The organism is Candidatus Zixiibacteriota bacterium (assembly GCA_040752595.1).
Lineage (GTDB): Bacteria > Zixibacteria > MSB-5A5 > WJJR01 > WJJR01 > JACQFV01.
Genome location: JBFMGX010000006.1, coordinates 1 through 111,784, shown reverse-complemented (window position 1 = coordinate 111,784; position 111,784 = coordinate 1). Strand labels below are relative to the sequence as shown.

Sequence of the window (111,784 nt, the reverse complement as noted above, 5' to 3'; positions counted from 1 at the left end):
TCGATAGCCAATGGCGTGACGACCTCGCTACAACACGAGTTCCATACCCAAGGGGCACACGGTCTGTCACGCCCACAAAACCACCATTCACAAAATACACCGGAAACGACATACAAGGGGCACGGCGCGCCGTGCCCGCCCAGCAGAGTTGGGTATTTCGGACGATGGCTGTAGCGCTGTTGTGCGGATTGGGCAGCCGTGTGGCATCGGCGCAGGGTCCCGCCCCGCCTCGTTGGCTCATCTGTCCCTCAGGCGCAGTCGCCATTCCCACGGGTAGGTTCGCCGAGACCATCAAAGGCGAGAACCCCAAGGATGGTCACAAGACCGGATTCACGGGCGCTCTCGAGCTTGGTCGCTTCCTCTCCCAGCGCCTCGCCGTCGGCATCGCCGCGGGATACACACGATTCCCCCTGGATTTTTCCATCCCCTTGGAACAGGAGGGGAGCACCAAAGTACTGATGGGGCAGCTCTGGGGAAGGTACTTCCTGGCGGGAGGATACGCGCACTGGCAGCCGTACCTGTCGGCGGGGATTGGAATCGGCCGCCCGAAGGTGAGCATCGATTTCCCCATACCGGTTCGGATGGAAGACACCCTCCTTGTGGACCGGTTGGAATCGACCGTCGATCTCAGTCTGTCTCTGACAGGCGGAGTCGGTGTCCGGGTGCCGATCGGCGACCGGTTGGCATTCCTCTTCGAGCCGCGGTACGTCAGCATCTCGACCAAAGGGACAAACCGGACTGACAAACTCCGCACAACCGATGGCCGCATGCGGGAAGATCGCTACGCCGAGGACGGGTCCCGATTGAAGGACAAATCTCGAACCAATTGGTGGGACATTCGCGTCGGCGTGATGCTCTCTCTTTTCTGATCTCCGCCGAATCGCACTTGGCAACTCAAACGGGTGTATAGCCCTACACCCCGGACGTTCTTTATTGCGTTCGAACGCACCCGGCGCGAGCGCGGTTGAAGATGTTACACCACAACGACTTGCCTGCCATTGGATGGTCGGGGACGGTTGGTCTTTTTCTAAGCGGTTGACAATTCTACTCTTGACAGGTCGCGCGGTCGCTACTTTACTCCGGCCGATCCCTGGGGGGGATCAATGGACTGGTCTGTCAGGACTGTAGTACAAACCATTTCAAGGAGGGTCTCATCATGAAGAAGTGGGGAGTGTTGGCAGCAGTGGCGGCCTTGGCGGTCGTGGCTGCAAGCGGGACCGCGCACGGCGCGATGGGTGTTGGCGTTGTCTGGGACGGCAATGGCGGTATCACGCCCAACATGGTGCTACCGATCCAGATGGAGTCGGGGCTGTTGATCGAACCCATGTTGGGGTTTGACAAAATCGACGAGAACTACCTTACGATCACCGAAACCGACGGCGGCGGGTTCTTGGCTGCCCAGGCGAAGACGAGCCTTGTGGGGTCAGGTACCGAGATTCGCGCTGGCGTTCGCGTGGAGAAGGCCGCGAAGATGGAGGGGGCTTCCCCACTTATCGGTGGGTATGGGATGCTGATTCTGGGTTCTCCGGACGACTATGTCGAGGGGGGGACTACCGTAAAGCTCGACACATACACTGACTTCAGTTTCGGCGTCTTCGTCGGAGGTTCGGCTCCGCTAGCGAATGGCGTTGATATTGTCGGTGTCTGGGGACCCACTGTTGACATGTTCGGAAAGCGCAAGGCGAGCACAGAGGGACTGGAGGCCGAGACGGAATCGGCTACCAATTTCGGCTCACGCGCCTCGCTTTCGTTGCGCTTTTGGCTCTGGGGAATCAGGTAAAGTTACATCATCACGCCTCGACCCCCCCCGTCGATCCGACGGGGCGGGTTGTTAGTTCAGGTCGAATCACAAGGAGGGTTCATGAAGAAGTGGGGAATGGTTGCGGCCGCGGCAGTCTTGGGACTCGTCGTGGCGATGTCGGGGACGGCCAACGCGCAGTTCGTGAAGGGGCAGTTCCTTGTCGGACCGGGGGCCGGTGCTGCCATCCCGATGGGGGATTTCGGTGATGCCGCCGACATCGGGTTTGGATTCGGTGGGGTTGGCGACTACATGTTGACGCCCAACCTCGCGGTCGGCGCCGACTTCATGTACAACATGCTGGGCGCGAAGGTCGAGGAAGACCTGGAAGACGTGAGCGTCGACGACTTCAAGCTCTTGCAGATCACAGGCCATGCCAAGTACTTCTTTGGGCAGGACGGCGCCAAGATGACGCCGTATTTGTTCGGCGGCGCCGGCTTCTACAACATGAAGGGTGGTGTTTCGGTCGATATCGGCGACATCGATCTCGATGTCAGCGCCTCGAGCACCGAATTCGGCGTCAACGGCGGCGCCGGCATGCTCTTCAAGGCCGGTGAGAAAATGAAGGTGGGGGTCCAAGGGGCCTTCCACAACGTCATGACCGAGGGCGACGCTACCCAGTACATCAGCGCGGGGGCCTTCCTGCTGTTCACATTCGGCGCCCAGCAATAGCGGAGCTACCGCATCGCTCCAATGGCCCGGCCGGGAATCGACCCCGGCCGGGCCGTGGCGTTTGTGGACGCAGGGTCGGGGACGATTGAAGCTGAATCACACGCTCGGCATGTTCTCTCCTTGTGCCGCAAATCCCATTCAGCGTTGAAACGATTTCCGGCCAAATCCGTCAAAGAAGAACCACCGGGGCGGCAGGCGAATATGGCAGCGCCTCGTGGGTAATAACTCTGCAGAGGAGATGGCGGGGGATATCCTTGATGCGTCTGTTGATCCAGGGTATCCGTGATTCCAACGGGAGGAGAGATGAAGCGAACGTGCGTTGTTGGGATTGGACTCTTGCTGGCGATGTCCTTGCCGCTGCCTGTGGCGGCAGTGGAGCGGGGTGAGTTGCTGATCGGCGTCTCGGGTGGATGGAGCACTCCGGTCGGCGACTATCCGACGACGGACTTCGGCGACAAGGTGAAGGGCGGCGTGGGATTCGGGGCGGCCGTCGACAAGCTGGTGACCGACCGGATCAGTGTCGGCGGGGAATTCGGAGCCAGCTTCAACCCGTTTGACCAGGATTTCATCGCCGACAGTCTGAAGACGGGGAGCCGTTACACGCCGGATTACAAGTGGCGGACGATGTATGCCGGCGCCCGTGGCCGCTACTACCTGAATTTGCTGGGCAACGTCAACTTCTTCGCCCAACTGGGGATCGGGGCCTACATCAACAAATTCACGTCGAACCTCAATTGGGATCGCCAGAACGGCGTCGTTACCCCCATCGAGAAGAGTGATACGCGTACGGACATTGGCATGAGTTTCGGTCCCGGCGCCCTCATCCGTGTTTCCCAGCATGGACGCCTTTCCGTGCAGGCGATCTTCAACAACGTGTTCACCTCCGGCCAGTCGCTTCGATTCGCCGGACTGGGTGCCGGGCTGACATTCCAGATCCCGACGCAGTAGCCCTGGGGGCTACCCGGCAGGAGTGGGGACGGCAAGGGGGTAAGGCCCCTTGTCTAACCGGGGTCTGGCTGCGCCGCTGTACTGGGGGAACACAATACCACGGATCCAGTGGCCCCAGCCCCGTGCCACCACGCTCTGTTTCCGGTGTCCGTCCTGAGAGATAACCCAGAACTGGCAAACAAGGGGCTTCAGCCCCTTGCAGTATTGCGAGTGGGGGCTTAAATTGATAGTCTGTAGCGTCCGAAGCAAGCGGGGAGAGCCATGTCCGGTCATTCCAAATGGTCCACGATCAAACGCAAGAAGGAAAAAACCGACGCCGCCCGCGGGCGCACCTTCACTCGTCTGATCAAAGAAATCACCGTGGCAGCCAGGCACGGCGGCGGCGACCCCGAGGCCAATCCGCGCCTCCGTACGGCACTCCTGGCCGCCAAGGCCGGCAACATGCCGGCGGACAACATCAAGAAGGCGATCCAGCGCGGCACGGGGGAGCTTCCCGGCGTCAACTATGAAGAGGTCCAGTACGAGGCCTATGGGCCGCGTGGTGTCGCCCTCCTGATGCAGGCGCTGACCGATAATCGGAACCGCACCGTCTCGGAGATCCGTTTTGTCCTCAGCAAGAACGGCGGAAACATGGGCGAGGCCGGGTGCGTGAACTGGATGTTCCACAAACAGGGCTTGATTGAAATCGAATCGAACCGGGCGCCGGAGGATCTCGTCTTGGAGGCCGCCCTCGATGCGGGCGCCGCCGACATGACCGCCGATGGCGGAGTATATTCCATCGTCACCCCGCTGGAGACATTCGAGGCCGTCAAGTCGGCCCTGGAGAAGAAGCAGATCCCGATTGCCTCGGCGGAAGTCACCATGGTGCCGCAATCGAACGTGAAACTCGACGGCAAAGACGCTGAACAAATGCTGCGCCTGATGGAGGCCCTGGAGGACCACGAGGACATCCAACACGTCTACGCCAATTTCGATATCGACGATGCCGTCATCGAACGGTTCAGCGCGTCGTGATCTTCATGGTTCACGGGATGACATCGACCCCGCCGCGGCGGGTTTTTTTTGTGATTTCACGTCGCCGCGTTCATGCATATCCTACCGACATGGTCAGGAGGTCGACCGGCAGGAAGGGCTCGCACACACGGACGACCTCCGGCGGGACGTGAAATGACCATTCTGGGTATCGATCCGGGGCTCGGATCAACCGGCTGGGCGGTTCTGGTCGGTGATCCCGAGCACCCGGTGCTGAGTGGATACGGCGCCATCCATACCGATCCGCGGCTGGACTTGGCACAGCGCCTGCTCGTCATCTGCGAGGGAATACGTGAACTCTTGGCGCGGCACCGTCCCGAGGAAGTGGCGGTTGAAGACGTGTTCTTGGCCAGAGACACACGCGCGGCGCTGGCTTTGGGACAGGCGCGTGGCGCCGCCATGCTGGGAGCGGCCTTGGGTGGAGTGCCGGTGCGATCGTACTCGGCGCGTGAGATCAAGCAGTCTGTGACCGGGAATGGCCGGGCATCGAAGGAACAGGTGGCATTCATGGTCGAGCGTCTCTTGGGGCTGTCCGAACCCCCAAGGCCGGCCGATTGCGCCGACGCCGCGGCGATCGCGCTTTGCCACTTGCACCGTCGCGAAGCGGCAGATTTGCGGGCGGTTGGAGCGCGCCAATGATCACGCACTTGGACGGCGAGTTGGTGGAGCGGCATCCCACGAGGGCCGTGGTCTCCTGCGGCGGCATTGGGTATGAAATGGCGATTCCCCTGTCCACGTTCGACCGCCTCCCGGAGACAGGCGCTCGCTGCCGCATCCTGACGCGTCTGATTGTACGCGAGGATGCGCACCTCCTGTTCGGGTTCGCGACATCGCAGGAACGGGCGATTTTCGATCTGCTCCTCGGCGTCACCCGCGTGGGACCCAAGCTGGCGCTGTCGGTTTTGTCCGGTCTGTCGGTGGCCGAGATACAACGCGCCATCTCCTGTGCCGATGTGGGGATGTTGGCCCGGATATCGGGGCTGGGACGTAAGACAGCCGAGCGCATTGTGGTGGAATTGAAAGACAAGGTCGAACGCCCCGGGGCCGAGCTCCCCAGCGGCGCGGGAACCTCCGGCGGGGGGCTTGCCAACGAAGCGATTGCCGCCCTGGTCGTGCTTGGGTACAGTCGTGCTGAGGCGCAGGAGGCGGTCACGCGCGCGTCGCGGTCTCTGCCCGGTGAGCCCTCGACTGAGAAGTTGATCCGTCATGCCCTCTCGGCGGCGGGATAATGTGCATTCGATTTCCGGTTGTTCCCTGTATGGCTCAATCTCTCTGCGACGCACCGAAGGATAGACAGGAATGTCTGTCCTCCTTAGACTTACGCCCTGTGATCAGGAGGACAGGCATTCCTGCCTGTCCCACGTCCTGTGAAGCGGCGTGGTCGAACAACGTCTACATCGTACGGGCCAGGCCATGACCGCCGCGCGACCACAACGTGGTGACAGTGGCGACCGTGCACGCTCGCCTGTCCCCGCGCGCCTGACCGCACCATCGGCACAGGCGGATGATCTCGCGGCCGAAGGGTCCGTTCGGCCAAGGCGATTTGCCGACTTCCTGGGTCAGACAGCACTCATCGACAACTTGAAGGTCTTCATCGCCGCCACACGAAAGCGCGGCGAGGCCCTCGACCATGTGTTGTTGTATGGCCCGCCGGGTCTCGGCAAAACGACGCTGGCCCATGTGATCGCCAACGAACTCGAGGCCCCGATCAAGTCGACCTCCGGCCCTGTGCTGGAACGCGCCGCCGATCTGGCGGGTCTTTTGACCAATTGTGAAGAGCGTTCGGTCCTGTTTGTCGACGAAATCCACCGGCTCAATGCCGTGGTCGAGGAATACCTCTATCCGGCGATGGAGGATTTCACGCTCGACATCATGATCGACAAAGGACCGGCGGCACGCGCCGTGAAGCTGCCGCTCAAACGTTTCACTCTGGTGGGCGCCACGACGCGCGCGGGACTTCTGACATCGCCGTTGCGGTCGCGGTTCGGTGTTGTGGGACGGCTCGATTACTACTCTCCCGACGATTTGGCCGCGATCGTGCGCCGTTCGGCCGCAATCCTCGGCGTGCCGATCACCCCCGAAGGTGCGGTGGAAATCGCCGGCCGCTCCCGCGGGACGCCGCGCATCGCCAACCGGCTCTTGCGCCGCATCCGTGATTTCGCCGACGTGCGCGGCGCCAAGACCATCGACCGAACCATCGCCGACGAGTCGCTGGCGGCGTTGAATGTCGATGCCGTCGGTCTCGATGAGATGGACCTGAAGATTCTCGAGACGATCATCCACAAGTTCCATGGCGGACCGGTCGGATTGAACACGCTGGCCGTCGCCGTGGCGGAGGAAGCGGAGACACTGGAGGAGATCTACGAGCCGTTCCTGATCCAGGAGGGGTTTCTGGATCGCACGCCACGCGGACGTGCCGCCACGCCGCGCGCATTCAAGCACTTGGGCGTGACCGATCGCGCCGTTGGCACGGATCGGTTGCTGTGATGCCGCAGGACCGGCGGTGCGACTCCCCGGGAGGCCACCGGGCTGCCGATGGTGTTGGCGGGCAAATCGTGGGTGATCCATCACCATGGGGAGTGACGGGCAGGGTTCTGATTGTCATGGGAGCCGTGTCTCTGGTCATCGGTCTGGTCCTGGTGGGACTCGGCCGCATCGGTATGCTCGGACGCCTCCCCGGTGATCTGACCATTCGCGGGAGGAACTGGTCTCTGTGGATTCCCTTGGCTTCGTGTCTCCTGTTGAGCGTCATCCTCACTCTACTCCTCAACCTGCTGCACCGCCGCTGACGTGAAGACGCAACGACTGGACTACCATCTGCCACGGGAGCAGATTGCCTATCATCCCACCTCGGTGCGGCGGCATTGTCGTTTGCTCCGCCTGGATCGCGGCAGCGGCGAGATCTCGCATCATCGCTTCGATGAGCTGCCGCATCTGCTGAATGCGGGTGACCTGTTGGTCGTCAACGACACGGCAGTGATTCCGGCGCGGCTTCTGGGTCGACGCGATCCGGGCGGTGGTGCGGCGGAAGTGCTTCTTTTGGAAGAAGTGGGTGTGCGGCGCTGGCGAGCGATGGTCCGTCCTGGCGCGAGACTGCGCGAAGGGGCGACGATCATTTTTCCGAACAACGGTCACGCCGACTTTTCCGCCCGCGTCGAAACCGTATCGGCCGATGGAACGCGCATCGTTGAGTTTCGCGGCACCGGGCGATTCGGCGACTGGCTCAGGCGCGTCGGTCGCGTGCCGTTGCCTCCGTATATCGCGCGCGATGTCGAATCGTCTGATCGGAGGGACTATCAAACTGTCTTTGCCCGTCATGCCGGCGCGGTGGCGGCACCAACCGCGGGACTGCATTTTGACCGGATCCTGATGGACCGGCTGCGTCGGCGGCGCATCGGAATGGCGCCGCTGACACTCCATGTCGGCGCCGGGACTTTTCGTCCGATCACCACCGACCGGGTTGAGGACCATCATCTGGAAGATGAACGGTACGCCATCGGCGTCGCTACACAGCGACGCATCGCCCTCAGACGGCAATCGGGGCGGGGGCGCATCATCGCTGTGGGCACGACCGTAGCCCGGGCATTGGAGGCGGTCGCGGCGCAGGGTGTTTGGTCTGGAATGGCCTCCAGTCCTTCGGACGGTGTGTTCGCGGCAGTCGCCGGGCGAACCGACTTGTTTATTCTGCCCGGTTTTCGATGTCAGGTCGTCGACGCTTTGATCACCAACTTCCATTTGCCGCGCTCGTCCTTGCTGGCGCTCGTTGCGGCATTCGCCGGACAGACCGGCAATGATGGTGTGGGGATGATAATGAACGCGTACGACGTTGCCGTGCGCGACGGGTATCGATTCTATAGCTACGGCGACGCGATGTTGATCAAGTGATCACGATGGAGGGGCTAACCTCTCCCTCCGGCTTGCCCTGAGCGAAGTCGAGGGGGAGAGGTCGATCCGCCGCAGGCGGATCGAGTGAGGGAGTTCTTGAGTCGATTCGCCTCACGGTCAGCGGTAACGTCTTGCATCATGCCATCTGAACACTCCATCGCCGTGATCCTCGCCGCCGCCGGAGCCGGGACTCGGTGCGGCAAGGGGGATCCGAAGCAATGGCGTCCCTTGGCAGGAGGGACTCTTGTGGAGCGCTCGTGGCGGTCGTTTCATCCAAAATCCCTGCTGGCAGCGGGGCAGGGACATCGGGCAAGCTGGCTGGGAGTGGTCGTGGATGCGGCTCACCGCGACCGGGCCGGAGTGTTCTGCGGAGACCCTGGACTTCCCACGGAGGTCATACGGGGCGGCAGTACGCGGACAGAGTCAGTCCGTCTTGCCCTGTCCCGCCTTCCTGCCGATATCGATCTTGTCGCCGTCCACGACGCCGTGCGACCGTTCTGGCCACGTGACCGTTGGGATGCACTGGTCTCTGCAACAGAGCATGCCGACGGTGCGATTCTCGCCATACCGGTGTCCGACACACTGAAGACGCAGAGTGACGAATCTCTTCGGACTGTCGATCGGAGTGCGCTCTGGGTCGCTCAAACGCCGCAGATGTTTCGGACAGAGTCGTTGCGCGCCGCGCACGATCGGGCGCGGGCCGACGCGGTCACGGGAACCGACGACGCGGAGTTGGTGGAACGGATCGGGGGCAGGGTGGCGATCGTGCAATCGACAACCGCGAATATGAAGATCACAACCCCGGACGACTGGACATTGGCCGAACGACTCGTGGCCGGCGAGGATCGCAGAGCCGACATGCGTGTCGGGTTCGGCGTCGATGCCCATCGACTCGGCGGTGAACGGCCATTGGTTCTGGGCGGTGTCCGCTTGGCTGAGCGCGGTGGTTTGATCGGACACTCGGACGGCGATGTCCTGTTGCATGCCATCTGTGATGCTCTCCTGGGAGCGGCGGCCTTGGGGGATATTGGACAGCACTTCCCCCCAGGGGACGAGCGATTCGCCGGGGTGGACTCCCGCATTCTGCTCCGCCGGACGGCGCAGCTCCTTTTGGAAGCAGGATTCCGGCCGGTGCACATCGACACTGTGGTGCTCGCCGAGGTCCCCCGGATTGCGCCATTCGCGGAGGCAATGCGTGGAAACATCGCCGTCGACCTTGACATCCCCCGTACTTCGGTCTCGGTCAAGGCGACGACGATGGAGCAGATGGGGTTTGTCGGTCGACAGGAGGGGATTGTGGCGCATGCGGTCGCCACCGTCTGTGCACTCGACCATCCGTGGGTCGGCGGGGCGCGTCCATGAGTGCCGATGGCACTGTGCCGTGGTTGACATTCCTGACCGCTCAGTCATTGTGGTGGGCCTTCGGTGTCTTCTTCATCGCCGCTTTCACCGAGATGTGGTTCCCACCATTTCCCGGCGACGCGGTCTTCTTCCTCGGTTTGGTGATGTTGGAGACCGGCGGCCGGCCGGTGTACGGGGCACTGGTGGCCTCATCTTTGGGTGGGTTTGTCGGATTCGCTCTCTTATACTGGTTGGGGGTCGCGAAGGGCCGACTGGCCTTTCGGAAGCGGAGTACAGGCCTCTTCTCGCACTCGGCACTCACACGCGTCGAGGCGTGGTTTCAACGCTGGGGTGGTCTGGTCATCGTGTTCGGACGGTTCTTGGTGGGTGTGCGATCCGTGGTGCCGTTGGCGGCCGGCGTTGGCGGTTACCCGCGCCGGCGCGCACTGGCGCTGGGTGGGGTGTCGATCCTGATCTGGAATGGGTTGCTGGCGACCCTGGCCTTGGTGCTGCATGAGAACTGGGAATCTGTAGCAGGCCAGTGGCGCACAGTCAGCATCGGTTTCTGGATTCTGGTTGGCCTGACCGTCCTGTTCGCGGCGGTCCGCTATTTCCGGCGGCGGTCCTCGCGGAGATCCGAAAGCTGAGTGACTTGATCCTACATAGAGAAGGGCGGCTTCATGGAGAGAACGTCCACGGTGGTCGGCGCGAATTATCGAGAGAGTGTACCCGGTGAGGTGGAGTTGAGAGTCCTGGTCCTGGCCGGGGGAAAGTCGTCGGAGCGCGACGTATCGCTGGCCTCCGGGGATGCGATCAGTCAGGCGCTGAGTGGGTCGGGACACACCGTGTTTCGGCTCGACCCGGGTGTGACGATGCGCGCGGTGGAGTGGCAGCCGCAGCCGACGGGCCAGAAAATCGGCACAGCCCCACCGGATCAATCGACCTTGGCCTCCGTGGGCGGCGGGACCGGGACCATTCTCTCGCCGGCGGATCTCCCGCTGGCCGATTTGCGCTCGGTGGACGTCGTCCTCATCGCTCTCCACGGCGGCGATGGTGAGGACGGTCATCTCCAGGCGCTGCTCGATCTGGCGAACATTCCTTATACCGGCTCAGGAATGCTGGCGTCGGCGTTGGCCATGGACAAGAATGCCGCCAAACGCATCTTCGTCGCCGAAGGAATCCCCACGCCGGAGTGGCGCGTGCTGGATGCGCCGACCGATTGGGAATTCGCTGATCTCAGCGATGCCCTCGGCCTGCCCCTGGTGGTCAAACCGAACGCTCAGGGGTCGACCGTCGGGCTGACGCTGGTGAAGGACGCATCGCAGTGGGCGCCGGCTCTCAAGCAGGCCTTTCACTGGGGTCCGCGCGTGATTGCCGAGCAGTACATTCCGGGGCGGGAATTGACCGTCGGCGTCTTGGGCGACAAGCCGCTCCCCGTGGTTGAGATCAGACCGAAGCACGGCATCTACGACTACGAATGCAAATATACGCCCGGCCAGACCGAGTACATCTGCCCGGCCCCGTTGAGCGCGCCGCAGACCCGGATTGTGCAGGAACAGGGGATGGAGGCTTTTCGCGCGCTCGGCTGTCGCGGCTATGCACGGGCCGATTTCCGGATGGATCCCGATGGAAACGTGTACTGCCTGGAAATGAACACGCTGCCGGGGATGACCTCATTATCATTGGTGCCACAAGCGGCAAAGTCCGCGGGCATCGAATTCCCCGAATTGCTGCGACGCATCTGTGACCTGGCCCTCGAAGGCAAGTAAGGGTACTCGGCCGGTCCGTTTACCTGAGGACAAGGGGCTTAAGCCCCTTGTTTGCACGATAGGCCTCTGACAGATGGTCCTCTCATGCGGGAGTTATCGTGAGTGCTTTGACGATGCCGACTACGCGGCGCGATGAAGGTCGTCGGCAGCGAGTTCTGGCACCGCCCCAGGGCGGCCGGTTCGCCGCCGTGATCTTCGACATGGGGAGCACGCTGTTGGAGTTTGAAAATGTCCCTTGGGCGGCGTTGTATCCATCGAGTGTGGAGTCGGCGTATCGCATGCTGCAGCGTTTGGGGAAGCCGCTCCCCCCGACGGAGCGATTCACGGTACGATTCAATGAACTCTTGGAGCGCCGTCGACGGGGAATACGCGAGGAACAGAGGGAGTACCGGATCGGCGACTTGCTGCGCGACTTGGTGCGGCCTTTTGACATCCATCTACTGCCGGATGAGATGGAGCGATTGCACGCCGCCTACTACGCGCCGATTCGGCGGCAGGTTACGGTCTATCCGGATGCGGAGGCGACGCTCGCCGAGCTCAAATCACGGGGATACCGACTCGGTCTCCTATCCAATACCTGCTTCCGTGCCCGGGACCACCGCGAAGAGCTTCAGCATTTCGGCATCTGGCCGCATCTGGATGCGGCGGTGTTCACGTCCACCGGAGTCTTTCGCAAGCCGCATCCGGAGCCGTTCCGGCTGGTCGCGCATCGCCTGCGCGTCTCCGCCAGGCGTTGCCTGTATGTCGGTGACCGGCAGCACGAGGACGCCATCGGAGCGACGCATGCGGGAATGACGGCGGTCTTGGTGCGACGCCCCCGGCGCGCCTACGAGCCCGGGGCCACACGCTGTGTGGAGATTGCGGAATTGCGTGAGCTTCCCGCGCGTCTGGCTGGTTGAGGACATGCCCCGCACAGCCGATCTTGGAAATGCGGTTTGAATCCGATGCGCGTACCTCTTACACTATGGTTAGGCCGCCGGTGATCACGTAGGATAGGGCGGGACATGGAGGAGTCGTGGACAAGACCGAATTGCTGTTGAAGGAACTGACCGAGGCGCATGGGGCGCCGGGCAATGAACATGCCGTGCACGCGATCATGGCCGCGCATCTACCGTCGTATGCCCGGCAATCGACCGACAAGCTGGGCTCCCTGATCGCCGAAGTGTCGGGTCGGAGTGACCGTCCCCGCGTGCTGATCGGTGCGCATATGGACGAGGTCGCCTGGGTCGTGCGCGAGGTCACCAAGGATGGGTTCCTGAGGGTATTTCCCCTCGGCGGCTGGTGGGGGCATGTGATGCTGTCGCAGCGTGTCGTCGTCCACACCGCCAAAGGACCTGTCATCGGTGTCGTCGGTTCCACGGCGCCGCACCTCCTTCCGGAGGACAGTCGCAAGAAGGTGATTGAACCGAAGGACATGTACATCGATGTCGGCGTCATGAAGGGTTTCGATGTCCAGAAGAAGCTCGGGATTCGCAACGGCAACTACGTGACGCCGCTCTCCGAGTTCCAGGTCATGAGCAACCCCAAGCTGTACCTGGCGAAGGCGTTCGATAACCGCGTCGCCTGCGCCCTGGTCTGCGAGTCCCTTCAGGCCGTCAGGCCAAAAACAATGGCCGCGACGCTGATCGGCGTGGGCAGCGTGCAGGAAGAGGTCGGCTTGCGTGGCGCCGGGACTTCGGCGTGGGCGATCGATCCCGATGTGGCCCTTGTTCTCGATGTCGGCATCGCGCGCGACACGCCCGGCATCGATGCGCCGGGGGAGACACTGGGCGGCGGCGTCGCCATCGATGTCTTTGACGCCGGGATGATCCCGAACAACGCGCTTTTGCAATTGGTGATCGACACCGCGGAGCGGCTGAAGATCAAGTACCACCTGTCGTCGATGGATCGCGGCGCGACCGACGCCGGCCGCATACACATGACACGGATCGGAGTCCCGACCGTCTCGCTCGGCCCGGCCGCACGGTACATTCATTCGCACAATTCGATCATCGCCCGGCCGGACTATGACGCTACACTCAAGCTCGTACTGGCGGTGATCAAGAAACTCGATGGGCCCACGGTGGCATCGCTCACGGGCGCCAAACCCCAGAGGGCGATGGGACGGAGGCAGGCGAGGCGCTGATGGCACTGCGGTTCTTTGATACGCGCGCCCGGGCTCTGACCGAGTTTCATCCCCTGCGCGATGGGGAGGTCCGCATGTACACCTGCGGACCGACGGTCTATGACACGGCCCACATCGGCAACTTCCGCACATTTGTATTCGAAGACCTCTTGCGGCGGGTACTGCGCTGGCGCGGTTACACAGTGACGCAGGTGATGAACCTGACCGACATCGACGACAAGATCATCCGGGCCTGCCGACGCGACAAGGTTACGCCCCAGGCGTACACCGCGCCATACACCGCCGGCTTCTTCGCCGATTTGGATGCCCTGCGCATCGAACGCGCGGAAGTGTACCCGACGGCGACTTCGCATATTGCCGAGATGGTCGCGATCATTGAAGCGCTTCTGGAGCGAGGCCATGCCTATCGTGCCGATGACGGCTCGATCTACTACCGAATTTCCACCTTCCCGCGCTATGGCGAGTTGTCGCACATGAATCTCGCGGAATTGAAGGCGGGCGCCCGCGTCGCTTCCGATGAATACGAGAAAGACCAGGTCTCCGACTTCGCCCTGTGGAAGGCCTGGGACGCGGACGATGGCGACGTTTTCTGGGAGACATCGTTGGGGAAGGGGCGTCCCGGCTGGCACATCGAGTGCTCGGCGATGTCGATGAAGTACCTGGGTCCGTCGTTCGACATCCATACCGGCGGCGTCGACAACATCTTCCCGCACCACGAGAACGAGATCGCCCAATCGGAGGGGAGCACCGGTCTGCCCTTCGTGCGGTACTGGCTGCACAGCGAGCACCTGATGGTCGAAGGGCGGCGGATGGCCAAGTCGCTCGGGAACTTCTACACGCTGCGTGATCTGATGGCGATGGGGCACTCGCCGGTCGCGGTGCGATATCTCCTTCTCTCCACGCACTACCGGGCGCAGTTGAACTTCACGATGGCCGGCCTTGAAGGAGCGAAGGGCGCGATCGAGCGGCTGCGGGACTTGCAGCTCCGTCTGCGGGAAATCACCGCTCCCGGTGCCGTGCACGATGACATCCTCGGATTGGTGGACGAGTCACGGGCCGAATTCGGCGCCGCGATTGACGAAGATCTTAATATCGCCGGCGCTCTCGGCGCGCTGTTCAATCTTGTCCGCGACACAAACAAGCGCCTCGAGGTCGATGGCGTCAATCAGGGCGACGCCGCTCTGGCGCTGGCTTTCTTGGAAGATGCCGACCGGATTCTCGATGTCCTTCGTCCGGACGCCCCGAAGGTCGACGAATCCCGCATTATGCAGTTGATCGAGGAACGCCGCGAGGCGCGTGCCCGCAAGGACTGGAAACGCGCCGATGAAATCCGCGCCCTCTTCGATCAGATGGGCATCGTGATCGAAGACACCCCCGCCGGTACCCGTTGGAAACAGAAGGTGTAGGGGCGCGGTCTCCGCGCCCTTGTCTCAGGGCGGGGAAACCCCGCCCTTACAGTCTGAGTGGCCCTGACGTTCGTCAGGGCTCGGAGAGTCTTGGTCTATGAACAAAGTCAGGGCCATGAGTCTCTTGGAACGGGCCCTCCCTGTGGAAAGAGCCAACGCCGTCGCCATCTCTGTAGTCGATAGTCAAGCACTTTGGTGATCTGAACGTTCTTTGGTACATCTATGATCGTGTAGAACGCACGGACTACTAGGAACTGAGGGGTCGGCAGAGGCAGCGATAGTTCTGCGCTAATCGTCGAGCCTTGATCCAGCGCCTCTGCGGATCGCCACAAAGCGGACGACGTCGGCTGCAGGGATCGCGGAGGAGGAACACTGAATCGGCTCTTGCCAGCGCGTTGCCGGCTGAAGGTGGGTGCGACAAGGCAAAGTACATTACGAAGCACACGACGCCTGGTGGACATTGTGAAGTGTGAATGCTCGAGACTTGTATCCATACCTGATGCTCTTCCAACCTCACGTCTTCCCGTGGCAGCAAAGCGTAGTTCTGTGTGTAGGAGCAGCCGGCCATTGTCATCCCAAGGAAGGCAAGGGCGGTCAGTCGCGAGCTGCGACTTCGCGCGGTCCCCAGAAGGCACCTCCGCGACTGATCTGCGCCATGGCATGAGGGCATCGAAGTCCCGCTTTGGTTAAATGATCCACGACATGGTTACTCATAGATCGTCGGCCGTTTGGCGCCGCGCTTGGTGAACTCGGCGAAATAGACCGAGTAGTCTGCATCCGAAAACAACACGAAGCGGACCAGATCGAGAACATCCGGATTCGCGCGGACGAACTTCTCGACCGTGTTGATCGCAATCGGTGCCGCGTCACGAATCGGATACCCATAGGCACCGGTCGAGATGGAGGGGAAGGCAACGGAACGGGCGCCGCATTCTCGCGCGCGTTCAAGACTCTCCTGATAGGCGGAAGCGAGTTCGTCTGCGTCGCTACGCAGACCGGCGTAGATCGGCCCGACCGCGTGAATGACCCACTTCGTCTTGAGCTTGCCACCGCCTGTCACGACGGCCTTCCCAGTCGGGCAACGCCCGATCTTGCGGCATTCCTCCGCAATCGTCGGTCCACCGGCGTGATGTATTGCGCCATCGACGCCGCCACCGCCACGCAACTCACTGTTGGCGGCATTGACAATGGCATCGGTGTCTTGGATGGTGATGTCGCCCCGGACGGCTTCCAGCCGGGTTTTGCCGATCAAAAGATTCAAGGGCGGCATAATCATCTCATCCCTTCGTCATCATCTTGTGCCACTGACCTCGGTCAGTGGAAGTTCTTGCTGCCATCGTTGTCTCACTGACCAAGGTCAGTGGCACACACATGACCGTCAGCCTGTCGACAGCACCAGAAGACGCGGCTCGATCATCTCCTCAATCGCCCAACGGGCGCCTTCACGCCCGATCCCGGAATCCTTCACGCCGCCGTACGGCATCGCATCGACGCGGAATGTCGGCGCGTCATTGTGGATGATCCCGCCGACTTCCAGCGTGTCGAATGCCCGCCAGAGTTTGCGCACATCATTGGTGAAGACGCCCGCCTGCAACCCGTAGCGGGAGTTGTTGACACGATGCAGTGCATCTCGAAAATCTCGATACGACGACAGCGTGACCACCGGGCCAAAGACCTCCTGGCAGGAGACTTCCGCATCTTCAGGAGCATCGACGATGACCGTCGGTGAGACGACATTCTCTTGTCTGTGATTCCCGCAGAGCAGGCGACCGCCGCGTGTCTGCGCGCGTGCGATCCAATTCATGACCCGCTCGGCATTGGCGGCATCGATCAATGGACCACAGAGCGTCTTCTCATCGGAGGGATCGCCGGTGGGGAATGCCGTCGCGGCAGCTATGAGCGCTTCGGTGAATCTGTCCGTGATCGTCTCCTGAACGTAGATGCGCTGGACCGAGATGCACGATTGCCCCGCGTAGGCAAAGGCGCCATGGGCCAAGCGGGCGGCGGCGTTCTCCCAATCGGAATCCGGCTCAACGATGGCGGCGGCATTCCCGCCCAATTCGAGCGTGACTTTCTTGTGCCCGGCCCGTGCCTTGATCCCCCAACCGACTTCGGCCGAGCCGGTGAATGTCACCATGGCAATGCGTTCGTCGGTCACCAGGACCCCGGCATCGGCACCGGAAAGTAGGAGGACTTGCAGAGCCCCGGCCGGGAGGCCGGCTTGTGTGATGATCTCTGCCAACAGAATCGCTGCGGATGGCGTCTGTGAGGCCGGTTTCAGGATCACGGGGCACCCCGCGGCGATCGCCGTGGCCAGCTTGTGTGCGACCAGATTGAGTGGGAAGTTGAATGGCGTGATGGCGGCAATCACACCGACCGGGAAGCGTCGCAGGATGCCACAGCGGCCGGTCCCTGGCGGGAAGCCGTCAAGCGGTATGGCTTCCGCCGGCGGACGACGCGCCCAATGTGCGGCGTCGGTGATCGTCTGTACGCATCGGTCGGCCTCGAGTCGCGCCAATGTGATCGGCTTGCCGGCTTCCTCCAGAAGCAGACGTGCAAATTCCTCGCGTTTCGCACGGACACCAAGGGCGACCTGATCCAAGATTCGGGCGCGCTCGTGCGAGGGCATCGCCTGCATGACCGGCTTGGCTTTGACCGCCGCGGCGACGGCGCGCTCGACTTGATCGGGCCGCGCCGGATGTGCTTCGGCCACGATGCGGTCATCATGGGGCGAGTGAATGACGCGGGGAGCGTTCCCGCTCGCCCCAGTGGTGCCATCAAGGATTGATTCGAGTATCCGCATCGGCCGCCTGGACTGTCCGATCCAAGAGAGAGTTAGTGCAAATGACACTGCGGGGCAAGTACGATCGCCGGTTGGCAGGCGCTTCACTTCAGTCCCTCGGAGAACCGCCGATAATCCCAACAAGCGCCGGTGTGTCAACGGCTTGACGGGCCTCAGAGGAGTCCGGGCCCACAGGCGTTGGACACGCAGCCGGTCCATCGAGCCGTACTTGTCCCGGGTTCCGAAACTCCGGAACAAGGGGCACCTGCGCGCGGAGCGTCATGGATATTGCCACCATCGGAGGATTGATCCTCGGCCTCTCCGCCGTGGTCGTCGGCTTTGTGCTGGAAGGGGGGCATCTGGGAGCGATCTTCCAGCTCCCGGCGATGCTGTTGGTCATCGGCGGCACAGTTGGCGCTTCGATGATTACCACGTCCTTCGCCACCTTCCGCAGCATACCGAAATATCTCGCCATCGCCCTGCGGGCACGGGCGCGTGACCCGGAACACGCCATTGATCAGATCGTGTCCATCGCTCAGCACGCCCGGCGTGATGGCGTTCTGGGCTTGGAAACGGACCTGGCGCGAATCGACGATCCCTTCTTCAAGAAGGGCGTCCAGCTTGTCATCGATGGGACCGAGGTCACGGTACTCACCGACATCATGGAGAGTGAGATCGCCAATATCGAGGAGCGGCACCACAACGGCGTCGTCCTGTTCAACAAGATGGGCGGATTCGCGCCTACGTTGGGCATCTTGGGAACCGTTCTCGGTCTGATTCACACGCTGGCCAACACCGACGATGCCACCAAGATGGCGGCCTCGATCGCCACCGCGTTCATCGCCACGCTCTGGGGAGTCGGAACCGCCAACCTCTTCTTCCTGCCGATCGCCGACAAGTTGCGCTTCCGCCATACCGAGGAGATGTTGATGCTCAATCTCTACCTGGCGGGGACCATTGCCATCCAGTCGGGCGACAATCCACGGGTGATCCGCACCAAGCTGATGGGTTTCCTCCGTCCCGAACTACGGCCGCCCGAGTAACGGCGAGTATATGATGCGCAAGCCGAAGACCCCTCCGGTTCACGACAACCACGAACGGTGGTTGTTGACCTATGCCGATCTGATCACCCTGCTGCTGGCGTTCTTTGTGGTGATGTACTCAATGTCGCGCATCGATGCCAAGAAGTTTGGGGCGATGTCGAATGCCCTGACCGGGGTGTTGCGCGGGCAAAGCGCCGCATTGGACCAGGTCCAACCCGATGATCTCCTCGGCGGTGGTCCGCTCAAGACCGGGGCGCTGCGCCTCGTGCAGAAACAGCTCCAGCAGATGGTCCACAAGGAACGGATGGAGGCGTCGATCTCCTCGGACCTCTCCGAACGTGGACTTGTAATCCATGTCCGCGAGGGTGCTCTCTTCGATGAGGGGAAGGCGGAGCTGACTCCCGGTGCGATCACGATTCTGCGCACGATCGGCGGCGAGATCAGCAAGGTCCGCAACGACGTCCGCGTCGAGGGTCACACCGATCCCCGCCCGATCAATACACCGCGGTTCCCCTCGAACTGGGAACTTTCGACCGCGCGCGCCACGTCAGTGCTGCGCTTTTTGGTCGACTCGACCGGCTTTGCGCCGACCCGCATCTCCGCGGTCGGGTATGGGCACTACCGCCCGGTCGCACCCAATGACACCCCTGACTCGATGGCCAAAAACCGCCGCGTCGACATCGTGATTCTTTCCGAACAGATGAGTCTCTACGAGCCGCGCGGCGTCACACCTGAGGCTCCCAGACTGACCGCGGCCTCGACCGGCAATTGATCGGTCCTGTCGTTCGTGTTTCACGAATCTCCGTAGGTCAGGAGCCCTGCTCACCGCAAGCAGAGCACCTGACCGACGAATCTCATTGACCAAGACGATTCTCTCGCGGCTGCACGGAAAAAACTTCCGTCGGCGTCGGACAGCGTGCCTCATGAACTCCCGGCCGTCATAGCCACAATCGGTGGTCCCGCAACCGGTTGGACTCGCCGGGCTGGGATTGGCACAACACTTGCCAACAGGGGAGTGGGGGAGTGGATCATGCCCAACCCGATTCAGACGGCGCTCTTTGATCAGATTGGCATTCCCCGCTTGGAACGCGCGCTCGATCTGACGGCGGCGCGGCAGCGTCTGCTTACCGAGAACGTGGCCAACGCCGAAACGCCGGGGTACCGGCGCAAGGACATCAATTTTGCCGCCGAGTTGAAGGCTGCGCAGCAGAATCAGTCGCCGGTGGGAATGAGAATGACACGTCCGGGACACATCACCAGCCACGCGGCGACGCGCACCTACAAGGTCGTGACCGATGCACCGGCGCCAGGCGACAACTACGCGCTCTCACTCGATCAGGAAATGGCCAAGGTCGCCGAGAACCAGTTGGAATATTCCATTGCCACGCGTCTGGTCAGCCGGAAGTTCGACGGCATCCAGTTGGCGATTCGTGGCCGCCGGTAACGGGTAACGTAGAATGTACCGTTTTGTGTGCAAAGATCCCTCACCCCGACCCTCTCCCGGAGGGAGAGGGAGACAGATAACCTCTCCCTCCGGGAGAGGTCGATCCGTCCGCAGGACGGATCGGGTGAGGGGCTCTTTCTTTCGTCTATTCTGATTAGAGACACCCATGGCACTGGGCCCTCTGAAAGTGCTCGCAATTGCCGCCGATGGCCTGTCGGTCCAACGGCAACGAATGGACGTGGCCGCCGAGAACATCGCCAACGCCGAGACCACACGCACACCCACCGGCGGGCCATATCGTCGGCAGAGTGTGACGATCGAGGCGGCGCAGGCGCGCGCGGCATTCAACAGCGAGCTCGAAGCGGCGCGACTGTCGCTCAAGCGCACGCGCAACGGTCACCGCATTCCCGCTCCGGCCGGTGCACCGGGGGGACCCCCGGCTGTACCCGCGGTGCGGGCACAGACCGTGGCCGGGTCCGCGGATGAGGTCAAGATGATCTATGATCCCTCGCATCCGGATGCCAATGCCGATGGGTATGTGGCGATGCCCGATGTCGAGATTGTGACGGAAATGGTCGAGTTGATGGACGCATCGCGCGCCTACGAAGCCAACATCACGGCCGCCGAGGCGGTGAAGTCGATGGTCGATCGCGCTCTCAACATCTGACCGATGATATGAGGAAGATTGCGTCGCTCCTTCTCCGGGACACCGCGGCATCAGCCGGGAAGAACCGCACGGATGTCGGGGTGCCGAGTGAATCCGCCGGGACAGGGATCGTCCCGGCGGATTTCATCGCGACAAAAAGGACGACACAGCGTAAGGAGATTTCCTGACAATGAACACGTCACCCGTGATTCGTCCTTGGATGCCGCCCGTGGCATCGGCGAACCCGGCCCCGGCTGTTGTTCCGGAAGATGAGAGCATGCCGGCGGCTGAGTTCCCGGTCGGCCTCACAATGCGAATCCCGACGGCCAGGCCGATGCCGGCTCCGGCACCGCGTGCGGTTACCGCTGATGGGCCGCCCCACTTGGGTCGCTACGTGGATGTGATCGCATGAATCCGCTCGATCCGATCGGACCGATCATGCTCCCGGGGGCATCCGGGGAAGCGCCTGCTGTCTCGACGCCGAAACCGACGAGCGATGCCCAAAGACCGGGCAACGTCTTCGGCGATCTTCTGGATCAGGTGAGCGAGTTGCAGTCGCAGGCATCGGCGCTGGAAAACCGACTCCTCTCGGGAGAAGACGTCGAGCTCCACCGGGTGATGATCGCCGCCGAGGAGGCGGGAACCGCCTTCGAACTCCTCGTGGAGATGCGCAATCGTTTGGTCGAGGCCTATCAGGAACTGATGCGGATGCCGGTTTGAGAACCAGCGCGGGAACTCATCGGAACGAGCCATCCCGCCATTGAGGGTGAGACTGCATGGGACGCTGGTGGGATGCCTTCCGCGCGATGGACGCGAACCGTCGGTTCCTGGCGGTTTGCATCATCGTCGCACTGATCGCCGGCGCCGTGACGGTCGGCATGTGGGTCCGTCACGTGACGTACGGCGTTCTCTATACCCGCCTTCCCGCCGAGGAGGCCGGCGAAGTCATCGACCAGCTCGACCAGATGAAGGTGCCGTACCGTCTCTCGGACGGCGGCTCCGCCGTTCTGGTCCCGGCCAATAAAGTCCACGACGTTCGGCTGCGCCTCGCCGCCGAAGGACTCCCGCGAGGTGCCGTCGGTTTCGAACTGTTCGACAAGAGCAACCTCGGGATGACCGATTTCCTTCAGAAGGTCAATTACCGGCGTGCCCTCGAAGGTGAGCTGGCCAAGTCGATTGCGACCCTGAAGGAAGTGGCGGCGGTTCGTGTTCACATCGTGATGCCGGAGAGCCGCCTGTTCACACAGGACCAAAAGTCACCCACCGCCTCTGTCGTGCTCAAAGTGTCGCCGGTCGGATCGTTGGATCGGGGCCGCGTCGCCGGGATCACGCACCTCGTGGCCTCGGCGGTGGAGGGGCTCAACCCGCAGCATGTCACGGTGATCGATCAAAATGGGACGCTTCTGTCGTCCGGCCAGGAAGATGGAAGTCCAGTGGCGGCCAGTAGCCGTCAACTGGAACTGCAGCAGTCTGTGGAGGGATACCTGCAGCAGAAGGCACAGTCGCTGTTGGACGGCGTGCTGGGACCGCGCAAGGCGATGGTCCGCGTCAATGCCACGCTGAACTTCGAGCAGGCCGAGAAGACAGTCGAACAGTACGATCCCGACAACCTCGCGATTGTCTCACAGGAGCAAACGAGCGAAAAGACAACAGGTGACGCGGGGGCGGGCGAGACGGACAGTGAGCCCCTCTCGACCCGCGAATCGTCGCTGATCAACTACGAAGTCAACCGGACAGTGCAAAAGATCGTCTCCGCCGTAGGCGCCATCTCACGCTTGAGCGTCTCGGTCATTGTCGATGGCGTGCGCAAGGACTCGGTCCCCGGATCCGCGCAAGGGGCGACGGTGGAACCGCGGCCCCAGGAGGACCTGGACCGCATTTCGGCGCTCGTGAAAGCCGCCATCGGGTTCCAGAGCGACCGCAACGACGCGATCGAGGTCGTCAGCATCCCGTTCGATACCTCCCACCTCGACGAAGAGCGGCGTGCGCTTGATCAAGTCGGCAAGAAGCAGTTCTACTACGACATCGCCTACAAGGTGGGATATGGCCTTCTGATTCTTGCCGGCGCCTTCTTCGGTTGGCGGATCGTCAAGAAGATGCTGCGCGCATTGAAGAACCTCGTACCGCCGGTGACCTACCAGCCGCGCCATGCGGCACCGTTGCCGACGATCGAAGATGAGGCAATCACGGCGATTTCTACAGGGCCTCGGAAAGCCAAGCTCTCCGACCAGATGGGAGTGGTGGCCAAGGAACGCCCGCAGGAGATCGCCAAGGTGATCAAGACGTTGATGGTGGAGTAGCAGCGTGCCGGCCGCTGAAACCGAGACCGTTGCTCTGACCCCGGCACAGAAGGCCGCCGTGGCCCTCGTCGTCTTCGGACGCGAGGTCGCCGCCGAGGTTTTCAAGTATCTCACGGAGAGCGAGATTGAGCGTCTGACGGTCGAGATCGCCAACATGCCGGATGTCTCCCCCGAGCTGGAGGCGAGCGTCATCAAGGAGTGCCATACGATCTTCATGGCGCGGCAGTATGTCGCGCAGGGTGGGATCGATTTTGCCCGTAGTCTTCTCGAAGAGGCATTGGGACGGAGCAAGGCCGGCGAGATTCTGATGCGTCTGGAGGGCTCCTTGCAGAAGACCGGCTTCGACATGCTCAAGCATGTCGAGCCACGCACGCTGATCAATCTGATGCAGAGTGAGCACCCGCAGACGATTTCGCTGATCCTGACGCAGTTGTCGTCCCAGCAGGCGGCGGCTGTTCTGGCGGAATTGGCCCCCGAATTGCAGACCGAAGTCGTGCTGCGACTGGCCACGATGGAGAAGATCTCTCCCGATGTCCTCCGTCAACTGGAGGAAGTGCTCGCGATGCAGTTTGAGGCCACCACGACACGGGACCTGTCGGTCTCGGGCGGCCCCAAGACGGTCGCCGAGATCCTCAACATCATCGACACCTCGACGGAGCGCCGCATCATGAAGGTGCTCGAGGGAGAGGATGCCCAGTTGGCCAACGAGATCAAGAACCTGATGTTCGTCTTTGAAGATATGGTGCTGCTCGACGACCGGTCGATGCAGCGGGTCTTGAAGGAAGTGGAAACGAAGGAACTGGCCGCGGCGATGAAGGCGGCGTCCGAGGACATCAAGTTGAAGATCTTCTCCAACGTCTCCGAACGCGTGGCGGCGATGATCCGGGAGGAAATCGAATTTTTGGGCCCGATGCGACTGTCGGACGTGGAGAAGGCGCAGGAACGGATTGTGGCAGTGGTTCGCCGTCTCGAAGAGGAAGGGCAGGTCGTCGTTGCCGGCCGCGGAGGCAAAGACGATGTCATTCTCTGAGCGCATTCGACGCCCGACGCTCGTGTCGGAGCGGCGCGTCCGGGTCGGCGATGGCTCGTCCGGCGGACGGATCGAAATCGACCTTCGCCCGCAGTCGGTCCAGGAAGCGGAGGAACGTCACCGACGGCACTTGGCGGCCTTGGAGAGACAGCACCAGGCGGCGCGGGAACAGGCATACCGCGACGGCTACAACGACGGCGCGGCCGTGGCGCGCGACGCGGCATCGGCGGAATTGGACCGCACCGCACGATTTGCAAACGAGCTGGTGGCCACCCTGGCAGGCACACGGGCAGAGTGGTTTGCCGCCTACGAAAAACAGATCGTTGAACTCGTCTGCCGTGCGCTCGAGGAAATCCTCGCTGATCGCCCGCCGCTGGCTGGTACGATCACGCGGGCTCTGGGTGACGCCTTTGCCTGCCTCGGTGATGTCGACCGGGTCGCGGTTCGTTGCCACCCGAAAGACCTCGCGCTGATCCGCGGGGAAGAGTCGTCGGCTTCGGTCAATTTGCCCGGTTCGATCCAAGTCCGGTGGCTGCCGGATGAAGAGATCGGGCCCGGCGGGTGTGTGCTGGAAACCACGCTCGGGGTGATTGACGCACGCGTCGAACAGCAATTGGCGATTCTGCGCGGAGCGCTCTGGGATGCAGTACAACCCGCCGACAGCACGGAACGAACCACGGCTCGAAAACCCGATCCGGAGCGGGGCATCACCGCGCGGGCAGAGACGACTGAGTAGAGCCCCTGCGAGGCGCGACACAACAGCACCCTGACGATGTCGGATCCCAGGGCGTGCTCCTCATCAAGCGATGCGCACCCTCGATTTCCAGATGCCGCTTGCGCCGGTCGATTGGGATCGGTATCTGAGCGCGATTGCGCGTGCCGAGACGATTCGGCCAACGGGCCGTGTTGTCGGGATGGTGGGGCTGACCGTCGAAGCGGATGGTCCGGCGGCCCGGGTCGGAGAGTTTTGCCGCCTGGAAGACCTGAAAGGACGTCGATCTGTCCCGGCGGAGGTAGTCGGTTTCCGTCAGGGTAAGATTCTCCTCCTGCCTTTGGGGGAGCATCAGGGCATCGGACCAGGCTGGATTGTCACGGCCAGCGGCGAGCCGCTGACGGTGCAGGTCGGGGATGGTCTCTTGGGGCGCGTGGTCGATGCGCTGGGCCATCCGGTCGATGGGATGGAACCGATCTCAAATGCGCACAGACAGCCCCTTGTTGCCTCGCCACCCGATCCGCTGAGCCGCCCTCGTGTGACGGAACGCATCTCGACCGGCATCCGGGCGATCGACACCCTGCTGACGATGGGGAAGGGGCAGCGCATGGGCCTCTTCGCCGGATCGGGAGTCGGGAAGAGCACGCTGCTGGGAATGATCGCGCGTACCTCCTCGGCGGACGTCAACGTCATCGCCCTGGTCGGCGAACGGGGCAAGGAGGTGCGCGATTTCCTCGATCGTGATCTCGGAGCCGAGGGGCGCAAGCGCGCCGTAACGGTCGTCTGCACCTCGGACCGGCCGGCGCTTTTGCGACTCAAGGCGGCGGTCACCGGGACGGCCATCGCCGAGCACTTTCGCGATCGCGGCGCCGATGTCATGCTGTTGGTCGACTCAATCACACGTTGGGCCCTGGCACAGCGTGAGGTGGGTCTGGCCGCCGGCGAACCTCCGACCACACGCGGATTCCCGCCATCGGTCTTCGCGCTGTTGCCGCGGCTGATGGAGCGATGCGGCCGCTCGGCGCGCGGTTCCATCACCGGGATCTACACGGTCCTCGTCGAGGGCGATGACATCACCGAGCCGATCTCCGATGCCTGCCGTGCGGTCCTGGATGGTCATGTCGTCTTGTCCCGGCGACTGGCCTCGGAGAATCACTATCCTGCCATCGATGTTCTCGGCTCGATCTCGCGCGTCGCCGCCGATGTGTTGACGCCATCCGAGCGCACTCTGGCCGGTGAGGTTCGCGACCTGATAGCCACCTTTCACGATGCCGAGGATCTGATCGCGGTCGGTGCTTACAAGAAGGGTTCCTCCGCCAAGATCGACCGCGCCATCGACACTATGGAAGGGTTGCGCTCGTTCCTGCGACAAGACGTCGCCGAGTCGGCCGATCCGTCGGGTGCATGGGAGCATCTGGCCTCGCTGGTCAACGCCACGTCCCCGCCAACGCTCTTTGACCCGACCGCGGGCGAATAGCGCCGCGAGCCGATCCGTCGGGCGTGTGTGCACCATGAAGCCGTTCCACTTTCGTCTCCAGCGCCTGTTGCGCCTCAAGGTGGCAGAAAAGGGGCAGTGCGCCCTCGCCTTGGGTCGTTCCCGTCACGAACTGGGAATGCGCGAGGATGAACTGCGCGCCGCAGAGGATCGGCACGGTTCGATGACCGAGTCCTATCTCCGCTTGGCCGACAAACCATCGTGTCCGTCGGATTGGATCTTAGGCCGCAACGCGCTCGATGCCGCCCACCGACGGGTTCAGGAGCGGCAGACGGCTGTGCAGCAGGCGGCGACCAGGGTGGAGGAGGCTCGTCTGCGTCTGGTCGAGCAGTCGCGAGAGGTGGAGGCATATCAACGGCTGCGTCGAAAGGCGTGGGAGGAACACAATCGCGAGGTTCAAAGAACCGTGCAGAAGGACATCGACGCAACGGCGGGGGAGAAGTTCACACGGAGCGCAGCTCCGCGCGGGTGAGCGAAGTGATGGCAGGAAGGACTTGCCGGAGAGCTGGGAACTACTGACCGCGCCACATGAGGTCGCGCGCCGAGGCGGCTGCACTCTTCCCATCGACGATTCTGCCCAGATGCAATGGCGCCAAGTGATTGTGGGTAACGGCGGTGCGGCCGTCGGCGCACGGCACGCGGGTTGCACAGATCAGCACGGATAATCGCGTCCGCGCGATGGATGGTTGCTCATATGGCAGACGATCCGAAAGACCCAAAGCAGAAGACCGCGACGCCGGGAGACGACAAGACGGCGGCCGCCGCCGAGACATCCAAAGACGACAAAAAGGCAGCATCGACGGATGCCCCCGCCAAGAAGGCCAAGAGACTCAGTCCCGTCGTGCTTGCCATCTCTGGCGTGGTCAGTCTTGTCGTTTTCCTGGCGGTGTTCAGCTACTTCATGGGCGTCTTCGACGCCAAGCCGCCGGCGACAGAACAACCCGGCGCGTCCGCGACCCCGGGGCATGACACGCTGGCGGGGGGACCGACCCAGCCGTCGACCTATTTCTCGCCGTTCGGGCGCGCTGCGGCGAGTCTCGAAGCTGTCGGACGGGACACGACAGCGATCGACACGGACGCGGCGTTGGCCGAACTGGACCAGGCCCGACGCCAGTTGCAGATCGAATCCGCTCGTGTTCAGGCTGAGAAGCAGGAGCTTCATCGGCTGAAGGCGGAAGTAGAGCAGTTGCTCGCCAAGCAGAATGGCATTGCCAATGAGAAGGTCCTCTACATGGCGAAGCTCCTGGACGGCATGAAGCCGGACGAACTGACGCCACTGATGGCGAAGCTGGACAACGGCACGATCCTGTCCGTGCTGCCCAACATGAAACCACAGAATGCATCCAAGGTCCTGGCACTATTGCCTCCCGAACGTGCCGCCGAGATCGCCACGCAGCTCTTGACACCCAAGCCGTAGCCGAGTCGCTGATGACACTTGCTGCCCCTCCCATCCTGCCGACAGGCAAACCCGATTTGTCGTCCCTGCCACCCACAGGGGGGCTGGGATCTGTTCCCGATGGGACATCCGGCGCACCGGAGGTCGCGTTCCAATTGCTTCTTTTGGCGCAGGCCCCTCTTTTCGCGCCAATCCTCAGCGAGGATCCCGATGGCATCATCGCCGAGGCCGCATCGACCGGTGACGGGTCGACGTCGAGCACGACTCCCGTGATTGGCGATCTCGGCACACCGGCACAATTGGACACAAAGACCACGGACCCACTGGTGGCAGAGACCGGTCTGGTTTCCTACGCCCCACTGTTCGTGGCGGAGATCACGGATCCTGCCACTGATGCCGTACCTGTGGCCACTGACGGGGTGCTCACCGCGCCGTCAACAAACCTGTCGCTGTCAAGTTCAGCACTGTCGGTTCTGGAGGACACGGTAGTCCCTACGGCACCACACCCCGCCGAAGTCATACCGTCTCTGTACGCTTCCGAAGATCCGCTGGCCTCGAAGCAAACCGTTGCACTTGCCGGGTCCTCAGACCTGCCTGCACTCTCCGAGGCGACGGTATTCAGTCTCGTCTCATTTCGGCCGTCAACTGGCGTCACGCTCTCTGTCGATACGGCGCAGCCGGCATCACAAGACTCTCGGCCGACAATTCCCGCGGATCCGACAACGAACGTGGAGTTCTCTCTCCCGATTGTCTCCGTGGACTCCGCGGTCGACGGCAAGCCATCGCTGCCGGGATCTCCGGAGACCGCGGCGACGACCAGCGATAATGTGTTGTCGATCGCGTCACGTCAGGCCCTGTCGGAGGTCTTTGCACGCACCGCCAACGACACCACCGTCGAGATGACAGTGACGGCCGGTTCCGAATCACAGGCGGGTCGCAGTGTGCTCACTGCTTTAGTGCCAGCGGATGGACCAGAGCCGATCATTGAGTTGCCGCCGATCGGACAAGTGGCTGCGTCTGGTCCTCAGGTTGCGCAGACCCAGGAGGCCGCCGAAATGCCCATCGCGCGTGTCGCTGTGATGGAAATGGCGGGTGAATCCGCGCCGGCACCGATTGTCACGGCGGTTGTCCCGGAAGAATGGACTGAGAGGAACACGCCGAGTGGACCACGTATTGCAGAGACAGAATCACCGTCGGGTACGCCGCCCGACTCGACACAGAGAGTCAATGGCAATGACAATAGTCAGCATAATACCCGAGTCGGGCCGTTGGCCTTCAGAAAAGTTGCCACTGGCGCTGTGACGGAAAGTGGTGACGTGGCCCAGCCGGGACCGGTGGTCGACCAAAGGCCGCACCCTGCGCATCAACCAGCGGCACCAACCGGGCGGGAGCAAGAGCATGTCATCCCGTCCGAGACAGTGCAGCAGACGGGTGCGTCAACTGTCGCGACCGGCACCGTTGTTGATGTGGCTGCCCCCTCACGGACGCAAGCATCGCCGCTGAGTGCGGGCCAAATTCCGGTAACGGAAGGCGATGCGTCGTCGGCTACGACACCGACCAGGTTCATCGTCGACACGACCAGTCGGCAAGCATTGGCCGGCCACATCACAGTACGACTGGAGCCGCCCGAACTGGGAGTCATCCGTATCGATCTGACGTCCGGTCTGGAGGGGGTTGTAGGGCGGTTGCGCATCCACAGCGAGGCGACGCGTGCGGCGGTGGAACGGGACATCACACAACTGCACCAGACACTGGCCGACGCCGGTGTCCGTGTCGACCGCCTGGAGGTGGCATCTGTCTCCCGCACGGTCGACGCCGTCTGGGCCAGATCGGATGATGTACTCTCTCGCTTGGCCTCGGATCGAACACCGCTCGGTCGGTCCTTGACCCAAGAGCACCCGGGCGAGAATCCCTGGCGCCAGGATCGTCAACGCCGACATCGCGGCGCCCCTTATGATGAACAGTCATCGTGGGCGCGTTGGATGCCGCAGTACGCGGCCGGCCTTAACGTCGTGGCCTGACCTGACAAGGAGTCCGCAATGCCGATTCTCTCGAGTCCCAGCGCCGTGGTCGGATCTTCGACGTCGACAACCACGCCGGCCCAGGGAACGAACCGCATGGCGATGGGCAAGGACGAGTTCCTCCGCCTGTTCGTCACGCGACTGCAAAATCAGGATCCGTTGTCGCCGATGCAGGACGAGGACTTCGTCGCCCAGATGGCCCAGTTCAGCTCCTTGGAGCAGCTCTACAATATGAATGAAAATCTGGAGAGGGCGCTGACGGCCAATGCGCAGGTCTCCCAGTCGATCAGCAACACCATGTCGACGTCGCTGATCGGCCGAACGGTGCGCGTTGCCACCGATCATGTGTTGCTGCCGGCCAGTGGAGATACCGACATTCGTTTCGATTTGGACAAAGCCGCGGCCGACATCACAGTAGAGATCCATGACGACTCCGGACAACTGGTCCGGGCGTTGCGCGTCGACGGTGGTCCGGCGGGTGCCAATCAGGTCACGTGGGACGGGCTGGACGCCTCCGGAAACCGTCTCCCGACCGGCGCCTACGGGATCAAGATCCGGGCCAAGGACAGCGACGGCCAGGATGTAATGGCCAACGCCTACTTCAGCGGCACGGTCGATGGTGTGCGGTTCGCCGACGGGCAGGCTTTACTGGCCGTGAACAATGTCCTCATTCCGCTGGCCAACGTCATGGAAGTGGTCGCGGAGGATGAATAAGGGCGCTTTGGCATGAGTGTCATATCGGCCATACGCGGCGCCGCGGCGCAATCCCTGGGGAGGGCTCCTGCGCCCGTAACGCGCGCGCGCGGCGAGTTCGCGCGTGTGCTCCAGTCGCAGCTCGACGCCCGACAGATCACGATCTCAGCGCACGCGGCCGACCGCATGGTGCGTCGCGGGTTGATGCCCAGTGATGCAACCATTCAACAGTTGCAGACCGCCTTCGACATGGCGGCGGCCAAGGGATCGCGCGAGGCGTTGTTCCTACTGGATGACATGGCGGTCGTGGCCTCGGTGCCCGACCGCACCGTGAAGACGGCCCTCGACCGTCAGACACTCGAAGCGGGGGTGTTCACGCAGATCGACGCGGCCGTGGTCGTGAATGGTCTGCCGCACAATGACAACGACAACAATTCAACTGTCACTCTGTCACAGGGATCGTCCGGCTGGGCCCCGACCGGGGAGGCCGCGATCAAACCGGGAGGGGTACCGCTATGATGGGCTCGCTGTTTGCCGGCGTCTCCGGTCTGCGCAATCACATGGTGCGCATGAACCTCGTCGGAGACAACATCGCGAACATCAATACGATCGGATTCAAGACCGGACGCGTCACGTTCCGTGAGGCCCTGGTGCAGACCCTGCGTGGTGCCGGACGGCCGTCATCGACCTCCGGCGGAACCAACCCGGTGCAGCTCGGCCTGGGAATGAGCGTCGGCACCGTCGACAACATGTTCTCACAGGGCGGGTTGGAGACGACCGGGCAACTGCTCGACTTGGCCTTACAGGGATCGGGGTTCTTCATTCTCTCCGACGGGCGGCAGGAGTACTACACCCGCGCCGGCGCCTTCGGTCTGGATGCGAATTCCAATCTCGTGGACCCGTCCAACGGTCTCTTCCTGCAAGGTCGGATGGCGAGCTCCAGCGGCGTCATTCCGGCGACCGCGTCGATCGGCAACATCACGCTGCCGTTCGGACAGCAGGACCCTGCGCGCGCGACCACGCAAGTGCATCTGGCGAACAACCTCGATGCCGCGGCCACGACGTCGACGGCCACCTTGACCAGTGCGGGCACCACCAATATCGACAGTGTGAGCGGCATCGCGGTCAACGGCGCCGGTGGCGTGCACGAACTCACCATCACCGGCAATCAGCCGACCAACTCCACGGCCTCCGGGGGGGCCGGTCTGACGATGTCGGCCACGCTGGGGACACTGGGCGTGACCCAGGCGGGGTTGGATTCCGGATTCACGCTGTCGGTCGACGGCGGCAATGCCATTCCAGTGACCGGCCTGACGTTGACGTCCACGGTCGCCGACTTGATCGCCGCGATCAACAAGATCGATGGGGTTCACGCGGAGCTCGACAGCGGGGCGATCAGGTTAACACGCATGTATGCCGGCGATGGAGCCGCCTACAACATCGCATCCAATACGGCGGTCGCCGACGACATCACCGACGTGGTCTTCGGCGTGGCCGTGGGGTCGACCTTCCAGGTCAACAATGGGATCGCGCACACCATGGTCGTGACGGACACGTTCACACCGCACGGTGGCACGGCCGAGGCGCCGGTCACGCTCGGCGTCACACTCAATGCCTCCTCCGGCCTTGTCACCGGAATCTCGGGATTGGGGGACGGCGGCGTGACGATCATCTCCTCGTCGCAACTGGCCGCGGGAACGGCCGAGATTGAGACCGCGGACACCGCGCATGCAACCTCGATTACGGTCTACGATTCGCAGGGGGGCAAGCACACGCTCGTGCTCACCTTCACCAAGCAGTTGACCCCGGGGACATGGAGCTGGGACGCGACATTGGCAGGAACGGAGGTCCCGTTGTCGGGGGACCACGGCACAGTACTCTTCAACAGTGACGGCTCGCTGGCCGACTTCAGCTTCGCCGATCCAACCAACGCCCTCTCCGTCGATCCGGATAACGGCGCGGAAATGATGGAAATCAAGCTCTTTGCCGGTACCGGCGGTGACTACGACGGCCTGACCGGATTCGCCTCGAGTTTCTCGGCCATTGCCAAGAACCAGGACGGCTATGGGATGGGCATGCTCGATCAGATCTCGATTGACAACGTGGGCGTGATCACCGGCGTGTTCACCAACGGCGTATCCCGAACGCTGGGGCAGATCATCCTCGGCGATTTCAACAACCCCGGCGGCTTGCTGAAGACCGGGGAGACGATGTACACCACGTCCGCCAATTCCGGCGACGCGGTACGGGGGGCGGCGGGTTCCACGATCAATGCCACCATCTCCTCAGGGGCGTTGGAGGGTTCCAACGTCGATCTGGCACAGGAATTCACCAACGTGATCATCTCGCAGCGTGGCTTTCAGGCCAATGCCCGGGTGATCTCGACGTCCGACCAGCTGCTGAATGAGCTGGTCAACCTGAAGCAGTAGAACTCGCGATGGGGCGGTCGTACTGCGGCGCGGCCGTGATTGACCGGGGGGCAACAATGATCAAGCTGACGCAGTTAAACGGCCGCCCCATCGTCGTCAACGCCGACCTGATCGAGTTCATCGAATCGACGCCGGATACCATCGTCAGTCTCACGACCGGGAAGAAGATCCTGGTGCGGGAGACGGACGATGAGGTGATCCTGAGGGCGGCAGCCTTCCGCCGGCTGTGCCGCACAGAACCGGTGGCTGTGGCCATCTGAACGCGACATGAGGAATCTCCTGACGATTGCGGCCGTGGTTGTCGCCATGGCAGGCGTCGCCTTCGTGATCACGATGAAGGTCATTAAGCCGCGCTTCGCGCCGGGAGCATCCACACCGGCGACCGTCGCCGTGGAACCGGAGTCAAAGGCGTCCGAGGCCGACCACGGCGAGGTGTACTTGGTCTCCAATCTCCTGGTCAATCCCACCGGGACCGCCGGGACCCGTTACCTGTCCGCCACACTGGGACTCGAACTGCTCGGGAAGGAGACGGCGGAGCTGTTGCGTGCGCGCGACGTGCAGGTGCGTGACTTGCTCCTCTCGGTCCTGGCATCGCGCACCGTCGAGCAGCTCACGGATTTTCAGAGCCGTGACCAGATGCGGCAGGAGATCTTGATGCGTCTCAATCAATTGCTTGGTGCGGAGAAGATCTCCGCGGTCTATTTCGTGGACTATGTCTTGCAGTGAGGTGTGATGGCGCAGGTCCTATCCCAGGAGGAGATTGATGCCCTGCTGTCGTCGGCCGCCGGTGGCAGCGGCCAGGAGGCCGCGGCACCCGCACCGGAGGCACGGGCCGCAGTCACCTATGATTTCAAACACCCCAACCGGGTCTCGAAGGACCAGATACGCACCCTGGAGAATGTGCACGGCAACTTCGCCGGGCACCTCGGGTCCGCCCTGTCCGGGATGCTGCGGGCGGTGGTTGATTGCGAGTTGGTCTCCGTTGATCAGATCACGTACTCAGAATTCATCATGTCGCTGGCGTGGCCTTCCTGCACCTACAAATTCTCTATGGCGCCGCTGGAAGGTCTCTGTCTGATCGATTTCTCTCCCGCGCTCGGTTTCGCATTCGTGGACCGCATGTTCGGCGGTCCCGGCAAGGGATTGGGGATCGAGCGGGAGCTGACCGGCATCGAGCGCCGCGTGCTCGATTCGATCGCGACACGGGGCCTGCGCGAGCTGGCGACGGCCTGGAAACGCATCGTCGAAACCAATCTCGTCATCGCCGGATTCGAGACCACACCGCAGTTCATCCAGATCGTACCGCCGGGTGAGACGGTGATCGTGACGACGTTTCAGGTCAAGTTGCTGCAGGTTCACGGTATCGTCACGCTCTGTTACCCCTACATCACATTGGAAGGGATCGTCGAAAAGCTGTCGGGACAACACTGGGTCGACGCTTCGAAGTCACGGGGCACGGATCAGGAACGGGCCGTGATCGCCGGTGGATTGCGCGGCGTCGAAGGACAGGTGACGGCCGTGCTGGCGCTGACCGACATCACCATGCGCGAGTTCCTCAACGTACGGGTGGGCGACGTGATCGTCACGGACACACGAGCGGGGGAATTTGCCAGGATCTTCGTGGGTGGTGTGGAGAAGTACATCGGGATGCCGGGGACGCGTGGTCGGCACCGTGCCGTTCGTGTGGTCGGTGCAATGGAAGAAGACAAGACATGACGTGAGGACATTGAGGCCCGAGGTGATACATGGCTGAGGAATTGAGCAATCAGGACGGTGTGGAGAAGCAGGACCCGGTCGCCGCTGTCGGCGGGGGCGCCGGTCTCCCGGCGGAAGAGCAAGTCGCGCCGCAGCCGGCGGCTTCCCCCACAACGCCCGCGGAGACGGCGGCCGGCCCCGGCATTGGCAACGACGATCTGGAGGCGGCCTGGGCGGACGCGTTGGCGGACTCCCAGACGGCGATTCCTGACGTGGCCGCTCAAGCCGGAATCAAAGACCCCGCGATGGACTTCGGTGGTGCCGGAACCAGTGCGGCGCACCCCGCCGTCGCCCATCCGGCCGAGTTCCCGCAATTCGGCGATTCACCGTCCGGCGGGGCGGCCGGGAGCATCGACATGCTCCTGGACGTGAAGTTGCCGGTTTCGATTGAACTCGGCAGAACGACGCTGCCGATCGGGGACATTCTGTGCTGGGGACCCGGGTCCATCGTGGAACTCGACAAACTGGCCGGTGAACCGGTGAATCTCCTGGTCAACAATGTCCTGGTGGCCAGGGGAGAAGTCGTGGTCGTGGACGAGAACTTCGGCCTGCGGATCACGAGTCTACTGACGCCGAAAGAACGCAGCGAGATCGTCTGATTCGCCAGAAGAACGCGGAGCGCGATGGGAACGAGACGACGAAACCGCATACTGCTTCCGACCGGCGTGATGCTGGCCGTCTGCGCGAGGATTGCGCAGGCGCAAAGCGACAGCGCGGGGAACGGTTCGATGCCTCTGCCCGGTGTTGGTCAATCCGATCTGTGGCCGTCCGTGGCGCGACTCTTCGGCTCACTGGTTCTGGTGCTCCTGCTGGCTTGGGGTGCGCTCTGGCTCTTGCGGCGTACTCTGAAGGGACGCTGGACGGGATTGGGCAGCAACAGCATCAAAGTCGTGGAGCGCGTCTATCTGGCCCCGCGCAAGTCGGTTGAAGTCGTGCTGATCGGGCGGCGTATCCTCGTACTCGGCGTCACCGATCATCAGATCGGCATGTTGACCGAGTTGACGCCGGAGGACATCGGGCTGGAGCGATCATTGGGGCCGGCGGGTACCGGCGATGCGGCGGGCGCGGCGACTGGTCCACGATCGGCCGGACGTCTCTGGCAGCAAGCGCGCCGCCGACTCTCCGGCGGGCTGAGTGTCTTTCGTCTGGCGCCCGGGTCGAACACGGCCAAGGATTGAGGTGGACATTGCGCCTGCGGCTCTCGGCATCTCTGGTCACGGCAGCACTCGCCATCGCCGCGCTGGTCATGCTGGCCCCCGACACGGGTCTCGCGCAGGGCCTTCCCAAGATCTCGATCGGCGTCGAGCCGGCCAAGACGCCGGCCGACATGTCGGCCAGCGTGCAGATTTTGCTGCTTTTGACCGTACTGTCGCTGGCGCCCTCCATTGTGATCACAATGACATCGTTCACGCGGATCATCGTCGTATTGTCGTTTCTCAAGCACGCGCTGGGCACACAACAGTTGCCGCCGGCGCAGTTGTTGGTTGGCCTGGCCTTGATCCTGACCATGTTCATCATGACCCCGGTGTTTACGGCAGCGTATGAACAGGGGTTGAAACCCTATACGGATGGAACAATCGACCGCACGACCGCCTTTACGCGCGGCATGGCGCCGTTGCGCGAGTTTATGCTGAAGCAGACGCGCGAGAAGGACCTGGCCTTGTTCATGAGTCTGGCCAATCTCGCAAAGCCGGCGACCGCCGCCGACGTTCCACTCCGTGCGCTGGTGCCGGGGTTCGTCATCTCCGAGCTGCGCGTCGCCTTCCAGATCGGCTTCGTCCTGTTCATTCCATTCTTGATTATTGATATGGTGGTCGCCTCGGTCCTGATGTCGATGGGGATGCTGATGCTGCCGCCCATCATGGTCGCCATGCCGTTCAAGATCCTGCTCTTCGTTCTCGTCGATGGCTGGTACCTGGTCGTTCAGTCGCTGGTAGCGTCGTTCCACTGACGCCGCAGTCCGGAGAGATGTGATGACAACCGAGTATGTCCTGGGGTTGGGACGGGAAGCGATCACGCTGACGCTGCTGGTCGCTTCGCCCATGCTTGTCCTCGGGCTGCTTGTGGGCGTGGTCATCTCCATTCTCCAGGCCGTGACCCAGATCCAGGAGATGACGTTGACATTTGTGCCGAAGATCCTCACCGTTCTTGTGGCGTTCCTGGTCTTCCTGCCGTGGATCATGAACATGTTGGTGGGCTTCACGGCGCGACTGTTTGCGGGTATCCCGACGCTGACTGGGTGACAGCGCGCCCGGTGGGAATGCGGGGGTATCGGCAGATTCCCTCTTGCGGAGACTTCGACTCAATCGTGCGGAAGAACTTTCTCTCTCGTGCCCCGGAAACGTCGATCGACAATTCGTTCTGATCCCGTAAGTCTTTATCCATCACAGCGTCTCGTGGCCCAGGCGGGGTCGGCACTGGACTTGCTCAAGGGCTTGACGAAATGGGCGAAGTGCGCCCACGGCGAGCGGTCCAGGCCCGATGAGCAATCTCGACTTCAACACGTTCGATTGGATCTGGTCCTATCTGTGGGCGCTGTTCCGGGTCGGTGGCTTCTTTGTTACGGCACCGTTCTGGGGTGATCGCACCATTCCCACGCGCGTCCGGATTCCGGCGGCGTTGGCGCTGACGCTGACGATTGGCCCGATCATTTCCGCCTCCGTCCCTGCGGCGCCGCCATCCGTGCTGACGATCACAGCGTGGGCGGCTCATGAACTGATCATCGGCGGCCTGATTGGTTTCTGCTTCGCCGTTCTGTTCTGGGCCGTGCGCGCGGCCGGCGACATCATCGGCCTGCAGATGGGGTTCGCCATTGCCGTCGCCATCGACCCCAACTCGCCTGATCAGGTCTCTCTCATCGGTGAATTCAAGTACATCCTGGCTCTATTGCTCCTGCTGATGATGGACGGCCATCACCTGATGATCACGGCGCTTGTCGACACGTATCGCGTCATCCCGGTGGGTGGTGGGGCATTTCACGGTCCCGTTGCGGAGCTGGTGATCCGCCTGTCCGCGACTTTTCTCGTCACCGCCGTGAAGCTCGGCGCGCCCGTCGTGGTCACACTGCTCCTGACCGACGTGGCGCTCGGGATCGTGTCGCGGACGGTCCCGCAGATGAACATTTTCGTGGTCGGCTTTCCGCTGAAGATCGGCGTCGGACTGCTGGTGCTGGGGGCGGCGCTCCCACTCGTCGCGCAGACGTTCACGCAGTCCTTTTCTCAAATCCAAAGCGACACGCAGCGGATCATCGCGGCCTTGGCGCGACCCTGAGACCGGGGCAATGGCCCGATGGCGGAAGAATCCTTCCAAGAAAAGACCGAACCGGCAACTCCACGTCGCCGTGAAGAGGCCCGCAAGAAGGGACAGGTCGCCCGCTCGGCGGAGTTGAATTCGTTTGCCGTGCTGTTCGCGGGCGTTCTGCTGCTCTTCTTCGTTGCGCCCTCGTTGATCACCGGACTGTCGGCGTTGATGCGGCATTACCTCGGCAATCTGGCCGCGGTTCCCGTCGGTCCGGAGGGATTCACGGCCATCCTGCGCCACGTGGCGGTGCGCACGGCGATCATCCTGGTCCCCCTGTTTGGGGTTGTCGTCGTCGTGGGCGTTGTGATCAACGCCGCGCAGGTCGGCTTTCAGATGACGGCCGAAACGCTGCAACCGCGGTTGGACAAACTCAATCTCGTCGGTGGTTTCAAGCGACTGTTCTCCCGGCGGTCGCTGGTCGAGTTGTTACGGGATCTGCTGAAGCTCACGCTGATCGGCATCGTCGCCTACTACGCGGTCCGATCGGAGTTCGGCGGTTTCGTCACACTGACGGGCGCCGACCCGGTGGCGATTCTCACGTTTGTCGGCGGCGCGATCTTCCGCGTCGCCATCAAGATCGTCCTCGCGCTGTTGCTCTTGGCGCTCTTCGACTATGCCTTCCAGCGCTGGGATTACGAACGCTCGCTGCGGATGAGCAAGTACGAGGTCCGTGAGGAACTGAAGCAATACGAGGGCTCGCCGCTCATGCGCTCGCGCATCCGCCAGGTGCAGCGCGAACTGGCGCGCATGCGCATGACGCGCGAGATCCCGAAGGCCGACGTCGTCGTGACCAACCCGACGGAGTTGGCCGTCGCATTGAAGTACGATGCCGACACGATGAGCGCGCCCACGGTCGTTGCGAAGGGCGCACGGTTGCTGGCGCAGAAGATTCGCGAGATCGCCGCCCAGGCGCATGTGCCGATCGTGGAGAATCCGCCGCTGGCACGTGCCCTCTATGCGTCCGTTGAGGTCGGAGCGATCGTCCCGGCGGAGCTGTACCGCGCCACGGCCGAAGTGCTGGCCTACGTCTATCGCCTGCGCGGACGCGTCCATGCGGCGGAAGCGGCACCCGAAGGAGCGTCGTCGTGACCGACCGTCCCCATCTCTTCAAGTCGGTCGGCGCCAATGCCGACATCGCGCTCGCGCTGGCGGTGCTGACGATCATCGGCGTATTGGTGATCCCGGTTCCGGCGACGCTGCTCGACTTCCTCCTGGCGTTCAACATCACCTTCTCGCTCGTGGTGCTCTTGGCCACGCTCTATGTCACGGCGCCGCTGGAGCTGTCGGTCTTCCCCGGCATGCTGTTGATCGTGACGCTCATGCGGCTGTCGCTGAACGTCGCTTCGACCCGTCTGATCTTATCCGAGGGCTATGCCGGTGAGGTGATCAGTTCCTTCGGCGGCTTCGTCGTCAAGGGGAACTACGTTGTCGGCTTCATCATCTTCCTGATTCTCGTCATCATCCAGTTTGTCGTCATCACCAAGGGCGCCGGACGCATCTCCGAAGTGGCCGCGCGTTTCACATTGGATGCCATGCCCGGCAAGCAGATGGCCATCGACGCCGATCTGAACGCCGGGTTGATCGGCGATGATGAAGCGCGGCGGCGACGGCTGTCGATTGCCCGTGAGGCCGACTTCTACGGCGCCATGGACGGCGCCAGCAAGTTCGTGCGCGGCGATGCCATCGCCGGGATCATCATCACCGCCGTCAATGTCATCGGCGGCTTGATCGTCGGCGTCTTGCAGCGCGGCATGAGTCTCGCCGATGCCGCTCGGACATACACGTTGCTGTCGGTCGGCGACGGGCTGGTCACGCAGGTGCCGGCGCTGCTGGTCTCGGTCGCGGCCGGCATGCTCGTCACGCGTGCCGCGGCGGAATCCGACCTCAGTCAGGACTTGAGCAAACAGTTGACGCAACGACCGCGGGCGATTGGGGTGGCGGCGGCGATTCTGATCCTCCTCGGCTTCGTTCCGGGAATGCCGACGCTGCCGTTCCTCGCGCTGGGAGCGGTTGCCGGCACCGGTGCCTACATCTCCGGACGGGCGCGAAAGCAAAGCGATTCGACCGCAGCGACAGCCGCGACAGCACCGGCTCCACAACCGAAACCGGAGGATTTCCTGCGGCTGGATATCCTGGAAGTGGAGATCGGATACGGTCTGATCCCGATCGTCGATGCGGCCTCGGGCGGAGACCTCCTCGACCGCGTCGCCGTCATACGTCGCCAACTGGCACAGGAGATCGGCTTTGTCGTTCCCCCCGTGCGGATCCGCGACAATGTCTCGCTCGATCCCGCGACATACGTCGTGAAGCTCCGCGGTGTCCGCGTCGCCACAGGCGAACTGATGATGAATTACCTGTTGGCGATCAATCCGGGCGGTCTCAACGACGACGAACTCGGCGGCATCCCCGGTGCGGAACCGGCCTTCGGGCTGTCGGCGCGCTGGATCGCCCCGGCGTCGCGCGAGAGCGCCGAACTGAAAGGATACACCGTCGTCGAGCCGGCCGCGGTCATGGCAACGCATTTGACCGAGATCATACGATCTCACGCCGCCGAGATCATCTCCCGTCAGGACGTTCAATCGCTCTTGGATCATCTGAAACGCGACTACCCGGTGCTGGTGGATGAGGTGCTCGGCAAAGTCGGTTCCGCCGGCCCGGTGCAACGCATCCTGCAAAACCTCCTGCGCGAGCGGCTACCGATCAAGGATCTGGTCACGATCCTCGAAACGCTCTCCGACTACTGGCCGCTGACCAAGGACACCGACGTTCTCTCTGAGTACGCCCGTCGGGCCCTGAAGCGTTCCATCACGCAGACCTATGCCGATCCCTCCGGGACGATCGCCGCGATCTCGCTCGATCCGTCACTGGAGAAGTTCCTGGCCGAATCGGTATCGCAGTCGCCGGCGGGGTTTCATCTCAACATCGCGCCGGACGCAGCCGAGCAGATCATCGCGGCGATCGGCGCGGCGGTGGATCGGATGGTGCGGCGGGGTCAGAATGCCATCGCGCTGGTGCCGCCCAACCTGCGGCTTGTGTTCCGACGCTTTGTGGAGACACGACATCCGGCCCTCGTTGTGCTCTCGTTCAATGACCTTCTACCGAGCGTCAGGATTGAAATCAGCGAAGTGGTACGACCCAGTGGCGTTCTGAACGCCGCGGCGCCATTGCCGCGTTCCGGAGGTAAGCCGTGATCGTGCAGACCTTCACGGGACCGAGCGTCCGCATGACGCTCGACCGTGTGCGCGCAGCACTTGGTGCTGACGCGATGATCCTCGATACACAGACCGGTGACGGATTGGGAACGGTGCGGATTACCGCCGCCGTGGAACCCAAGACACCACCAGAACCCGCCGAGGGACCCAAGAGTCTGCACATCGCCGGGGCGCTGGCGACAAATCAGGGTGAGGAGGGTGCCGCCGCCTCACCAAGTCCCGCAGACGGCAACGGTGAATCTCTGTCACTGCCATGGGACGCGTGGCAGCGTCCACTCCGTGATCTGATCGAAGCCGTGGGTACGTTGCGCCGCCACGGCGGCCAGGACTCGGTCTGGCTGCTGCTGCGCGAGTGGTTGGCAACCCAACATGCCCTCGCCGGTGGAATCATCGAAGCCTTTGCGACGCACTTGGCCGAGTCGCTTCCTCCCGCGGAGGCATTCCTCGAGACACGCCCGACGGGTATGACCGTGCTCCTCGTCGGAGGACGCGGGGTGGGACGGTCGACCGCTCTGTTCCAGGCATCGGCGGTGCGCTGGCGACATACCGGCAGACGACCACGGTTGGCGGTCATCAGCGATTCGCTCGATCATGCTCAGGAACGGCTGGCGACGTGGTGCGAACGCGGCGAACTCGAGTTCTCCGCCGGCGCGATTGGCGATTCCCGCTTCTGGAAAGAGCTGCGACAAAACCGACGTGAAGACCTATTCGTCGAGTACGCCCCCAGTGCGCGCCACGCCGCGCTGACGGCTCCCGCCAAGATCATCCGCCGGAACCTGAAGCCCGACGTCGTGGCTCAGGTGCTGGCGGCGACTGGGTCGCCCCAAGCGTGGCGGAACGACTGCCAACGGTTTCTGCCGTTTCGCGCCTCGCATCTGTTGGTCACACGCTGGGACGAGATGCAACCCTGGTGGGCCGTCTACAGCATGGCGCGAGACAGCGGCCTTCTGCCGTCCTACCGAACATCGGGAACCGACCCGGTCGACGACATCACCGCCTTCACCGCCACCGACTTACGCGTCGGCCTGGCCGAACACCTCGCATGGGAGATCCATCTGGATCGCCATGCAATCTCTGCGAAAGTGGGGCAGCCGTGACCGGCCGTCAGACACGATCCATCACCGCCGCGGCAAGTCCCGCACGTGGCACCCTGCCATTCGGACGGTCGAGGCGAAGAGTCGTTTTGCGCATAACGCCGACGGCCTCGGCCGCCGATACAAAGATAGAAGAGGGAGACGATTCCATGCCTGTGAGCACGACCTCGACTCGGGGCCGCAAGGCGACAGCTTCGTCCACGAAGCAGGCGAACATTCGACGCAGTCCGTCGGCACCTCAGGTTCAGCGTCAATGGGACGCCTACCGCCACTCCGGCGATCCGGCCATCCGCGAGGAACTTCTGAATCGCTATCTGCCCCTGGTGCGCAATGTGGCCGGACGGATGGCGTTGGGGTTCCCCAAGTCGGTTGAGCTCTCCGACCTCATATCGACCGGCGTGATCGGGCTGATCGAGGCCTTCAAGAACTTTGATCCCAATCGCGGCGTCAAGTTCGAGACCTTTGCCGTGCCGCGCATCCGCGGCGCCATTCTCGACGAGTTGCGCTCGCTCGACTGGGTACCGCGCTCGACCAGGGCCAAGGCGCGGGAGATCGACCGGTCCACCGTACGGTTGGAAAACCGCCTCGGCCGTGTCCCGACGAAGCCGGAGCTGGCCGGGGACATGAAGATATCCGTCGAAGAGCTGTCGGCGGCGCTGGACGATCTCTCCGGGACGACACTGCTGTCGCTCGACGAGCTCGTCTACCGCGAAGAGGATAATCGCCAGGTGCCGCGCGTGGAAACCCTCGAAGCGCCGCATGGCGACAGCGTCCTCGGCGTCATCGAACGTCAGGAGCTGCGGGCGTATCTGATCAACGCCATCTCGAATCTCTCCGAGCAGGAGAAACTGGTGATCGCGCTGTACTACTACGAGGAATTGACGCTCAGAGAGATCGGGGAGGTCATGAGCATCTCCGAGTCGCGCGTCTCGCAGATCCACACCAAATCGGTGGGGAAGCTGCGCGGCATGGTGCGGGAGCGATTCGGATTGTAGTCCGTGGGGGAGACCGTGCCATGGTCAGACCGGTGGAGCTGCAGGACAACCTGGCCAAGACACCCGCGGCGGAGCGGATTGCGCAGACTCAGCGGGCGGCCCCGGAGAACGACCAGAGGCAGGCAATGATGACCGTGACCCAAAAGGCCCAAGTCGCGCAACGCAAGCCCACCGCTCCGGAGCAGAGTGATGAGGTCATCATCCATCGCGAGCAGGACGACAGACAGCAGGAGCGCAAGAAGAATAAAGGCCGGGAGCCGGACAGACCGGGCGACGGCGAGACAGAACCAGAAACCAAGGAAACCACGCCTGAAGGCAAACACCAGCAGCCGCCCGATCCGGCATCGATCCATCTCGATGTCCAGGTCTGACCGTCGGCGGTCGGGCACCACAAAGGAATTTATACGATGGATATCATGACAGATCCCCTGTTTTGGGGAGAGGTGGGATTGGCCGTCGCGTCGAAGTTGGCGCTCTTGGCCGCCGTACTCTGGGTCGCACGAATGGCCATCTCGGCTCACACACCGACCCCGATGACGGATTTGACAGGTCGGACGGCGCACGCTCGTCGTCTGGCGGTGCGTGAGGGAGTCGCGGCAACAACCCAACCCGCGGTCGCGGCCCAGGAATCGACGGGACGAGCACCGCTGGGCTACATTAATCTGCGCCGCGCCCCCGAACGCCTCGGGCGCGCGACACCTCCTCCCGACCAGTTGCGCCAGCGTTTGTTGGAGTTTGTCGAGCGACGCTCGGCGGAGAGGACGCGCCCATGAACTACACGGATACGCCGTTCTATCTGACGCCCGTCGAGTGCCCCGTGTGCAAGACGGTCAACGAATACGAGACCATCAAGATGGGGGCCTATACCGAGGAGGGACGCGACAGCGATTTTTGTCCGACCGGCCGCACATGGCGCAATCCGCGCTACCAGAACATCAACCCGCTTCTCTATTTCATGGCGACATGCTCCTCGTGCTTCTACACGCGTGAGTTCACCCGCAAGTTCCGCGAGTGGAAGACGGACAATACGTTTCGTCTCTACCGACAGACCACGGTCCGGCAGCGGCACCTGAACCTGTTGGCGTCCGCCGACGGTCCGGTACGGCGCCTCGGGCGCGCGAACTGGCCTTCATCATTCCCCTTGCCGACAGCCGTCAACAAGCTCCTCCTGGGCATCCTCGACGAGGAGATCCTGGACCACCCCTCGCATTTTGATCTCGGGCGTTGGTATCTCCGCATCGGCTGGCTGTTCCGCGAGGCCGGAGAGCACGGGATGGCGTTGCCGTCGCAGCATGCCTCGGCCCGCCAGCAACTGTCCAGTGCCCTCAAGGAGCTTGATACCTGTATGCAGCGAACAACTCAGAGGATCGAGACTATTCGCGGCATTATTGAACGGAATCCCGAGGCTGGCAGTGCAACACCCGACGACGAGAGAGCGACCCGGTGTCGTGCTTTCATGAACGGCCTGGCCGAGCAGATCGGGCGTTACTCGAATGAGCTGGAGGATATGACTCGGTCGCTGACCCAGGATAGCGGACCTGTCGTCGGCGTTGGTGTGACGACCGGTGACGACGCATATGATGAATACCCATCCTATGCAGCGTTCCTGCTGTCATTGAAGGCGGAGTGGCCGGAGACCCCGACCAATGAGGTAGAGGCGTTGCAGTTGGCGTGTCGGCACTACCGCCAGGCGTACGAGGAAGGCCGGGGGATTGAACCCGGAAACGCCCAGATCCAGGTGGCCTACATGGTGGGCGAGCTGGCTCGTCGGGTGGGGGAGTACGATGAGGCACAGCGGTACCTGACCCTGGCGGCACGCCTGGGGCGGGACTGGATTCGTCAGATGGGGACCGACAAGACCAAGGCGGCACTGGCGCGCCACATCGTCGACTTGTCGGTGGAACAGATGCACGAGTTGCGCGACGCCGCTTCGTCGGCGCGAGTGTGAGGAGACCATGAAGAATCAGAATCGCCGATCCACAACGGGACGGGTGGGAGCCGACAGAGACACGACCGAGCGACTCGGTCGACCGCCGGTCAAACAGCAGAAACGGCGCTATGTGCGCCTGGAGATCTTCTCTCCCGTCGCCTTCGCCACGATCGTCACGGACGCCGATGGTCGCGTGCGGCTGCATCCGGAGAAGAAGGCCGGCGTCTTGCTCAATCTCTCGGGCGGGGGCGCCTTGATCTCCACCCATGATGCCGTCACGTCGGGGTCACTCGTTCTGATGAAGTTCGATATCAAGGGGTTCGATGCCCTGACCAGCGTCCTGGGGCGGGTGAAACGTGTCGAGGACAGTGAAGACGGAGAGCGATTGGTCGGGGTGGAGTTTCTGGATCCCGCGCAGCTCAATGACCACGCTCTGGCCGCCGGTCTGGCGCGCCTGACGGAACATCCCAAGGACTTCACCGAGGGACTGGGCCGGATCATCTCCCGGTATGTGTTTCAGCGGCAGATTGAGACGGAATCCGAATGAACGCACCCCCGCTCAGCGCGCGCTGTTGGCTGACCGTCCTGTTGTCGGCTGGCGTAGGGTTCAGCAGTGCGCGAGCCCAACACAACACCCCGTGGACAGCCGTGGCGCCATCGCGCGAAGCACCGAGAATCTTCGTCTGGATCGCCGATCAGGACGAGATGTATGCGGCCGCGGACTTTGAGAGCTTTCTGGTCGATCGGCTCGGTGCCTCGGGGGAGCGCACTGTGATCGAACCGGAGGCGGCCCATGCCATCCTGCGGACATTGGGACTGTCGCGCCATCGTATATTCGATCCGTTCGCGGCGCAAAGGCTGGCAACATCGGCGGACGCGGACCTGATCCTGTGGGTCAAGATGGTCTCCCGCAACCTGGCGTCCGCGCGCGGGCTGTCCGTTCCCTATGTGCTCAACCGGCGTCGGGTCGACGCCCACGTCTTCCTGGATGTCAGACTCTATGATGCCGGGCAGCGGCATCTGATCGGCTCGAAGCGATTGCGGTTGAGCGACCGGGGAGAGGGAACCTGGCAGGTGGCGGACGACGATCGCTTGGACCCGTTCTACAACAATGACCCGGTGGAGATTCACAATCGGATGCGCACGCTGGATTGGCGCGCCGCCGCCGCCGTGTCGGGGTATTGCGCCGATTTGTTGCGGACTCCGCGCGCGGTGAGAACGGCGGCGGGCGGGACGTCCGCAACATTAGGCAGGAAGATGGAGTCGCCCCCGCCAAGCCCCGGGGCCTTGGACAAGGACGGCAGCGACTGAGTGGCAAGAGAAACACGGTACCATCACACCCTCGGGCAGACTACGTGCCCAGCCCGCTCAAGGCGGGATGGCGGAGAGCAAGGCCAATATGTCAACGGCGGACCAGGGGACACGTGAGTTGCGCGACGTCGTCGACGCGGTTCGCGCGCTGGGAGACCGCGCGCGTTATTTGGCCGTCAACCTCGCCGTTGCTGCCGCGAAGCTGAAGCAGCTGCACATGGGCGGGCATCAACTCAACAGCGACATGCTCGATTTGGTCTCACGGATCACGCGCGTCTCGCAGGACGTGGCCGACGCAGTGACGGCCATGGAACGTGGCTCGACGCTAACGAAACCCACCTCGCCGACAATCTGGAATCGCTGGCGGGATGTCGGCGTTCCCGACGAGAGTACTCTCGAACGGTTGACGGCTTCGCTCAATGACACGATGGAAATGGCCCGGCACATCTTCCGCTGGGTGCGCGAGCATGCAACCCCCGATGACGTACGACCGCAGGCCGCCGACCACCCGGATCACTTCTGGACTGGTGAAGGCGGCGAGCCGCACCAGTCTTGAACAGCCACACTGCCAAATGGGAGAGATTGTCCACCGCCCTCGGAAGATTCTACCCCACATGTTGCGGCTCGAGCGACCGGCGGGTCGAACGGCTCGACTCGCGGCGACCGCGCGTACCATGCGATGACCGGACTGATTGCCAAGCCCTTGAGAGTCGTTGAGATACGGAGCGTTTTGGGCGGCAGCAGCGAGTCCATGCTGGCGCCGCTTCATTCACGTCAACGTCTCACAAGCGGGCACGGTCTTTGCCTAGCATTTGCGGGGAGGTAGTACATGCTGAGGGGGTTGTCCGCTGCCGCAGCCGCGATGCTGCCGCGCATCCGACGACAGGAAGTCTCTGCTCACAATCTCGCCAACGCTTCGACGGCCGGGTTCAAGCGCGATCTGGTCTTTGAGCAGTTGCTGGACCGCGCCCAATCGACGCGTCCGGGAGAGTCGGCGGTGCAAACCGGGCTGGCGATCGATTTCACGCCGGGCACCATGGAAGAGACCGGCAATGCACTGGATCTTGCCATCGAAGGAGATGGGTTCTTCGTCGTCGAGACGGACTCGGGCGAACGCTACACGCGCAACGGCCACTTCACGGTGTCCGCGGACGGCGTCCTGACCACACCGGAGGGAAACACGGTTCAGGGTAAGACGGGTGAAATCCAACTCCCGCCGGGGACCGTCACGATAGCGACCGATGGCGGCATCTCGGTCGACGGCCTCAACGTCGGCGCCCTGCGCCTGGTTCGCTTTGATGATACGAGTGTGCTGTCACGATCCTCCGGGTCGCTGTTCACGATCCGTGATCCGGTCCGGCAACCCGAAGAGGATTCATCGTCGCTTTTGCGGCAGGGGTACCTGGAGCAATCCAACGTCGCCCCGGTCGATGAGATGGTCAACATGATCGATATCGTGCGCGGATTCGAAGCGGTCCAGAAGTCGATTCTCGTGCAGGATGAGTCGCTCGGACGCGCGATCAACGAGCTCGGCCGCGTCAGGTCGTAGACGGCAAGCAACGCTCGGTCCGCGACGGTGATCGGGTAGGAGAGAGAGCATGATCAAGGCACTGCGCACGGCGGCATCCGGGATGATCGCCCAGCAGATGAACATCGATACGATCGCCAATAATATGGCGAATATCAACACGACCGGATTCAAGAAGTCGAAGGTCGAATTTCAGGATGTTCTCTATGAACGGGTGCGCCGGGCGGGGACCAATGTGTCGGCCCTGAACGTCGTGCCGGTCAACCTGGAGGTCGGGTACGGCTCCCGGCCGGTGGCCTCGACCCGGGAGTTTTCCGGGGGTGACATGAATCCCACCGACAATCCGCTCGACGTCGCGATCCAGGGCCAGGGCTTTTTCCAGATCTCGATGCCCGACGGCACGATCGCCTACACCCGCGACGGGTCGTTCAAGCTCTCCGGCGACGGGCGCTTGGTGACCGCCGATGGGTTCTTCCTCAATCCCGAGCTCACACTGCCACAGGATACGCAGGGCGTGGCGATCGGCATCGATGGGCGTTTACAGGTGTCCCTCCCCGGACAGACGGAGCCGCAAGAAGTCGGCCAGATCGAATTGGCGAAGTTCCTGAATCCCTCCGGGCTGGAAGCGATCGGACACAATCTCTATCGCGCCACGGTGTCATCCGGCGACGCGATCCTCGGAAACCCATCGCAGAACGGCTTTGGCGAGCTGGCGCAGGGGTACCTCGAGATGTCAAACGTCCAGATTGTGGACGAGATGGTAAACATGATCGTGGCCCAGCGCGCCTACGAGACGAACGCGAAGGCGATCCAGACGGCCGATGAAATGGCGGCCGTCGCCAATGAACTGAAGCGATGAGGCAAGTCCGACACTCGTTACGCGCCATCGCAGTCGGCCTCACGCTGACTGTGGTACTCACCGTGCACCGCACGGCGATCGCGGCGGAAATCGGGCCCGCGTGTCGGGAACGGTTGCAGAGTGCGATTGGCGCAGCCGTCGCCCGGCATCTTGGTCTGTCGAACGAGCAGGTGCAGATCACTGTGCACACGATCCGGCTCGACGCAGACTGCTCTGAGGCCGAGAAGGTCGACGTCGATATTCCCACCTACGCCGACGTTGTCGGTCCGACGACGGTTCGTGTCACATTGGCCAATCAAGCGGGCACCATAGCCGTCCTGTCGGTGCCGGTGCGGGTTGATCTCTATGCGGATGTCCTGGTCACGGCACGACCGCTCAGCCGACACGCCATGATACGACCGCAGGACTTGACGCGAGAGCGGCGGCCGATCACCGACGTGTCGAAGTGGGTAATGTGCGACGCCGATTCCGTCGTCGGACGTTGGGCCGACCGTACGATCAACCCGGGGCGGATTGTCGATCGTCGCTGGGTCGTCGAGATCCCGGTCGTACGGCGCGGTGCCTCTGTCATGATCGCGTACACCACCGGCGCTGTCCGCGTCGCCCGATCCGCGGTGGCGATGGAAGATGGTTACCGGGGTCAGAAGATTCGCGTGAAACCGCAATCCGGCGGGCGTTGGCTGACGGTTTCCGTCATCGATGGAAATACCGTGTGCCCGGTACCATGACCGTGCCCATACCTTTGTGAGGTGACGTGATGTTGCAGGATCATCGTCTTGGGAGTCTACGGTCGCGGCCGATGCGCCTCGGCCTGACGGCCGTGTTCCTTGTCGGTTGGTCGGCCGGATTGGCCGCGGCGCCGTACACGCAGATTCGCAGCGCCTCTCTCTATACCGACCTGAAAGCGCACAAGGTCGGCGACCTGTTGACGGTTCTGATCGTGGAATCGGCGACGGCACGGAATGCCGTAAGCACAAACACAAAGAAGAGCAGCGACTTCAAAGTCGAGGGCGGACCTGGTGTGGGGCCCTTCGACTTCATCGGTCTGTTCGGCGCCGACGCGACTTTGTCGAATCAATCTGACAATCAAGGTCAGACGGCCCGTGCCGGGCAACTGAAGGCGCAGATGACCGTTCAGGTCGTCGGGGTGCGCGACAACGGGGATCTGGTGATCGAGGGGAATCGTGTTGTCGGGATCAACAACGACAAGGAAATGCTGACGTTGACGGGGATCGTGCGGGCGGAAGACGTCGGCCCGGACAACACCGTCTATTCATACCAGATCGCCGACGCCCAGATCGGCTACAGAGGGAAAGGTGCCTCGAGCAACGCCGGACGGCCGGGGTTCATTACACGATTCCTGAACTGGTTGTTCTGATTCACGCGGTACTCTGACAGGTCGCTGAAGAACACCTCGGGGAGCTAGAGAACGAGTGTGTCGTGTTGAGCGAAGCATCCACTGTCTGGAGTCGGTTTCATAACCCGAGTGAAGCGGTGTGCCACGGGTCTTCAGACCCGTGCCGCCCCGCTCCACCCTTGGGAGTTCACGGGTCTAACAGGTTGCTGAAAAACCCAAGAAATGCGGACCTGACCGACCATTGTCATCCCGAGTCCGCCTTTGGCGGACGAGGGATCTGCTGTTTCTACCTATGAAACCGACAGCAGATTCTTCGCCCCGCCCAACAGCGGCGGGGCTCAGAATGACATGGAGTGACCTTCTTCAGCAGCCTGCTAAAGACCCGTGGCACGAGCAACTCATATACAGTGTGGGATGTCGAATGGTCTTTGGTCAGAAGGGATAGGGAAGCCGTCAAGGAGCAGTCTTGTGAATGAACGGATAAGTGCCACGCGTCGGTTATTCGTGATGCTCGCCTTTCCGGTCCTGGGGATGGCGGTTATTACTCCCAATGATGCCTTGGCAGCCGTCCGCCTTAAGGACATCGCCCACGTGGCCGGGACCGGGCGGGCAAACCTGTTCGGCTATGGACTGGTTGTCGGTCTGGAAGGGACGGGCGACGGGCAGGGAACGAAGTTCACGGTCCAGACGCTGACCAGCATGCTGCGCCGCATGGGGATCACGGTCGACCCGGAACAGGTCAAAGTGAAGAACGTGGCGGCGGTCATGGTCACGGCATCGCTGTCGCCGTTGGCCGTGCGGGGAGAGCGCTTTGACGTGACGGTGTCATCGATCGGCGATGCCAAGAGTCTGCGTGGCGGGACGCTCTTGTTGACGCCGCTGGCCAGTGCTGACGGCACGGTACACGCGACGGCACAAGGACCCGTCTCGACCGGCGGTTTTGCGGTCGAGGCGCAAGGGGGAGCCGGAGTGACGCGGAATTACAGCATGGTCGGCCGTGTGCCCGGCGGAGCCACATTGGAGGAGCCGCTGGTTCGACTGACGGATGATCCGACCGGCGTCGAACTGGCCCTGCTGGATCCCGATTGGACGACGGCGCAACGGGTGGCGGCGGTCATCGCCAAACGCTGGGGGCCCATCGCGGAGGTTTCCGGGCCGGCTTCCGTTCGAGTTTCGCTCCCCGCCGATTATGCGGCGACACAGAGTCGCGCTGCCTTCATCGCGGAGCTGGAATCCCTTTCCGTTGAACCGGACGACGTGGCGCGGGTGGTGATCAACGAGAAGACGGGTACGATTGTTGCGGGGCAGCACGTGTCGATCGCGCCGGTCGCCATCGCCCATGGCGGCATCACCGTGCAGATCCAGTCGCAGCCGGTAATCAGCCAGCCGGCGCCGCTGTCGCAGGGTCAGACGGTCGTCGAAACACAGAGCGCCATCACGGTCTCAGATGAGGAAGCCCATGTCGTGAGTCTCCCCGGGTCAACGACCATCCAGGAGGTGGCGGAGAGTCTCAATGCCATCGGCGCCACACCGCGCGACATCATCGCCATTTTCCAGGCCCTGCGTGAAGCCGGGGCGTTGCGGGCTGAACTCGTGATTCTGTAATGAACATCGGCATCCGGCACATGCCGATGCCAGGCGACTCTGATGGCCACCCCCATCCCATCGATTGCCGTCGAGCGTCCGGCAGACTCCTCCGCGTCCCCGCAACCGAAGCGTCTGCATGGACCGACGTCTTCTGACGTCCAACTCCGACGCCTTCGTCGCGCGGCGAGTGGCTTCGAGGCGATCTTCCTGCAGCAACTGCTCAGTACGATGCAGCGCACCATCGGCAGCCGGTCCAACGGTAGCGGCTACGGCGGGGACGTCATGATCGGTGTCGCGCAGGAGAAGATGGCCGAGTCGGTGGCGGACCAAGGCGGCTTCGGCCTGGGCAGGATATTGTTCGAGTCGCTGCGGCGGCGCGTCGTGCCCGATTCCGCGGAAAGAACGCCGGTGACTCCGCCTGACAAGGCGCCGATCATCCCATGGCCGTCCGACGAGCCATCCCCACGTCCCTTGACATCCGAAACGAAGATCCGGCCATTGGCTCCCGGACAGTCAACCAGTCCCACCCCGCGTCCGATAGACAGAGAGGGACGATAGCGTCTCTCCGGGCGGGACCGGAGAGAAGGAACCAAACGAACGTGGACGACCTCATCGATCAACTGATCTCCGTGGTGGCCGAGGAGGCCGAGCAGTGCGAGCGTCTCTTGACGCTCCTGCGGCAACAACAGCGGTACCTGGTGGAGGGAAATGTCGCCGGCCTGGACGCCAACGTGCGCGACCAGGAGGAAGCGATCACGCGTTCCCGTGCTTTGGGGATGGAACGTGGGCGTCTGCTGGAAACGCTCGGTCAGGATCCGAACCTTCGCGGTCAGCGGCTCGACATATCGCGTCTGATCGCATCCCTGTCGAATGACTATGGCCGCCGCCTGGAAACCCTGCGCGGTTCCATGAAACGATCGATTGAGTTGATGACGAAGACGAGAGAGCAGAACGCCATGCTGATCCAGCGGTCGTTGTCTACGATCGGCGAGACGATGCGTCTGTTGGCCGCCGCGCATGGCGCCCCGGAATACGCGGGAGGACCGGTTTCAGGCAAGGCGGCAACTGTTCCCGTGGCGGTCGACCGCATGGTGTGACGACGGTGGAGGACTGAGCATGTCCGGCATCTTTCAGGGATTGGAACTGGCCAAGCGGGCCCTGTTGTCGCAGCAGTACGCGCTGACGACCACCGGCCACAATATTGCCAACGCCGACACGCCGGGCTACAGCCGCCAGCGCGTCAACCTCGTGGCCACCGACCCGTTTGCCTCCACGGTCGGCCGCGTCGGGACCGGCGTCCGCGTCGCCTCCGTACGCCATCTGCGGGATCTATTCTTGACCGGGCAATACCGGCAGGGAAGCGATCAATTGGGCCGGTGGAGTACGTTGCAAAGCGCTCTCTCTGAAGTCGAGAACATCATGCGCGAGCCCTCCGATCAGGGACTGAATGCCTCATTGAGCAGCTTCTTCAACGCCTGGCAGACACTGTCGCAGAATCCGGAGTCCTCCGCCGCGCGTGCCTCCGTCCGCGAACAGGCCAGCACACTGGTCAATGCCTTTCATCAGGTGTCGAATCGCCTGACCGACCTGCAACAGTCGCTCGACGACAGCGTGGCAACGCACGTCGCGGCGATCAATGAAGCCGCGGCTGGGCTGGCGCAGCTCAACCGGGAGATCCAACGGACCGAGCTGGGAGGCCAGACCGCCAATGACCTGCGTGATCGGCGCGACCAGATGATCGACGAATTGAGCCGCCAGGCCGACGTTCGCGTCATCGAGCAGAGCAACGGCATTACGCGCGTCTTCCTCGGCACGATGGAAATTGTCAGCCAGGACTCCAGCCGTGCGCTCGGGACCAGGACGGTCGGCACCGGGACCTCCACGCGCACGCAGGTCGTCTGGGCCGGGTCGTCGATCGAGGTCACCGTGTCCGGCGGTGAATTGGCCGGCGTGATCGCCGCGCGTGATCAAGCCATTCCGGAGTATCAAAACATGCTGGACCAACTGGCCGGAGCCATCGTCGGCCGGGTCAACGCACTCCACGCCGCCGGGTATGGTCTCGACGGATCGACCGGGAACAACTTCTTTGATCCCACCGCCACGACCGCGGCACGGATCGCGCTGTCCGGTGGGATTGCCGGGGATTTGAATCGGATCGCAGCGTCACAATCGGGCGAAGTGGGAGACAACGCCAATGCCCTGGCGATCGCCGGTCTGCAGGACGCCCTCACGCTCAACGGCAACACGTCCACGTTCGCCGACTACTATGCCCAGATCATCGGCACCGTGGGAACCCGATCACGCGAAGCCACAACCGCCAGGGACAACGCCAGTCTCGTTCTCGAACAGATCGAATTCTCCCGCCAGTCCGTCCAGGGGGTCTCGCTGGATGAGGAAATGGCCGACCTCATCAAGTCGCAGCACGCGTATGCGGCCGCGGCGCGCGTGGTCTCAGCGGTGGATCGCTCCCTCGACACCTTGATCAACGACATGGGCGTCGGACTCTGATCCATCGCAACCGCTGTTCCGGTCCCGCCATCCCCCATCTCGCCGTCCCCTAGCGTCGTCCGCTGGTAATGGGACGCGTCCCACACTGGCGCACCGCGTTCCTTTCCGGCAGACGACTAGTCGGCCCCGACGACTCCGGTCTTGGTGGCATGTTGATTGAAGTAATCGCGGCGCTGGTCGATAGATGTACAGAGAGCCGGAGCGTGTGTGCGATGGTCTCGCGCCAGGGAGGGTGAGTGCTCATTCTCACGCGAAAACAAGGCGAGAGCATCACCATCGGTGACGACATCAAAGTCACGGTGCTGGGTGTCTATGGACGCCAGGTCCGGCTCGGTGTGGAGGCGCCGCTGAAGGTTGTCGTGCATCGCGAGGAAGTGTACTTGAAAATCAAGGAAGAGAACCGCAAGGCACGGACCATCAAGAGCGACATCATCGACCTGGCCCGGTTGATCAAGGGCAAGGTGAAAGGCAACCTCCCGGATTCTGATCACCCCGGTGGCGTGGAGTACAAAGCAGCCGGACGCACCCCCCGTGGCGGTCTGACGGCCCCACGATCGCGTCCCGCCCGGCGCCTGGGAGGCGCGCGATGAGCCTCTTCGGCCGCAAGGTGCCTGTGGCACCCGCTCCTGGACGGGTGACCGACGCGGATCGTGAGCGCCATCGGGATGACGTCACAACCGGCCGCACCACGCCGCGTCAACGGGACACTGTCAGTCAAGACCCGCTGGGCGTCGACGCCGATTTCTGCTATCGCGACGACGAGAGGCGTTGAAGGAACTCACAGAACCATGCGCGTCACCGAACAGATGATGGTGTCCCGCTCGACGTCAAACCTGGCGTCGGCGGCCACACGACTCCTCCGACTCCAGACACAAATGTCCTCCGGGCGCCGCATCGCCACGCCCTCGGATGATCCCTCCGGCGTTACGCGTGCGCTCTCGTTCCGCACGACGCGCGATGCCCTGCAGCAGTTCAAGTCCAATGTATCCTACAGCAACTCGCAATTGGCGACAGTAGAACAGGCACTGTCCTCCGCCGGCACCCTGTTGGTCCGTGCCCGCGAACTCGCGGTCACTCTGGCCAACGACGACTACGACGCGACGGCGCGTCGGGCGGCGGCACAGGAAGCACAGTCGATTCTCGATCAGTTGCTCCAACTGGCCAATTCGCAAAGGGACGGTCGTTACTTGTTCTCCGGATTTCGCACCCGCTCGCAGGCGTTGGTGGCCAGCGGCAATGGCGTCGTGTATCAAGGGGACAATGGCACGATCTACGCCCAGATCGAATCGGCATCGCAAATGGCGATCAACCTGATTGGATCCGAACTCTTCCTGTCACAGCAGCAAGTCCTCGGTGAGGGTTTCGATTTGAAACGCGGCGTCGCCGCAGCCGTGCCGTTGGCCGACCTCCATCTGGGCGCGGGTGTCGATCTGACGCCGGGTACGATCGTGTTTACCGATGAGAACTCGGGTGCGGCTGTGACGGTTGACCTTTCAGCCGCGACGACGGTCGGGGATGCGATCACGGCAATCAACACGCAACTCGTCGCGGGTGGAATCTCGGGGGTGACGGTCTCTGTCAGCAGCTCCGGCAGAGGTCTGAGTGTCGCGGCGGCTGACAACGGAATCGTGGGAAGCACCACGCAACTGGCAAACCTCCACGGCACCGCCGGGGTCGATCTTGTACCCGGCATCTTCCACATTGGGACGGAGGACGGATCCATCGACGTGGCCATTGACCTCACCGGTGTGCAGACGATCGGCGATGTCATCACGGCGTTCAACACGCAGATGGCCGCGGCGGCCGTCTCCCAAGGGAACCCCGCGCTGGCAAACGTCACCATGGCCGTCAACGCCGGTCAAACCGGGCTTGTGATCACCGATGCCAATGCGACGCCGTTGGGTCTCACGGTGACCGATTCGGCGGAGCAATCGACGGCGTCGGATCTTGGAATTGTTGGCTTCGTCAATGCACAGTTGGTCGGCACAGACCTCGATCCGGCCCGGGTCGTCACCATCGCGGAAGGGGGCGTCGGTCAGACCACCGCAGCCGACCTCGGGATCCTCGGTACGTTGACCCGCGCTCGGGAAGGCGACGCGCTCGATCCCCGCCTCACGTTGACAACGCCGGTCAGCGAGTTGAATTTCGGGCAAGGCGTCAATCTGGGACAACTCCGGATCGCGCAGGGCGCCGACGCTGTTGTGGTGGATCTCTCCACGGCCGCTACGGTCAACGACATCGTGCAACGGCTGAATCTCTCCGGGGTGTCGGTCACGGCCGCGATCAATTCCTCCGGGCGTGGGATCCGCATCACGCCGACCGTCGCCGATCGTTCCCTGATCGTCTCCGACTTCGGGGGCGGACAGACGGCCACGGCGTTGGGGATCGCCGGCTCCCCCGATCTAATGGGAAGCATGATGTTGCTGGTGCAGGCGCTTGAGAACGACGATCGCGCCGCTGTCGGCACGCTCCTCGGCAATCTGGAGAAGGTATCGGATCACATGCTGTCGGCGCGTGCGGATGTCGGCGCCAAGATTCGTCGTCTCGATACCACCAGCGACCGCCTCGATGATGTCAACCTGCTGGTGACGAAGCTATTGTCCGAAGTCGAGGATGCCGATATCCTCAAAGTGACAACGGATTTGGCGACCCAGCAGAGCGTCTATCAGGCCGCCTTGAACGCCGTATCGCGCGTCCTGATGCCGTCGCTGGCGGACTTCATGCAGTGACGGAGTGCACGGGGGGACCTATGTCTGCTGAAACGACAACTCTGACGACGCCGCGGTTGGGGGAGATCACGGTGTCTCCCGACGCGGTGGTCGAGTTCCCACGCGGGCTTTTGGGCTTCGAGGCCTATACCCACTATGCGCTCATCACCTCGGAGGAGTGTGAGCCCTTCGCCTACCTCCAGTCGCTGGATGATCCCAAGCTCCTCTTCATCGTCATCAATCCGCGGGCGCTGGTGCCCCACTACCGCATCGAGGTCGATCCGCGTGAAATCGTCGAGCTCGAGGTATCGGATGTACGGCATCTCGCGGTCTGGGCCATTGTCACTGTGCCCGAGGACATGACGCGCATGTCGGTCAACCTGCAGGGCCCGCTTTTGATCAGTCGCGACACGAAGCGCGGCAAGCAGTTGGTCCTGGTGCACAGCACCTACACGACCTGCCACTATATCATGGATGAATTGCAGAAACGCGGCGCCAAGGTGTGTGTCGCCGAAGGGGAAACCGTGACCGTTTAGCACGAGTTCGAACCCTCGCGCGCCGGCGCGTCCAGGGATACGGACGCACGGTCGATGTCGCCTCACCCGGTCGCACAATTGGATTTGCCCATGACGGCCACCGCCAGCCCCGTCAGCAAGCGTCCCGCTCTATCGCGCGCGCAGATTGCCGATATCCGCGTGCGCTGCCAGCGCAACCCGGCCGACGCCGCGGTTCACAACGATGCGGTCAGTGTATTCCTCGAAGCGGGTCTAAACTCGGAGGCGCTCCCGCTGCTGCGGCGGTTGGTCGATCTGATCCCAACGGACACCGAGCGTGTCCGGCAACTCGCCGCCATCTTGTCTGAGTCAGGGGACGACCGGGGCGCGCTGGACGCGTATCGTCGCATCGCCGACCTCTTCCCCGAGGCCGACGACGCGCAACTCGACCTGTTGATCGCCGCCTGCCGCGTCGGCGACGCTCCCCTCGGTCGCACCGCCTGCGAACGTCGCCTGCGATTGAATCCCGACAACTACGAGGCGCTCAATGACCTCGCGGTTCTGGAGGCGGCCGCAGGAAATCCTGTCGCCGCGGCGGCGGCCTACGATCGATGCCTGTCACTGAATCCCGAGTATGAAAAGGGACGTGACAACGCCCTGAAGTTCTACTGGGATACCGGCCAGATTGACACGGGCGTCGCCTTGATCGCGCGACTGCGTGACACGCTTGGCGATCACCCGGACCTCACGTCCTGGCAGCAGCGCTTCGAGGCAGCGCGTGCCAGGGTCTTGCCCGGCGAATCGGTATCGTTGTCCGCGCATGATGTCGAGCCGCTTCCTGTCTCGCAGGTCAGCGGGCGCCGGATCATGTTCGTGACGGCTGCGGACACGTTCCTGCGCCCGATCGTACAACATCTGGGGAGACGCAACGATGTCCGTGTGGAAGCGCCTCGTTCCTCACCGCAGTTGGCGGAAGCGATGCGCTGGGCCGACCTCGTGTGGTTCGAGTGGTGCGACGCCCATGTGGTTGATGCCAGCCACCAACCCAAGACCTGCCCGATTGTCTGTCGTTTGCATTCCTATGAAGCGTTCACGGACATCCCGGGAAAGGTCAACTGGCGCAATGTCGATCGCCTGATCCTGGTGAACAACTCCGTCGGGGAGATTCTCGACCGTCGTTGGGCAATCCCGACACAGCGTACCATCATACACAACGGTATCGACCCGGAGCGCTTTCCCTTCGTGCCGCCAAGTGCCAGAACGCCCGGGTCGCGTCGTGTTGCCTCGGTCGGATACATCAACTACAAGAAGAATCCATCACTGCTATTACAGACGCTCAAGACCCTGCACTCGTGGGACCCCGGCTTTCGTCTTGATGTGGCCGGAACTCATCAAGATCCCCGGATTGAAGTGTACATGGACCACCTGCTGCCGCGCCTGGGAGTCCCGGTCGAGTTCCATGGTTGGGTGGCCGACATGCCGGCGTTCTATGCGGGCATGAACTATGTCCTCTCCACTTCGCTGTTCGAGTCATTCCACTATTCCATCGCCGAGGGAATGCTGAGCGGGTGCCTGCCCCTGATCCACAGTTGGAAGGGGGCCGACGAGATCTATCCCCGTGAGTGCATCTTCGACACACCGGATGAGGCGCTTCGGATCATCCAGCGCTACGATACCGGTGATGCCGACCGCATCGCGGCGGGATATCGCCGGTACGTTTCCGACCGCTACAATTGGCATGATCGCTTACAAGAGATCGATGCCGTGCTGCGCGATGTCCTGACGGACGCAAAGGAACGCACGGGGGATCGCGTGTCTTTGTCCTGATCGAACGATGGGCCACCCCACATATCAAACAGGTTCCTACCATGGCAAAGAAATCGCAACGACGCTCGCGACTGGTCCGAAAATGGGACGGCCGCCCCGTGATGCACACGGCCGGTTCCGGTCCCAAGACGCCGTCACTTCGCGCGCTCCGTTCCAGACTGAAAGCCGATCCCGACAATCTGGCCGCGCGCTTGGAGCTGGCAGAGCGTCTCTTGAACAGAGGTAAACCGGCAGAAGTCGTCCCGCTGCTGGATGGGCATGTCGGTGACGTCAGGGAGGAACCGGACACGATCGAGCACCGGCGGGCCGTGCGCACACTCGGGGTCGCCTTGGTAGGACTGGAGCGGTTTGACGACGCCCGTCGTCTGATCGAGCCGCTCGCGAACGACACGCCGGAGGCTCTGGACTACCATTATATCATGGCCTACGTCTGCCATCGGCTCGGATCTGATGCCTTGTGTGAACGCCACGCGCGTGTCTTCCTGGCGCACTGCGATGGCGACAGTGATGATCCCAAGGTCGTCATCTTCCGGAGTACCATGGGACTACGTCACGAGATCCTCAACTACCTGGCGCTATCACTGGAGAATACCGGACGATTCAACGAGGCGCTGGCGGCCTATGAAGAGGCGATCGAGGCCGACAGGTCATACGAGCCGGCCTGGATCAACCTGGTGCGACTCTTGGTGAAGCTCAACCGCTCCGCCGATGCGCAGGCGGTATTGGTGCATGCGCGTCGGGCCTGCCCACGATCACAGGTATTGGTACAGTTGGGTGTGCCGGCTCAGCCGGAGAACACCGCCCCGAAGATTTCCCTGTGCATGATCGTCAAGAATGAGGAGGAACATCTGCCGCGGTGCCTGGCGAGCGTCCAGGGCCTCGCCGACCAGATGGTCGTCGTCGACACCGGTTCCACCGACCGCACAGTGGAGATCGCCCAATCGTTCGGCGCGCAAGTCTACCATCACGCCTGGGAGGGTGACTTTTCCAAGGCGAGGAATATCTCGATGGGGTATGCCGACGGCGAGTGGATCTTCATTCTCGACGCGGATGAAGAGGTGGAAGCGGCCGATATTGCCCTCCTGAGGGAGGTAAGCCGTCAGACCGACTTCAACGTCGTCTCCGTCTCCGTCTACAATTACTCCCGCGAGAAGGGGATGTACACCTCATTCCTCCCCTCTATCCGGATGTTCCGCCGGCATCTGGGGGCGTACTACGAGGGCATCGTCCATAACCAATTGCGGTTTCATACCGCCGAGCCGACACTGCGCGTATCCGCCCGGCTCTACCACTATGGCTATGGACTTTCGCCGGAGGCGATGGCGCGGAAAGTCGCCCGCAGCCGTGAACTGCTCGAAAAGCAACTGGCGGAGAATCCCAATCACGCCTTCGCGCATTTCAATCTCGCCCAGTTGTTGCGCGGAGATCCGAACGAGGACTCACCGGGGAGAATGGACCGGGTCATCGAACACGCGTCCCGCGCCGTCGCGTTGACGTCTCCGGACGATGTCAAGCAGCGACATATCCATCTGATGGCGCTGCATCAACTGCTGACGGCCCACTTCACCAAGGGGGAGTATGAGCAGGCGGCGGCGTGCGCCCACCGGGCCTTGCAGCACAAGCCGGGGTATCTCGACGCCCTGATTGGTCTGGGGCACATTCATTCACTGGACGGGCGCCGCGATCTGGCGCGCCGGTATTTCCTGGAATATCTCGATGAGCAGGCGCGGTACAATGAGCACGCCGAGACCGACCATGTGATCATCCTGCACCTGCACAGCCGTCACAACGCGTACTATGGCCTCGGTCTGGTCGCGGAAATGGAAGGGAAGCCCGACGAGGCCATGGCGTGGTTCGAGAAATGCGTCGCCGAACGTGACGACTACATCGACAGCCATTTCCGACTTGCCCAAGCACTGTCGCGCACCGGCGACAAGGAGCGTGCCTGTCAGGAGCTGGAGCGGGGGTTGTCTGTCCATGGTGAGAATCTGGACATGCGCATCGTGCTGGCTGACCTGTTGACTGAGTTGAATCGGAAAGAGGCACCGCGCGTCGTTTTGGAAGAGGGACTGCGACACCATCCCGGACACGTCGAACTGCAGTGGCGGCTGGCGCGCGTGGAGCTTCAGTCCGGCCGTCCCGAAGCTGCCTGGGAACTCCTCGGCGTGATCCCGGAATCGACGCAGACCTCAGGCTCAGGGGATCTGTCGCGGCTCCGTGGCGATGTCCTCTATGCGTTAGGCCGATGGGACGAGGCTGTGAGTATCTATGAGACATGTCTGGCAGGAGCGGATGGTGATTCGGATCTATTGAACAACCTCGGCAACTGCCACTTTCAACTGGGCGACTTCGCGCGCGCCGAATCTCTCTACCGCCGCCTGATCGACGGCCGGGAGGCGGCGCCATTCGTGTATCGGAACCTGGCCGTGGCTCTGGCGCAACAACAGAAATGTGAGGATGCCATCTTCACGCTGGATGCTTACCGCGAGATGGTTCCGGAAGACTACGATGTCCACGGCATGCTGGGTGACCTCTACTTCACCTGCCGGAACTACCCCCGTGCCATCGACCATTATGAATGCTCGATCGAGCATGAGCCGGACCGCCCCGACACACTGACGCGCTTGGGTGATTGCTATCTTCACAGCGGCATCCTGGCCTCGGCGCTGATGGGATACGAAGCCGCCCTGAAGGTCGACGCCGAATACCAACCGGCCTGGGAACGGCTCCGGGCGATCCGCGAGCAGCTTGTTGACCAATCCACAGTCCGCGCCAAAGGTCGGGAGAGTCTTACACCACCAAAGGATGACGTACCCAAGGAGCAACCGCTGGTCGCATGCACCGGAGAAGAACGATGACCGCACACTACGAACCCGACTCGTACTGGGAGGCGCGGGGAGGTGAAGGGTACCGCGCCTATGTGAACTCGCCGGAGTACGCTGTGTACCGTGAGGAGCAGGCGCGCTTCTTCGCCGCTCTGGTTGCCGAACTGCACCCCCGCACGCTGTTGGACTTCGGCTGTGGAACCGGCAAGCTCTTCCCGCTGTGGCAGGATGTCCCGGAGGTCCATGGCTACGATCGCTCGCGCTCGCAACTCGCGGTCGCCGACGGCGAGGCCCGGCGCTTGCGTCCGGACAGGCCGTACCACCTGATGTGCGGCATCGGCTCGGTCCGGACACGGCTTCCTTACGACGATTCCCACTTCGACCTCGTGGTTGCTGCCGAAGTCCTGCTGCACGTCGTACCCGACGAGATCGGCGCCTTGGTCGCCGATCTGCATCGCATTTGCCGCGGGACACTGGCCATTGTCACCGCGGCGCCGTTCGATGACCCCGCCCCGCACAATTTCAACCACGACTACGATGCGCTCTTGCGCCGCCCGCCGTGGCGGGTCGCTTCCGATCACGTGCGCCACGCCCAGCGTTACATCGTCGCGCGCCGTTCCAACCCGGCGACCGTCACCACGCCAGAGAGGGAGTCGGCCCATGCCGTCGTCACGCCCTGAGTTGATCCCCTTCGTCGTGAATCTGGTGATGGAACTGCAACCGCGGTCCATATTGGAGATCGGTACCGGGTTCGGCAAGTACGGCTTTCTGTTTCGCGAGTATCTCGACATTTGGGGGGCGGCGACCGAACCGGCGCGTCTGCATCGCGCGGGATGGCGTGTCCGCATCGACGGCATCGAATGTTATGCTCCCTACATCAGCGATCTGCAGCGGCAGATCTACGACCGCATCATCATCGGTGACGCGCGGGTTGAGATCGACCGGCTTGAGACCTACGACCTGATCTTCCTCGGTGACGTCATCGAGCATTTCCCGAAGAATGCCGGTCGACAACTGCTGGACAAGTGCGTGGCGCACGCCGAACGCGCGGTCATTGTGACGACGCCGAACTACTTCCACGCACAGGGTCCCGAGTACGGCAACGAGCGGGAGACCCACCACTGCCTCTGGACGGCAGAGGACTTTGCCGTCCATCCCGGCGCCCAATGCCATGTCGTGGCCGGCCGCTACAACCTCGCCGTGATCCCGGCAGGGGCCGTGACCATGGCGTCGTCGGCCGCTCCCTGTGGATAGCCGTTCGGGCGCCCTTCTGACTGTGGGGTGTTCCCCATTCACCCCGCGCCATGAACCCGTTGCAACGGCGTGGCTTGTCTGGAAGGACGCCCCGGCGGCGCCGGATGTCGCGCCGTGGTCGGCGGACCCCTAAAGCACTACGGTCGAGTTGCCGACGAACCGCAGTAGGATTGAAGGGCAGCACGCAGGTGATCATAGATGCCAGCGCCGTCGCGGTCCCAAGGCCGATGGCGGCGCCAACAGACGCAGACCACATGATCTGCAACCAAAGGGGGTGAGAGGTCCACAAGTTTGTGCGGTCGGATGGATGCCACGACCCAAAGACCCGCAAGGGTCACGCGACCATGGAGGTCATCATCGTAGAGGGAAACCAATTGTCGCGTACGTGTCGGGCATGGACCGCCTGACAAGGACCTTCAAGGAGGCTCGAAAATGGGAATGCAGATCAACAATAACCTGGCGGCGTTGGACGCCCATCGCAACCTGTTGTCCACCACCCGTCAGATGTCGCTGGCGATGGAGAAACTGTCGTCCGGTTATCGCATCAACCGCGCGTCCGACGACCCGGCCGGTCTGGTGATCTCCGAGCAGTTCCGCGCGCAGATCGCCGGTCTGAACCGCGCCATCCAGAACTCGGAAGGGTCGATCAACATGATCCAGACCGCCGAGGGCGCCCTGACCGAAATCAACAACCTGCTGGTCAAGATGCGCGAACTGGCGATTCACGCCGCCAACGAGGGATTCAACGATGCCGCGCAGTTGGACGCGGACCAGGCGGAAATCGCCAACTCCATCGCAACCATCGACCGTATCGCGAAGAACACGCAGTTCGGCACCAAGAAGCTGCTCGACGGCAGCAAGGAGAACTCGGCGATCATCACCAGCACCAACACCTCGCTGTTGACCGTCAAGCAGAGCCGGCTGACGACCGGCGCGCATTCGCTGATCGCCACCAAGACGGCGGATGCCACGGCGTCATTGAACTCGACCTCGTTGGGCTTTGCCTTGAAGACCGGCGGCACGGTCTACAACCTCGAAGAGAAGATCCACAATCTTGACGTCATCCAAGCCTCGGCGGGTGCCACGCGCAGCTCGACGACGATCAGCATCACGGATGCGTTCTCCAACAGCCTGGTCCTCGGCACCGCCGCGCAGTACGCCACGATGACAACACTGGGTACAGTTGGCCTGGCCATGGCCAGCGAGGTCGGCAACTACTCGGTGGTCGTCAACTATCAAGAAGCGGGCTCGAACCCGGTCGGTGATCAGACGTTGACGATTTCCGTCGCGCTCAACGATTCGGCCACACAAGTGGTGGCGAAGCTGAACGCGGCCATCGCAGCGAACGCCTCGCTGGCCGGCAAACTCGAGGCCGCCAGTGCCGGTGCGGCCGCCGGTACTGTCACCATCCGTTCCGTCAACAAGGGTGCCCAGTACTCGCTCAAGCTGACTTCGTTCAGCTACACCAGTGCGCAGAAGGCGCTCGACTTTGGGACTACGCGTGCGCGTCGCGGCGTGTCGCTCGACAGGTTCAAGCTCCAGGCGACAACCGCAAATCAGAACGGTTACACCACCGTGCTCGACCTTGTCACCGCGGCGGCTGGAACCAAGACGTTCACTTCCGTTGCCGCGCTGGTCACGGAATTCAACCGTGCCCTAAAGATCGGCTTGGGGAGTGTTGCCACCGGCTCAGTGAACAACGTCGTTGCCGCGGCCGACGGCACCGACAAGGTCAAGTTGACCACCTCGGATGAGGGCTCGGACTACAAGCTCAAGATCCTGTCCAACGGCACCGCCGCCGAGGATGCGGAAAACGTGCTGGGATTCGCCGCGGCAGACACGATCGACAGAGCCGGCACCGACGCCCTGATGTCGTTCGACGGCTTCACGACTTCGATCACCAAGGTCAAGTACGCGGCGACCTGGGACGTCACCATCGGCAATAAGGCCGAAGGGGCGGCCGGCAGGGGCACGATCGACCTGACGATCAACACAGCCGCCAACGGACTGAACGTTGGCACGCTGTTGCTCGATGTCAAGGCGGCCAAGTTCGATGTGCGCCTCGACGGCGGCCCGGCAACATCGGTGACGGCCGGAAAGGACACACTGGTTTACAACGCGGACCGCTCGGAGTCGATCAAGGTCAACTATGCGCTGATCTCCGGCGGCGGCACCGAACAGTTGTCGGTCACCGACCAGTCGCTGGTCTTCCAGATCGGTGCATCGGTCGGCCAGATCACCAGCATCTCGCTGCCGAACATGAGCACCTCGGCCTTGGGAAAGAACCTGGCCGGGAACATGTGGGCCGACCTGTCCAAGATCGACGTCACGACCGTCCAGGGCGCCCAGGATGCCCAGTCGGTGGTCGACGCCGCCATCAACGAGGTCTCCGGGACCCGCGGGAACTTGGGTACGTTCCAGAAGAACACACTGGAGTCGAACCTGTCGAACCTGCGGATCGCGGCCCAGAACCTCACGGCGGCGGAGTCGTCCATCCGTGACACGGACATGGCCAGCGAGATGTCGCAGTTCGTCAAGTACCAGATCCTGTTGCAGGCGGGCACCGCGATGCTGGCGCAAGCCAACCAGGTGCCGCAAGTCGTCCTCTCGCTGTTCCAGTAACCTTGAGTAACGCGGGGAAGGGAGAATCCTCCCTTCCCCGCCGAACCCAGCGGGGGGTGACAGAGCGGGAGGCAGCGACCGATGAACTATGATCTCTTCATACCGCCGGCGATTATAGAGCGGGGGTCCACCTCGGGAACGGTCTCAGGCCGGGGCGCGGGAAGGCGCGCAGTCGACATTGCCGCCAGTCGCGGCACCGGCGTCGAAGACCTGCCCGGGTTCAGCCCGCCCGGACGCTCGGCATCGGATCGGCCGTCGGCCGCGGAGGTTGAGAGCACTGTTGCCGCCGCCAATGATGTCCTGGAACAGGCCAACGTCGGCCTGCGCTATCGCATCGATGAAAGGACTGAAGATCTGGTCGTCTCGGTGGTCGACCGCGACACCGGCGAGGTGTTGCGGCAGGTACCGCCGGACCAGATTCTCCGGATGCGGCAGCGGATGCAGGAGCTCATGGGGATCCTGTTCGATGTAACCGCCTGACGTCCGTACCGTCCATACAGTGCGGGCGCGACATTCACGCACGGGAGGGTGACCCGGGGCTGTCCCGGGTCACTCGCCCCGTGAAATGATCAAGTCGGATATCGCTGGAGCGGATATGCCCGGTTCTCAGTCGATTCAAGGGTTGGCCTCGAATCTCGACACCAACGCCATCGTGCAGGCGATCATGGCGGCGGAGCACAGGGTCGTCGACCGGCTCACCGAGCGCCAGACCGAAGCCACCAATCGGATGGCGACCTATAATTCGATCTCCGCGCTGATGGTGGCGCTGCGGAGCGCGCTGGCGCCGCTGTTGCGGACATCGACCTTCGAGGCAGCCACTCTGTCCGTTTCCGACCAGGACGCGATCTCGGCGACAACATCGGGTCAGGTCGCCGCCGGCACGTACTTCCTGTCGGTCGATGCTCTGGCGACGAATCATCAGATCGCTTCACAGGGATTTGATGACCCGGCCACGGCAATACTCGGCAACGGCACTCTCCAGATCCGGGTCGGCTCCGGCAGCACCCAAACCATCACGATCGACAGCACGAACAACAGTCTGACCGGCCTGAAGAACGCCATCAACGCCGCGCGGGTTGGTGTCACTGCCAGTATCATAAACGACGGTTCCTCCTCGCAGAGCTATCGTCTGATGCTGACCGCCAACGAGACCGGTGCCGAGAACACGATCACGGTGACCACCAATCTGAGCGGCGGATTGGCGCCGGATTTTGCGTCGTCGACATTCGACGCGGTCGAGCGACTGCCGGGCATGGCGGGCACGGCCCTCGTGTCCGTGGGACCAACAGCCTCCTATTCCGGCGCGGCCAACAAGACGTACACGTTCACGGTGGCAGGGAGCGGCACACAGACCATCGGGGATGCCCCGATCACCGTGAACTGGACCGACGGCACCAACTCCGGCTCGTTTGAGGTGGCCGCCGCCGACAGCGAAGTGGCTCTGACTGGAACAGGCAGCGATGGGTTGAAACTGACGTTCGGCGGCGGGACGCTGACCGCCGGCGATCAGTTTCGGGTTCAGACGTTCGCGCCGCTGTTGCAGAAGGCCGCCGACGCCCAGGTGCGCTTCGGCTCCGGATCGGATGGCGCCTCGCCGATCGTCGTCGCCTCGGCGTCCAATCAGATCAAGGATCTGATTGCCGGGCTGACGATCAATCTGAAGAACGTGACGAGCACGCCCGTAACGATCACAGCCGCCGTCGACCAAACCGCCATCGAGGGCAAGATTAACGACTTCTTGGCCAAGTACAACGAAGTGATGAGGACGATCGACAAGCAGTTCTCCTACAACAGCGAGACGCAGGAAGCCGGGCTGCTGATCGGCGATCAGTTTCTCATGGCTGTCCAGAGCCAGTTGCGCGGGCCCTTGGCATCGACTGTGGCAGGGCTGCCCAAGGGGATGAACACCCTGCGGGCGTTGGGCATCCGCACCGGCGCCGACGGACTGCTGTCCCTGGCGTCCCCCTCGACTCTCAGCGACAAACTCGCCACCGATCTGTCCGGGGTCATGAATCTGTTTACCGACTCCGGCACATCCACGAATGCTCTGATTTCATTCCTGTCGGCAGGGACGAAGTCGGTCGAGAGCCAGAACGGCTACGACGTCGAGATCACGCAGGCCGCCACGCGCGGTCAGTTGCGCGGTCTCGACATCACCGATCCGGCAACGACGCCACTGGAGCTGACCAGCGACAACAATTCCTTCCGTTTGGTCGTGGACGGGATTCGGTCCGACCCGCTCACGCTCAGTCTCGGGACATTCAATTCGGGCTCCGCACTTGCCGCCGAGATTCAGGACAAGATCAACCACGATGACGCCATCGGCAGTCGCGGCGTCACCGTCAGTTGGGTCGATCTCGGCGATACCGGGTATTTGCAGTTCACGTCCGGAGGATATGGATCGGCGTCACGCCTTTCGGTCGAGGCGGGCGACGCCGGCAGCGCCGTCAGCGTCCTCGGATTCAGCGGCGGGGGCGCTTTCACCGCTGGGGCCGACGTGGCCGGGACCATCAATGGCGAGGCGGCGACCGGGAGCGGGCAGATCCTGACCGGCAATGCGGGCAACGCGACCACGGCCGGGCTTCGTCTTGAGGTGCGACTGACGCCGTCTCAGGTCACCGGCGGCACCAGCGCGGTCATCACATTTGTGCGCGGTTTCGCGTCCCGGATCGACCGCATCGCCGACTCGTTGTCGCGCGCAAGCGACGGGTCGATCAGCCGGTACACCCAGGGGATCCAGAATCAGATCGACGATCTGAAGGCGCAGATCACCAGCCAGGAGGAGCGGCTGGCGATCCGCCAGGAGAAGCTCTACGAGCGATTCACCGCCTTGGAGCAGGCGCTCAGTCAGTTCCAAACACAGGGAGATTTCCTCTCGCAGCAACTGGCGCAGATCAGCGCCAACACCAATGCAATCCTGAAGCGATAGGAGCGGGACAGGCAACATGACAAAACACTCGCTGGACGAGTACCGCCAGACGCAGTTGTTGGGAATGTCGCAGGCGGAGTTGTTGGTCATGCTCTTCCAAGGGGCGATTCGCTTCCTGCACGAGGCGATTGCCTTGATCGAAACCGGCCGCTACGATCAGAGCTGGCGGAAGTTCGACCGCGCCCGCAGAATCGTCGTCCATCTGTGCGGCACGCTCAATCGCGACGCCGGCGATTTGGCCGACAAGCTCGCTGCCCTCTACGCCTTTGTGATCGAGCAGATCACGATCGCCAACGCGCGCCGCGACGTGCAGGCGGCACAGAACTGTATCGACATCCTGCGCACTCTCAAAGAAGGGTGGGAGGGGATCGCCGTCCAGACCGCGGCCCCGGTCCCCGCCGACACGACACCCGCCACGCCGGTGGCGACGGGGACACTCTATTGCCAGGCATGAGAGGCCGCCATGACGTCTGAGTCCAGCGTATCGGTCATCCGCGATCCGTTCCAGTTGGCGGAGGTCCTCGAATCCGAGCTCGGCTTCTATCGCTCGCTGTACGTGCTCTTTGATCGCCAACGCGACCGTCTTGTGAACGGGGATGGGCACGACATCGCCGCCGACTTTGCCGAGGTCGAGGACCTCAAGCGGGAAATCGAGGCCCGGGAGCATCGGATCGCCGAGCTGCGCTCGGTCGTGCCGGGCCAGTTGGAAGAGTGGACACGAACACCGGAGGTGACCAGCGTCGCCGGCAAGATCATGGACATAATCGGTCGCTGCCGGGCTCTGGTCGCCGATTGCGAAAGACTCGCCCAGGAACGTCTGACGTCGTACCGGCGCGAGTTGGACGCCATGGGTCAGGGACGCCGTTTGTTCAGCGGCATGGCCCATGGCGATTCGTCACCCCGATTTCTTGATGCCAGGCCCTGATGACGGGCTTCCCGGCGCTTCAGATCTCCCATCTCGTCCATCTTGTCCCGTACGGCGGATGGCTTCTCCGGGGCCATAATGTCCGACGAACGACCTGCCGATATGGACAATAGGGGGAACGGACGATTGTGGCGATGATCAGCGGGAGCGCCGCGCCGATAGACCCTTTCGAGAGGGTCAAACCGGGGGACAGCACGTCTCCCCCACGGGTGCGCCGGGATCGCGCCAAGGCCCCTGCGGAGACGAAGAATTCACTATCCAAGGACAGTGTGGAATTGGGCGCCGACGACCTACATAGCCAGGATGGGCTGCGCGACACGGCCGCCAAGCTCATGGCCAGCGGTGACATCAACATCTCCGCGGATGGCGCGGTCCGCCCCGATCGGATCACCGCGGCGCGCCGCAATGTCGACCGCGGCACCTACAGCCGCCGGGATGTCATCGCCGGGATCGTCGACCGCCTGCTGGAGCATTGGCAAATTTGAACGTACTCTTGTCGCAAGAACGCCATTGGGCAAGGACCGGCTGCGTCGACGCGGTTGGACGGCGACCGGGCGCGGCCGTGGCATAGTTGGTCCGCAATCCGATGCTGTGGGTTATGATCGCCGCCGCGATCATGGGAGGGTAGAGTGACAACTGCTGTCAGCGATCCGGCACTGATCCGACGCCTGCATCAGGCCCAATCACTGCCAACGCCTCCTCTGGTGCTGTCGCAACTGAATCGCGTGCTGAACGATCCGGCCGCCTCGGCGTATGACATCGCGGCCGTCGTGGCCGAAGATCCCGGTTTGGCGACCATGGTGCTGCGCATCGCCAACTCCGCCTATTATGGGCTGCCGAAACCGACGGCCTCTGTCCGGCAAGCGATCGTGATCTTGGGCATGGCGGTCGTCCGCACGCTGGTTCTGTCGGCCTCCATGGCCGAAGTTTTCGCCCGCTGCCAGGATGAACCCGAAATGCAGGATCAGTTCTGGCGGCATTCCCTGGCGACGGCTTCGGCGGCTCGTGTTCTCTGTGGCACTCACGCCGACGGCTGGGCCGTGACGCAGAGCGAAGAGGCGTTCACCGCCGGATTGCTGCACGATATCGGCAAGATGATTCTGATCTGCCACATGCCGGAAGAGCGTCGCCGCATACGGACTCATCCCGATTACGGGCACCTCACCGATCGGCAGGTGGAAGCGGCCGTGCTGGGCTGGGATCATGCCGCCATTGGCGCGCTTTTGGCCGAACGATGGCGCCTGCCGTGGGTCCTGGCCTCCGCCATCGCACATCATCACGACCTGGCCGTCGACGGCGCGGAGGAAACGCGGTTGGCGCATGCCATCCATGTGGCGGACTACTTGGCGCATCGGCTGGGAGACAGCGACCACCGCCCGTCCCCGGCTCCCGATCTGGATTGGCATGTCGCCTCTGCCTTCGGCATCGACCGCGTCAACATCGATGAGTTCGTGGAGAGGGCACGCTTGGAGTATGGGCGGGCCGGCACGTTTCTGCAGTTGGTGCGCGGCCATTGATCCGAGCCGCGCCGACGGACGCACACAGCGCGTCCAAAATGCTTGCGCCCCGATGTCCCGCCCCGTATCATATCCTTGTGATAAGGGGGCGATTAGCTCAGATGGTTAGAGTGCTTGCTTGACATGCAAGAGGTCACTGGTTCGATTCCAGTATCGCCCATGATTGTGTATGCCCATCCCCGGATTGAGCCCATTCCCGCAATGATCGTCGCTACTCTATGGTCAGCCGCCCTCCGGGCGGCCCGGTGTTGTTCCACATGACAGCGCCCGCAGGCAACAGTTCCGTCCGGCTGGTGTTTCCGGATGGGTCGTCGCGTGACTTTGCCCGCGGCGTAACCGGGGCAGAAGTCGCGGCCGCGATCGGGCGGCGTTTGGCCCAAGATGCCCTGGCCATCAAGGTGGACGGTCGGGTGCAGGATCTGTCCGCTCCGATCCTGATCGATGCCCCGATCGAGGTTCTGACTTTCGCTTCTCCAGAGGGACGTCAGGTATTTTGGCACTCGTCGGCGCATGTCATGGCGCAGGCCGTCACCGAGATCGTCCCTGGCACGAAACTGGCCATCGGCCCGGCGATCGACGAGGGTTTCTATTACGATTTCGATCCGCCGCGGCCGTTCACTCCGGATGATCTCGAGCGCTTCGAGGCGCGCATGGCACAGATCGTGGCCGAAGATGCGCCTTTTGCACGCCGCGAGTGCGATCCGGCGACGGCCCGACAACTCTACAAGGAGCGCGGCGAATCCTATAAGTTGGAGATCCTCGACAAGGTCGAATCCACCGAGGAACCGGTCAGTTTCTATTCCAGTTCGCGCTTCGAAGACCTCTGCCGGGGACCGCATGTCCCATCCACGGGACGGATCAAGGCGTTCAAACTCTTGTCGATTGCCGGGGCGTATTGGCGTGACGCCGAGGGGAACCCGCAACTGCAGCGCATCTATGGTGTCGCCTACCCCGACAAGAAACAACTGGATGACTATCTGCATCGTCGAGAAGAGGCCGAGCGCCGCGATCACCGCCGGTTGGGCAGACAACTGAAGCTCTTCTCGATCCAGGAGGACTCTGGCGCCGGCTTGGTTCTCTGGCACCCGAAGGGGGCATTCATACGCCGCAAGATCGAGGAATTCTGGTATCGCCGTCACCAGGAGTCCGGCTACGAGTTGGTCTACTCGCCCCACATCGCCCGGCTGCGACTGTGGGAGGTCTCCGGGCACACCGGCTTCTACGCGGAGAACATGTTCCCGCCCTTTGCGGTGGAGAACAACCCACACCAACTGAAGCCGATGAACTGCCCCTTCCATATTCTGGTGTACCGCTCCGAAGTGCGGTCATACCGGGACCTGCCGTTGCGTTGGGCCGAGCTCGGGACGGTCTATCGCTTCGAGCGTGGCGGCGTTTTGCAGGGGCTGTTCCGTGTGCGCGGCTTCACGCAGGACGACGCGCATCTGTTCTGCCGACGCGACCAGGTGGAAGAGGAAATCTGCCAGACCTTCGATTTCTGCCTGTCGATCTATGCCGCGCTCGGCTTCACCGATGTCGCCGTGTTCCTGTCCACGCGCCCGGAGAAGGCGATCGGCGACCCCGCTGACTGGACGATGGCCGAGGATGCCCTCCGGCGCGCCTTGGAGTCCCGGGGCCACACCTACACCGTCGATGAAGGCGGCGGGGCGTTCTATGGTCCCAAGATCGACCTGCACCTGAAGGACGCCATCGGCCGACTGCACCAGTGTGGGACGATACAGTTCGATTTCAATCTCCCGGAACGGTTCGATCTGCAGTACGCCGGAGCCGACGGGCAGGTTCATCGCCCGGTGATGATTCACCGTGCCTTGCTGGGTTCCTTGGAACGCTTTTTCGGCATACTCATCGAGCATTATGCCGGCGCGTTCCCGGTCTGGCTGGCGCCGGAGCAGGTGCATGTACTGGCCGTGACCGATCGCGTGGCAGATTATGCCGCCGCCCTGGCGGAGGAGTTGCAGTCGGCCGGGTTACGGGCGCGCGCCGATGTGCGCTCCGAGAAGATCGGCTCGAAGATCCGCGAGGCAGAGACACAGAAGATCCCGTATATGTTGGTTGTGGGGGAACGGGAGGCGCAGGCGCATACGGTCTCCGTGCGCGCTCATGGTGGGAAGGACATGGGGACACAGGAGGTGTCCGCGTTCATCGCCATGGTGCGTGACCAGGACCATCCCGCCGTTGCTCCCACGTCGCAATCTGGAAACCCTTGATGCCGGGTGAGAAGACCCGGGGAGGTTGTGCCCATCGCTATACCACGTCAGCATACACTTCGCACGAATCGCCGCATTCGTTTTCCCCAAGTTCGCGTCATCGGCGCCGACAGCAGCCAGTTGGGGATTATGGCCACCCGCGACGCCCTCAAACTGGCCGAAGAGCAGGGTCTCGATCTGGTGGAGATTTCCCCCGAGGCCCGGCCGCCGGTGTGCCGCATCCTCGACTACGGCAAGCACCTCTACGATGAGGCCAAGAATGCCCGTAAGGCCAAGAAGCGTCAGCACAGCTCGATGCTGAAGGAGATGCGGTTCCGTCCCAAAATCGACGAGCACGACATCAACTTCAAGACCGAGCGGCTGCGCGAGTTTCTTCTGGATGGTCACAAGGTGCGCGCCTATGTCGAGTTCCGTGGCCGCGAAATGACCCACACGGAATTCGGCTACCGTATCCTGGAGCGGATCAAGGCGCAATTGGCCGATGTCGGCCAGTCCGAGACCAGTGTGCGGATGGAAGGGCGGCATATGTCGCTCATCATCAATCCGAAGCGCGGCACGGGAAAAACCAAGACCGAAACGCCTCCACCTCCACGACAGGAGGTCGCGACGTCGATTGCCGCAGCCGCAACGCCTGCCGCCGAAGCGCTCATGGCTCATGGGACACAAACGCCGTCCGGCGGTGAATCGGACACGACCGGATAGTTTTTTTTCGTGTTGACCAGACAGGCCGGGGGTCTATATTAGGTGTTTCGGTCCGATATGGCCGAGACAGGAGCATGGTACAATGCCCAAGATGAAGACCAATCGCTCGGCGGCCAAGAGGTTCAAACGGACCAAATCCGGTCTGTTCAAGCGCTCCAAGGCGTACCGGAGACACCTGTCGGCATCCAAGACCACAAAACGTCAGCGCCGCCTGCGCAAGTCAACCTATGTGTCCGATGCCGACAGCGTGCGCGTCAATGGGATGCTTCCCAATGGCTGAGCCGGTTTCCGGGTACGAATCAAAGGGATAGAACGTGTCGAGAGCAACCAACAACGTCGCGGCGCACCGCCGTCGCAAACGGTATCTCGACGCCGCCAAAGGCAACTTCGGCGGACGTCGCAAGCTCTACCGCACCGCACGGGAGACGGTCCAGAAGGGTTGGACCTATCAGTACCGCGACCGGCGCAACATCAAGCGCACGATGCGGGCCCTGTGGATCGTCCGCATCAACGCCGCCGCCCGGGCGCTGGGGCTGACCTATGGCCGGCTGATCGATGGCCTGAACAAGTCGGGGATTCGCCTCGATCGCAAGGTCCTGGCCCACATGGCAGCCACCGATCCGGAGGCCTTTGCCGCGGTGGCGCGGACCGCCACCGGGACGACCTGAGTGTGACATTTGCCAGGCGGACCGGCGACGGCCCGCGACCTTTCTCTTGACCCCGTTTGACGGGGTTTTGTTTTTTCGCCCGATTCCGATCTTCTCTATGAGGTCGACACCATGACGCCCCTCGAAGAGATCACAGCCCAACTCAGGCGAATCGAGGAATCGGCCCGTCAGGAGACCGTCGCCGGAAGCGATCTGGCGTCCGTGCGTGCCCGCTATCTGGGGCGCAATAGCCCGCTCAATGCCATTCTGCGCGGCCTGAAGGATCTTCCGGAGGAGCAGCGCCGACGCGTCGGCAGTCTGGCCAACGAAACCCGCGACCGTCTCGCTGCGATTTTCGACGCCGGGAATGCAGGCGCCGCAAGGGCTGTCACATTCGCGGCGCATCGGCCCTATGACCATACCCTTCCCGGCCGTCCCCGTCCGCGCGGCCACCGCCATCTGATCACCAAGACGATGGACGAGGTGGTGTCGATCTTCTACGGCATGGGCTTCGAGGTCGCCGAGGGTCCGGAGATCGAGACCGACTATTACAACTTCGCGGCGCTCAATTTCCCGCCCGACCATCCCGCCCGCGACATGCAGGACACGTTCTTTCTCAATGACGAGTTCCTGTTGCGGACACACACCTCACCGGTGCAGGTGCGGGTCTTTGAAAACCGCCGCCCGCCGGTACGTATACTGGCGCCGGGACGCGTCTATCGCCACGAGGCTGTCAACGCGCGCTCGTACTGCGTCTTTCACCAGGTTGAAGGATTCTTCGTCGACACCGATGTCTCCTTTGCCGACCTGAAAGGGGTCATCGTCGCTTTTGTTCAGGAATTCTTCGGGAGTGCGGCCCAGTTGCGGTTTCGTCCCAGCTTCTTCCCGTTTACGGAGCCGTCGACCGAAGTCGACGTCAGTTGCATGCTGTGCGGGGGACAGGGATGCTCCCTATGCAAGCATGCGGGATGGCTCGAAATCCTGGGGGCGGGTATGATCGATCCGGCCGTTTTCGCGGCGGTCGACTATGATCCCAGGGTCTTTTCGGGATACGCGTTTGGAATGGGGATTGAACGGATCGCGCTGTTGAAGCACGGCATCGATGACATCCGGTTGTTCTATGAGAACGATCTGCGTTTCCTGCGGCAGTTTTGATGCGGCGCCGTCGCGTTCAAAGTCCGTGGCGAGACGGGGAGTGATAACCTCTCCCTCCGGCTTGCCCCGAGCGGAGTCGAGGGGGAGAGGTCGATCCGCCGGAGGCAGATCGGGTGAGGGCGAACGAAAGTAGACTGTAGGTCAGGTGCCCTGCGCACCTGACACAGACCGCAGGAACACAGGGCTCCTGCGCTACGAACGAAGCCCAATTGGAGACTATTGATCAAAGGTCCCAAGCATGCAAGTCGGAACACGCTGGCTATCGGACTACATCACGATCCCGTGGGACGTTGCGGAATTGGCCGAACGGCTCACCGCCATCGGCACCGCCGTGGAACGGATGGAGCCGGTCTTCGCGCGCTTCACCGGAGTCGTCGCCGCGCGCATCGTGGCCGTCGATAAACTGCCCGGCCGTCCCGACCTCCACGTGCTGACAGTGGAGGATGGCACCGGACGGCGCAAGGTCGTCTCCGGGGCGCCGAATTCCCAGCTTGGTCTGATTGTCCCCCTGGCACGACCCGGCGCCATGCTGCCCCCGTTCCCGGACGCTCCTGTCGGTGTCATCACATTTGCCGGTGTCGATTCCGAAGGTGCGTGCTGCTCCGAGCGCGATCTGGGTCTTTCTGATGATCACAGCGGGCTGATGGATCTCGACCCCGAGAAGTTCAAGATCGGTTGCGATCTCTGGGATGCCATGGAATTGGAAGAGGTCGCCCTCTCCTTTGAGTTGACCCCGAATCGGCCCGATTGCCTCTCGGTTCTTGGCTTGGCGCGCGAGATCGCCGCCCTGGTCGGCAGTCGGATTCGACGCCCCGAGTTCCACCTGGTCGAGACGGCGGAGGCGGCATCTTCGCATTTGTCCGTTCGGATCGAGGACACCGACGGGTGCACCCGCTACGCCGGACGGCTGGTCCGTAACGGGCAGATTCGCCCGTCGCCGTTCTGGATGCGACGCCGCCTGCGCTCCGCCGGGATTCGTTCGATCAACAACGCCGTCGACATCACCAATTTCGTGATGCTGGAGACGGGACAGCCATTGCACGCGTTCGACTGGGCCAACTTCAAGTCCGGTGAAGTTGTCGTGCTGTCGACGCGCGGGAACGAGGGCTTCATTACCCTCGATGAAGCGGAACGTATTCTCCCTGCGAACACCGTGATGATCACCGATGGCGGCCGATTCGTCGCCATCGGCGGCGTGATGGGCGGCCGCGATTCCGAAGTCGCGGACACCACCACCAGTTTCCTGATCGAGAGCGCACACTTCAATCCGACCCGGATCCGTCGAACCCGTAAACGGCTCGATCTGGCCACAGAGTCGGCGCAACGCTTCGAGCGCGGCGTTGATCCCAACGGTGTCCCGTATGCACTTGACCGCGCGGCCGACTTGTTCGTCAAGCTGACAGGCGGTGAACTCCTCGCCGGAGCGGTGGATTGTTACCCAAACCCGGTGAACCCGGTCAAACTGGAACTTGATGCGGAGTCGGTTAACCGATTCTTGGGCACAGGGATGTCCACGCCGACCATGATCGACATGTTGTCCGGCATCGAGTTTGGAGTCGTACCCGGGAAACCCGCTGTCGTCACGGTCCCGACATTCCGGCCGGATGTAACGCGTGAGGTCGATCTCACCGAGGAGATCGCCCGGCTCTATGGCTATGAGAGAATTCCGATCGACCGCCGGGCCGCGGGTGCACTCCCGGTGCATCGCGCCCCGCAATGGATGATCGAACAGCGTCTGCGCGATCTGGCCGAGGGCGTCGGCCTCACGGAGATCATCTGTAATTCCCTGATCGATCCCGCACAAGTGCTGTCCGATTCCCAGGCACCTGTCGCCCTTCGGAACCCTTTGTCCAGCGACATGTCGGTGCTGCGCCCTGATCTGTATGGTTCCCTCCTGGCAGTTGTCGCACACAATCTCAACCGACGGATTGACTCGTTGGCGGTCTATGAGATCGGGACTGTGTTCTCACAGGAAGCACCGGATGGCGCCTTCCGCGAGAAACGCCAATTGCTGGTCGCCCTGTGCGGCCGTCGTCCCAGTGCAGGGTGGGGAGAATCGGCCGGCGACTATGATTTCTTCGATCTCAAAGGGGCCGTCTGGGAGATCTTGACTGCACTCGGACTGAGTGTAGCACTGGCGCCTGCCGACCGGCGTCCCTTTGGTCGGGGGCAGGGGTTCGTCATCAGCGCGGACGGCAAGCCCTTGGGCGAGGTGGGACAGATCGATCCGGAGCTCTGCCGACGCAGGGATATCAAGCGGCCGGTCTGGGCGGGTGTGCTCGAACTGGAGCCGATGGCCGCCATGGTCAGCGAATCGGCCGTTCCGCAGTACGTGCCGCTGCCGCGTTTCCCCGCCGCCTACCGCGATCTGGCGATCATCGTCAGGGACAGCGTCGCCGTCGGCGATCTTCTGACCACGATCCGCCAGGCGGGGGGTCCGGTTCTTGAATCCGCCGAGTTGTTCGATCTGTACACCGGGCCGCCTATCGCAGCGGGCGAAAAGAGTGTCGCCTTCGCGCTCACCTACCGACATCCGGAGCGGACACTGACCGATCACGAGGCCGACGTCGCGCACACGACCATCATAGCCGCACTGGCGACGGCCTTCGGAGCCCGTCTCCGTGAGTGACCAGAGGAAAGAGGGCGTGTAACCTCTCCCACCGGGAGAGGTCGCTCCGTCCGGAGGACGGAGCAGGTGAGGGAATCTCTTCGTGCGTGCTCCATCTGATCCGAATCGGGCATGCGTGCCGCGCCGCGCGAAACCGCTTGACAGACTTAAAGTGGAAGATTAAGCTGGGATCGGAGATTTCCGCGGGCCGCAACCGAAGCTTGATCCGGGTTTGGTCCGCCCCAAGTCGGACAGCAATGGACACAGCCGAACTCGATCGCCTGGAGCAATCGATTCGTCGGGCCATGGAGCGGATTGGCTCCCTGGAGGCGAGCAACCAGCGGCTCTCCGAAGAGAAGACGCGCTTGGAGCGGCGGTTGAAGGACCGTGCCGTGCCGACCCCGCGCACCGATCCACCGCCGACGCTCTCGCCCGACCGACTCGCCGAGGTCAAAGTCCGCCTGCAGCGACTCATCGAGTCCGTGCGCGAATGCGAACGCCGGTTGTGATCGTCCTTTGGCGGCAAAATCGATCTTGACTTTCCCCCGCACGCGGGGGATTTTTTTCTCCGGAGGAGCAGTACTGAACATAAATCGCGGTGCGGGAATCAGATCGGATCTTCTGACAGATGACAGGGTTGAGATAGTTTGTGGACACGCCGCCCAAAACGGTGAAGGTGAGCATATTCGGCGAGGAGTATCCCCTTCGCAGTGCGGGGGATACGGACATGGAGTACATGTCGCGGGTGGCCGATTATGTGGATCGATCGATGCGCAAGATCGCCGATCGATCACCCAACTTATCCACCGCCAAGGTGGCCATTCTGGCGGCGTTGAACATCACTGACGAGTTGTTTTCCGAACGGCGTGACGCCGAGCGGAAGCTCTCCGTGTTTCAGGATCGGGCGCAGAGCATGGCCCAGTGGCTTGATGAGCGCCTGACAGTGGGCATTTCAACCCCTTCCGATTCTCCATCCTCCGTTTCCCCAGCCGCCAACTGATCGACGGGACCATCGCCTGCCATTGACCCGCCTGACGGCGTGGCATGGTACGATTGGCGATTGAGTCCCAGGGAGGGCAGTATGCCGATACAGTGGGTCGTCGTCGCGGTGGCCGCCGCGGCGATTCTGTTCGCCTTCCTCGGGTGGTTGGCGGCGCGTCGGCTTGGCTCCGACAAGATCGCCCGGGCGGAGGAAGTCGCCGCCCAGCTTGTCCGCGATGCCGAAAAGGAAGCGGAGATCAAGAAGAAGGAAGCCCTGCTCGAGGCCAAGGATGAATGGTACAAGCAGAAGGTCAATTTCGAGCGCGAACTGCAGATCAAGCGCACCGAATTCCAGAAAATCGAGAAACGCCAGACCGAGCGCGAGGAGGCGCTCAACCGCAAGGTCGACGTCCTGCAGACCAAGGAACGCGACCTGCAAAACCGCGAAAAGGCACTTTCCGTGAAGGAGAAGGCGCTCCGCGGTCGCGAGGGGGAGTTGGAGCACCTGATCGCCGACCAGAACAAACAACTCGAACGCATTGCCGGGATGACGACGGAAGAAGCCAAGCAGCTTCTGATGGACAATCTCCAAGCGCAGGTGCGGCGCGAGGCGGCGACCATGGCCAAGGAAATCATCGAAGAGGCCGAACGCAACGCCGACAAGGAAGCGCGCGAGATCATCACCAAGGCGATCTACCGCTGCGCCGCCGATCATGCCGTGGAGACGACCGTTTCGGTCGTCAATCTCCCCTCGGATGAGATGAAGGGACGCATCATCGGCCGTGAGGGGCGCAATATCCGCTCCTTCGAGACTGCCACCGGCGTCGATGTCGTCGTCGACGATACCCCGGAAGCGGTAATCCTCTCCGCCTTCGATCCGGTGCGACGCGAAATCGCCCGTCTGGCTCTGGAACGGTTGATCTCCGACGGTCGCATTCACCCGGCGCGCATCGAGGAGGTGGTCGCCAAGACCGAGAAGGAAATCGAAGTCAAAATCCGCGAGGCCGGCGAGCAGGCCTGCTTTGATGTCGGCATTCACGACCTGCACCGTGACATCGTCTGGCTGTTGGGCAAGCTGCATTACCGCACATCGTACGGCCAGAATGTCCTGGCGCACATCGTTGAGGTGGCGACCCTGTGCGGCCTGATGGCGGCGGAGCTGGGGCTCGACCCAATGATCGCCAAACGCGGCGGGCTGCTGCACGACATCGGCAAGGCGATCGACCGTGAGACCGAGGGAACTCATGTCGAGATCGGCGTCAACTTCCTGAAGCGCTACAACGAGAATCCGATCGTCATCAACGCCGTCGCCGCGCACCATGGCGATGTCCCCGCCGAGTCGCCGTACCCGATCCTGGTGATGGCTGCCGATGCGGTCTCCGGCGCCCGCCCCGGGGCGCGCCGTGAACCGCTCGAAGGGTACATCAAGCGTCTGGAAAAACTCGAAGAGCTGGCCGACTCGTTCGCCGGCGTCGCCAAGTCATACGCCATCCAGGCCGGCCGCGAGGTGCGCGTGATCGTCGAGAATGACGCCGTCGACGATGTCGGCTCGCAACTGCTGGCCAGCGACATCGCCAAGAAGATCCAAAACGAAATGCAATACCCCGGCCAGATCAAGGTGACCGTGATCCGCGAGACCCGCGCGGTCGAGTATGCGAAGTGATGGGACGCATTCGTAGGTCAGGAGCCCTGTGCTCCTGACGCGATGACATGCCAATGATCGACGAATAGCACAGAAGGAGTCAGATCCCCTCTCCCCTCCGGGGAGAGGGTTAGGGTGAGGGGTTTGGGCATTGGCACCACGGAAATGTGTGGCCGCGATCTCTGATCGCGGTCCCGCGAAGCGGGACAATGGGCACAAGACGCAACGACACCGCGATCGAAGATCGCGGGCACGCACCTTGTAGACAGAACGACGCATGAAACTCCTCTTCATCGCCGATATCACGGGACGGCCCGGACGCTGGGTCGTGTCGCAGTTGCTGTGGGGGTTCAAGCGCAAGTATGAGATCGACTTCGTCGTCGCCAACGTCGAGAACGCCGCGGGCGGATATGGCATCACGGCGGAAATGTCCGAGAAGTTGTTCACCTACGGCATCGATGTGCAGACGTCGGGCAATCACATCTGGGACCGTCCCGATGCCGCCCAGTTGCTCAATGCCGAGGCGCGATTGTTACGCCCCGCCAACTACCCGCCGGGTGTCCCCGGCCATGGGTCGATCGTCGTGCCGACCGCATCGGGTGTTCCGGTCGCCGTCCTCAACCTCCAGGGTCGCGTCTACATGAAGGAGATCGACTGCCCCTTCCAGATCGCCGACCGCGAGGTGGCGCGACTGCGCGAGCAGACGCCGATCATCTTCGTCGATTTCCATGCCGAGGCGACGTCGGAGAAGCAGGCCCTCGCCTACTATCTCGATGGTCGGGTCTCGGCGGTGATCGGCACGCACACGCATGTACAGACCGCGGATGAACGTATCCTGCCCGAGGGCACGGCATATCTCACCGATGCCGGAATGACCGGACCGCACGATTCGGTCCTCTGGGTCCGACCGCAGGACGCGATCAAGCGCTTTCTCACCGGCCTGCCGCACAAGTTCCAGATGGCCGACGGCGACATCAAGATGTGCGGCGTCGTCGTGGACATCGACGAATCCTCGGGACGGGCGCGCTCCATCGAGCGCTTCCGTCTCGACTATGATGGCAAGCAATCGGTGCGCGAGTACTTCGGCCTGCCGCCACGCGAGGTCACAGAAGTCGACCCGTGCCCGGTCCCGCCGAATGATGTCTGACATATTATGCCCGCCCGCATCATCGATGGTAAGGCGATTGCCGCACAAGTGAGAGCGGCATTGTCGCCGCGCATTGCGGCGTTGAAACGGCACGGTGTCCATCCCCGCCTGGCCGCTGTCCTCGTTGGCGACAATCCCGCTTCAGTTTCTTATGTCGGCACCAAGAAGAAAACCGCCGAGGAGATCGGTATCGCCTCGGAGATCATCCACCGTCCGGCGTCGACCTCCCAGGCCGAGTTGGCGGCACTGGTCGATGAACTGAACGCGCGGGCTGAACTGCACGGCTATATCATCCAATCGCCGCTTCCCGCCGGACTGGATGAAGCCGCGCTGGTGGCGCAGATCGATCCGGCCAAAGACGTCGACGGATTTCACCCGTTCAACGTCGGGGCTCTGACGCTGGGTCATGGCAAGATGCTCCCGTGCACACCCGCGGGGATTGTGGAATTACTGGTCCACGCCCAAGTCCGCATCCCCGGCGCCGAAGTCGTCGTGCTCGGGCGCGGCAACATCGTGGGTCGTCCATTGTCAATTCTGTTATCATTGAAATCGGCGCGCGGTGATGCCACGGTCACGCTCTGTCACAGTCGCACACGCGATCTGGCTGCGCACACAAAACGCGCTGACATTCTCATTCTGGCCATGGGGCAGGCCGAGATGATCACCGGCGACATGGTCAAACCGGGCGCGACCGTGATCGATGTCGGCTCCAACCGCATCGCCGATCCCGCCGCACCGAAGGGATACCGTTGGGTCGGTGATGCGCATTTCCCATCGGTATCCGAAGTGGCTGGAGCGATCACGCCGGTCCCCGGCGGCGTCGGCCCGATGACCGTGGCCATGCTGCTGCAAAACACCGTCACCGCCGCCGAGGACTGGCTCGTGCGACGCGGAACAACAACAGATTCCTCGCTTCCATCAACTTCGTTCGGGACAAGTCGCTCGGAATGACATCGCGGCACCGAGTGTGGGACAATCTCGATGGTTTCGCACGGCTCAGGCAATCTGCCCGTCATCACCCACCCGGACAAGATCTACCGGATTGGCGAGATCACCCAGATCATCAAAGGGGTCCTTGAGGAGACCATCGGGCCGATCTGGGTCGAAGGGGAAATCTCGAACTACAAGCTGCATACTTCCGGCCATCGCTATTTCTCTCTGAAAGACGAGGCGGCGGCACTGCGCTGCGTGATGTGGCGCGGCATGGGCCAACGGCTGGGGTTCGAACCGACCGATGGCCTGCGCGTGCGCGCCTTCGGGCAGTTGACTGTCTATCCGCCTCAGGGGACCTACCAATTGGTCGCCTCCCAGATTATCACCGTCGGAATCGGACCGCTGGAGATCGCCTTTCAGAAACTGAAGGAGAAACTGCTGCGCGAAGGACTCTTCGAGCCGGAGCGCAAGCGCCCGCTCCCGGTTTTCCCAAGTACCGTGGGAGTGGTCACATCGCCCACCGGGGCCGCATTCGTCGACATCACGCGCACGATCGGCGAGCGTCACCCGGGGATGCGGATCGTTCTCTGTCCCGCGCGCGTCCAGGGGGAAGGAGCCAGAGAGGAGATTGTTCGCGCCATTGAGCGGCTCAATGCCCGTGACGATGTCGAAGTTCTGATCGTCGGTCGAGGCGGCGGCTCGCTGGAGGATCTGTGGCCGTTCAACGAGGAAACGGTCGCCCGCGCCATCGCCGCATCGCGCCTGCCGGTGATCTCGGCCGTGGGACATGAAGTCGACTACACGATCGCCGACATGGTGGCCGACATGCGTGCCGCCACGCCGACCGCGGCCGCACAGATCGTCACGGAAGGCTGGGTTCGTGCGCAGAGGGACCTCCCGAATCTGGCGCACGGTCTTCTGCGCGCGGTGAATGCCATCGTCGGATCGCGGCGCCAGCACTGGGAACGGCTGCGCCTGTCACATGCGATGCGGCGCCCCGCCGATCTTCTGCAGCAATGGTCCCAGCGCCTGGACGACACACACGACCGCTTGCAGCGCGCCATCGACCTCCGACTTCAGCAGGGACGGGAACGTCTCAGTGCTGTCGGCAGTCGATTGGATGCACTGTCCCCCGAAGGGGTCCTGCGACGCGGGTATTCCATTACACGTCGGCGGGGCGACAATGTCCCGTTGCGCGACGCCTCGGCGGTGAGTTCCGGACAGCTTCTGGAGACACGCCTGAGCGTGGGGACCATAACTTCAAAGGTGACATCGACCCATGTCCCACCGGCGGCCCAAACCGAGGACAAGGGGCTTTAGCCCCTTGAGACCGCGAAAGTGAAAGGTGTTGCCAAGCGGCCGAAGGACCGATAGTATCCTCTCACATGGCCACCACGAACCAAGGACCGAACGTCACTTCTGCGCCGCAGAAGTTCGAGGATGCCTTTGCGCGCCTGCAAGAGATCGTCGAGACGCTGGAGTCCGGCGACGTTCCTCTGGAGGAGGCGTTGACCCTTTATACCGAGGGGATCGCCTTGGTCCGTGTCTGCGGCGAGAAGCTGACCGCGGCCCAGCAGCGCATCGAGCAGTTGAATGCCGAGAGCGCGGTGACCCCGGCTGAAGGAGAATGATGTGTCGCTGGCGCAGGCGCGACCGGTCATGAATTCTCTGCGCGACTTCTGGGAACGCGAACGGCGGCGCATCGAAGCCGAGCTCGAACGCTGGCTCCCGGAATCGGCGGCGGTACAGTCCCGTCTGTGGGCAGCGATGCGCTATGCCGCCTTGGGCGAGGGCAAACGCCTGCGTCCTGTCTTGGCCGTGGCCGGCTTCCAATCGCTGCGCGGACAGGGGGAGGCGATCTATCCCGTGGCGGCGTCCTTGGAGATGCTGCATACCTACTCGCTGGTCCACGATGACCTCCCATGCATGGACGACGATGACACGCGTCGCGGCCGTGCCACCGTCCATGTGGCCTTTGACGAGGCCACAGCCCTGTTGGCCGGTGATGCCCTGCAGGCTACGGCATTCGAGCTCTTGGCGCACTTCGCCACGCCGGAGATCACCGCCCTGATCGCCCGTGCCATCGGCGCCGATGGCATGGCCGGCGGACAGATGGCCGACCTCGATGCCGAGGGCGAGGTCCCAACCGAGAAACTGGTCGTCGACATCCACCGACGCAAGACGGGAGCGCTCATTGCCGCTGCCATTGTCGCCGGTGGCATGATGGCCGGTGCCGATGAGCCGACCCAGCGGCAATTGGACGGCTATGGCCGCCCCTTGGGTCTGGCGTTTCAGATCATCGATGATCTTCTGGAACTGACGCAGAGTGCCGAGGCGCTCGGGAAACCGACCGGCTCGGACCTGAAGCATCAGAAGGTCACGTATCCGGCCGCGGTGGGGAATGATACCGCCTGCCGCCATGCCGCAAGATTGGTTGCCGAAGCGAAGACGGCCCTCACATCGTATCCCGGCGATCCGGCGATTCTGCTGGCGTTGGCCGATTTCGTGATCGAACGCGACCGTTAACCGATTGTTATCTGTAGGGGCGAGGCGCTGCCTCGCCCTTTACCCCCCGAGGGGGGTGGGCGACCCAACCGGTCGCCCCTACGAGGATACGGACCATGAAACGCCTGGGCATCATCGTCAACGTTCAGCGTCCCGACGCCGAGGAAACGGTGTCGACGATCGAGCGGTGGGCCAAGGCCGCTGATTGGCCCATCGTGGCGCAACACCGGATCGACATGGTCCGCACGCCCGACTTTGCGTCGGCGCCGAAGGACCTCTTCGCGAATCGCATCGACTTGCTTCTGGCGCTCGGCGGTGACGGGACGATTCTGACCTCGGCGCGAACCGTCGCTGAATCCGGCATCCCGGTCCTGGGTATTCACCTCGGATCGCTCGGCTTCCTCACGGTGGTCTATCCCACCGACGTCATCGGGGCGCTCGATCGGATTCGTGCCGGCGATTTCTTTATTGAACGGAGGATGATGCTCGAAGTTTCCGAGTCCGGCGGCGGTGAGCGTTGGTCAGGGCTCAACGACGTCGTCCTCGACAAGGGTGGGATCGCCCGGATCGTCACGCTGCGGGTTCACCTCAATGGCGAATTCCTCAGCGAGATCGCCGGCGACGGACTCATCGTCGCCACCCCAACCGGTTCGACCGCATACGCCCTCTCCGTCGGGGGACCGATCATGATGCCGACCATGCAGGGATTCGTCATGGCGCCGATCTCCCCACATACACTGGCCCAACGGCCGATGGTCTTCGCGGCGGCCGACCGGCTTCAGGTCACCGTCAGGTCCGTGGCTGGCCCGGCGATGCTGACCGTGGATGGCCAGTTGGCACGCCACTTGGGCGAAGGTGTCACGGTGGAAATCGGAAAGTCCCCGCATGACGCGCTTCTGGTCGACTTTGCCGATCGTTCCTTCCTGAGGGTCTTGCGCGAGAAGCTGCACTGGGGCATCGGCCCCGGCGAGCGCTGAATTCCAGTTCGCAGCGTCATGCTGCAACGCCTTGCACCTCCCCGATCTACCCCAACGAAACGGTCGCGGGCGCCGTATTGTAGTATGTTGTACGGCAGAAGGTTATGATCGTGTCGTCAACTGCCGCTTGAGGCCGCGGGCGGTATGAGAATTGCGGTGCGTTCTCTGGAGCCATATGGAGTGGCGGAAACGGCCCAGTGACCATCACCAAGGATTATGGACCACGGCATCACCCAAGACATGCAAGGGAACTTGGATCGTCGGGTCCACGTTGCGAGCAACGGGTCCGGACAGGAAAGACCGAAGAGGGGCGATTCACGATCATGTGATACCATGTAGAGTCCGACACTGACGTACCAACCATGCGGCCGGGGATGATGACCTGCGCTCGCTACTGACCCTCCCGAGCGTAGCCGATCCCAACTTCATCATGCCCCGGCCCTCTTTTTGCACCCCGGTCTCACGACCGACATCGGCTCACTGACCGAGCGCCACGGCCTTCGTTTCAGTTCAACTTGGATTTCCGTACCCCGCCCCTTATCGTCATGGTCGGCGGGTGTAAAACAAGGGGGAGGGCAGTCCCCTCCGCCCCGTCGGCGGAATTCGCTCCACGAACATGGTGGAAAGGAGGAGCAGATGAAACGACTCACGACGAGCCTTCTGTGGTTGGCGGCAGTCATGGCGGTGACTGCGGCACTGGCAGCCAACAAGCAGGAGACCGGTCAGGTCGATGGCAATCGGTACAGGGATCGGCGCTATGGCTTCTCCTTTCAGAAATACGACAACTGGAAGTACGGCAAGATCGCCCAAGAAGACCTCAACAAGCCGCTTCGCATCCGTTTTAAGCTCACGCAGAGCAACTACTATGTGCCCGCCGACCGTCGTGCGAATCTGGAGTCCTTCACTCCTCCCAGTCTCGGACTATGGGTCGACACGTCGAGCTTGCCCGTCGATTCCATCATGGCGGCCATCACCGACTCGCGCAGCAAGCTGAAATGGCGCAAGGACCTGGCAACAGCAGTGCCGATCATCAGCAAGGGGAGCATTCAGGACGCCAGCCGGATTCAGATCAATGGCGAGAGCGGCGTCCGTCAGGCGTTCCGACTGGAATACGAGGCGCAGACGTATGATCGCTCCCGCGACCGGTACTCGGTGATCAACGACGCGCTCATCGGCGAGTTGTTCGTCGTCAAGCACGGCGGCCAGATGTACGTCTTCTACATGCTCTGCGAGCGCGTCGTATACCCGCAGGTCACCGATGAAATCAAGAACATGATCCTCTCGATGGATTTCAATCCGCCGGCCGATTCATCGGGGGGATCGGGCAACTGACCATGCGTCCCGTCCGCGCCACGGCCACTCGCAACGGCACCTCGGACCAGGCCGATTCGGAGGGCACGTCCGCAATCCCGGTGGCGCAGCGACGTGCCGGGACAGACGAGTCGGGGAAAGGGGACTACTTCGGACCCCTGGTCATCGCCGCGGTGGCGGCGGATTTTGTCGCGGCGGCGCGATTGTCCGATTGGGGCGTGACCGACTCAAAGAAGCTCTCTGATGGACGAGCGCAAGCGCTCGCGCGGCAGATCGTACAGGCGAAGATTCCGCACACCATCGTCGCCATCGGCCCCGAGAAATACAACGAACTCCACGGTCGCATGAAGAATCTGAACCGTCTGCTGGCGTGGGGACACGCACGCGCCATCGAAAACCTGCTGGAGATAACGCCGGTTGAGCTGGTCATTGCCGATCAGTTCGGGGATGCCGCACTGATCGAAAAGGCCCTCTTTGCCAAGGGCCGGAGCGTCCGTCTTGTCCAGATGCCGCAGGGGGAGCGCGACGTCGTTGTGGCCGCCGCCTCCGTGATGGCCCGCGCCGACTTCCTTCGCCGGCTGAAGGCGCTGTCCCAGGCGACGGGAGTGGACCTCCCCAAGGGAGCCGGGCCACCGGTCGACGACGCGGCGGCCCGGATCATTGCTCGCTTCGGAGTGGAGAAGCTCACCGGCCTGGCCAAATGCCATTTCAAGAACACCGCCAAGGCGCAATCCCTCGCCGCCGGCCGACGCTGACGCGACTTCTGACGGACCGGCGCTCGGGGAGCTCGATGATCGCCGAGCGGGCGGTTCGTTACCTCAACTCGGAGATTCGCTCGCGACATCGCAACGTGGACCTGTCGCGGCTCCAGCGCGACCTGGCAGCATTGGCGGCCGCGCACCCGGCCATGGCCGTTCTGCAGGATCTGCGCGAAACGTTCGGCACGTCGCTGCGCGTGAAGGCGAAGCTCTCCCGCAAAGGACTCCGCGATCGACTGGCCGACAACCTCTGCACGTGGCTGCAGGACACACGTCACAGCCGACGCGCGCTGGCGGACGTTGCAGCACAGATCATTCCCACACGACGTCCCTTGTTGCTCCTGAGCCAGTCCGGCACCGTTCTGGCGGCCTGCCGCCACATGGCTCACAGCCGCCGCGTCCGCGTGACCATCTGCGAGTCGCGCCCGGCCCGTGAAGGTGCGATCATGGCCCGGTTGCTGGCCGGTGAGGGATGCGAAGTGACTTTGGTCACCGACGCCAGCGCGGGGCGCTCGATCATGCAATGCGGGGCGGTCGTCCTGGGCGCAGACTGGGTCGACCGGCGCGGATTCGTGAACAAGACCGGCTCACTCATGCTCTCAATGCTGGCCGTCACCGCCGATGTTCCGGTCTATGTCCTGGCGGATCGTTTCCGGATTCGACATCGAATTCTGCCGGATACTCGGCTTCCGGTTCACGATCCCTATCAGCTCCTTCGCCGTTCCACGCATCGCCTGATGGCCGTCAACCGCTGCTTCGAACGGGTGGACTGGATGCCGGTGCACCACTGGATCACTGAATGCCGGCACATCCCTGACCCGGCGAGACATTGGACGCGGATGTGACGAGCACGAGGCGGCGTCGCCCACACGTCCTGCTTGTGCAATGACCCCTGAGGAGCCAGCCCCATACCATGGCGTAGTCCCCGCTCCGTTACGACCCGGTCAAGTTTTGTCCTGACAAGCCGATGCTAACAACATACGGCTGTGGGGCCAACCCCATCCGTTGCTCCTGCAGCTCCGGCTGGCGAGGCGGGTAGAGCTGGACGCGTCTCACGCACCAACAGCCGGAGCAACGCGGCGGACGCAGGTCGGCCGGAGTCTGGCACGTGATGGCGCTTTGCACATTCTGCCCGACCTTCAACGGCCCGGCGATCGCCGGGGCCGTGCAGGGAGCCCTCGAACTGGCGAAGGGGGGAAGTTCAATGCTCACCGCAATCTTGGCAGGAGCCACCCTGTTGTCCGGGATGGTCATCCTTGCGCTCGCCGCGCGGGCGCACACCCGGTCCGGCTGTCAGCGGATGGGAGTCATGGCGCTGGCGTATTCCCTCTGGTCGGCCGTCATCCTGGCCATTCAAGTAGGCCCACCTTCGGTCACTCAAGCTGGGTCACTAACCCTCCCCAAGGCGGCGATCCCCTTCGCCGTGAGTCTCTCTCTGGGACTGACGATCGCCGTTTACAGTTCCATTCGCCGCCGCGGGATGACAAGCACGACCCGCGCACGCGGGCTGAAGAACGACGATATCTGGCAGGCGATCGTCCGCGCGACCACCGCGAGCGCTTCACTCGATGAGATGCTGTTCAGTGTCGCGGCTGTCCTGCGCCATGCGACGTCGGCGCAGGCGGCACATGTGTTCAAGATCAGCCATGCCCGTCGCCGGGCCCTGCGGATCGGCACGATCACTGAGGCGACAGCGTCCATCAATCGCTCACCCATCAACCGGCAGGAGGACCGTGGCCATGCCCTGAGTGACCTGGCCTGGCAGGCCGCCGTGAAGTCCGATCTCGCTGTCGCTCCAATGACTCCAACCGGTGATTCCTCGACCCTCGCCTTGCCCTTCGGCAGTGATGGCGTCGCGCTGGCGGTCATGGTCCTCGACAACCCCCGGCTGCAGGCGCAAGTCTCTGCGGACCGTCGCATGCTTTTGAGCATCGGGGCATTGGTCGGCCGCGCCCTGGCCGACTGGACCGGTGCCGCGATGGGCGCTCGGTACAGCCGTCTCTGCGACAACCTGCGCCGTCTGTTTCCGGCTCTGGCAACTACCGATCGGTTTGAGCGCGGCTTGACGGCGATCGCAGACGGGCTGCGCGGTGTCTGCGACGTTGACTATCTGTCCGTGTCATGGCTGGACCGCTCCCGGTTCCATGAGAATCGCGTCAGCATGCTCCTCACCGATGGCCGTGGGCCGGACGAGAGCGTCCTCGAGAACCGCCGCCGCTGGCCGATCTCTGACAGCCAGACGCAGCGGGTCATGGCCATGCGCCGCGCTTTGATCACGCCCGATCTGCGCATGGCCTCCGTGGATGGTCTCTTGGATGGCGAGCCATGGGAGTGCCGCCTCGGGATGCGGTCCCGCCTGGTCGCGCCGATACTCGACGGTGACGAGATCCGGGGGACGATCACCGTGGCACACCGGCGCGTGGCATTCTACGGCGAGTCCGAGATCCATGTCTTGGCAGTCATCGCGGATGTGCTGTCTCTTTGGCTGCGCGGGCTGGAAGGGCACCGTGATGCCAATCGACTGCGTGCCGTGGAGACCTTCGTACAGCGCCTCCGCGATGATGTCGACTCATGGTCGGATGATGCCGCCCTGCTCCAAGACGCCAAAGAGCTGCTCGACGTCTCCGGGATGCGTCTGTTCCGCTACGACTCCGAGGAGCGGACCTTGGAGCAGGTCGCCGCGGCAGGACGGGTCGGTCGCAGCGCCCAATCCGGCCCGATGCCACTCGATTGTTTGCCCTGGCACCGCTGGGCGTTGGGCAGTCATCGCCTCCTGCAGATTGACCAGGGCGACCCCGAGTCCCTGATGACCGCCAACGAGGCGGAATCGACGCTCGCCGCCGGGATCAAGACCGGCTGCGTGGTCCCCATCACCGTCGGCGACCAGTGGCTCGGTGCGCTCAACGTGCTCGAAATGCGTGATCCCGATCGCTCCCGTCTGGACCGAATGGACCGCTTGCTCCTGTCCAATCTGGCCTCGGTTCTCGCCAGTCGATGGACGAGACAACGCGTCATGGCGCCGCCGGGGAGTTCCCCGAGCACCGATATCGATGCGACCAGGGAATTGCACAGACGCATCGTCAATCCGCTGACGAGCATCATTGGATCGGCGGAACTGATCCGCCACAAACAGGCCGATCTCTCTTTGGAGACCATGAAGTACCTGAAGACGATTGAGCGTTGTGCCGCCAGCGTGCACGAGTCGGTTGTCAGCTTCATGGCTGAACTCGGCGAGCATTCCGGCTTTGTTCCTCCTCGGCACGGCCGAAACGGCGACGAAGATGTGACCTGGTGCCGAGCCGGCGACGGGAGCGCCGGACGGACTGGCCTGACCCGCCCCGCGTCGTTCCTGGAAGCCAACCATGGCGTATCGTGTCCCGAGTCCATGTTGGCGGCGGGACCCGGTCATGGCGTGGATACCGCGCGATCCCGATTCGCAACCGTGGTTCGATGAACAGACAACAGGATGGCGGGAGACCGTCTGATGCAGAGCTTCAGAAGCGCAAGCGCCCCGACTGAGCGGAAGACAGGTTTGCCGCTGGCCGGCGCGGACCCCTTGGCACTGTCCACAGGCCGTCTCATGCGACGCGAAGAGAAGATGCGCGTCCTCGGTGAGATGGCTTCCGGGATCATCCACGACCTCAACAATCTCCTCGGCGCCATTCTCGGTCGGGCACAGATCGTGCAGATCAAGTCCGACGTCGAGGAAATCAAGCGCCAAGTGGCGCAGATCGAGAAAATCGCCGTCCAGGGCGGCGCCACGGTCAAGCGGCTGCAAGACTTCATCCGGGAAGGGGAGCGGGACTCTCTACAGCCAACCGACTTGAACCAGGTCATCACCGATGCCGTCGAGGTGACACGACACCGTTGGGAGACGCAAGCCCAGCAGCACGGCATCGTCTACACCATCGACGTCGAGCGCGGCTCGGAGGTGACCGTCTCCGGCACTCATTCGGATCTGGTGGACGCCGCCGCCAATCTGATTCTAAACGCCATCGATGCGATGCCACAAGGCGGCCCTTTGACGTTGGCCGCCCGTCGTGATGGACCCCGTTGCCTGCTGTCCGTGACCGACGAGGGAACCGGCATGACCCCCGAGGAAATCGGGAAGGTCTTTTCGCCGTTCTACACGACCAAAGGATCCCAGGGTTCGGGATTGGGTTTGGCGGTCGTGCACGGTGTCGTCACCCGCCACCACGGACACATCCGCGTCGAATCGACGGTGGGAAAGGGCAGCCGTTTCGTCATCGAACTGCCGGCGACCGATCAGACGGTGACCGAGCCGGCCATCAAGACGGCCGCGACGGGAGCGCATGGTCGCCGGGTTCTGTTGGTCGATGATGACACGACCATCCTCGACGTCATCGGGGAGGCGTTGCGGGCGGCCGGCCATGATGTCGATGCCATCGACAATGGGGCCCGGGCGCTGGGCGCCATGCGCGACGGTCGCTATGATGTCGTCGTAACCGACTTGGGAATGCCGGGCGTGACGGGATGGGAAGTGGCCCGGGCCGCGCGTGACATGACGCCGCGTCTGCCCGTGATTATCATCTCCGGGTGGGGCGCGCAGATCGACAAGAAGCAACTCTCCGACTGCGGCGTCGATGCCCTGCTGGCCAAGCCGTTCCGTCTGGAACAGATTCGTGAGACCGTGGCCCGCGTGGCGCTGCCCTCCACGGCAACCCCTGCTTGATCGACGCTGTCCCCGCCGCAACGGGCATCCTACCCTGGAGCGATACACAGGCACTTGGTGCCACGGGTCTTTAGACCCGTGAACTCCAATGCGAAGGAACACGGCACGGGTCTGAAGACCCGTGGCACGGCGACTCACGTGAGCCGTGTGACTGCGTCCAAGTCGGTCGCCTGTCGCAAAAGCGATTGACGACGCGCCCGGGCTTCGTTATCGACCGGGCATGGAGGCATCGCACACGGTCCGGACGTGGCTTCGTGCCGTTGGGTTGTCGACCCTCTGCCTTGTGATGTGCCCGGCATCCCTGCGGGCTCAGGGGCACCTGCGGCTCGACAGCACGTTTGATGCGGGAGCGACCTGGCCGGTCGGCGCCATCGCCACGGCCCTGTCGTATGTCCACCTGCTGCCGCGCGATTTGGCTCTCCGCGATGACTATGTCGATCGCGATCCCTTCCGGCTGCCGCTTGTTGATCATGTCATGACGAGGCCATCGACCGCGCCCGATGTCCTCCAGCAGTATGCCGCCCGAATCCTCGGCACTCCCGGCACCGACAGTGCAGGACGGCCGCCCGATGCGGCGTTCCTACGATGTAGGGATTTTCTGCAGGAGTTCTCAAAACGCCCCCCCTTCGTTGTCGGGGACACCCTGCCCATCCCGCTTCCTTCATCCCTCGCCAAGACCATCGAGCGATTGTCCCCCGAATGGGGCCGATTCGTGCAGCGGACGATGCGCGCGCTGGCGGACACGACCTGGCCGGACTCCATCATGCGCCGCGCCGATCCGGCCACGCGGGCGCTGTTGATCGATAGTTGCCCGCAGTTGGTACGAAAAGACGAAGCCGATCGGGAACGGAGCGAGGAGGTCCTCGATTCGCTGCAGAAAATCAACGATTCACTGGCGACACACATCCGGGCGATCGCCGAACTGGTGGATTGGCGCTGGATTCACAGCCACGGCGCCCACCTGTTGGCAAACTTGATCGACGCACTTCCCGATTCGGCACCCGAAGGTCGCAATTTCCTTGCCGACACGACTGTTATCCTACCAACGCCGCTGGGTCCGATCGTATTCGGAAGCCGTGGTGACGATCGTTTCACCGGCGACCCGGTTGCGATCATCGATCCGGGTGGAGATGACGAGTATCGGCTGGTGCCACGTCCGCCGGGCCACCCGCGTCTGATCGTGGACTGGGACGGGAGCGACACATATCTGGCCCCGAGCGGGCGCGACTTGGGGTGCGGCTACTTCAGTTGGGGGCTTCTGATCGACCGGCGGGGTGATGACACCTATCGTGCCGGGAACTTCTCACTCGGGGCTGGGTGGTTTGGTGTCGGGGCATTGATCGATCTCTCCGGCCGTGATCTGTATGAGGCCGACACCTATACGCAAGGTGCCGGCGGTTTTGGTCTGGGTCTTCTGTTCGACGCCGGCGTGGAGGCCGACCAGTACGCCGCCCGTCTGTATGCCCAGGGATTCGGCTTCGCAGCCGGTTGGGGCATCTTGGCGGACGCCGGCGGCAACGACCTGTATTCCGCCGGCGGGACCTATGGGGCGTCGTTGAACTATCGTGACCGGTTTCTGTCGCTCTCGCAAGGGTTTGGGTACGGCACACGACCACACTTTTCCGGCGGGGTCGGCCTGCTTCTGGATCAACACGGCAATGATGTCTATGTGGGGGACATCTTCGCGCAGGGATGCTCCTACTGGTGGGCCTTCGGCGGTCTCTATGACGGCGGTGGGAATGATCGCTATGTCGCCTATCAGTATGCCCAAGGCGCGGCGACGCACATGACAGCGGGGTGCCTGCTCGATGCCGGGGGCGACGATTCCTACTCGTCCAAGGGCGTCTCACAGGGATGCGGACATGATTGGTCGGCGGGACTACTGATCGACGCCGCCGGCAATGACCGGTATCAGGCCACCGATCTGTCCCAGGCCGCGGGGTCGGCCAACGGTGTGGGTGTGCTCATTGATCGGTCGGGTGATGACGTCTACAACGTCCTGTCGCGGGCGAACACGCAAGGGTACGGCAACCCGCGACGCGAGTACGGGTCAATCGGCCTGTTCCTCGATCTGGGCGGAACCGACCGCTATGATGGCCCCGGCGCCGATGGCACCGTGTGGCTCGGCGAATCAATGTGGGGCGTCGGCATCGACGCCGACTCCACTTGGGCCGGCTTGAAACCTCGGGGAAGAGACTCCCGCTGAAATGTCACTTGACGTGGGAACATGTGGAGTGTCGGACGTAACCTCTCCCTCCGGCTTGCCCCGAGCAGAGCCGAGGGGGAGAGGTCGATCCGCCGTAGGCGGATCGGGTGAGGGGGGCTCTTGCAGACTACTCCGAGTCGCCTCTGCTCACCTTGGCCTGTGCGGACTTCTTGTGCTCCTTGCCTTCGACTTGACCGCTCACGCCCAGACTGACTCGGCCCGGGTCGATCGTCTCTTCATGTGGGCGACGGCGGGCGATATACGCTTCGCCGCCGGAGTCCAGCCGGCCAAGGATTCGCTGGCTGCAATGGGGCCTGTGGCGGCACGCTGGCTGGCCTTCAAACTGCGCACGAGCGATGCCCGGGAGCGACGCGCACTCAGCGAGATCTTCCAGAAGATCGGCCCCGTAGCGACACCGTATCTGGTCCCGTGCCTGGATTCGAGCGGTGAAGACATGCCGGCCAACACCGCCAATGCCCTGGGGTTGATTGGAGATACCGCCGCGGTTGAACCGCTCATTGCGCACTTGGGCCATCGCGAGCATCGTGTCCGCTCCGAGGTGGCCACGGCGCTCGGCAAGACGAAGGACAAACGCGCCGTCGACAGTCTTATCGTGACACTCCAGACCGACGACGACAGCGATGTACGCAAAAGCGCCGCCGTGGCCCTCGGATCGATCGGCGATTCCAGCGCGGCACCGGCGCTGGTCAGAGCACTGGAGGACCCATTCTATGGCGTCCGTCTCTCGGCGCAGAGATCGCTGACACGGCTCGTGCCACCCCCATCCGGACTGTTGATCGATGCGATCTCGGTGTTGAGCGGCGCGGCGCGCTATTGCGCCGTCGTGGCGTTGGGGGGATGTCCCGATGCGGCCGCCCATAAGACGCTGCTCCACTTCCTGGGCAGCCCCGATCCGTACGAGCGCGGATTCGCCATCGAGGGACTGGCGATCCACCCGAGCCAGCAGGAGCGAAAACGGGTCGACGCGCTCAAACGTAAGGAGAAGGATCCCTTCGTCCGCGCACAGATGGAGCGACTTGAACGACGCGCCGAGGCGAACCAAGACAGAAAAAGGGAGAAATAACCTCTCCCTCCGGCTTGCCCCGAGCAGAGCCGAGGGGGAGAGGTCGATCCCTGCCTGCCGGCAGGCACGGCGCCGCAGGCGGATCGGCCTGCACTGAGCGACTTGTCCCGAGCGAAGCCGAGAGAAGTCGAAGGGGTGAGGGAATCGTCACACTTCCACGGACGTCCGGCTGCGTTCTCACTCGAGTGCCGATGGACCGACAATCGCTCGACCAGAACACCATCCGCGCCCGCGTCGAACGGATGTCCGCGCATATCGCGTCAGGGCCGCCCGCAGTGGAGCCGATCCACATCGGGCCCGAGTCCGTGGGTGCGATCGAAGTCCGTGCGCCCCGCGGACGCTTCTGGCACCGTCGCGTCGACCACGCGCCGGAAGAACCGTGGGGGGAACATATCCCAGAATCGCTGCTGTCCGAGACTGACCCCGCAGCCGACGCCGAGTCCGCCTCTGTGCGCGTTCCCTTTGACGATCCCGGCGCGCGCGTCGACCTGCGCGATTGTGTGTTCCTCGACTGTGAGACGACTGGTCTTTCCGGCGGGGCCGGCACAATCCCCTTCCTGATCGCGCTGGGACAATTCGATGGTACGACCTTCGCGGTCGATCAGTTCTTCCTGGCCGACCCGTCCGATGAAGCGGCTGTTCTCGATTGTGTGGCCGCTCGCCTGGCAGAGGCGAAAGCGTTGGTCACCTACAACGGCCGCGCCTTCGATGCGCCGCTGTTGGAGGGTCGGTTCCATTTCTGGCGTCTGTCTCCCGAGTTTGTCTGCCTTCCGCACTTGGACCTGCTGTGGCCGACGCGGGCGCTGTTCGCGCATCGCCTGGAATCCTGCGCCTTGAGCCAGGTCGAGGAGCAGTTGTTACGATACGCCCGGACGGAGGATCTGCCCGGATCGGAGGTGCCGGGCGTCTACTTCGAGTATCTGCGCGCTGGATTCAGCCCCCGTCTGCATGCGGTTTTTGAGCACAACCGCTTCGACGTCGTCTCGTTGTTCGTGTATGCGCTGTGGCTGAACGCACAGACGCACCCGACACGTCCCCGGTTGGCGGCTCCCGATGACCTGATGGCTCTGGCGCGGCTATGGTTCCGTCGCCACAGGTCCGGACCGGCCCTGGCCGCACTCGGCGAGGCGGAGAGCCGCGTTCTCGATGGCCACCAGCGCGCCCGCCTGCATGAGCTGCGCGGCCGAATTCTGAAGCGCGATCACGAGTATGAGGCCGCGCATTCGCAGTGGCAATCGCTGGCGGCGATCCACCCGGCGCGACATGACGCCGCCGAGGAGATGGCCAAACACCTGGAACATCGCCGTCGCGATTTCGCCGCGGCGCTCGCGATTGTCGACCGGGCTCTGGAGAATTTGCGCATACGGGAGTCCCTGGGCGAACCGGAAATTGCAGGCGCACGCGAGTCGCTGCTTCGGCGGCAGATGCGCTTGAAAAGACGGCTGGCGGTCGCCGCGCCGCGAGAAGCTTGAACCTCCAAGGCATACTTGGATATCCCGTGGCGAGAATCTGATTCGAGATTTCAGTTCGTCGGCCGATATAGAGCTTAGATGCTGCCTGCCTGTGCCGCTGCCGAAAACGGCAGGCATAGCGTCCAGTCGGTACGGCGATGACCACCCAGCCCATGCGAAGCAAGATATTGGGAGTCAGGGAGTTGTACACACTCCCTCAGACTCTGGTTGAAGTGCTCCGGGTGACCGACTCGCCGCAGACATCCGCGCATGACCTCAGTCGGATCATTCTGCGCGATGCGCCGATCACCGCCCGGCTCCTCCGTATGGCCAACTCCGTGATGTACGGTCAGCAAGGACGGGTCAACACGGTGCATCAAGCCGTGGTTCTGCTCGGCTTTCGCGCCGTCAAGTCTCTGGTATTGTCAACAGCAGTCTACGATCTGTTTGCCGATCGAAACGAGAATCCGCCGTTCGATTTCAATCAATTCTGGCAGTACTCGCTGGAAACCGCCGGCATTTCTCAACTGTTGGCAGGACGAATCGGCTATCAGCCCCAAGAGGAGGCCTTTGTCGCCGGGTTGCTCCATGATATCGGCCTGTTGGTCATGGCGCGCGCCTGTCCCGAAGAATACCGGCAATTCCTCGCCGGCGCCGATGCAGCCAAGGGATGGTGCGAGGCCGAAGGCGAGTTCTTTGGAATCGATCATGCGGAGGCCGGGGCGGCATTGTTCCGCGATTGGGGGCTCCCGCAGCCGTTGATTGACGCGGTGGCGCGTCACCATGAGTACCCCCTGCAGGTCAGCGGTCCCAACGCGGACCGTTTGACGCTGCTGGTGGCGCTGTCGGACCGGGTCGCCCACCAGGGGATCTGGCCGCGCGCCACATTGACCCGCGCCATGGTCGAGGAGAAACACCGCATCGTCAGCACTCTCGGTCTGCGCCCGCTCGACCTGTCCCTGGTCGACCGCTGGGTCTCGGAGAATCTCACCGCCATTGCGTCTCACCTCGACATCGAGGTCGGCTCGCCGACCGAGATCCTCGCACGGGCCAACCAACGTCTGTACGAGTTGCACCAGGAGACCGAGGCGCTCCTGCTGGAATCCGCCGGCACGTCGCGCGACGAACTGACCAGTGAGATCCTCGAGGCGGTGTGCGCCACCTTCTCGCACTACATCAACAACGCCTCGACCTCCATCATGGGGCACGCCGAGCTGGTGCAGATGGCGATCGCGCGCGGCGTCCTCGCCGATCCCGACGGGCGGTTGGCGGACTCCATGCGCATGGTCGAGGATGCCGTCGTCAGCATCTCCGCCGTGCTGACCGAAATGAAACAGTTGACCCGGTTCGACGTCGTGTCGTACCACGACCGCGCCCAAATCCTGAATATCGAGGACAAGGTCAAGCGGCGCGTCGAAACGCTCCGGCCGCGCATCTAGCGGTGCCGACTCCGGCATTGTGCATATCCTTTGACGGACCCGGGAAACCGGCGTATAATCTTATGCCGATCCCGGGAGCGTCCTGTGACAACCGCATCAGCACCCACTACGATTCCCGAACTGATCCTCACAAGCACCCTGCGTTGGCCGGCTCGTCCGGCCCTCTGGCGCTGGCGTGATGGCGCCCTTACGTCCGTGTCCTACGGGGCGCTGGTCGGCGCGGCGGTGCAGTTGTCCCAACGATTGCGGACCTACGGGGCGGGTCCGGATCGCCGAGTCGGAATCTGGGTCCCAGACCGATTCTCATGGGGTGTGGCCTATCTCGGCGTGCTCTGGTCCGGTGCCACCGCGATACCTGTCGATCCGCTTCTGACCCCGGGCGAGGCGCGGGCCATCCTTGAGGAAGCCGATCCTTCGCTTCTGATCACCGCCGGCGCGACACCGATACTGACCGGCCGCGGCACGAGTCTGCCGATAGTGCGCCTCTCGCAGATCTGGCCCGAGTTCGTCGAGCCGACAGCGGCGCTGCCCCCGGCCCCGACCATTGATCCTGAGGCCATCGCGTCGATCCTGTTCACATCGGGAACCAGCGGCACCACCAAGGGCGTAATGCTGTCGCATGCGAACATCGTCGCGGATATCGCCGCCGTGGCCGAACGCGGGCTCCTCACCTCCCGCGACAAGCTCCTTTCGATCCTGCCGATCCACCACGCCTTTGAGTGCACGATGGGATTTCTCTACCCGCTGTCCCAGGGAGCGCAGGTGGCCTTCGCGCGCGGCTTGAAGTCGGGGGAGATTCTGGCTGACCTGAAGGCCACCGGCGCGACCGAGATGATCGGCGTTCCCCTGCTGTTTGAGAAGATCGCCAAGGGCATCAGGCACCGCGTGTCCGAGGCGCCGCGGTCCCAGCGCCTCACCTTCGCTCTATGCATGGCGCTGTCCCGGGCCTTCCGGAGGGCGGGATGGCGTGGGGCGGGACGGTGGTTGTTCCGTGGTGTACGACAGCGCGCCGGGATCGGCTCCCTGCGCCTGCTGACATCGGGTGCGGCGGCACTTCCTCCCGACGTCGCCGAATTCTTCGACACCGTTGGGCTGCCTCTCGTGCAGGGATATGGCCTGTCAGAAGCGGCACCGGCCGTGGCGGTTGACATCCCGGGACGGCATCGTTACGACACAGTCGGTCCGCCACTGCCCATGGTGCAAGTGACGATTCGCGACCCCCGTCCTGACGGCGTCGGAGAGATTCTGGTCAAGGGCCCGATGATCATGAAGGGGTACTGGCGGCGGCCCGCCGAAACGGCGACCGTCATCCGCGATGGCTGGTTGTTGACCGGCGACTTGGGGACTCTCGACCGCGATGGGCGCCTGCGCATCGTCGGTCGCAGCAAGAATGTCATCATCTCCGGCGCGGGGAAGAACATCTACCCGGAGGAACTCGAGGCGGTCTTGGGCGACCAGCCCGGGATCTTGGAATCGGTTGTGTACGGCCGGTCCCGACCGGGCAGGATCGGCGAGGCCGTCGCCGCCGTCATCGTTCCTGACCGCGAGTGGTTTGAGACGACACGGCCCGAGGCGCTCACCGATGAGGCGCTTCTCCGTGAGTTGATCGCGGCGGCCGTCCGCAACGCCTGTGAGCGTTTGGCACCGTACAAGCGTGTCGTCGAATGGGAATTGCGCCGGGAACCCCTCGAAAAGACCTCGACGCGCAAGATCAAACGTCTTCTCGTGACCGCTCAGGGCGTTGCCGAACCCGCCAAGACACAAGCTCAGGCCGGTACGTGATGGTGCGATCGGAGACGATTTCCTTCCGCACCACCGGTGACGGCGACATCATCGATCTGACTGAGCGCGTGAGCCAGGCCATCAGCCACAGCGGTCTGCGGGACGGGATCGTCAGCGTCTGCGCCATCGGATCGACCGCCGCCGTCACGACCATCGAGAATGAGCCCGGTCTTCGGCAGGACCTGCCGGCACTCCTGGAAAGACTGGTGCCCTCACAGCGGGCGTATGCGCACGATGCCACTTGGGGAGACGGCAACGGGTATGCACATCTGCGCTCCGCGCTGGTCGGCACGTCGTTCACGACCGCCGTTGCCGATGGCAGGCCCGTCTTGGGCACTTGGCAACAAATTGTCTTTCTCGAATTCGACAACCGCCCGCGCTCGCGGAGCGTGCGCGTACAGATCATCGGTGAGTAGCGAATGAGTCTCTGCAGGACACACAGAGCAATAGGGTGGGTGCTCCGCACTCACCATGACGCGTCATGGACAGGGGGCTTTGAGCCCCCTGTCGGTGCGTGCGGAGCACGCACCCTACGAAGAACACTCGCCGGCCTCTGCCTCGTGTTCCTCGCGATGATTCCCCTTGCCGGGCAGACCCAAGACTCCATGGGCCTCTTCCGTTTCGACCCGATCCGTTACTTCAGCTCGGTCGGTGCGGCGCGTTGGGTCGGCAATGGGCGCTATTTCATGGTGAACTACGCCGACACACTGACCATGACACCCGACAGCACCGGCCGGTCCGTATCGATTCGCCGCGTCTTGGTCAACAATGACGATACCGTGGTCGTCTCACGCGGCCGGGGAACTGTCGTTGCCGAACCCGGCGATTCGACCTTCGCATTGCGTTGGTCCGAAAGTCGTTATCCGGAAGTCACCGGGAGGATGCGCTGGCAGGATGGCCAGTGGGTGATTTCCTTCGACGGTTCCTGGAGCGCGTGGTCGATTCGCATCCGCTATGATTCACCCTTTGCCGTGGTGGCAGCGGCGGCGCGGTCGCTCGGTTCCTTCCCTCCCATGGAGTTGACGACGATGACATATCGCGCCCGAGCGGCAGAGTAGATCCGATGCCTATGGACTCGATCAACCACTACCAGCGTCTTCGGGAGGGCGAGGCTCCTGCCGAGGCGTTTCTGGATTAAACAGCTTGATCAACCGATCGCGACTTCCCGGCACTCTCCGATGAACCACATTCTGCCGCAGGACCTCGCCATCCTCCGTGCCATCTGCGGCGCGGACTTCGTCCTCACCGACAAGACTGACCTTGACACTTACGGCGCCGATGAGACGGAAGACCTGTGCTTCCCGCCCGAGGTGGCAGTAAGACCACAGACAACCGAACAGGTGCAGGCGATCATGCGCCATTGTTCGTCGCGACGCATCCCGGTCACGCCGCGCGGCGGAGGAACTGGTTTGTCCGGCGGGGCACTTCCAGTGCGTGGTGGTGTTTGTCTGTCATTGGACCGGATGAACCGCATCCTCGAAATCGACACCGACAATCTTGTCGCCGTCGTGCAGCCGGGTGTGATCACGCAGGTCCTGCAGGAAGCGGTCGAGGCGCAGGGTCTGTTCTATCCGCCCGATCCGGCCAGCCGCGGGTCGTGCCTGCTCGGCGGGAATCTGGCCGAGTGTGCCGGCGGACCGCGCGCGCTGAAATATGGCGTGACGAAGGACTATGTCCTCGGCGTCGAGGCGGTCCTCCCCAACGGCGATCTGATCCGCTGGGGCGGGAAGCTGTTCAAAAATGTCACCGGATACAATCTGGCGCAGTTGCTGATCGGCTCCGAGGGGACACTGGCGGTGATCACCGAAACCACGCTGAAGCTGATCCCTTTACCCCGGGAGCGGATCATGCTTGTGGCGCCGTTCGATGATGGCGAAGCGGCGGCACGGGCATTGACCAAGGTATTCCTGGCGCGGCTGACTCCTTCGGTCGCCGAATACCTGGAAGGTGCGGCCGTCCGTTGCGCTGAGGCCAAATTCAGCAAGTCATTCCCGCAATCCGACGCCGATGCGCATCTCATGCTCGAACTCGATGGCAATGACCGCGCGCTTCTGGAGAAAGAGGCCGAGACAGTAGGGGAGATCTGTCTTGGTGAAGGCGCACGCGATGTGTTGCTCGCCGATGACCGGACCCGGATGGATGATCTGTGGCAGATGCGTCGCGGGATCGGCGAGGCGGTCAAGTCGGTGTCGATCTACAAAGAGGAAGACACCGTTGTCCCCCGTGCCCGTCTCCCTGAACTGGTGCGGGTCGTCCGCGACATCTGCACCCGCCACCGGCTTTCGGCGATCACTTATGGCCACGCCGGCGACGGCAATCTCCACGTCAACATCCTTAAACGCGATTTGTCCGACGCCGAATGGAATGATCGTCTGCCGGGAGCGATCACAGAATTGTTCGAGCGCGTGGTCGCGATGGGCGGAGCGATTTCCGGCGAACACGGCATCGGTTGGACCCAGAAGCGTTACATGCCGATCGCGGTCGCTCCCGCGGAGCTTGCACTGATGCGTCGTCTCAAGGCGGCTTTCGACCCCGACGGCATCCTCAATCCGGGGAAGGTCTTCCCCGACGACGGGGCAACATGAACCTCCATATCATGGAATCCGGCCGGGGAATGGTGAGCGGCCGGGATTGATCAAGGGGAGGAGTCTTGGCCCAATTCGCGAAGCACTTCACGCTGGCGGAAGCGAACGCCATGCTCCCGCAAATACGTGCGATCTTCGAACAGATCGCCGCCTTGCGCGCCCAGTTGGCGGAACGACAGGGCGATCTTGCGCTCGTCCATCGTGCCGCACCCGGAAACGGCGGCGACCCCAACGGCTCCGAGCTGGTCATCCAGTCCGAGACCATCGGACGGCTCCTGCATGAGTTGGAGCAGAACGGCGTGATCGTCCAAGATCCCGAGGCGGGGATCATCGACTTCCCGCACATTCGCGACGGAGAAGAGATCTTTCTCTGCTGGCGCAGCGGCGAGGAGTCCGTCTCCCACTGGCATCACTTGGATACCGGTTTCCGCGGCCGCAAGCCGATCACTTGATCACGATCATCGGCCTGGTGATCGCCCCTGTCGACGTCGTCATCCGACAGAAATATCGCCCCGAGGGCACGACGACCCCGCTCTCGTCCCGTCCGTCCCAAATCAGCGACCGCTCTCCGGCAGCGACATGTCCGGACAACAGCACCCGCACCAATTGCCCCACGGCGTTGTAGATGCGTATCTGCACCGACTTCGCCTCTTTCAGGTAGTAGCGGATCTCGGTTTCCGGATCGTGGTAGGTGACAAACGGGTTCGGATAGTTCTGAAACAGCGCGAATCCCAGATCGACAGGCGGACGAAATCCGGCGGTATCAACCGTCAACACAATGGGAATGCGCACCGGCGAGTTGACGGCATGGCGCGACTCAAGCACGATCGTATCCTCGTAGCGCCCCTCCGGCAGGACGAACAGATCGACCGTCACTTGGGGCTGTGCGGGTGCCTTCCCCTCCGGTGGCAGGACGCTCAACCACGAGTTTGTCCACTGCGCCGACCAACTGAAGAAATCCTGTGACGAGGATGAAATCGACAGCCGTTGCCCCGGCGGATCGAGTCCGCCGACCTCGCCTCGGAACGACATCGCCGCCGGGGAGACCTGCATCGTCACCGCCGCGGGATGGCCAATGGTAATCGCGCCCGCGTACACGTCGGGCAACAGCAAGGTACCCCCATCATACGTCGTGAATTGAACAAACTGCCCGGAGCCCAACGGGGCCTGGACTGAATCCACGAATGCGATTTGGTCGGTTGCGTCCTGCGACACTGTGAAGTGCAAGCGTGCCACGGGTCCCTCGCCCACGGGAATCCACGCCTGCTCGCCAGGGTCCAGTGACGTCGACAGCAGGATTCCGCTGGTGCGATGCGTACGATCCGTTGCCGTTCTGCTCGCGACGACATCGCCGTGGAATCGGTCCGTCACAAAGATCACGCTGTCGAATCGCAGGTCCGCCGACGACCATCGGAACGGGATGAACGCACCCCCCAAGATCACATCGTTCGCGATGACAATGCCGACACTGAACCGCTCGCCGGCCTGCGCCGTGGTGTCGGTGAAACGAACTGCGTTTTCGGCCCCGGAGCGCCCCGCCCAGAGCGTCGCAATTGCGAGGGTTACGAGGAAGAAGAGCGTCCTGTGCCGTGATGTCACGCCGGAGTATCCCATTGCCGCCACATCCGATTATACGTAATCTCCCCCACGGTGTCAGTGCCCCACCGGCAGGGCGGGTACAAAAGTGAGATTCCATGACAGCCGACCCACCGAAGATCAAAATCCGCAAAGGGCTGGTGATCTGTTATACCGGCAACGGCAAGGGGAAGACCACCGCCGCCATCGGCATGGCGGTGCGCGCGACCGGGTACAATTTGCGCACGCTGATCTGGCAGTTCATCAAGGGGTCGTGGCATTACGGTGAACTGGACGGCCTGAAACTCCTGGCCCCTTACGTCGAACTGCGCCAGAAGGGGGAGGGATTTGTCGGCATCGTCGACGACAAACTGCCGCGCGACGTGCATCGCGCCAAGGCCCTCGCTGCCCTCGATGAAGTCAAAGGGGAGATCACTTCAGGGAATTGGGACTTGGTCATCCTCGACGAGATCTTCGTCGGCTGCCAGTTGGGGTTCTTCACTGCCGATGATCTCCTGCAACTGCTGGCGGCGAAACCGGCCACAGTGCATCTCGTGCTGACCGGCCGGGGCGCCCCCGCCGAAATTCTTGAACGCGCCGATCTCGTGACCGAGATGTGTGAGATCAAGCACCCTTATCAGAAGGGTGATCTGGCCCAAAAAGGCATAGACTACTGAGGACCTCTCACAGAACATGGACGAGACGGTTGATCTGGTTGCACGCTGTGTCCGCAAAGTCCGAAGACTGCTCACCCTACCCTCTCCCCAGAGGGGCGAGTCTTAACCTCTCCCTCCGGGAGAGGTCGCTCGGACCGCAGGTCCGAGCGGGTGAGGGAATCTCCCCCCATCGACTCGTGCTCCCCTAGGGGACCACTGACCCGCCGCGCCGAACCGGTTGCGACACTCTCTCGTGCCGCCGACGCACCATCGCGCCCCGATTCTGCAACTGCGCAAGCGACTGCACATCGGTACGTTCGCCGGTGGAAAGCGCACCACCCACGTGTGAACACCCTCTGAGCGCACGCCGATAATCCCACAAGATGTACCGTATCGACCTGGGATTGCGGGGCACGCCGGCGACCGTTCTCGTCGTGGACGATGAGCCGTCGATCCGGCAGTTGCTCTATGACTGGCTGGCGGAAGAACCCGGCTTGACCGTGCGCGTGGCCGCCTCGCCGGATGAAGCCGAGGCGGTCCTCGAACGGGAATCGGTCGACCTGCTACTGGTCGATCTGCGTCTGCGCGAGGGTTCCGGACTTGAGGTGATCCGTGTCGCCGGTGCATTGCAGCCGCACGCGGTCTCGATTCTGATCACCGGCCACCCCACCGTGGAGACGGCGATCTCCGCCCTGCAAACCGGGACCTTCGACTATTTGATCAAGCCCTTCAAGCTGGAGTTGCTCAGCGCCACGGTGCACCGGGCGCTGGAGCACTCTCGTCTGCGCCACGAGAACATGCAATTGCGCGAGCAGGTGGCCATTTCCGAAATGATGCGCGCGATCGGCTCCTCGTTGGAGCTGGATCAGATCCTCTCCCTGATCCTCGGCACCGTCTTGCGCGAATTCTCCGCCGCCGCCGTCTCCGTTCTCCTGTACGACCCGGACACCGGGAGAATGGAGCTCCAGGGGCTCGAAGGCGATCGTGCCGTGATCCGCGACGGTCCCTATCTCGAGTTCCTCCGTGGCGAGAGCGCGGTGTCGTCGACCGTATTGGCGACCGGGCGACTGGCGCTGTTGACCGATCGCCAGGGTGATCTGTTTACGGAGGGTGCGCCGCGCCATGATCGTCTTTGCCAGCCGTTGCTGGTCAAGGGACGCGCCATCGGCGTGCTGAACATCGTGCGCCGCGCCAATGCCGGTCCCTGCGGTGACGGCACCTTGCGGACCATTGAGATGACGGCGGCGCAGGCGGCGATCGCCATCGACAATTCACGTCTCTACCGGAATCTTCACGCCGCCTATCTGGACACGGTCTCGGCACTGGCCAATGCCATCGAAATCCGCGACCCATACACGCGCGGACACACCGATCGGGTCAAGCTTTTGGCGCGCGCGCTCGGCAACCGTCTGGGCTGGGACAACGACCGGTTGTTCGGACTCTGGATGGGGTGCACGCTGCACGACATCGGCAAGATCGGTGTCCCCGACGGCGTCCTTTCCAAGCCGGGGCCGTTGACCGCCGACGAGTTCGCATTGATGAAGACCCATCCTGAGATCGGCGTGAAGATCATCGAAGGCGTCCCCTTCCTGAAACCCGCCATCCCCTATGTGTACTACCACCATGAGCGCTATGATGGCAGCGGGTACCCCTTCGGCATGATCCGCGACGAGATTCCGATCGAGGGACGAATCCTGGCGGTCGTGGATGCTTTTGACGCGATCACATCGGACCGGCCCTACCGTCGCGGTCAGTCCCTGGAGGTGGCGCGGGAAGAACTTCGCGCCTTTGCCGGCATCCAATTCGACCCGGAGATCGTCGAGCTGTTCTTTGCCGCCCTCAACGATGTTGACATCCCTTGGATGAAGCTCCCTCAGCGTCAAGCCCACGCCTACGCCTCGGCCACGTTCTGAACAGAATCCAAGAGCCGCCGGCAAACCGTTTGCCTCCACGGGTGCCAGGGCATTGATTCCACGTCGGTGCCGTCGTGCTGAATCCGCACGGCAACGACATCGCATGTCCATGAGGCGTCATGCCTCGGATGGTTTCGAACCATGGTTCCGTCGAGATCACGCAGCAAGATCGGCTCCCCACCCAAGATTCGGGCCTCCGCATCGGCGTCCACACACGATCACCTGATCATTGCCGTTGGCGTCATCGTCGCACTCGTTCTCTTTGCCTGGCAAGCCCGGATGCTCTGGTTCACCCAGGACGATGCCTACATCTCGTATCGCTACGCCCGCAATGCGCTGGCCGGGTACGGGCTCGTGTTCAATCCCTGGGAGCGGGTCGAAGGGTACACCAATTTTCTCTGGGTGATTTGGCTCGTGCTGGCCGGGCTTCTGCGCGTGGATCTTGATCTGGCGGCCAAGGTCCTGGGGGTGTTGTCCGGGGGCGGCATGATCGTGCTGTCGGCGCTGTTGGGACGCGCCGTCTGGCGCGCGGTGTCTCCCGGATCACGCTTCGCCCCCTGGGCCGGGGTGTTCGGGGCTGTGCTGTTGGCCGCCAATGGCTCGCTGGCATACTGGACGGTCTCCGGGTTGGAGACCGCCTTCTTCGGCTTCTGGATCACGCTGAGTCTCTGGCTCTGGTTGCGACGTTCACCTTTGGTCATCGCGACCCTTGCTCTGGCCGCCATGACACGTCCCGAGGGCATGCTGATCTGGATTGTATTGGTCCTCGGTGAATGGTGGATCGGTGATGGTCCGCGAACAGCGGCTCGACTGTTCGGCGCCGTTGTACTCCTGCTGACTCCCTTTGCCCTTTTCAAACTCCTGTACTACGGCTCCCTCCTACCCAATCCGTTCTATGCGAAGACCGGTCTGGCCTGGGAGTACTTCCAGAGTGGGTTGGCGTATGCGTGGGCCTTCCTCTCACAGTATGGCCTATGGGGCGTGAGTCTTCTCCTTGTTGTCGCGGCGTCGATCATTCTGCGCGGACGTTGGCGCATCGTGCCGCTCTTGTGGTTGGTCTTCGCGGTCTATGTGGTCGGCGTCGGCGGCGACGTACTGAGGCCAAATCGATTCTTTGTGCCGTTGCTCGTCCCCTTCGTCATTGCGTCATTGGGGGCCGTCGCCTGGGGCATCGGACGCATCGCGAAGAAGACCAGGGGGTATGGAATCGCTGCGCTCGGACTTGCGGGATGGTGTTTTCTGAGCTGGTACCTGCCGCGCAGCCTTCTCGACTCGACACGGGCGTTGGAGCTCGGGCTGACCACGAAGATGACCACGGTCGCCGGCAAGTTGCGCGCCACCGACCCCCGACCCTTCACGCTGGCCGCGTCCACGATCGGCAAGATCGGCTATGAACTGCCGGGGCATCGCATCATCGACATGCTCGGCCTGGTTGATTCGACCGTGGCGCGCCATCCCGAATCCATCCCCGGGAACGTCAGCTCTTGGAAGGAACGGAACTTCAACGCCACCTATGTGTTGTCGCAGGACCCCGACTACATCCTCTTCTCCACCGGACACAAGCCGTCGGCCCCCGCCGAGCGGGCGCTGATCCTCCATGAGAAATTCCGGCGTGACTACTACACCATTCTCTTCCCGATCCCCGGGCGGTCATTGGCGGTCCACAAACGGCGCGGGGGTTACGCCGGCGGCGATTCGGTCTGGCCGTCGATCGAGCCGGCGCAGTTGCTCAACGCCGCCTACAACTACATCGCCGGGCGACAAGAGGCGGATTCCGCCATTTTGGCCATGCAGAAGCTCAAAGCCCTCGGGATTCACGATTACTCCGTCCCCGACGCCTTCATCGCCGAGCGTCACTACGACGCCGGCCGGCTCGAAGTGGCTCTGGCTTATGCCGATTCTGCCCTTGCCATCGACTCCATGAGCATTTCCGCTCTCCTAGTGCGCGGTGCAGCCCTGCACCAACTGGGCGACACGGTGGCCGCCGAGGTGGCCTGGAATCGGATTAGACGGCTGGCACCCTGGTTGGCCCCCGGACCGTGAACGTCTCGAACCGACGCTGTCAATGCCCGGCAAATCGCCATTGACAGGGGGCGCCGCTGCCGATATAGTGGGTGTGGGATGATGCGGGAATAGCTCAGTTGGCTAGAGCGTCACCTTGCCAAGGTGAATGTCGCGGGTTCAAATCCCGTTTCCCGCTTTTTTCCCCGCGAGTACTGTCGCTGGTCTCATCGCGTGCACGGGCAAGGGGCTTAAGCCCCTTGTTCACTGATTAACCTCTCTCTCCGGCAGTGTCCCGAACGAAGTGAGGGAGAGAGGTCGATCCGCCGCAGGCGGATCGGCTTGTCCTGAGCGGAGCGAAGGGGTGAGGGAGACGGACACTCCCAACACGATCGCTCACAGCAGATTTCGGCGGGTTAGCCAAGCGGTAAGGCAGAGGTCTGCAAAACCTCTATACTCCGGTTCGATTCCGGAACCCGCCTCTTGCCCTTCCTCAAACCGAGTTCTCCTGACAGTGATTCCGGTGTAGCGCGCCGGACCATGGCGTTTATCTTCCCTACGCGTTCGTGCCGGAGTGGCGGAATGGCAGACGCCAGGGACTTAAAATCCCTTGTCCCTAAAGGGACGTGCCGGTTCAAGTCCGGCCTCCGGCATTCATCGGCTGTCGTCAATCCCCCGGTCCACTGTTGACCCCTCTGGCACATCTTTGAGTGGTGGTTTATATCAAAAGACCGAACATACAGTGGCACAAAATGTTACCACGACTCCGCCAGTGGTGTTTCGTCACGTCATTGTCGATTGCAGGGTGAGCGCACTCCGCCCAAAGCCATTGTCCCGCCATCGAGTGACCCCAAGCAATGCCAATCCACATGCACTTACAATGTCCTTACCTCAACAACACCATCTTCCGCGATGTCGTGCCATGGCCCGTGGTCACGCGACAAAAGTACACGCCGCTGCTGACGGCCCCGCCATTCGTGTCGTGGCCGTCCCATGAAAGAAGGTGCCGGCCTGGCTCCATTTCCCGCTCGACAATCCGGGCCACCTGCCGCCCCAAGATGTCATAAACGGCCAGGGACACACGTTCGTATCGGGACAAAACGAATCCAATGGTGGTGCCCGAGTTAAAGGGATTGGGGTAGTTCTGCAACTGCGCGCGTGATCCCTCCGGACGGAGTGCTAGTGTCCTGAGTTAGAAGTTTCTATACAAAAGCGTCCGATGGATTGGATGATTTCATCAGCGGTTTTGGTCCAGACGAACGGTTTGGGATGGTCGTTGGTTTCGTTGAGATAGGCCATGATCG

108 protein-coding genes, 4 tRNA genes and 1 pseudogene are annotated in these 111,784 nt (G+C 62.8%); 108 read left to right on the top strand and 5 right to left on the bottom strand.

What is annotated here, in order from left to right; genetic code table 11:
• The first annotated feature begins 200 nt into the window (after positions 1-200).
• From AB1792_03630 to cysS, 16 genes are all read left to right on the top strand, one after another.
• Positions 201-869, top strand: a complete 669-nt coding sequence (locus tag AB1792_03630; protein ID MEW5701301.1) for a hypothetical protein — start codon at positions 201-203, stop codon at positions 867-869.
• Positions 870-1,156: 287 nt separating this feature from the next.
• Complete coding sequence (locus tag AB1792_03625) at positions 1,157-1,780, top strand: hypothetical protein (protein MEW5701300.1); 624 nt, start codon at positions 1,157-1,159, stop codon at positions 1,778-1,780.
• An 81-nt stretch (positions 1,781-1,861) separates the two neighbouring features.
• On the top strand, positions 1,862-2,470 hold the full coding sequence (locus AB1792_03620) for an outer membrane beta-barrel protein (GenBank protein MEW5701299.1): 609 nt from the start codon (positions 1,862-1,864) through the stop codon (positions 2,468-2,470).
• A 303-nt stretch (positions 2,471-2,773) separates the two neighbouring features.
• Entirely contained in the window at positions 2,774-3,418 is a 645-nt protein-coding gene (locus AB1792_03615) for an outer membrane beta-barrel protein (protein MEW5701298.1), read from the top strand.
• Positions 3,419-3,679: 261 nt separating this feature from the next.
• Positions 3,680-4,432: a YebC/PmpR family DNA-binding transcriptional regulator gene (locus tag AB1792_03610; protein MEW5701297.1), complete on the top strand. Its 753-nt coding sequence runs from the start codon at positions 3,680-3,682 to the stop codon at positions 4,430-4,432.
• Between the two features lie 153 nt (positions 4,433-4,585).
• Positions 4,586-5,089, top strand: coding sequence for a crossover junction endodeoxyribonuclease RuvC (ruvC, locus tag AB1792_03605; GenBank protein MEW5701296.1), 504 nt, complete (start codon positions 4,586-4,588; stop codon positions 5,087-5,089).
• A complete protein-coding gene (ruvA, locus tag AB1792_03600) occupies positions 5,086-5,679 on the top strand; it encodes a Holliday junction branch migration protein RuvA (GenBank protein MEW5701295.1) in 594 nt (197 codons plus the stop codon). Before ruvC ends, ruvA begins: the two co-directional genes overlap by 4 nt.
• Positions 5,680-5,863: 184 nt before the next feature.
• Positions 5,864-6,937 carry a Holliday junction branch migration DNA helicase RuvB gene (gene ruvB, locus AB1792_03595; GenBank protein ID MEW5701294.1) on the top strand — a complete coding sequence of 358 codons (1,074 nt, stop codon included), beginning with the start codon at positions 5,864-5,866 and terminating at the stop codon, positions 6,935-6,937.
• Positions 6,938-7,005: 68 nt separating this feature from the next.
• A complete protein-coding gene (locus AB1792_03590; GenBank protein MEW5701293.1) occupies positions 7,006-7,239 on the top strand; it encodes a DUF2905 domain-containing protein in 234 nt (77 codons plus the stop codon).
• A 1-nt stretch (position 7,240) separates the two neighbouring features.
• A complete protein-coding gene (gene queA, locus AB1792_03585) occupies positions 7,241-8,335 on the top strand; it encodes a tRNA preQ1(34) S-adenosylmethionine ribosyltransferase-isomerase QueA (protein ID MEW5701292.1) in 1,095 nt (364 codons plus the stop codon).
• 138 nt (positions 8,336-8,473) lie between these two features.
• Positions 8,474-9,697, top strand: coding sequence for a 2-C-methyl-D-erythritol 4-phosphate cytidylyltransferase (gene ispD / locus AB1792_03580; protein MEW5701291.1), 1,224 nt, complete (start codon positions 8,474-8,476; stop codon positions 9,695-9,697).
• Positions 9,694-10,323, top strand: a complete 630-nt coding sequence (locus tag AB1792_03575) for a DedA family protein (GenBank protein MEW5701290.1) — start codon at positions 9,694-9,696, stop codon at positions 10,321-10,323. Before ispD ends, AB1792_03575 begins: the two co-directional genes overlap by 4 nt.
• A gap of 33 nt (positions 10,324-10,356) precedes the next feature.
• Positions 10,357-11,445, top strand: a complete 1,089-nt coding sequence (locus AB1792_03570) for a D-alanine--D-alanine ligase (protein MEW5701289.1) — start codon at positions 10,357-10,359, stop codon at positions 11,443-11,445.
• 98 nt (positions 11,446-11,543) lie between these two features.
• Positions 11,544-12,344, top strand: a complete 801-nt coding sequence (locus AB1792_03565; GenBank protein MEW5701288.1) for an HAD family hydrolase — start codon at positions 11,544-11,546, stop codon at positions 12,342-12,344.
• 116 nt (positions 12,345-12,460) lie between these two features.
• The gene (locus AB1792_03560) at positions 12,461-13,570 is read left to right on the top strand and encodes a M42 family metallopeptidase (GenBank protein ID MEW5701287.1); all 1,110 of its coding nucleotides are present in this window, start codon (positions 12,461-12,463) and stop codon (positions 13,568-13,570) included.
• A complete protein-coding gene (gene cysS / locus AB1792_03555; GenBank protein ID MEW5701286.1) occupies positions 13,570-14,976 on the top strand; it encodes a cysteine--tRNA ligase in 1,407 nt (468 codons plus the stop codon). The genes AB1792_03560 and cysS overlap by 1 nt, the downstream gene beginning before the upstream one ends.
• Positions 14,977-15,682: 706 nt before the next feature.
• Here cysS and AB1792_03550 read toward each other — a convergent pair.
• Complete coding sequence (locus AB1792_03550; GenBank protein MEW5701285.1) at positions 15,683-16,246, bottom strand: O-acetyl-ADP-ribose deacetylase; 564 nt, start codon at positions 16,244-16,246, stop codon at positions 15,683-15,685.
• A 108-nt stretch (positions 16,247-16,354) separates the two neighbouring features.
• Entirely contained in the window at positions 16,355-17,779 is a 1,425-nt protein-coding gene (locus AB1792_03545; GenBank protein MEW5701284.1) for an aldehyde dehydrogenase family protein, read from the bottom strand.
• Positions 17,780-18,039: 260 nt separating this feature from the next.
• Between AB1792_03545 and AB1792_03540 the strand changes: the two genes are divergently transcribed.
• The 86 genes and pseudogenes from AB1792_03540 to AB1792_03115 all read left to right on the top strand — a co-directional run bounded on the left by AB1792_03540 (position 18,040) and on the right by AB1792_03115 (position 104,787).
• Entirely contained in the window at positions 18,040-18,801 is a 762-nt protein-coding gene (locus AB1792_03540) for a flagellar motor protein (protein ID MEW5701283.1), read from the top strand.
• A 10-nt stretch (positions 18,802-18,811) separates the two neighbouring features.
• A complete protein-coding gene (locus AB1792_03535) occupies positions 18,812-19,573 on the top strand; it encodes a flagellar motor protein MotB (GenBank protein MEW5701282.1) in 762 nt (253 codons plus the stop codon).
• A 258-nt stretch (positions 19,574-19,831) separates the two neighbouring features.
• Positions 19,832-20,245 carry a flagellar basal body rod protein FlgB gene (gene flgB, locus AB1792_03530; protein MEW5701281.1) on the top strand — a complete coding sequence of 138 codons (414 nt, stop codon included), beginning with the start codon at positions 19,832-19,834 and terminating at the stop codon, positions 20,243-20,245.
• A 166-nt stretch (positions 20,246-20,411) separates the two neighbouring features.
• On the top strand, positions 20,412-20,912 hold the full coding sequence (gene flgC, locus AB1792_03525) for a flagellar basal body rod protein FlgC (protein ID MEW5701280.1): 501 nt from the start codon (positions 20,412-20,414) through the stop codon (positions 20,910-20,912).
• Positions 20,913-21,299: 387 nt separating this feature from the next.
• Positions 21,300-21,611 carry a flagellar hook-basal body complex protein FliE gene (fliE, locus tag AB1792_03520; protein ID MEW5701279.1) on the top strand — a complete coding sequence of 104 codons (312 nt, stop codon included), beginning with the start codon at positions 21,300-21,302 and terminating at the stop codon, positions 21,609-21,611.
• A gap of 56 nt (positions 21,612-21,667) precedes the next feature.
• On the top strand, positions 21,668-23,191 hold the full coding sequence (gene fliF / locus AB1792_03515) for a flagellar basal-body MS-ring/collar protein FliF (GenBank protein MEW5701278.1): 1,524 nt from the start codon (positions 21,668-21,670) through the stop codon (positions 23,189-23,191).
• Between the two features lie 4 nt (positions 23,192-23,195).
• On the top strand, positions 23,196-24,221 hold the full coding sequence (gene fliG, locus AB1792_03510) for a flagellar motor switch protein FliG (GenBank protein MEW5701277.1): 1,026 nt from the start codon (positions 23,196-23,198) through the stop codon (positions 24,219-24,221).
• Entirely contained in the window at positions 24,208-24,957 is a 750-nt protein-coding gene (locus AB1792_03505) for a FliH/SctL family protein (protein ID MEW5701276.1), read from the top strand. The genes fliG and AB1792_03505 overlap by 14 nt, the downstream gene beginning before the upstream one ends.
• Positions 24,958-25,048: 91 nt before the next feature.
• On the top strand, positions 25,049-26,410 hold the full coding sequence (locus tag AB1792_03500) for a FliI/YscN family ATPase (protein ID MEW5701275.1): 1,362 nt from the start codon (positions 25,049-25,051) through the stop codon (positions 26,408-26,410).
• Positions 26,411-26,444: 34 nt separating this feature from the next.
• Positions 26,445-26,900, top strand: coding sequence for a flagellar export protein FliJ (gene fliJ, locus AB1792_03495; protein ID MEW5701274.1), 456 nt, complete (start codon positions 26,445-26,447; stop codon positions 26,898-26,900).
• A 222-nt stretch (positions 26,901-27,122) separates the two neighbouring features.
• Positions 27,123-27,845 carry a hypothetical protein gene (locus AB1792_03490; protein ID MEW5701273.1) on the top strand — a complete coding sequence of 241 codons (723 nt, stop codon included), beginning with the start codon at positions 27,123-27,125 and terminating at the stop codon, positions 27,843-27,845.
• A gap of 11 nt (positions 27,846-27,856) precedes the next feature.
• Positions 27,857-29,845, top strand: coding sequence for a flagellar hook-length control protein FliK (locus tag AB1792_03485; protein MEW5701272.1), 1,989 nt, complete (start codon positions 27,857-27,859; stop codon positions 29,843-29,845).
• Positions 29,846-29,863: 18 nt separating this feature from the next.
• Positions 29,864-30,559: a flagellar hook capping FlgD N-terminal domain-containing protein gene (locus tag AB1792_03480; GenBank protein ID MEW5701271.1), complete on the top strand. Its 696-nt coding sequence runs from the start codon at positions 29,864-29,866 to the stop codon at positions 30,557-30,559.
• A gap of 12 nt (positions 30,560-30,571) precedes the next feature.
• Positions 30,572-31,057, top strand: a complete 486-nt coding sequence (locus AB1792_03475; protein ID MEW5701270.1) for a hypothetical protein — start codon at positions 30,572-30,574, stop codon at positions 31,055-31,057.
• The gene (locus AB1792_03470; GenBank protein ID MEW5701269.1) at positions 31,054-32,967 is read left to right on the top strand and encodes a flagellar hook-basal body complex protein; all 1,914 of its coding nucleotides are present in this window, start codon (positions 31,054-31,056) and stop codon (positions 32,965-32,967) included. The genes AB1792_03475 and AB1792_03470 overlap by 4 nt, the downstream gene beginning before the upstream one ends.
• Before the next feature lie 56 nt (positions 32,968-33,023).
• Positions 33,024-33,227, top strand: a complete 204-nt coding sequence (locus AB1792_03465) for a flagellar FlbD family protein (protein ID MEW5701268.1) — start codon at positions 33,024-33,026, stop codon at positions 33,225-33,227.
• 7 nt (positions 33,228-33,234) lie between these two features.
• Positions 33,235-33,693 carry a flagellar basal body-associated FliL family protein gene (locus AB1792_03460; protein ID MEW5701267.1) on the top strand — a complete coding sequence of 153 codons (459 nt, stop codon included), beginning with the start codon at positions 33,235-33,237 and terminating at the stop codon, positions 33,691-33,693.
• Positions 33,694-33,699: 6 nt separating this feature from the next.
• The gene (fliM, locus tag AB1792_03455; GenBank protein MEW5701266.1) at positions 33,700-34,683 is read left to right on the top strand and encodes a flagellar motor switch protein FliM; all 984 of its coding nucleotides are present in this window, start codon (positions 33,700-33,702) and stop codon (positions 34,681-34,683) included.
• 29 nt (positions 34,684-34,712) lie between these two features.
• A complete protein-coding gene (gene fliN / locus AB1792_03450) occupies positions 34,713-35,321 on the top strand; it encodes a flagellar motor switch protein FliN (GenBank protein MEW5701265.1) in 609 nt (202 codons plus the stop codon).
• Positions 35,322-35,345: 24 nt separating this feature from the next.
• Complete coding sequence (gene fliO, locus AB1792_03445; GenBank protein ID MEW5701264.1) at positions 35,346-35,900, top strand: flagellar biosynthetic protein FliO; 555 nt, start codon at positions 35,346-35,348, stop codon at positions 35,898-35,900.
• Between the two features lie 68 nt (positions 35,901-35,968).
• The gene (gene fliP / locus AB1792_03440; protein ID MEW5701263.1) at positions 35,969-36,673 is read left to right on the top strand and encodes a flagellar type III secretion system pore protein FliP; all 705 of its coding nucleotides are present in this window, start codon (positions 35,969-35,971) and stop codon (positions 36,671-36,673) included.
• A 22-nt stretch (positions 36,674-36,695) separates the two neighbouring features.
• Positions 36,696-36,965, top strand: a complete 270-nt coding sequence (gene fliQ, locus AB1792_03435; GenBank protein MEW5701262.1) for a flagellar biosynthesis protein FliQ — start codon at positions 36,696-36,698, stop codon at positions 36,963-36,965.
• 238 nt (positions 36,966-37,203) lie between these two features.
• A complete protein-coding gene (gene fliR / locus AB1792_03430; GenBank protein MEW5701261.1) occupies positions 37,204-37,992 on the top strand; it encodes a flagellar biosynthetic protein FliR in 789 nt (262 codons plus the stop codon).
• Between the two features lie 18 nt (positions 37,993-38,010).
• Positions 38,011-39,111 carry a flagellar biosynthesis protein FlhB gene (gene flhB, locus AB1792_03425; GenBank protein MEW5701260.1) on the top strand — a complete coding sequence of 367 codons (1,101 nt, stop codon included), beginning with the start codon at positions 38,011-38,013 and terminating at the stop codon, positions 39,109-39,111.
• Complete coding sequence (gene flhA / locus AB1792_03420; protein MEW5701259.1) at positions 39,108-41,213, top strand: flagellar biosynthesis protein FlhA; 2,106 nt, start codon at positions 39,108-39,110, stop codon at positions 41,211-41,213. The genes flhB and flhA overlap by 4 nt, the downstream gene beginning before the upstream one ends.
• The gene (locus AB1792_03415) at positions 41,210-42,331 is read left to right on the top strand and encodes a hypothetical protein (GenBank protein ID MEW5701258.1); all 1,122 of its coding nucleotides are present in this window, start codon (positions 41,210-41,212) and stop codon (positions 42,329-42,331) included. The genes flhA and AB1792_03415 overlap by 4 nt, the downstream gene beginning before the upstream one ends.
• A 146-nt stretch (positions 42,332-42,477) precedes the next feature.
• Positions 42,478-43,323 (top strand): FliA/WhiG family RNA polymerase sigma factor, encoded by an 846-nt coding sequence (locus AB1792_03410; protein ID MEW5701257.1) that lies wholly within the window; start codon positions 42,478-42,480, stop codon positions 43,321-43,323.
• Positions 43,324-43,343: 20 nt separating this feature from the next.
• Entirely contained in the window at positions 43,344-43,694 is a 351-nt protein-coding gene (locus tag AB1792_03405) for a hypothetical protein (protein MEW5701256.1), read from the top strand.
• A 36-nt stretch (positions 43,695-43,730) separates the two neighbouring features.
• Positions 43,731-44,096 (top strand): hypothetical protein, encoded by a 366-nt coding sequence (locus tag AB1792_03400; GenBank protein ID MEW5701255.1) that lies wholly within the window; start codon positions 43,731-43,733, stop codon positions 44,094-44,096.
• Positions 44,093-45,271 (top strand): DUF2225 domain-containing protein, encoded by a 1,179-nt coding sequence (locus AB1792_03395; protein ID MEW5701254.1) that lies wholly within the window; start codon positions 44,093-44,095, stop codon positions 45,269-45,271. Before AB1792_03400 ends, AB1792_03395 begins: the two co-directional genes overlap by 4 nt.
• 7 nt (positions 45,272-45,278) lie before the next feature.
• Entirely contained in the window at positions 45,279-45,800 is a 522-nt protein-coding gene (locus AB1792_03390; protein ID MEW5701253.1) for a PilZ domain-containing protein, read from the top strand.
• Positions 45,801-45,901: 101 nt separating this feature from the next.
• Positions 45,902-46,564 (top strand): hypothetical protein, encoded by a 663-nt coding sequence (locus AB1792_03385; GenBank protein ID MEW5701252.1) that lies wholly within the window; start codon positions 45,902-45,904, stop codon positions 46,562-46,564.
• Positions 46,565-46,631: 67 nt separating this feature from the next.
• Entirely contained in the window at positions 46,632-47,120 is a 489-nt protein-coding gene (locus AB1792_03380) for a hypothetical protein (protein MEW5701251.1), read from the top strand.
• 273 nt (positions 47,121-47,393) lie between these two features.
• Positions 47,394-48,113 carry a flagellar basal-body rod protein FlgF gene (gene flgF, locus AB1792_03375; GenBank protein ID MEW5701250.1) on the top strand — a complete coding sequence of 240 codons (720 nt, stop codon included), beginning with the start codon at positions 47,394-47,396 and terminating at the stop codon, positions 48,111-48,113.
• A 49-nt stretch (positions 48,114-48,162) separates the two neighbouring features.
• Entirely contained in the window at positions 48,163-48,951 is a 789-nt protein-coding gene (gene flgG / locus AB1792_03370; GenBank protein ID MEW5701249.1) for a flagellar basal-body rod protein FlgG, read from the top strand.
• Complete coding sequence (gene flgA / locus AB1792_03365) at positions 48,948-49,679, top strand: flagellar basal body P-ring formation chaperone FlgA (protein MEW5701248.1); 732 nt, start codon at positions 48,948-48,950, stop codon at positions 49,677-49,679. Before flgG ends, flgA begins: the two co-directional genes overlap by 4 nt.
• 29 nt (positions 49,680-49,708) lie before the next feature.
• Entirely contained in the window at positions 49,709-50,329 is a 621-nt protein-coding gene (locus AB1792_03360) for a flagellar basal body L-ring protein FlgH (GenBank protein MEW5701247.1), read from the top strand.
• 447 nt (positions 50,330-50,776) lie between these two features.
• Positions 50,777-51,913, top strand: a complete 1,137-nt coding sequence (locus AB1792_03355) for a flagellar basal body P-ring protein FlgI (protein ID MEW5701246.1) — start codon at positions 50,777-50,779, stop codon at positions 51,911-51,913.
• Between the two features lie 42 nt (positions 51,914-51,955).
• Entirely contained in the window at positions 51,956-52,453 is a 498-nt protein-coding gene (locus tag AB1792_03350) for a hypothetical protein (GenBank protein ID MEW5701245.1), read from the top strand.
• A 41-nt stretch (positions 52,454-52,494) separates the two neighbouring features.
• Complete coding sequence (locus AB1792_03345) at positions 52,495-52,992, top strand: flagellar protein FlgN (protein MEW5701244.1); 498 nt, start codon at positions 52,495-52,497, stop codon at positions 52,990-52,992.
• A 19-nt stretch (positions 52,993-53,011) separates the two neighbouring features.
• A complete protein-coding gene (flgK, locus tag AB1792_03340) occupies positions 53,012-54,403 on the top strand; it encodes a flagellar hook-associated protein FlgK (GenBank protein MEW5701243.1) in 1,392 nt (463 codons plus the stop codon).
• Between the two features lie 236 nt (positions 54,404-54,639).
• Positions 54,640-54,837, top strand: a pseudogene (gene csrA / locus AB1792_03335) (carbon storage regulator CsrA).
• Between the two features lie 152 nt (positions 54,838-54,989).
• Positions 54,990-55,175, top strand: coding sequence for a hypothetical protein (locus tag AB1792_03330; GenBank protein MEW5701242.1), 186 nt, complete (start codon positions 54,990-54,992; stop codon positions 55,173-55,175).
• A 16-nt stretch (positions 55,176-55,191) separates the two neighbouring features.
• Positions 55,192-57,132 carry a flagellar hook-associated protein FlgL gene (gene flgL / locus AB1792_03325; protein ID MEW5701241.1) on the top strand — a complete coding sequence of 647 codons (1,941 nt, stop codon included), beginning with the start codon at positions 55,192-55,194 and terminating at the stop codon, positions 57,130-57,132.
• A gap of 20 nt (positions 57,133-57,152) precedes the next feature.
• Complete coding sequence (locus AB1792_03320; GenBank protein MEW5701240.1) at positions 57,153-57,647, top strand: flagellar assembly protein FliW; 495 nt, start codon at positions 57,153-57,155, stop codon at positions 57,645-57,647.
• Positions 57,648-57,737: 90 nt separating this feature from the next.
• Complete coding sequence (locus AB1792_03315; GenBank protein MEW5701239.1) at positions 57,738-59,432, top strand: glycosyltransferase; 1,695 nt, start codon at positions 57,738-57,740, stop codon at positions 59,430-59,432.
• 41 nt (positions 59,433-59,473) lie between these two features.
• Positions 59,474-62,290, top strand: a complete 2,817-nt coding sequence (locus AB1792_03310; protein ID MEW5701238.1) for a tetratricopeptide repeat protein — start codon at positions 59,474-59,476, stop codon at positions 62,288-62,290.
• A complete protein-coding gene (locus AB1792_03305) occupies positions 62,287-62,937 on the top strand; it encodes a class I SAM-dependent methyltransferase (protein MEW5701237.1) in 651 nt (216 codons plus the stop codon). Before AB1792_03310 ends, AB1792_03305 begins: the two co-directional genes overlap by 4 nt.
• On the top strand, positions 62,918-63,511 hold the full coding sequence (locus AB1792_03300; GenBank protein MEW5701236.1) for a class I SAM-dependent methyltransferase: 594 nt from the start codon (positions 62,918-62,920) through the stop codon (positions 63,509-63,511). Before AB1792_03305 ends, AB1792_03300 begins: the two co-directional genes overlap by 20 nt.
• Before the next feature lie 432 nt (positions 63,512-63,943).
• Positions 63,944-66,133: a flagellin gene (locus tag AB1792_03295; GenBank protein ID MEW5701235.1), complete on the top strand. Its 2,190-nt coding sequence runs from the start codon at positions 63,944-63,946 to the stop codon at positions 66,131-66,133.
• An 81-nt stretch (positions 66,134-66,214) separates the two neighbouring features.
• Positions 66,215-66,613, top strand: coding sequence for a flagellar protein FlaG (locus AB1792_03290; GenBank protein MEW5701234.1), 399 nt, complete (start codon positions 66,215-66,217; stop codon positions 66,611-66,613).
• Between the two features lie 115 nt (positions 66,614-66,728).
• A complete protein-coding gene (gene fliD / locus AB1792_03285) occupies positions 66,729-69,062 on the top strand; it encodes a flagellar filament capping protein FliD (GenBank protein MEW5701233.1) in 2,334 nt (777 codons plus the stop codon).
• Between the two features lie 16 nt (positions 69,063-69,078).
• Positions 69,079-69,516 carry a flagellar export chaperone FliS gene (fliS, locus tag AB1792_03280; protein ID MEW5701232.1) on the top strand — a complete coding sequence of 146 codons (438 nt, stop codon included), beginning with the start codon at positions 69,079-69,081 and terminating at the stop codon, positions 69,514-69,516.
• 9 nt (positions 69,517-69,525) lie between these two features.
• Positions 69,526-69,987, top strand: a complete 462-nt coding sequence (locus tag AB1792_03275) for a hypothetical protein (protein MEW5701231.1) — start codon at positions 69,526-69,528, stop codon at positions 69,985-69,987.
• 134 nt (positions 69,988-70,121) lie between these two features.
• The gene (locus tag AB1792_03270) at positions 70,122-70,472 is read left to right on the top strand and encodes a hypothetical protein (protein MEW5701230.1); all 351 of its coding nucleotides are present in this window, start codon (positions 70,122-70,124) and stop codon (positions 70,470-70,472) included.
• Positions 70,473-70,616: 144 nt separating this feature from the next.
• Entirely contained in the window at positions 70,617-71,504 is an 888-nt protein-coding gene (locus tag AB1792_03265) for an HDOD domain-containing protein (protein MEW5701229.1), read from the top strand.
• A gap of 86 nt (positions 71,505-71,590) precedes the next feature.
• Positions 71,591-71,664: transfer RNA gene (locus AB1792_03260), tRNA-Val, on the top strand.
• 97 nt (positions 71,665-71,761) lie between these two features.
• On the top strand, positions 71,762-73,729 hold the full coding sequence (gene thrS / locus AB1792_03255; GenBank protein ID MEW5701228.1) for a threonine--tRNA ligase: 1,968 nt from the start codon (positions 71,762-71,764) through the stop codon (positions 73,727-73,729).
• Positions 73,730-73,756: 27 nt separating this feature from the next.
• Positions 73,757-74,431 carry a translation initiation factor IF-3 gene (infC, locus tag AB1792_03250; GenBank protein MEW5701227.1) on the top strand — a complete coding sequence of 225 codons (675 nt, stop codon included), beginning with the start codon at positions 73,757-73,759 and terminating at the stop codon, positions 74,429-74,431.
• Positions 74,432-74,513: 82 nt separating this feature from the next.
• On the top strand, positions 74,514-74,711 hold the full coding sequence (gene rpmI, locus AB1792_03245; protein MEW5701226.1) for a 50S ribosomal protein L35: 198 nt from the start codon (positions 74,514-74,516) through the stop codon (positions 74,709-74,711).
• A 34-nt stretch (positions 74,712-74,745) separates the two neighbouring features.
• Positions 74,746-75,099, top strand: a complete 354-nt coding sequence (gene rplT, locus AB1792_03240) for a 50S ribosomal protein L20 (protein MEW5701225.1) — start codon at positions 74,746-74,748, stop codon at positions 75,097-75,099.
• A gap of 129 nt (positions 75,100-75,228) precedes the next feature.
• Positions 75,229-76,233: a phenylalanine--tRNA ligase subunit alpha gene (gene pheS / locus AB1792_03235; protein MEW5701224.1), complete on the top strand. Its 1,005-nt coding sequence runs from the start codon at positions 75,229-75,231 to the stop codon at positions 76,231-76,233.
• A 238-nt stretch (positions 76,234-76,471) separates the two neighbouring features.
• Entirely contained in the window at positions 76,472-78,862 is a 2,391-nt protein-coding gene (pheT, locus tag AB1792_03230) for a phenylalanine--tRNA ligase subunit beta (GenBank protein MEW5701223.1), read from the top strand.
• A 236-nt stretch (positions 78,863-79,098) separates the two neighbouring features.
• The gene (locus tag AB1792_03225; GenBank protein ID MEW5701222.1) at positions 79,099-79,350 is read left to right on the top strand and encodes a hypothetical protein; all 252 of its coding nucleotides are present in this window, start codon (positions 79,099-79,101) and stop codon (positions 79,348-79,350) included.
• A gap of 140 nt (positions 79,351-79,490) precedes the next feature.
• Positions 79,491-79,841: a cell division protein ZapA gene (locus AB1792_03220; GenBank protein ID MEW5701221.1), complete on the top strand. Its 351-nt coding sequence runs from the start codon at positions 79,491-79,493 to the stop codon at positions 79,839-79,841.
• 81 nt (positions 79,842-79,922) lie between these two features.
• Positions 79,923-81,485, top strand: coding sequence for a ribonuclease Y (gene rny, locus AB1792_03215; GenBank protein ID MEW5701220.1), 1,563 nt, complete (start codon positions 79,923-79,925; stop codon positions 81,483-81,485).
• Between the two features lie 256 nt (positions 81,486-81,741).
• Complete coding sequence (locus AB1792_03210; GenBank protein MEW5701219.1) at positions 81,742-82,611, top strand: TIGR00282 family metallophosphoesterase; 870 nt, start codon at positions 81,742-81,744, stop codon at positions 82,609-82,611.
• 6 nt (positions 82,612-82,617) lie between these two features.
• Complete coding sequence (locus tag AB1792_03205; GenBank protein ID MEW5701218.1) at positions 82,618-83,562, top strand: bifunctional 5,10-methylenetetrahydrofolate dehydrogenase/5,10-methenyltetrahydrofolate cyclohydrolase; 945 nt, start codon at positions 82,618-82,620, stop codon at positions 83,560-83,562.
• A gap of 30 nt (positions 83,563-83,592) precedes the next feature.
• A complete protein-coding gene (gene xseA, locus AB1792_03200) occupies positions 83,593-84,864 on the top strand; it encodes an exodeoxyribonuclease VII large subunit (GenBank protein MEW5701217.1) in 1,272 nt (423 codons plus the stop codon).
• 65 nt (positions 84,865-84,929) lie between these two features.
• Complete coding sequence (gene xseB, locus AB1792_03195; GenBank protein ID MEW5701216.1) at positions 84,930-85,175, top strand: exodeoxyribonuclease VII small subunit; 246 nt, start codon at positions 84,930-84,932, stop codon at positions 85,173-85,175.
• A 1-nt stretch (position 85,176) separates the two neighbouring features.
• Entirely contained in the window at positions 85,177-86,070 is an 894-nt protein-coding gene (locus tag AB1792_03190; protein MEW5701215.1) for a polyprenyl synthetase family protein, read from the top strand.
• Between the two features lie 95 nt (positions 86,071-86,165).
• Complete coding sequence (locus AB1792_03185) at positions 86,166-87,026, top strand: NAD(+)/NADH kinase (protein MEW5701214.1); 861 nt, start codon at positions 86,166-86,168, stop codon at positions 87,024-87,026.
• Positions 87,027-87,662: 636 nt separating this feature from the next.
• Positions 87,663-88,358 (top strand): hypothetical protein, encoded by a 696-nt coding sequence (locus AB1792_03180; protein ID MEW5701213.1) that lies wholly within the window; start codon positions 87,663-87,665, stop codon positions 88,356-88,358.
• Between the two features lie 2 nt (positions 88,359-88,360).
• Positions 88,361-89,092 carry a ribonuclease HIII gene (gene rnhC, locus AB1792_03175; protein ID MEW5701212.1) on the top strand — a complete coding sequence of 244 codons (732 nt, stop codon included), beginning with the start codon at positions 88,361-88,363 and terminating at the stop codon, positions 89,090-89,092.
• 35 nt (positions 89,093-89,127) lie between these two features.
• Positions 89,128-89,940: a hypothetical protein gene (locus AB1792_03170; GenBank protein ID MEW5701211.1), complete on the top strand. Its 813-nt coding sequence runs from the start codon at positions 89,128-89,130 to the stop codon at positions 89,938-89,940.
• A gap of 266 nt (positions 89,941-90,206) precedes the next feature.
• Positions 90,207-92,549: a GAF domain-containing protein gene (locus AB1792_03165; GenBank protein ID MEW5701210.1), complete on the top strand. Its 2,343-nt coding sequence runs from the start codon at positions 90,207-90,209 to the stop codon at positions 92,547-92,549.
• A 30-nt stretch (positions 92,550-92,579) separates the two neighbouring features.
• The gene (locus AB1792_03160) at positions 92,580-93,788 is read left to right on the top strand and encodes an ATP-binding protein (protein MEW5701209.1); all 1,209 of its coding nucleotides are present in this window, start codon (positions 92,580-92,582) and stop codon (positions 93,786-93,788) included.
• Between the two features lie 220 nt (positions 93,789-94,008).
• Complete coding sequence (locus AB1792_03155; protein ID MEW5701208.1) at positions 94,009-95,994, top strand: hypothetical protein; 1,986 nt, start codon at positions 94,009-94,011, stop codon at positions 95,992-95,994.
• 172 nt (positions 95,995-96,166) lie between these two features.
• The gene (locus tag AB1792_03150) at positions 96,167-97,078 is read left to right on the top strand and encodes a HEAT repeat domain-containing protein (GenBank protein MEW5701207.1); all 912 of its coding nucleotides are present in this window, start codon (positions 96,167-96,169) and stop codon (positions 97,076-97,078) included.
• 191 nt (positions 97,079-97,269) lie between these two features.
• Positions 97,270-98,550, top strand: coding sequence for a ribonuclease H-like domain-containing protein (locus AB1792_03145; protein ID MEW5701206.1), 1,281 nt, complete (start codon positions 97,270-97,272; stop codon positions 98,548-98,550).
• Between the two features lie 152 nt (positions 98,551-98,702).
• Positions 98,703-99,968, top strand: coding sequence for an HDOD domain-containing protein (locus AB1792_03140; GenBank protein MEW5701205.1), 1,266 nt, complete (start codon positions 98,703-98,705; stop codon positions 99,966-99,968).
• Between the two features lie 84 nt (positions 99,969-100,052).
• Positions 100,053-101,750, top strand: a complete 1,698-nt coding sequence (locus AB1792_03135; protein MEW5701204.1) for an AMP-binding protein — start codon at positions 100,053-100,055, stop codon at positions 101,748-101,750.
• A complete protein-coding gene (locus tag AB1792_03130) occupies positions 101,750-102,166 on the top strand; it encodes a secondary thiamine-phosphate synthase enzyme YjbQ (protein ID MEW5701203.1) in 417 nt (138 codons plus the stop codon). The genes AB1792_03135 and AB1792_03130 overlap by 1 nt, the downstream gene beginning before the upstream one ends.
• Before the next feature lie 189 nt (positions 102,167-102,355).
• On the top strand, positions 102,356-102,808 hold the full coding sequence (locus tag AB1792_03125; protein MEW5701202.1) for a hypothetical protein: 453 nt from the start codon (positions 102,356-102,358) through the stop codon (positions 102,806-102,808).
• A gap of 120 nt (positions 102,809-102,928) precedes the next feature.
• A complete protein-coding gene (locus tag AB1792_03120) occupies positions 102,929-104,335 on the top strand; it encodes an FAD-linked oxidase C-terminal domain-containing protein (GenBank protein MEW5701201.1) in 1,407 nt (468 codons plus the stop codon).
• 65 nt (positions 104,336-104,400) lie between these two features.
• Positions 104,401-104,787 (top strand): DUF2203 domain-containing protein, encoded by a 387-nt coding sequence (locus AB1792_03115; protein ID MEW5701200.1) that lies wholly within the window; start codon positions 104,401-104,403, stop codon positions 104,785-104,787.
• On the opposite strand, the gene AB1792_03110 is transcribed toward AB1792_03115, so the two are convergent.
• Positions 104,780-105,934, bottom strand: a complete 1,155-nt coding sequence (locus tag AB1792_03110) for a FlgD immunoglobulin-like domain containing protein (protein ID MEW5701199.1) — start codon at positions 105,932-105,934, stop codon at positions 104,780-104,782. The two genes, AB1792_03115 and AB1792_03110, sit on opposite strands and share 8 nt — an antisense overlap.
• A 95-nt stretch (positions 105,935-106,029) precedes the next feature.
• Here AB1792_03110 and cobO point away from each other — a divergent pair, with 95 nt between their 5' ends.
• The 6 genes from cobO to AB1792_03080 all read left to right on the top strand — a co-directional run bounded on the left by cobO (position 106,030) and on the right by AB1792_03080 (position 111,133).
• A complete protein-coding gene (gene cobO, locus AB1792_03105; protein MEW5701198.1) occupies positions 106,030-106,587 on the top strand; it encodes a cob(I)yrinic acid a,c-diamide adenosyltransferase in 558 nt (185 codons plus the stop codon).
• A gap of 362 nt (positions 106,588-106,949) precedes the next feature.
• Positions 106,950-108,479 (top strand): HD domain-containing phosphohydrolase, encoded by a 1,530-nt coding sequence (locus AB1792_03100; protein MEW5701197.1) that lies wholly within the window; start codon positions 106,950-106,952, stop codon positions 108,477-108,479.
• A 141-nt stretch (positions 108,480-108,620) separates the two neighbouring features.
• Positions 108,621-110,522: a hypothetical protein gene (locus AB1792_03095; protein MEW5701196.1), complete on the top strand. Its 1,902-nt coding sequence runs from the start codon at positions 108,621-108,623 to the stop codon at positions 110,520-110,522.
• An 83-nt stretch (positions 110,523-110,605) separates the two neighbouring features.
• Positions 110,606-110,679, top strand: a tRNA-Gly gene (locus tag AB1792_03090).
• Positions 110,680-110,890: 211 nt separating this feature from the next.
• A tRNA-Cys gene (locus tag AB1792_03085) sits at positions 110,891-110,962 on the top strand.
• 86 nt (positions 110,963-111,048) lie between these two features.
• Positions 111,049-111,133 (top strand) — tRNA-Leu (locus AB1792_03080).
• A gap of 233 nt (positions 111,134-111,366) precedes the next feature.
• Here the strand turns inward: AB1792_03080 and AB1792_03075 are convergent.
• Complete coding sequence (locus tag AB1792_03075; protein MEW5701195.1) at positions 111,367-111,630, bottom strand: T9SS type A sorting domain-containing protein; 264 nt, start codon at positions 111,628-111,630, stop codon at positions 111,367-111,369.
• Positions 111,631-111,659: 29 nt separating this feature from the next.
• Positions 111,660-111,784, bottom strand: a 125-nt coding sequence (locus AB1792_03070; protein ID MEW5701194.1) for an IS630 family transposase, incomplete at its 5' end; no start/stop codon positions are given.

Excerpts from the sequence above, each read along its gene's own strand:
- AB1792_03625 (MEW5701300.1), top strand. The coding sequence starts at position 1,157 with ATGAAGAAGTGGGGAGTGTTGGCAGCAGTGGCGGCCTTGGCGGTCGTG.
- AB1792_03620 (MEW5701299.1), top strand. The coding sequence starts at position 1,862 with ATGAAGAAGTGGGGAATGGTTGCGGCCGCGGCAGTCTTGGGACTCGTC.
- AB1792_03615 (MEW5701298.1), top strand. The coding sequence starts at position 2,774 with ATGAAGCGAACGTGCGTTGTTGGGATTGGACTCTTGCTGGCGATGTCC.
- AB1792_03610 (MEW5701297.1), top strand. The coding sequence starts at position 3,680 with ATGTCCGGTCATTCCAAATGGTCCACGATCAAACGCAAGAAGGAAAAA.
- ruvC (MEW5701296.1), top strand. The coding sequence starts at position 4,586 with ATGACCATTCTGGGTATCGATCCGGGGCTCGGATCAACCGGCTGGGCG.
- ruvA (MEW5701295.1), top strand. The coding sequence starts at position 5,086 with ATGATCACGCACTTGGACGGCGAGTTGGTGGAGCGGCATCCCACGAGG.
- ruvB (MEW5701294.1), top strand. The coding sequence starts at position 5,864 with ATGACCGCCGCGCGACCACAACGTGGTGACAGTGGCGACCGTGCACGC.
- ispD (MEW5701291.1), top strand. The coding sequence starts at position 8,474 with ATGCCATCTGAACACTCCATCGCCGTGATCCTCGCCGCCGCCGGAGCC.
- AB1792_03575 (MEW5701290.1), top strand. The coding sequence starts at position 9,694 with ATGAGTGCCGATGGCACTGTGCCGTGGTTGACATTCCTGACCGCTCAG.
- AB1792_03570 (MEW5701289.1), top strand. The coding sequence starts at position 10,357 with ATGGAGAGAACGTCCACGGTGGTCGGCGCGAATTATCGAGAGAGTGTA.
- cysS (MEW5701286.1), top strand. The coding sequence starts at position 13,570 with ATGGCACTGCGGTTCTTTGATACGCGCGCCCGGGCTCTGACCGAGTTT.
- AB1792_03550 (MEW5701285.1), bottom strand. The coding sequence starts at position 16,246 with ATGCCGCCCTTGAATCTTTTGATCGGCAAAACCCGGCTGGAAGCCGTC.
- AB1792_03545 (MEW5701284.1), bottom strand. The coding sequence starts at position 17,779 with ATGCGGATACTCGAATCAATCCTTGATGGCACCACTGGGGCGAGCGGG.
- AB1792_03540 (MEW5701283.1), top strand. The coding sequence starts at position 18,040 with ATGGATATTGCCACCATCGGAGGATTGATCCTCGGCCTCTCCGCCGTG.
- AB1792_03535 (MEW5701282.1), top strand. The coding sequence starts at position 18,812 with ATGATGCGCAAGCCGAAGACCCCTCCGGTTCACGACAACCACGAACGG.
- flgB (MEW5701281.1), top strand. The coding sequence starts at position 19,832 with ATGCCCAACCCGATTCAGACGGCGCTCTTTGATCAGATTGGCATTCCC.
- flgC (MEW5701280.1), top strand. The coding sequence starts at position 20,412 with ATGGCACTGGGCCCTCTGAAAGTGCTCGCAATTGCCGCCGATGGCCTG.
- fliE (MEW5701279.1), top strand. The coding sequence starts at position 21,300 with ATGAATCCGCTCGATCCGATCGGACCGATCATGCTCCCGGGGGCATCC.
- fliF (MEW5701278.1), top strand. The coding sequence starts at position 21,668 with ATGGGACGCTGGTGGGATGCCTTCCGCGCGATGGACGCGAACCGTCGG.
- AB1792_03505 (MEW5701276.1), top strand. The coding sequence starts at position 24,208 with ATGTCATTCTCTGAGCGCATTCGACGCCCGACGCTCGTGTCGGAGCGG.
- AB1792_03500 (MEW5701275.1), top strand. The coding sequence starts at position 25,049 with ATGCCGCTTGCGCCGGTCGATTGGGATCGGTATCTGAGCGCGATTGCG.
- fliJ (MEW5701274.1), top strand. The coding sequence starts at position 26,445 with ATGAAGCCGTTCCACTTTCGTCTCCAGCGCCTGTTGCGCCTCAAGGTG.
- AB1792_03490 (MEW5701273.1), top strand. The coding sequence starts at position 27,123 with ATGGCAGACGATCCGAAAGACCCAAAGCAGAAGACCGCGACGCCGGGA.
- AB1792_03485 (MEW5701272.1), top strand. The coding sequence starts at position 27,857 with ATGACACTTGCTGCCCCTCCCATCCTGCCGACAGGCAAACCCGATTTG.
- AB1792_03480 (MEW5701271.1), top strand. The coding sequence starts at position 29,864 with ATGCCGATTCTCTCGAGTCCCAGCGCCGTGGTCGGATCTTCGACGTCG.
- AB1792_03475 (MEW5701270.1), top strand. The coding sequence starts at position 30,572 with ATGAGTGTCATATCGGCCATACGCGGCGCCGCGGCGCAATCCCTGGGG.
- AB1792_03470 (MEW5701269.1), top strand. The coding sequence starts at position 31,054 with ATGATGGGCTCGCTGTTTGCCGGCGTCTCCGGTCTGCGCAATCACATG.
- AB1792_03465 (MEW5701268.1), top strand. The coding sequence starts at position 33,024 with ATGATCAAGCTGACGCAGTTAAACGGCCGCCCCATCGTCGTCAACGCC.
- AB1792_03460 (MEW5701267.1), top strand. The coding sequence starts at position 33,235 with ATGAGGAATCTCCTGACGATTGCGGCCGTGGTTGTCGCCATGGCAGGC.
- fliM (MEW5701266.1), top strand. The coding sequence starts at position 33,700 with ATGGCGCAGGTCCTATCCCAGGAGGAGATTGATGCCCTGCTGTCGTCG.
- fliN (MEW5701265.1), top strand. The coding sequence starts at position 34,713 with ATGGCTGAGGAATTGAGCAATCAGGACGGTGTGGAGAAGCAGGACCCG.
- fliO (MEW5701264.1), top strand. The coding sequence starts at position 35,346 with ATGGGAACGAGACGACGAAACCGCATACTGCTTCCGACCGGCGTGATG.
- fliP (MEW5701263.1), top strand. The coding sequence starts at position 35,969 with ATGCTGGCCCCCGACACGGGTCTCGCGCAGGGCCTTCCCAAGATCTCG.
- fliQ (MEW5701262.1), top strand. The coding sequence starts at position 36,696 with ATGACAACCGAGTATGTCCTGGGGTTGGGACGGGAAGCGATCACGCTG.
- fliR (MEW5701261.1), top strand. The coding sequence starts at position 37,204 with ATGAGCAATCTCGACTTCAACACGTTCGATTGGATCTGGTCCTATCTG.
- flhB (MEW5701260.1), top strand. The coding sequence starts at position 38,011 with ATGGCGGAAGAATCCTTCCAAGAAAAGACCGAACCGGCAACTCCACGT.
- AB1792_03410 (MEW5701257.1), top strand. The coding sequence starts at position 42,478 with ATGCCTGTGAGCACGACCTCGACTCGGGGCCGCAAGGCGACAGCTTCG.
- AB1792_03405 (MEW5701256.1), top strand. The coding sequence starts at position 43,344 with ATGGTCAGACCGGTGGAGCTGCAGGACAACCTGGCCAAGACACCCGCG.
- AB1792_03400 (MEW5701255.1), top strand. The coding sequence starts at position 43,731 with ATGGATATCATGACAGATCCCCTGTTTTGGGGAGAGGTGGGATTGGCC.
- AB1792_03395 (MEW5701254.1), top strand. The coding sequence starts at position 44,093 with ATGAACTACACGGATACGCCGTTCTATCTGACGCCCGTCGAGTGCCCC.
- AB1792_03390 (MEW5701253.1), top strand. The coding sequence starts at position 45,279 with ATGAAGAATCAGAATCGCCGATCCACAACGGGACGGGTGGGAGCCGAC.
- AB1792_03380 (MEW5701251.1), top strand. The coding sequence starts at position 46,632 with ATGGCGGAGAGCAAGGCCAATATGTCAACGGCGGACCAGGGGACACGT.
- flgF (MEW5701250.1), top strand. The coding sequence starts at position 47,394 with ATGCTGAGGGGGTTGTCCGCTGCCGCAGCCGCGATGCTGCCGCGCATC.
- flgG (MEW5701249.1), top strand. The coding sequence starts at position 48,163 with ATGATCAAGGCACTGCGCACGGCGGCATCCGGGATGATCGCCCAGCAG.
- flgA (MEW5701248.1), top strand. The coding sequence starts at position 48,948 with ATGAGGCAAGTCCGACACTCGTTACGCGCCATCGCAGTCGGCCTCACG.
- AB1792_03360 (MEW5701247.1), top strand. The coding sequence starts at position 49,709 with ATGTTGCAGGATCATCGTCTTGGGAGTCTACGGTCGCGGCCGATGCGC.
- AB1792_03350 (MEW5701245.1), top strand. The coding sequence starts at position 51,956 with ATGGCCACCCCCATCCCATCGATTGCCGTCGAGCGTCCGGCAGACTCC.
- flgK (MEW5701243.1), top strand. The coding sequence starts at position 53,012 with ATGTCCGGCATCTTTCAGGGATTGGAACTGGCCAAGCGGGCCCTGTTG.
- AB1792_03330 (MEW5701242.1), top strand. The coding sequence starts at position 54,990 with ATGAGCCTCTTCGGCCGCAAGGTGCCTGTGGCACCCGCTCCTGGACGG.
- flgL (MEW5701241.1), top strand. The coding sequence starts at position 55,192 with ATGCGCGTCACCGAACAGATGATGGTGTCCCGCTCGACGTCAAACCTG.
- AB1792_03320 (MEW5701240.1), top strand. The coding sequence starts at position 57,153 with ATGTCTGCTGAAACGACAACTCTGACGACGCCGCGGTTGGGGGAGATC.
- AB1792_03315 (MEW5701239.1), top strand. The coding sequence starts at position 57,738 with ATGACGGCCACCGCCAGCCCCGTCAGCAAGCGTCCCGCTCTATCGCGC.
- AB1792_03310 (MEW5701238.1), top strand. The coding sequence starts at position 59,474 with ATGGCAAAGAAATCGCAACGACGCTCGCGACTGGTCCGAAAATGGGAC.
- AB1792_03305 (MEW5701237.1), top strand. The coding sequence starts at position 62,287 with ATGACCGCACACTACGAACCCGACTCGTACTGGGAGGCGCGGGGAGGT.
- AB1792_03300 (MEW5701236.1), top strand. The coding sequence starts at position 62,918 with ATGCCGTCGTCACGCCCTGAGTTGATCCCCTTCGTCGTGAATCTGGTG.
- AB1792_03295 (MEW5701235.1), top strand. The coding sequence starts at position 63,944 with ATGGGAATGCAGATCAACAATAACCTGGCGGCGTTGGACGCCCATCGC.
- AB1792_03290 (MEW5701234.1), top strand. The coding sequence starts at position 66,215 with ATGAACTATGATCTCTTCATACCGCCGGCGATTATAGAGCGGGGGTCC.
- fliD (MEW5701233.1), top strand. The coding sequence starts at position 66,729 with ATGCCCGGTTCTCAGTCGATTCAAGGGTTGGCCTCGAATCTCGACACC.
- fliS (MEW5701232.1), top strand. The coding sequence starts at position 69,079 with ATGACAAAACACTCGCTGGACGAGTACCGCCAGACGCAGTTGTTGGGA.
- AB1792_03275 (MEW5701231.1), top strand. The coding sequence starts at position 69,526 with ATGACGTCTGAGTCCAGCGTATCGGTCATCCGCGATCCGTTCCAGTTG.
- AB1792_03270 (MEW5701230.1), top strand. The coding sequence starts at position 70,122 with ATGATCAGCGGGAGCGCCGCGCCGATAGACCCTTTCGAGAGGGTCAAA.
- thrS (MEW5701228.1), top strand. The coding sequence starts at position 71,762 with ATGACAGCGCCCGCAGGCAACAGTTCCGTCCGGCTGGTGTTTCCGGAT.
- rpmI (MEW5701226.1), top strand. The coding sequence starts at position 74,514 with ATGCCCAAGATGAAGACCAATCGCTCGGCGGCCAAGAGGTTCAAACGG.
- pheT (MEW5701223.1), top strand. The coding sequence starts at position 76,472 with ATGCAAGTCGGAACACGCTGGCTATCGGACTACATCACGATCCCGTGG.
- AB1792_03225 (MEW5701222.1), top strand. The coding sequence starts at position 79,099 with ATGGACACAGCCGAACTCGATCGCCTGGAGCAATCGATTCGTCGGGCC.
- rny (MEW5701220.1), top strand. The coding sequence starts at position 79,923 with ATGCCGATACAGTGGGTCGTCGTCGCGGTGGCCGCCGCGGCGATTCTG.
- AB1792_03210 (MEW5701219.1), top strand. The coding sequence starts at position 81,742 with ATGAAACTCCTCTTCATCGCCGATATCACGGGACGGCCCGGACGCTGG.
- AB1792_03205 (MEW5701218.1), top strand. The coding sequence starts at position 82,618 with ATGCCCGCCCGCATCATCGATGGTAAGGCGATTGCCGCACAAGTGAGA.
- xseA (MEW5701217.1), top strand. The coding sequence starts at position 83,593 with ATGGTTTCGCACGGCTCAGGCAATCTGCCCGTCATCACCCACCCGGAC.
- xseB (MEW5701216.1), top strand. The coding sequence starts at position 84,930 with ATGGCCACCACGAACCAAGGACCGAACGTCACTTCTGCGCCGCAGAAG.
- AB1792_03185 (MEW5701214.1), top strand. The coding sequence starts at position 86,166 with ATGAAACGCCTGGGCATCATCGTCAACGTTCAGCGTCCCGACGCCGAG.
- AB1792_03180 (MEW5701213.1), top strand. The coding sequence starts at position 87,663 with ATGAAACGACTCACGACGAGCCTTCTGTGGTTGGCGGCAGTCATGGCG.
- rnhC (MEW5701212.1), top strand. The coding sequence starts at position 88,361 with ATGCGTCCCGTCCGCGCCACGGCCACTCGCAACGGCACCTCGGACCAG.
- AB1792_03170 (MEW5701211.1), top strand. The coding sequence starts at position 89,128 with ATGATCGCCGAGCGGGCGGTTCGTTACCTCAACTCGGAGATTCGCTCG.
- AB1792_03165 (MEW5701210.1), top strand. The coding sequence starts at position 90,207 with ATGGCGCTTTGCACATTCTGCCCGACCTTCAACGGCCCGGCGATCGCC.
- AB1792_03160 (MEW5701209.1), top strand. The coding sequence starts at position 92,580 with ATGCAGAGCTTCAGAAGCGCAAGCGCCCCGACTGAGCGGAAGACAGGT.
- AB1792_03155 (MEW5701208.1), top strand. The coding sequence starts at position 94,009 with ATGGAGGCATCGCACACGGTCCGGACGTGGCTTCGTGCCGTTGGGTTG.
- AB1792_03145 (MEW5701206.1), top strand. The coding sequence starts at position 97,270 with ATGGACCGACAATCGCTCGACCAGAACACCATCCGCGCCCGCGTCGAA.
- AB1792_03140 (MEW5701205.1), top strand. The coding sequence starts at position 98,703 with ATGCGAAGCAAGATATTGGGAGTCAGGGAGTTGTACACACTCCCTCAG.
- AB1792_03130 (MEW5701203.1), top strand. The coding sequence starts at position 101,750 with ATGGTGCGATCGGAGACGATTTCCTTCCGCACCACCGGTGACGGCGAC.
- AB1792_03125 (MEW5701202.1), top strand. The coding sequence starts at position 102,356 with ATGGGCCTCTTCCGTTTCGACCCGATCCGTTACTTCAGCTCGGTCGGT.
- AB1792_03120 (MEW5701201.1), top strand. The coding sequence starts at position 102,929 with ATGAACCACATTCTGCCGCAGGACCTCGCCATCCTCCGTGCCATCTGC.
- cobO (MEW5701198.1), top strand. The coding sequence starts at position 106,030 with ATGACAGCCGACCCACCGAAGATCAAAATCCGCAAAGGGCTGGTGATC.
- AB1792_03100 (MEW5701197.1), top strand. The coding sequence starts at position 106,950 with ATGTACCGTATCGACCTGGGATTGCGGGGCACGCCGGCGACCGTTCTC.
- AB1792_03095 (MEW5701196.1), top strand. The coding sequence starts at position 108,621 with ATGGTTCCGTCGAGATCACGCAGCAAGATCGGCTCCCCACCCAAGATT.